This window comes from Gordonia sp. (in: high G+C Gram-positive bacteria), assembly GCF_047600385.1.
GTDB lineage: Bacteria > Actinomycetota > Actinomycetes > Mycobacteriales > Mycobacteriaceae > Gordonia.
On the sequence record NZ_JASGKZ010000002.1, the window covers coordinates 173,015 to 288,357 of the forward strand.

Annotated in this window: 104 protein-coding genes, 1 tRNA gene and 4 pseudogenes (2 of these 109 running past the window's edge); 51 read left to right on the forward strand and 58 right to left on the reverse strand. The window is 68.6% G+C overall.

Annotation, left to right across the window (positions count from 1 at the left end; genetic code table 11):
- The 9 genes from QM809_RS18310 to rplM all read right to left on the reverse strand — a co-directional run.
- On the reverse strand, positions 1-188 hold the beginning of the coding sequence (locus QM809_RS18310; RefSeq protein WP_415047282.1) for an NAD(P)H-hydrate dehydratase. 1,342 nt of this gene lie to the left of the window's left edge; 188 of the gene's 1,530 nt are visible here — the first part of the coding sequence; the start codon lies at positions 186-188; the stop codon falls past the left edge of the window.
- A gap of 2 nt (positions 189-190) precedes the next feature.
- Complete coding sequence (glmS, locus tag QM809_RS18315; RefSeq protein WP_415047283.1) at positions 191-2,053, reverse strand: glutamine--fructose-6-phosphate transaminase (isomerizing); 1,863 nt, start codon at positions 2,051-2,053, stop codon at positions 191-193.
- Between the two features lie 11 nt (positions 2,054-2,064).
- On the reverse strand, positions 2,065-3,024 hold the full coding sequence (locus tag QM809_RS18320) for a dienelactone hydrolase family protein (protein ID WP_415047284.1): 960 nt from the start codon (positions 3,022-3,024) through the stop codon (positions 2,065-2,067).
- A complete protein-coding gene (locus QM809_RS18325) occupies positions 3,021-3,242 on the reverse strand; it encodes a hypothetical protein (RefSeq protein WP_415047285.1) in 222 nt (73 codons plus the stop codon). The genes QM809_RS18320 and QM809_RS18325 overlap by 4 nt, the downstream gene beginning before the upstream one ends.
- Positions 3,239-3,799, reverse strand: a complete 561-nt coding sequence (locus QM809_RS18330; RefSeq protein WP_415047286.1) for a hypothetical protein — start codon at positions 3,797-3,799, stop codon at positions 3,239-3,241. Before QM809_RS18330 ends, QM809_RS18325 begins: the two co-directional genes overlap by 4 nt.
- Positions 3,796-4,077 (reverse strand): hypothetical protein, encoded by a 282-nt coding sequence (locus QM809_RS18335; protein WP_415047287.1) that lies wholly within the window; start codon positions 4,075-4,077, stop codon positions 3,796-3,798. Before QM809_RS18335 ends, QM809_RS18330 begins: the two co-directional genes overlap by 4 nt.
- A 107-nt stretch (positions 4,078-4,184) precedes the next feature.
- Positions 4,185-5,522, reverse strand: a complete 1,338-nt coding sequence (gene glmM, locus QM809_RS18340; RefSeq protein WP_415047288.1) for a phosphoglucosamine mutase — start codon at positions 5,520-5,522, stop codon at positions 4,185-4,187.
- 14 nt (positions 5,523-5,536) lie between these two features.
- Positions 5,537-6,055, reverse strand: a complete 519-nt coding sequence (gene rpsI, locus QM809_RS18345; protein ID WP_415047289.1) for a 30S ribosomal protein S9 — start codon at positions 6,053-6,055, stop codon at positions 5,537-5,539.
- Complete coding sequence (gene rplM, locus QM809_RS18350) at positions 6,052-6,495, reverse strand: 50S ribosomal protein L13 (protein WP_415047290.1); 444 nt, start codon at positions 6,493-6,495, stop codon at positions 6,052-6,054. The genes rpsI and rplM overlap by 4 nt, the downstream gene beginning before the upstream one ends.
- Positions 6,496-6,682: 187 nt before the next feature.
- Here rplM and QM809_RS18355 point away from each other — a divergent pair, with 187 nt between their 5' ends.
- The 4 genes from QM809_RS18355 to QM809_RS18370 all read left to right on the forward strand — a co-directional run bounded on the left by QM809_RS18355 (position 6,683) and on the right by QM809_RS18370 (position 8,808).
- Positions 6,683-7,171, forward strand: a complete 489-nt coding sequence (locus tag QM809_RS18355) for a PPOX class F420-dependent oxidoreductase (RefSeq protein ID WP_415047291.1) — start codon at positions 6,683-6,685, stop codon at positions 7,169-7,171.
- Positions 7,172-7,184: 13 nt separating this feature from the next.
- Positions 7,185-7,715, forward strand: a complete 531-nt coding sequence (locus QM809_RS18360; RefSeq protein WP_415047292.1) for a YceI family protein — start codon at positions 7,185-7,187, stop codon at positions 7,713-7,715.
- Between the two features lie 33 nt (positions 7,716-7,748).
- A complete protein-coding gene (locus QM809_RS18365) occupies positions 7,749-8,387 on the forward strand; it encodes an NAD(P)-dependent oxidoreductase (protein ID WP_415047293.1) in 639 nt (212 codons plus the stop codon).
- A gap of 106 nt (positions 8,388-8,493) precedes the next feature.
- Entirely contained in the window at positions 8,494-8,808 is a 315-nt protein-coding gene (locus tag QM809_RS18370) for an EthD family reductase (protein ID WP_415047294.1), read from the forward strand.
- Positions 8,809-8,901: 93 nt separating this feature from the next.
- On the opposite strand, the gene QM809_RS18375 is transcribed toward QM809_RS18370, so the two are convergent.
- Positions 8,902-10,083, reverse strand: a complete 1,182-nt coding sequence (locus QM809_RS18375) for a type VII secretion-associated protein (protein WP_415047295.1) — start codon at positions 10,081-10,083, stop codon at positions 8,902-8,904.
- Positions 10,080-12,560 (reverse strand): annotated as a pseudogene (gene eccCb / locus QM809_RS18380) (type VII secretion protein EccCb); the annotation flags it as partial. The gene QM809_RS18375 and the pseudogene eccCb, both read right to left, overlap by 4 nt.
- A 45-nt stretch (positions 12,561-12,605) precedes the next feature.
- Here eccCb and QM809_RS18385 point away from each other — a divergent pair.
- The 8 genes and pseudogenes from QM809_RS18385 to QM809_RS18420 all read left to right on the forward strand — a co-directional run.
- Positions 12,606-13,376, forward strand: a pseudogene (locus QM809_RS18385) (recombinase family protein); the annotation flags it as partial.
- Between the two features lie 277 nt (positions 13,377-13,653).
- The gene (locus tag QM809_RS18390; protein WP_415047461.1) at positions 13,654-14,100 is read left to right on the forward strand and encodes a hypothetical protein; all 447 of its coding nucleotides are present in this window, start codon (positions 13,654-13,656) and stop codon (positions 14,098-14,100) included.
- 81 nt (positions 14,101-14,181) lie between these two features.
- The gene (locus tag QM809_RS18395) at positions 14,182-14,730 is read left to right on the forward strand and encodes an antirestriction protein ArdA (RefSeq protein WP_415047296.1); all 549 of its coding nucleotides are present in this window, start codon (positions 14,182-14,184) and stop codon (positions 14,728-14,730) included.
- Entirely contained in the window at positions 14,730-15,005 is a 276-nt protein-coding gene (locus QM809_RS18400) for a hypothetical protein (RefSeq protein ID WP_415047297.1), read from the forward strand. Before QM809_RS18395 ends, QM809_RS18400 begins: the two co-directional genes overlap by 1 nt.
- Positions 15,005-15,556, forward strand: a complete 552-nt coding sequence (locus QM809_RS18405) for a hypothetical protein (RefSeq protein WP_415047298.1) — start codon at positions 15,005-15,007, stop codon at positions 15,554-15,556. The genes QM809_RS18400 and QM809_RS18405 overlap by 1 nt, the downstream gene beginning before the upstream one ends.
- A gap of 82 nt (positions 15,557-15,638) precedes the next feature.
- A complete protein-coding gene (locus tag QM809_RS18410) occupies positions 15,639-16,052 on the forward strand; it encodes a hypothetical protein (protein WP_415047299.1) in 414 nt (137 codons plus the stop codon).
- Positions 16,053-16,117: 65 nt separating this feature from the next.
- The gene (locus QM809_RS18415; RefSeq protein WP_415047300.1) at positions 16,118-16,372 is read left to right on the forward strand and encodes a hypothetical protein; all 255 of its coding nucleotides are present in this window, start codon (positions 16,118-16,120) and stop codon (positions 16,370-16,372) included.
- Positions 16,373-16,528: 156 nt separating this feature from the next.
- On the forward strand, positions 16,529-17,401 hold the full coding sequence (locus QM809_RS18420) for a hypothetical protein (protein WP_415047301.1): 873 nt from the start codon (positions 16,529-16,531) through the stop codon (positions 17,399-17,401).
- A gap of 88 nt (positions 17,402-17,489) precedes the next feature.
- Here QM809_RS18420 and QM809_RS18425 read toward each other — a convergent pair whose 3' ends face one another.
- Together QM809_RS18425 and QM809_RS18430 are read right to left on the reverse strand one after the other, a co-directional pair.
- On the reverse strand, positions 17,490-17,720 hold the full coding sequence (locus QM809_RS18425; RefSeq protein ID WP_415047302.1) for a hypothetical protein: 231 nt from the start codon (positions 17,718-17,720) through the stop codon (positions 17,490-17,492).
- A gap of 300 nt (positions 17,721-18,020) precedes the next feature.
- Complete coding sequence (locus tag QM809_RS18430; protein WP_415047303.1) at positions 18,021-18,851, reverse strand: pentapeptide repeat-containing protein; 831 nt, start codon at positions 18,849-18,851, stop codon at positions 18,021-18,023.
- On the opposite strand from QM809_RS18430, the gene QM809_RS18435 reads away from it, so the two are divergent.
- A complete protein-coding gene (locus QM809_RS18435) occupies positions 18,835-19,890 on the forward strand; it encodes a hypothetical protein (protein WP_415047304.1) in 1,056 nt (351 codons plus the stop codon). The genes QM809_RS18430 and QM809_RS18435 overlap by 17 nt on opposite strands.
- Positions 19,891-20,000: 110 nt before the next feature.
- Here the strand turns inward: QM809_RS18435 and QM809_RS18440 are convergent, their stop codons facing one another.
- The gene (locus tag QM809_RS18440) at positions 20,001-20,606 is read right to left on the reverse strand and encodes an HNH endonuclease (protein ID WP_415047305.1); all 606 of its coding nucleotides are present in this window, start codon (positions 20,604-20,606) and stop codon (positions 20,001-20,003) included.
- 547 nt (positions 20,607-21,153) lie between these two features.
- Between QM809_RS18440 and QM809_RS18445 the strand changes: the two genes are divergently transcribed.
- The 5 genes from QM809_RS18445 (at position 21,154) to QM809_RS18465 (ending at position 26,066) form a co-directional block, all read left to right on the forward strand.
- Positions 21,154-21,810 carry a hypothetical protein gene (locus QM809_RS18445; protein ID WP_415047306.1) on the forward strand — a complete coding sequence of 219 codons (657 nt, stop codon included), beginning with the start codon at positions 21,154-21,156 and terminating at the stop codon, positions 21,808-21,810.
- Between the two features lie 293 nt (positions 21,811-22,103).
- Positions 22,104-22,664 carry a recombinase family protein gene (locus QM809_RS18450; protein WP_415047307.1) on the forward strand — a complete coding sequence of 187 codons (561 nt, stop codon included), beginning with the start codon at positions 22,104-22,106 and terminating at the stop codon, positions 22,662-22,664.
- A 113-nt stretch (positions 22,665-22,777) separates the two neighbouring features.
- Positions 22,778-24,577: an Eco57I restriction-modification methylase domain-containing protein gene (locus QM809_RS18455; RefSeq protein WP_415047308.1), complete on the forward strand. Its 1,800-nt coding sequence runs from the start codon at positions 22,778-22,780 to the stop codon at positions 24,575-24,577.
- Between the two features lie 2 nt (positions 24,578-24,579).
- On the forward strand, positions 24,580-25,668 hold the full coding sequence (locus QM809_RS18460; protein WP_415047309.1) for a BsuBI/PstI family type II restriction endonuclease: 1,089 nt from the start codon (positions 24,580-24,582) through the stop codon (positions 25,666-25,668).
- A gap of 203 nt (positions 25,669-25,871) precedes the next feature.
- Positions 25,872-26,066: a hypothetical protein gene (locus tag QM809_RS18465; RefSeq protein WP_415047310.1), complete on the forward strand. Its 195-nt coding sequence runs from the start codon at positions 25,872-25,874 to the stop codon at positions 26,064-26,066.
- Positions 26,067-26,276: 210 nt separating this feature from the next.
- On the opposite strand, the gene QM809_RS18470 is transcribed toward QM809_RS18465, so the two are convergent.
- The 9 genes from QM809_RS18470 to eccCa all read right to left on the reverse strand — a co-directional run bounded on the left by QM809_RS18470 (position 26,277) and on the right by eccCa (position 39,248).
- Positions 26,277-27,134, reverse strand: coding sequence for a hypothetical protein (locus tag QM809_RS18470; protein WP_415047311.1), 858 nt, complete (start codon positions 27,132-27,134; stop codon positions 26,277-26,279).
- 901 nt (positions 27,135-28,035) lie between these two features.
- Positions 28,036-28,176 carry a hypothetical protein gene (locus QM809_RS18475; RefSeq protein WP_415047312.1) on the reverse strand — a complete coding sequence of 47 codons (141 nt, stop codon included), beginning with the start codon at positions 28,174-28,176 and terminating at the stop codon, positions 28,036-28,038.
- Between the two features lie 4 nt (positions 28,177-28,180).
- The gene (locus QM809_RS18480; RefSeq protein ID WP_415047313.1) at positions 28,181-30,250 is read right to left on the reverse strand and encodes a relaxase/mobilization nuclease domain-containing protein; all 2,070 of its coding nucleotides are present in this window, start codon (positions 30,248-30,250) and stop codon (positions 28,181-28,183) included.
- Positions 30,247-30,957: a hypothetical protein gene (locus QM809_RS18485; RefSeq protein WP_415047314.1), complete on the reverse strand. Its 711-nt coding sequence runs from the start codon at positions 30,955-30,957 to the stop codon at positions 30,247-30,249. The genes QM809_RS18480 and QM809_RS18485 overlap by 4 nt, the downstream gene beginning before the upstream one ends.
- Before the next feature lie 855 nt (positions 30,958-31,812).
- Positions 31,813-33,075: a hypothetical protein gene (locus tag QM809_RS18490; RefSeq protein WP_415047315.1), complete on the reverse strand. Its 1,263-nt coding sequence runs from the start codon at positions 33,073-33,075 to the stop codon at positions 31,813-31,815.
- Positions 33,072-35,042 carry a DNA primase family protein gene (locus tag QM809_RS18495; RefSeq protein WP_415047455.1) on the reverse strand — a complete coding sequence of 657 codons (1,971 nt, stop codon included), beginning with the start codon at positions 35,040-35,042 and terminating at the stop codon, positions 33,072-33,074. The genes QM809_RS18490 and QM809_RS18495 overlap by 4 nt, the downstream gene beginning before the upstream one ends.
- Before the next feature lies 1 nt (position 35,043).
- Positions 35,044-35,772 (reverse strand): hypothetical protein, encoded by a 729-nt coding sequence (locus QM809_RS18500; RefSeq protein ID WP_415047316.1) that lies wholly within the window; start codon positions 35,770-35,772, stop codon positions 35,044-35,046.
- 72 nt (positions 35,773-35,844) lie between these two features.
- Positions 35,845-36,258, reverse strand: a complete 414-nt coding sequence (locus tag QM809_RS18505) for a helix-turn-helix domain-containing protein (protein ID WP_415047317.1) — start codon at positions 36,256-36,258, stop codon at positions 35,845-35,847.
- Between the two features lie 1,502 nt (positions 36,259-37,760).
- Positions 37,761-39,248: a type VII secretion protein EccCa gene (gene eccCa, locus QM809_RS18510; RefSeq protein ID WP_415047318.1), complete on the reverse strand. Its 1,488-nt coding sequence runs from the start codon at positions 39,246-39,248 to the stop codon at positions 37,761-37,763.
- Positions 39,249-39,391: 143 nt separating this feature from the next.
- Here eccCa and eccD point away from each other — a divergent pair, with 143 nt between their 5' ends.
- The 4 genes from eccD to QM809_RS18530 are packed head-to-tail and all read left to right on the forward strand — an operon-like array spanning position 39,392 to position 46,686.
- Complete coding sequence (eccD, locus tag QM809_RS18515; protein WP_415047319.1) at positions 39,392-40,831, forward strand: type VII secretion integral membrane protein EccD; 1,440 nt, start codon at positions 39,392-39,394, stop codon at positions 40,829-40,831.
- Complete coding sequence (gene mycP, locus QM809_RS18520) at positions 40,831-42,318, forward strand: type VII secretion-associated serine protease mycosin (protein ID WP_415047320.1); 1,488 nt, start codon at positions 40,831-40,833, stop codon at positions 42,316-42,318. The genes eccD and mycP overlap by 1 nt, the downstream gene beginning before the upstream one ends.
- Positions 42,257-44,548, forward strand: coding sequence for a WD40 repeat domain-containing protein (locus tag QM809_RS18525; RefSeq protein WP_415047321.1), 2,292 nt, complete (start codon positions 42,257-42,259; stop codon positions 44,546-44,548). The genes mycP and QM809_RS18525 overlap by 62 nt, the downstream gene beginning before the upstream one ends.
- Positions 44,545-46,686: a toll/interleukin-1 receptor domain-containing protein gene (locus QM809_RS18530; RefSeq protein WP_415047322.1), complete on the forward strand. Its 2,142-nt coding sequence runs from the start codon at positions 44,545-44,547 to the stop codon at positions 46,684-46,686. Before QM809_RS18525 ends, QM809_RS18530 begins: the two co-directional genes overlap by 4 nt.
- A 40-nt stretch (positions 46,687-46,726) precedes the next feature.
- On the opposite strand, the gene QM809_RS18535 is transcribed toward QM809_RS18530, so the two are convergent.
- Positions 46,727-48,253 (reverse strand): hypothetical protein, encoded by a 1,527-nt coding sequence (locus QM809_RS18535; RefSeq protein ID WP_415047323.1) that lies wholly within the window; start codon positions 48,251-48,253, stop codon positions 46,727-46,729.
- A gap of 1,538 nt (positions 48,254-49,791) precedes the next feature.
- Here QM809_RS18535 and QM809_RS18540 point away from each other — a divergent pair.
- The 3 genes from QM809_RS18540 to QM809_RS18550 are packed head-to-tail and all read left to right on the forward strand — an operon-like array spanning position 49,792 to position 52,071.
- On the forward strand, positions 49,792-50,598 hold the full coding sequence (locus QM809_RS18540; protein ID WP_415047324.1) for a lipid droplet-associated protein: 807 nt from the start codon (positions 49,792-49,794) through the stop codon (positions 50,596-50,598).
- A complete protein-coding gene (gene xseA / locus QM809_RS18545) occupies positions 50,595-51,848 on the forward strand; it encodes an exodeoxyribonuclease VII large subunit (protein ID WP_415047456.1) in 1,254 nt (417 codons plus the stop codon). The genes QM809_RS18540 and xseA overlap by 4 nt, the downstream gene beginning before the upstream one ends.
- On the forward strand, positions 51,841-52,071 hold the full coding sequence (locus QM809_RS18550) for an exodeoxyribonuclease VII small subunit (RefSeq protein WP_415047325.1): 231 nt from the start codon (positions 51,841-51,843) through the stop codon (positions 52,069-52,071). Before xseA ends, QM809_RS18550 begins: the two co-directional genes overlap by 8 nt.
- A 26-nt stretch (positions 52,072-52,097) precedes the next feature.
- Here the strand turns inward: QM809_RS18550 and QM809_RS18555 are convergent, their stop codons facing one another.
- The gene (locus QM809_RS18555; protein WP_415047326.1) at positions 52,098-52,667 is read right to left on the reverse strand and encodes a DUF4245 domain-containing protein; all 570 of its coding nucleotides are present in this window, start codon (positions 52,665-52,667) and stop codon (positions 52,098-52,100) included.
- Between the two features lie 97 nt (positions 52,668-52,764).
- On the opposite strand from QM809_RS18555, the gene glpX reads away from it, so the two are divergent.
- The 5 genes from glpX to QM809_RS18580 all read left to right on the forward strand — a co-directional run bounded on the left by glpX (position 52,765) and on the right by QM809_RS18580 (position 57,316).
- Positions 52,765-53,751, forward strand: coding sequence for a class II fructose-bisphosphatase (gene glpX / locus QM809_RS18560; RefSeq protein ID WP_415047327.1), 987 nt, complete (start codon positions 52,765-52,767; stop codon positions 53,749-53,751).
- Positions 53,752-53,766: 15 nt separating this feature from the next.
- The gene (locus tag QM809_RS18565) at positions 53,767-54,225 is read left to right on the forward strand and encodes a hypothetical protein (RefSeq protein ID WP_415047328.1); all 459 of its coding nucleotides are present in this window, start codon (positions 53,767-53,769) and stop codon (positions 54,223-54,225) included.
- A 133-nt stretch (positions 54,226-54,358) separates the two neighbouring features.
- Positions 54,359-54,802 (forward strand): FMN-binding protein, encoded by a 444-nt coding sequence (locus QM809_RS18570; protein WP_415047329.1) that lies wholly within the window; start codon positions 54,359-54,361, stop codon positions 54,800-54,802.
- On the forward strand, positions 54,799-55,725 hold the full coding sequence (locus QM809_RS18575; protein WP_415047330.1) for an FAD:protein FMN transferase: 927 nt from the start codon (positions 54,799-54,801) through the stop codon (positions 55,723-55,725). The genes QM809_RS18570 and QM809_RS18575 overlap by 4 nt, the downstream gene beginning before the upstream one ends.
- A gap of 22 nt (positions 55,726-55,747) precedes the next feature.
- A complete protein-coding gene (locus tag QM809_RS18580; RefSeq protein WP_415047331.1) occupies positions 55,748-57,316 on the forward strand; it encodes an FAD-dependent oxidoreductase in 1,569 nt (522 codons plus the stop codon).
- Here QM809_RS18580 and QM809_RS18585 read toward each other — a convergent pair.
- The gene (locus tag QM809_RS18585; protein WP_415047332.1) at positions 57,310-57,978 is read right to left on the reverse strand and encodes a trimeric intracellular cation channel family protein; all 669 of its coding nucleotides are present in this window, start codon (positions 57,976-57,978) and stop codon (positions 57,310-57,312) included. The genes QM809_RS18580 and QM809_RS18585 overlap by 7 nt on opposite strands.
- Before the next feature lie 109 nt (positions 57,979-58,087).
- Here QM809_RS18585 and QM809_RS18590 point away from each other — a divergent pair, with 109 nt between their 5' ends.
- Positions 58,088-59,788, forward strand: a complete 1,701-nt coding sequence (locus QM809_RS18590; protein WP_415047333.1) for a fumarate hydratase — start codon at positions 58,088-58,090, stop codon at positions 59,786-59,788.
- 209 nt (positions 59,789-59,997) lie between these two features.
- A complete protein-coding gene (locus QM809_RS18595) occupies positions 59,998-61,467 on the forward strand; it encodes a multicopper oxidase family protein (protein ID WP_415047334.1) in 1,470 nt (489 codons plus the stop codon).
- A gap of 19 nt (positions 61,468-61,486) precedes the next feature.
- On the opposite strand, the gene QM809_RS18600 is transcribed toward QM809_RS18595, so the two are convergent.
- On the reverse strand, positions 61,487-62,002 hold the full coding sequence (locus QM809_RS18600) for a helix-turn-helix domain-containing protein (protein WP_415047335.1): 516 nt from the start codon (positions 62,000-62,002) through the stop codon (positions 61,487-61,489).
- Between the two features lie 56 nt (positions 62,003-62,058).
- Here QM809_RS18600 and QM809_RS18605 point away from each other — a divergent pair, with 56 nt between their 5' ends.
- From QM809_RS18605 to QM809_RS18625, 5 genes are all read left to right on the forward strand, one after another.
- Entirely contained in the window at positions 62,059-63,339 is a 1,281-nt protein-coding gene (locus QM809_RS18605) for a benzoate/H(+) symporter BenE family transporter (protein ID WP_415047336.1), read from the forward strand.
- A 117-nt stretch (positions 63,340-63,456) separates the two neighbouring features.
- On the forward strand, positions 63,457-64,866 hold the full coding sequence (locus QM809_RS18610; protein ID WP_415047337.1) for a class II fumarate hydratase: 1,410 nt from the start codon (positions 63,457-63,459) through the stop codon (positions 64,864-64,866).
- Between the two features lie 93 nt (positions 64,867-64,959).
- Entirely contained in the window at positions 64,960-66,069 is a 1,110-nt protein-coding gene (locus tag QM809_RS18615) for a lactonase family protein (protein ID WP_415047338.1), read from the forward strand.
- Between the two features lie 65 nt (positions 66,070-66,134).
- Complete coding sequence (locus tag QM809_RS18620) at positions 66,135-66,827, forward strand: PIG-L deacetylase family protein (RefSeq protein WP_415047339.1); 693 nt, start codon at positions 66,135-66,137, stop codon at positions 66,825-66,827.
- Positions 66,828-66,925: 98 nt separating this feature from the next.
- Positions 66,926-67,969, forward strand: a complete 1,044-nt coding sequence (locus tag QM809_RS18625; protein WP_415047340.1) for a hypothetical protein — start codon at positions 66,926-66,928, stop codon at positions 67,967-67,969.
- On the opposite strand, the gene QM809_RS18630 is transcribed toward QM809_RS18625, so the two are convergent.
- Both QM809_RS18630 and QM809_RS18635 read right to left on the reverse strand, forming a co-directional pair.
- Complete coding sequence (locus QM809_RS18630; RefSeq protein ID WP_415047341.1) at positions 67,960-69,558, reverse strand: TROVE domain-containing protein; 1,599 nt, start codon at positions 69,556-69,558, stop codon at positions 67,960-67,962. The two genes, QM809_RS18625 and QM809_RS18630, sit on opposite strands and share 10 nt — an antisense overlap.
- Positions 69,559-69,831: 273 nt before the next feature.
- Positions 69,832-70,740, reverse strand: a complete 909-nt coding sequence (locus QM809_RS18635) for a L,D-transpeptidase family protein (protein WP_415047342.1) — start codon at positions 70,738-70,740, stop codon at positions 69,832-69,834.
- A gap of 101 nt (positions 70,741-70,841) precedes the next feature.
- Between QM809_RS18635 and QM809_RS18640 the strand changes: the two genes are divergently transcribed.
- Positions 70,842-71,483, forward strand: a complete 642-nt coding sequence (locus QM809_RS18640) for a class I SAM-dependent methyltransferase (RefSeq protein WP_415047343.1) — start codon at positions 70,842-70,844, stop codon at positions 71,481-71,483.
- A gap of 37 nt (positions 71,484-71,520) precedes the next feature.
- Here QM809_RS18640 and QM809_RS18645 read toward each other — a convergent pair whose 3' ends face one another.
- From QM809_RS18645 to QM809_RS18660, 4 genes and pseudogenes are all read right to left on the reverse strand, one after another.
- The gene (locus QM809_RS18645) at positions 71,521-72,828 is read right to left on the reverse strand and encodes a PhoH family protein (protein WP_415047344.1); all 1,308 of its coding nucleotides are present in this window, start codon (positions 72,826-72,828) and stop codon (positions 71,521-71,523) included.
- A 352-nt stretch (positions 72,829-73,180) separates the two neighbouring features.
- Positions 73,181-74,053 (reverse strand): acyl-ACP desaturase, encoded by an 873-nt coding sequence (locus QM809_RS18650; RefSeq protein ID WP_415047345.1) that lies wholly within the window; start codon positions 74,051-74,053, stop codon positions 73,181-73,183.
- 20 nt (positions 74,054-74,073) lie between these two features.
- Positions 74,074-75,368: pseudogene (gene glyA / locus QM809_RS18655) on the reverse strand (serine hydroxymethyltransferase).
- Between the two features lie 10 nt (positions 75,369-75,378).
- A complete protein-coding gene (locus QM809_RS18660) occupies positions 75,379-76,710 on the reverse strand; it encodes a DUF885 domain-containing protein (RefSeq protein ID WP_415047346.1) in 1,332 nt (443 codons plus the stop codon).
- Here QM809_RS18660 and coaA point away from each other — a divergent pair.
- The gene (gene coaA / locus QM809_RS18665) at positions 76,709-77,650 is read left to right on the forward strand and encodes a type I pantothenate kinase (protein WP_415047347.1); all 942 of its coding nucleotides are present in this window, start codon (positions 76,709-76,711) and stop codon (positions 77,648-77,650) included. The genes QM809_RS18660 and coaA overlap by 2 nt on opposite strands.
- Positions 77,651-77,674: 24 nt before the next feature.
- Here the strand turns inward: coaA and QM809_RS18670 are convergent, their stop codons facing one another.
- Together QM809_RS18670 and QM809_RS18675 are read right to left on the reverse strand one after the other, a co-directional pair.
- The gene (locus tag QM809_RS18670) at positions 77,675-78,181 is read right to left on the reverse strand and encodes an aminoacyl-tRNA deacylase (protein WP_415047348.1); all 507 of its coding nucleotides are present in this window, start codon (positions 78,179-78,181) and stop codon (positions 77,675-77,677) included.
- A gap of 14 nt (positions 78,182-78,195) precedes the next feature.
- Entirely contained in the window at positions 78,196-78,978 is a 783-nt protein-coding gene (locus tag QM809_RS18675) for an isoprenyl transferase (protein ID WP_415047349.1), read from the reverse strand.
- Between the two features lie 60 nt (positions 78,979-79,038).
- On the opposite strand from QM809_RS18675, the gene trhA reads away from it, so the two are divergent.
- The 3 genes from trhA to QM809_RS18690 all read left to right on the forward strand — a co-directional run bounded on the left by trhA (position 79,039) and on the right by QM809_RS18690 (position 82,020).
- Positions 79,039-79,710: a PAQR family membrane homeostasis protein TrhA gene (gene trhA, locus QM809_RS18680; RefSeq protein WP_415047350.1), complete on the forward strand. Its 672-nt coding sequence runs from the start codon at positions 79,039-79,041 to the stop codon at positions 79,708-79,710.
- Positions 79,711-79,761: 51 nt separating this feature from the next.
- On the forward strand, positions 79,762-80,322 hold the full coding sequence (locus QM809_RS18685) for a hypothetical protein (RefSeq protein WP_415047351.1): 561 nt from the start codon (positions 79,762-79,764) through the stop codon (positions 80,320-80,322).
- Between the two features lie 99 nt (positions 80,323-80,421).
- Positions 80,422-82,020, forward strand: a complete 1,599-nt coding sequence (locus tag QM809_RS18690; RefSeq protein ID WP_415047457.1) for a PepSY-associated TM helix domain-containing protein — start codon at positions 80,422-80,424, stop codon at positions 82,018-82,020.
- On the opposite strand, the gene QM809_RS18695 is transcribed toward QM809_RS18690, so the two are convergent.
- Complete coding sequence (locus QM809_RS18695; protein WP_415047352.1) at positions 81,984-83,066, reverse strand: 3-deoxy-7-phosphoheptulonate synthase; 1,083 nt, start codon at positions 83,064-83,066, stop codon at positions 81,984-81,986. The genes QM809_RS18690 and QM809_RS18695 overlap by 37 nt on opposite strands.
- A gap of 342 nt (positions 83,067-83,408) precedes the next feature.
- On the opposite strand from QM809_RS18695, the gene QM809_RS18700 reads away from it, so the two are divergent.
- A complete protein-coding gene (locus tag QM809_RS18700; protein WP_415047353.1) occupies positions 83,409-83,978 on the forward strand; it encodes an NADPH-dependent FMN reductase in 570 nt (189 codons plus the stop codon).
- A gap of 30 nt (positions 83,979-84,008) precedes the next feature.
- On the opposite strand, the gene QM809_RS18705 is transcribed toward QM809_RS18700, so the two are convergent.
- Entirely contained in the window at positions 84,009-86,198 is a 2,190-nt protein-coding gene (locus tag QM809_RS18705; RefSeq protein ID WP_415047354.1) for a thioredoxin domain-containing protein, read from the reverse strand.
- 241 nt (positions 86,199-86,439) lie between these two features.
- Here QM809_RS18705 and QM809_RS18710 point away from each other — a divergent pair, with 241 nt between their 5' ends.
- Positions 86,440-87,537: a zinc-binding dehydrogenase gene (locus QM809_RS18710; protein ID WP_415047355.1), complete on the forward strand. Its 1,098-nt coding sequence runs from the start codon at positions 86,440-86,442 to the stop codon at positions 87,535-87,537.
- Between the two features lie 90 nt (positions 87,538-87,627).
- Here the strand turns inward: QM809_RS18710 and QM809_RS18715 are convergent, their stop codons facing one another.
- Complete coding sequence (locus QM809_RS18715) at positions 87,628-87,966, reverse strand: hypothetical protein (protein WP_415047356.1); 339 nt, start codon at positions 87,964-87,966, stop codon at positions 87,628-87,630.
- Complete coding sequence (mca, locus tag QM809_RS18720) at positions 87,963-88,814, reverse strand: mycothiol conjugate amidase Mca (RefSeq protein ID WP_415047357.1); 852 nt, start codon at positions 88,812-88,814, stop codon at positions 87,963-87,965. Before mca ends, QM809_RS18715 begins: the two co-directional genes overlap by 4 nt.
- Before the next feature lie 78 nt (positions 88,815-88,892).
- Between mca and QM809_RS18725 the strand changes: the two genes are divergently transcribed.
- The 3 genes from QM809_RS18725 (at position 88,893) to greA (ending at position 90,785) form a co-directional block, all read left to right on the forward strand.
- Positions 88,893-89,363: a DUF4307 domain-containing protein gene (locus QM809_RS18725; RefSeq protein WP_415047358.1), complete on the forward strand. Its 471-nt coding sequence runs from the start codon at positions 88,893-88,895 to the stop codon at positions 89,361-89,363.
- 109 nt (positions 89,364-89,472) lie between these two features.
- The gene (locus tag QM809_RS18730; RefSeq protein WP_415047359.1) at positions 89,473-90,102 is read left to right on the forward strand and encodes a queuosine precursor transporter; all 630 of its coding nucleotides are present in this window, start codon (positions 89,473-89,475) and stop codon (positions 90,100-90,102) included.
- 191 nt (positions 90,103-90,293) lie between these two features.
- The gene (gene greA, locus QM809_RS18735; protein ID WP_415047458.1) at positions 90,294-90,785 is read left to right on the forward strand and encodes a transcription elongation factor GreA; all 492 of its coding nucleotides are present in this window, start codon (positions 90,294-90,296) and stop codon (positions 90,783-90,785) included.
- Between the two features lie 206 nt (positions 90,786-90,991).
- Here the strand turns inward: greA and QM809_RS18740 are convergent, their stop codons facing one another.
- The 9 genes and pseudogenes from QM809_RS18740 to QM809_RS18780 form a co-directional block, all read right to left on the reverse strand.
- Entirely contained in the window at positions 90,992-91,396 is a 405-nt protein-coding gene (locus QM809_RS18740) for a helix-turn-helix domain-containing protein (RefSeq protein WP_415047360.1), read from the reverse strand.
- A gap of 358 nt (positions 91,397-91,754) precedes the next feature.
- Positions 91,755-92,435: a DUF3558 family protein gene (locus QM809_RS18745; protein WP_415047361.1), complete on the reverse strand. Its 681-nt coding sequence runs from the start codon at positions 92,433-92,435 to the stop codon at positions 91,755-91,757.
- Positions 92,432-92,713, reverse strand: a complete 282-nt coding sequence (locus QM809_RS18750; RefSeq protein ID WP_415047362.1) for a hypothetical protein — start codon at positions 92,711-92,713, stop codon at positions 92,432-92,434. The genes QM809_RS18745 and QM809_RS18750 overlap by 4 nt, the downstream gene beginning before the upstream one ends.
- Before the next feature lie 1,067 nt (positions 92,714-93,780).
- Entirely contained in the window at positions 93,781-94,419 is a 639-nt protein-coding gene (locus QM809_RS18755) for a DUF3558 family protein (protein ID WP_415047363.1), read from the reverse strand.
- Positions 94,409-94,693 carry a hypothetical protein gene (locus tag QM809_RS18760; RefSeq protein ID WP_415047364.1) on the reverse strand — a complete coding sequence of 95 codons (285 nt, stop codon included), beginning with the start codon at positions 94,691-94,693 and terminating at the stop codon, positions 94,409-94,411. Before QM809_RS18760 ends, QM809_RS18755 begins: the two co-directional genes overlap by 11 nt.
- Positions 94,694-95,198: 505 nt before the next feature.
- Positions 95,199-95,819, reverse strand: coding sequence for a DUF3558 domain-containing protein (locus tag QM809_RS18765; protein ID WP_415047365.1), 621 nt, complete (start codon positions 95,817-95,819; stop codon positions 95,199-95,201).
- A 14-nt stretch (positions 95,820-95,833) separates the two neighbouring features.
- Entirely contained in the window at positions 95,834-96,103 is a 270-nt protein-coding gene (locus QM809_RS18770; protein WP_415047366.1) for a hypothetical protein, read from the reverse strand.
- A 560-nt stretch (positions 96,104-96,663) separates the two neighbouring features.
- On the reverse strand, positions 96,664-97,815 hold the full coding sequence (locus QM809_RS18775) for a cystathionine gamma-synthase (RefSeq protein ID WP_415047367.1): 1,152 nt from the start codon (positions 97,813-97,815) through the stop codon (positions 96,664-96,666).
- Positions 97,812-99,222, reverse strand: a pseudogene (locus tag QM809_RS18780) (cystathionine beta-synthase). Before QM809_RS18780 ends, QM809_RS18775 begins: the two are co-directional and overlap by 4 nt.
- A gap of 77 nt (positions 99,223-99,299) precedes the next feature.
- On the opposite strand from QM809_RS18780, the gene QM809_RS18785 reads away from it, so the two are divergent.
- Together QM809_RS18785 and QM809_RS18790 are read left to right on the forward strand one after the other, a co-directional pair.
- Positions 99,300-100,523: an acetyl-CoA C-acetyltransferase gene (locus QM809_RS18785; protein WP_415047368.1), complete on the forward strand. Its 1,224-nt coding sequence runs from the start codon at positions 99,300-99,302 to the stop codon at positions 100,521-100,523.
- A gap of 372 nt (positions 100,524-100,895) precedes the next feature.
- Positions 100,896-101,633 carry a hypothetical protein gene (locus QM809_RS18790; protein ID WP_415047369.1) on the forward strand — a complete coding sequence of 246 codons (738 nt, stop codon included), beginning with the start codon at positions 100,896-100,898 and terminating at the stop codon, positions 101,631-101,633.
- Positions 101,634-101,802: 169 nt separating this feature from the next.
- Here QM809_RS18790 and QM809_RS18795 read toward each other — a convergent pair whose 3' ends face one another.
- The 5 genes from QM809_RS18795 to QM809_RS18815 form a co-directional block, all read right to left on the reverse strand.
- Positions 101,803-102,690, reverse strand: a complete 888-nt coding sequence (locus QM809_RS18795) for a Bax inhibitor-1/YccA family membrane protein (RefSeq protein WP_415047370.1) — start codon at positions 102,688-102,690, stop codon at positions 101,803-101,805.
- Positions 102,691-102,748: 58 nt separating this feature from the next.
- Positions 102,749-103,372, reverse strand: coding sequence for a TetR/AcrR family transcriptional regulator (locus QM809_RS18800; RefSeq protein WP_415047371.1), 624 nt, complete (start codon positions 103,370-103,372; stop codon positions 102,749-102,751).
- A 40-nt stretch (positions 103,373-103,412) separates the two neighbouring features.
- Complete coding sequence (locus QM809_RS18805; protein WP_415047372.1) at positions 103,413-105,626, reverse strand: MMPL family transporter; 2,214 nt, start codon at positions 105,624-105,626, stop codon at positions 103,413-103,415.
- 152 nt (positions 105,627-105,778) lie between these two features.
- Positions 105,779-106,438 carry a DsbA family oxidoreductase gene (locus tag QM809_RS18810; protein WP_415047373.1) on the reverse strand — a complete coding sequence of 220 codons (660 nt, stop codon included), beginning with the start codon at positions 106,436-106,438 and terminating at the stop codon, positions 105,779-105,781.
- The gene (locus QM809_RS18815) at positions 106,435-107,172 is read right to left on the reverse strand and encodes a hypothetical protein (protein ID WP_415047374.1); all 738 of its coding nucleotides are present in this window, start codon (positions 107,170-107,172) and stop codon (positions 106,435-106,437) included. Before QM809_RS18815 ends, QM809_RS18810 begins: the two co-directional genes overlap by 4 nt.
- Before the next feature lie 113 nt (positions 107,173-107,285).
- Between QM809_RS18815 and QM809_RS18820 the strand changes: the two genes are divergently transcribed.
- Together QM809_RS18820 and QM809_RS18825 are read left to right on the forward strand one after the other, a co-directional pair.
- Positions 107,286-107,362: transfer RNA gene (locus tag QM809_RS18820), tRNA-Leu, on the forward strand.
- A gap of 157 nt (positions 107,363-107,519) precedes the next feature.
- Positions 107,520-108,149 carry a DUF6731 family protein gene (locus tag QM809_RS18825; protein WP_415047375.1) on the forward strand — a complete coding sequence of 210 codons (630 nt, stop codon included), beginning with the start codon at positions 107,520-107,522 and terminating at the stop codon, positions 108,147-108,149.
- Between the two features lie 833 nt (positions 108,150-108,982).
- Here the strand turns inward: QM809_RS18825 and QM809_RS18830 are convergent.
- From QM809_RS18830 to QM809_RS18850, 5 genes are all read right to left on the reverse strand, one after another.
- Positions 108,983-110,413, reverse strand: a complete 1,431-nt coding sequence (locus QM809_RS18830; RefSeq protein ID WP_415047376.1) for a tyrosine-type recombinase/integrase — start codon at positions 110,411-110,413, stop codon at positions 108,983-108,985.
- Positions 110,414-110,415: 2 nt separating this feature from the next.
- A complete protein-coding gene (locus QM809_RS18835; protein WP_415047377.1) occupies positions 110,416-111,021 on the reverse strand; it encodes a recombinase family protein in 606 nt (201 codons plus the stop codon).
- Between the two features lie 238 nt (positions 111,022-111,259).
- Positions 111,260-112,072, reverse strand: coding sequence for a hypothetical protein (locus QM809_RS18840; RefSeq protein ID WP_415047378.1), 813 nt, complete (start codon positions 112,070-112,072; stop codon positions 111,260-111,262).
- Between the two features lie 230 nt (positions 112,073-112,302).
- Complete coding sequence (locus QM809_RS18845) at positions 112,303-114,576, reverse strand: bifunctional DNA primase/polymerase (RefSeq protein ID WP_415047379.1); 2,274 nt, start codon at positions 114,574-114,576, stop codon at positions 112,303-112,305.
- A 327-nt stretch (positions 114,577-114,903) separates the two neighbouring features.
- A protein-coding gene (locus tag QM809_RS18850) for a hypothetical protein (RefSeq protein WP_415047380.1) crosses the window boundary here: on the reverse strand, positions 114,904-115,343 show its 3' portion. Its footprint extends 502 nt past the window's final position; only the last 440 of its 942 coding nucleotides appear in the window; its start codon lies off the right edge, out of view; the stop codon is at positions 114,904-114,906.

Consider the following 115,343-nt stretch of genomic DNA (forward strand, 5'->3'; position numbering starts at 1 on the left):
TTGTTGCCCGCGCCGACCACCATGCCGACCCGCCGCCCGTACACGCCGTCGCAGCGCGCGACGAGTTCCGCGGCGGCGACCCGGGCCACCCCGTTCGCGGCACGCGCCATCAGGACGCCGCCGGTCAGCAGTTCACCGGTGGACTCCTCGGCGGCGCGGATCTGATCCGCGGTGTAGTAGCCGATCACGGCTACTCGACCGTCACCGACTTCGCGAGGTTACGCGGCTTGTCGACGTCGTAGCCGCGCTCCTGGGCGACGGTGGCCGCGAACACCTGCAGCGGCACCGTGGACACCAGCGGTTGCAGCAGCGTCGGGGTGTGCGGGATCGGGATCAGGTGGTCGGCCACCGCGGCGGCCGCCTCGTCACCCGGCTCGGCGATCACGATGGTGCGCGCACCGCGGGCCTGGATCTCCCGGATGTTGCTGATCATCTTGGAGTGGAGCACCGCACGGCCCTCCGGCGACGGCATCACGATGATCACCGGCAGCCCGTCTTCGATCAGAGCGATCGGGCCGTGCTTCAACTCGCCCGCGGCGAATCCCTCGGCGTGGATGTAGGCGAGCTCCTTGAGTTTGAGCGCGCCCTCCAGCGCCACCGGGTAGCCGACGTGCCGGCCCAGGAACAGGACGGTGTCGCTGGCGGCGTAGCTGCGGGCCAGTTCACGCACCGGCTCCATCTGCTCCAGGACCTTCTCCACCGCGGCGGGGATGGCCTCCAGCGCGCGGAACTCGGCGACCACCTCGTCGGGGTACTTGGTGCCGACGGCCTGGGCCAGCGCCAGACCGACCATGTAGGCGGCGGCGATCTGCGCCAGGAAGCATTTGGTGGAGGCGACACCGATCTCCGGACCGGCGTGCGTGTAGAGCACCGCATCGGATTCGCGCGGGATCTGGGCGCCGTTGGTGTTGCAGATGGCCAGGACGCGCGCCTTCTGGTCCTTCGCGTGTCGCACCGCCTCCAGCGTGTCGGCGGTCTCCCCGGACTGGCTGATCGCGACCACCAGCGTCGACCGGTCCAGGACCGGGTCGCGGTAGCGGAACTCGCTGGCCAGCTCCACCTCGACGGGCAGTCGGGTCCAGTGCTCGATGGCGTACTTGGCGATCATGCCCGCGTGGTAGGCGGTGCCGCAGGCGACGACGAAGACCTTGTCGACGTCGCGGAGGTCCTGGTCGGAGAGCCGCTGCTCGTCGAGCACGATGCGCCCGCCCTGCAGGTGCCCGAGGAGGGTGTTCACCAGCGCCTCGGGCTGCTCGGCGATCTCCTTGAGCATGAAGTACTCGTAGCCGCCCTTCTCCGCGGCCGCCAGGTCCCAGTCGATGTGGAAGGGCTTGCCGCCGGTCGGGGTGCCGTCGAAGTCGGTGATGTCGAACGAGTCCGCGGTGATCACCACGACCTCGTCCTGGCCCAGCTCGATCGCGTCGCGGGTGTGCTCGATGAACGCGGTCACGTCGGACGCGACGAACATCTCGTTCTCGCCCACGCCCACCACCAGCGGGGTGGAGCGGCGCGCGGCGACGATGGTGCCGGGGTGCTCGGCGGACATGAACACGACGGTGAACGCGCCCTCCAGGCGACGCAGCGTGGCGTAGGCGCTGCCCACGAAGTCGCCGGCGTGGGCGCCGAACGCGTACTCGCGCGCCAGCAGATGCACGGCGGTCTCGGTGTCGGTGTCGGATTCGAACTCGATGCCGAAGTCCTCGAGTTCGGCGCGCAGCGGCGCGTAGTTCTCCAGAATGCCGTTGTGCACCACCGCGAACTCGTGGTCGGTGCTCTGCTGCGGGTGCGCGTTGCGGTCGGTCGGCTGACCGTGGGTGGCCCACCGGGTGTGGCCCATGCCGGTGGTGCCCGACAGCGTGTCCGCGCCCACCTCGGAGATGGCCTTCTCCAGGTTCTCCAGACGACCGGCCTTCTTCTCCACCGCGATCGCCCCGTCGCCGTCGGCGACGGCGGCGCCCGCGGAGTCGTAACCGCGGTACTCCATGCGTCGCAGGGCCTCGATGACGATGGGCAGGGCCTGTCGATGCCCCACGTATCCGACGATTCCGCACATGGTCGTCGAGTTTACCTGGCGGCGGGCAGACCTTTCGTGTCGCGCTCGTCGGCGGGCGGCTCGGCGGCGGCGTCGAACGGCGCCACCCCCAGCAGCTGGGCGAAATGATCGACGTCGGCGCGCCGCTGCGTGGCCGGATCCACGACGAGCAGACCGCCCATCGCGACCTCCGGATCGGAGAAGGCCGCGTACCTCTCGTCACCGGTCAAGCGGTGCAGCAGAAAGCCGGTGACCTGCGCCCGGACCGCCGCGTGGAGTTTGCGCTCGGCACCGTTGATCCCGATGAGCGACTTGGGCGAGAAGCGCTCGAGCAGACCTTTCGAGTCGCCGCCGGGCAGTGTGCGCAGCACCACGTCACCGCCCACGGTTTGAGCCAGCACCAGGGCGTTGCCGGCCATCGAATCGATCTCACCGGCGCCGGCCACGATCAGCGTCGGCGCGGTGACGCTCTCGGCGGCGGGCAGCAGCGTGGCCGTGGTGGGTGCCGGGAACAGCGGGATCAGGGCCTTCACCGGGATCTGCGGCCGACCCAGGAGCGCTTCGGCCGAGGCGGCGCGCACGGCGGCCGCGGCACCGAAGCCGTGCCCCACCAGCCCCACCTTCTCCGGGTCCACGGTGATCGCGTCGGAGGTGCCCAGCCGCACGCTCTGCACCACGGTCAGCGCGGCCCGCAGGTCGGTGGCCAGTTCGATGTCCGAGGCGAGCGGACCCCGTTCCGAATCGGGCGCGGCGACGACGATGCCCCACGACGCCAGATGGAACATCAGGTCGCGGTAGGCGGCGCTGTCGCGCAGCCACGCGTGCCCGAACGCGATCGCCGGCAGGTCGGTGCCGGTCCGGGGCGCGAACACCTGCCCGGCGAGTCCGACGATGCCGAGATCGCCGCGATCGACCTTGTGCGGCCCGCGGCGCGCCAGGTCTTTCATCGACTGATCCGGCGGCGGCGCGACGACTTTCTTCTTCCCGATCACGGCTCCACCCTATCGCCAGCGGCCGACCCGGTACGCCCGTATCCGACGCGGGTCATCAGCGGTGGCAGCGAGTCGGACTCGACGGCGGCGCGGCGACGCGCCGACTCCGCGCGTCCGGCATCGCCGGGTACCCGGCGCCGTCGGTACCGGCGCCGGGCGACGGCGAGTTCGGCCCGCGCCCGGGCCGCGATCGCCTCCAGCTCCGCGAGCGGGCTCACCGCTCGCCCGCCAGGACCAGTTCGCCCGGGGAACGCCACCCTCGGTGCAGCACGCCGATGCCGTCGTTCACCGCCCGGGAGGCCGCGGTGCCCGCGGCGTGCACCAGATCCAGGCGCGCACCGAGCTCGGTGCGCGCCTCCCCCGTGCTCATCGTGACGGCGAGCGGCTCGGCCGCCTCCGTCATCGCCGACCGGTAGTCGTCGATCACCTCGCCGAGGATCAGGTGTGCGGCCGACATCATGCGGGCGTGGATCGCCAACGCCTCCGCGGCGGGGGCGAGGTCGTCGAGGATCCGGGTCGAGGCGCCCACGAGCGCGTCGGCCCCGGTTCCGGTCCAGCTCAGCGGCACCTCGGCGCGCACCCCCGCCACCCGGCGGAGGGTGTCGCCGACCAGGGCCGAATCGGTCCGCAACGCTTCGGCCGTCGCCCCGAACGCGCCGAGATCGAAGGCCGTCACCGCGGCGTGCGGGGCCGCCACCTCGTCGGCGTCGAAGACCACCGCCCCGCGGTCGCGCCAACTCCGCAGCAGGGCCAGGAACGCCTCGATCGGGCTCATCCCGGGATCTCCCGGTCCGCCTCGGCCACCGCGTCGGCGTGCGCGCCGGCGCGCACGGCGAGTTCGGCGAGCCCGGTCGCGCACGCGCTGAGGCGCCCGGCGATCTCCTCCAGGCGGCACCGGAGGGCCTCGGCGGCCTCCCGGTGAACCGGGGTGTGCGCCCAGCCGTGCTCTCGGTCGAGTCGGCGAGCCGAGCCTTCGAGTGCGACGGCCACCGCGTTCTGCCTGGTGACCAGATGTTTCACGGCGTCGGTGTCGAGCCGGAGTGCGTCGTTCATACAGGGTTAGACGCAGCGGAGCCGAGTTCGGTTCCCTCGACACGCCGATTCCCCGTGCCGACCCTCCCGGCGACCGCCGGTCGCCGGGAAGGTGCGGACGAGTCGGATCAGACGGCGGCGACCACGTCGGCCACGCGCTCGGCGATCGACCGCGCATCGTCGGCCGTGGTGGCCTCGACCATCACCCGGACCAGTTGCTCGGTACCCGAGGGCCGCAGCAGGATCCGGCCGCTGCCGTCGAGTTCGGCCTCGGCCTCGGCGACGGCCGCCTGCACGGTGTCCGCGGCGGCGACGGCGTGCTTGTCCGACACCGACACGTTGATCAGCTCCTGCGGGAGCACCGACATCACCCCGGCCAGGTCGGCCAGTCGCGTGCCGGTCTCGGCCACGCGGCGGGCCAGCAGCAGGCCGGTGAGGACGCCGTCGCCGGTGGTCCCGGCGGACGGGATCACGATGTGCCCGGACTGCTCGCCGCCGAGCGCGTACCCGCCGGAGCGGAGCTCTTCGAGCACGTAGCGGTCGCCGACACCGGTCACCCTGACCTCGATGCCCGCCTGCTTCATGGCCAGGTGCAGACCCAGGTTGCTCATCACGGTCGCGACCAGGACGTCGTCGGTCAGCTCGCCGCGCTCATGCATGGCCAGCGCCAGGATCGCCATGATCTGGTCGCCGTCGACCACGGCCCCGGTGGAGTCCACCGCGAGGCAGCGGTCGGCGTCGCCGTCGTGCGCCAGCCCCAGGTCCGCGCCGTGTTCGAGCACCGCCGCCTGGAGGTTCTCCAGGTGGGTGGAGCCGCAGCCGTCGTTGATGTTGAGGCCGTCGGGGTCGGAGTGGATCGCGATCACGCGCGCACCGGCCGCGGAGTAGGCCTGCGGACCGATCGACGACGCCGCGCCGTTCGCGCAGTCCACGACGACGGTCAGGCCCTCGAGGTGGCTGCCGCCGCAGGCGACGAGATGATCGAGGTAGCGGTGCACGGCGTCGGGGGCGTCGACCAGGCGGCCGACGGCCGCACCGACCGGGCGCGGCTGCGGGCCGTCCATCGCTTCTTCGATCGCGTCCTCGACGTCGTCGGACAGTTTGTGCCCGCCCGCGCCGAAGAACTTGATGCCGTTGTCCGGCATGGGGTTGTGGGAGGCGGAGATCATCACGCCGAAGTCCGCCGCGTAGTCGGCGGTCAGGAAGGCCACGGCCGGGGTCGGCACCACGCCGACCCGGATCGCGTCGGCCCCGGCGGCGGCCAGGCCCGCGCACAGCGCGGCTTCGAGGAGTTCCCCGGAGGCCCGGGGGTCGCGGCCGACCACCACGCGGGGTCGACTGCCGGACGAGAGAGCATCTGCACCGAGAACGCAAACGGCGGCCGAGGCCAGACCCAACGCCAGCTCTGCGGTGAGCTGGTCGTTGGCCTGGCCCCGGACGCCGTCGGTGCCGAAAAGGCGAGCCACAGTCTGCGAAGCGATCAGCGCTTGCTGTACTGCGAAGCCTTGCGGGCCTTCTTGAGGCCGTACTTCTTGCGCTCCACGGCACGATCGTCGCGGGTCAGGAAGCCTGCCTTCTTGAGGGCCGGACGATCCTCGGGGCTGACCTCGATCAGCGCGCGGGCGATCGCCAGACGCAGCGCACCGGCCTGGCCCGAGGGGCCGCCGCCGACGAGCTTGGCGTGGATGTCGAAGACGTCGGGACGCTCGACGGTGACCAGCGGAGCCTTGATGAGCTGCTGGTGCACCTTGTTCGGGAAGTAGTCCTCGAGGGTGCGGCCGTTGAGCTTGAACTCGCCGGTGCCCGGCAGCAGGCGGACGCGGACGACGGCCTCCTTGCGGCGGCCGACGGTCTGGATCGGGTGGTCGATGACGACCGGACCGCGCGAGACGACCTCGGCGGCCGGGGCGTCGTCGGACTCGGTGGTGTAAGCGCCGTCTTCCAGAACGACCTCTTCGTCGACGACCTCGACGTCGTTGTTCACGTTCTCGTCAGTCACTGGGACACCTGCTTGATCTCGAAGGGAACGGGGCGCTGGGCCGCGTGGGGGTGGTTCGGGCCGGCGTAGACCTTCAGCTTCGAGGCGATCTGGTCACCGAGCTTGTTCTTCGGGATCATGCCCTTGACGGCCTTCTCCACCAGACGGTCCGGACGGGTGGCCAGAACCTCGCCCATGGTGCGGGACTTCAGGCCGCCCGGGTGACCCGAGTGGTGGTAGATCTTCTTGTCGTTGGCCTTGTTGCCGCTCAGTGCGACCTTGTCGGCGTTGATGATGATGACGTAGTCGCCGCCGTCGACGTGCGGGGCGAAAGTCGGCTTGTGCTTGCCGCGCAGCAGGTTCGCCGCCTGCACGGAGAGGCGGCCGAGCACCACATCGGTGGCGTCGATGACGTACCACTCGCGGGTCACGTCACCGGCCTTCGGGGTGTAGGTAGGCACAGTAGTCCTCACTGTTGTTTCTCTTCTGCCGGTCGAGTGGTCTGGTACGGCGATTCCCGGCGACCGGTGGGGACCCGGGGCCGATCTCCACGTTCACCGGCGAGAGGCGAGCGCACGTGGACCAGGCACCAGCGATCCAGAGTACGGGAGCCGTTCGACTCGGGTCAAAACACGTAGGCTCTGTGACATGCCTCGCACCATCGCCGTCAACAACCGCGTGGGCCTCGACGAACTGCTCGAATTCGTCCGCCCGCGCCACCGGATGATCCTGACCACCTACCGCGCCGACGGCACCGCCCAGACGTCGCCGGTGAGCGCGGGCGTCGACCCGGCCGGACGCATCGTCGTCGCCACCTATCCCGGCCGCGCCAAGACCGTCAACCTCAAGCGGAATCCGGCGGCGAGCGTCTGCGTGCTCTCCGACGCCTGGCACGAGGCGTGGGTGCAGGTCGACGGCGACGCCGAGGTGCTCGACATGCCCGAGGCCGAGGACGGCCTGGTGGAGTACTTCCGCTCGATCGCCGGCGAACACTCCGACTGGGACGAGTACCGCGCCGCGATGCGACTGCAGAACAAGTCGCTGATCGTGATCACCCCGACGCGCTGGGGTCCGATCGCCACCGGCGGCTTCCCAGCCGACGTCGCCGAACGCCTCGACGCGGCCGACAACACCTGATAGGGATGCACCGATGATCGAACGCACACTCACCCAGGCCGACGGCGAACTGATCCTGCGCACCGGCACCGCGGGCCGCGCCGCCCGCACCGGACACAAGCTGACCATCCGGATGAACAGCTGGCGGGCCCGAGCCGAGTTCGACGACGACGGCCGCCCCGCCGCCGTGGAGCTCACCGTCGACGTCGACTCGCTCGAGGTCCTCAAGGGCGAGGGCGGTCTGGCCCCGTGGACCGGCGCCGAACCCGGCATCGCCCGCAACAACGCCCTCAAGTCGCTGGACGCCAAGAGGTACCCGACCGTCTCCTACCGCTCCACCGCGGTGACGCACGACGCCGACACGCACTCCGTCGAGGGCGAGCTCACCGTGCACGGCGTCACCCGGCCGCACCCGTTGACGGTGGTCGCCGACGGCTACGGCTTCGTCTGCGACACGACGGTGACCCAGTCGGACTTCGGAATCAAGCCGTTCTCGCTGATGATGGGCACGGTCAAGGTGGCCGACGAGGTGCGGCTGACCCTCAGCGCGACCGTCCCCCGCTGACCGCGCCCACCGGGCTCGCATACCCTCACCGGCATGAGCGAGAAGACGAACGTCCTGCTGATCGGCGCGACCGGACCGATGGGCCGCGCGGTGCTGGCCCGGAACGATCCGCGCGTCTGCGTGCGCGCGCTGGCCCGGAACCCGCAGGCGCTCGCCGGGGTCGCCGACGACGTGGTCGCCGGTGACGTCCGCGACCGGGACGGCCTCGTGGCCGCCCTCGACGGCATCGACGTCGTCGTCAGCTGCCTCGGCAGCAAGCCGTTCACCGCGGACTCCCGCGACCTGCTGGAGGTCGGCACCGGGAACCTCATGGACGCGATGACCCGGGTCGGGTGCGGGCGGCTGATCGTCGTGACCGGCATGGGCGCGGGCGACAGCAAGGGCCACGGCCCCTGGTACTACGACTACTTCGCCCGGCCGCTGATCCTGCGGACCGTCTACGCCGACAAGGACCGGCAGGAGGAGGCGATCCGCGCGACCGACCTCGACTGGACCGTCGTCCGTCCGTCGATGCTGGTCAAGAAGACCCCGGACAAGCCGGTGCGGGTGAAGGCCGAGCTGGCGCCCGGCGAGAAGATGGGCCCGATCGACCGCACCGACGTCGCGAAGTTCCTCCTCGCCGAGGCCGTCGCGCCCGCCCACTCCCGCGAGACCGTGCACCTGTACACCTGAGCGCTCGGATCGTCGGGCCGCCACCGGGCCGGCGGGGGTGTTCACATTCCGGACAGATTCGGTGTTACCCACCGGTCCGTCGACCGGGCCGCTTAGCGTTCGGCGCATGAGCTACCGCCTCACCGTGATGTATGGACATCCCAGCGATCCCGCCGCCTTCGACGCCTACTACCAGGGCACCCACGCCCCGCTGGCGCTGAAGATCCCGAACCTGGAGGCCGTCGAGGTCCAGGTCCTCGACCCCAATGCCGAGGGCAACAAGCCGCCGTACTACCAGATCGCCACCCTGACCTTCGCCTCCCCGGAGGACATGGGCGCCGCCCTCGGCTCCCCCGAGGGTCAGGCCGCGCTCGCCGACGTCGCGAACTTCGCCGACGGCGGCGTCACCGTGGCCAACGGCAACGTCCTGAAGGTGCTGTAGACCGTCTCGCCGTCCTCGACCGAGGCCCCGTCCGGGAGAACCCTTCCCGGCGGGGCCTTCCCGTGTCCCGTCCGGTGACGCGCCCGGACCCGGTCACCCCGTGACGACCGAGGCCACCGCGGACCGGCACACCGCCTCCACCTCCCCGGAACCGGCCTGACAACCGATGCTCACCTGCAACGGGGTCCCGGGGTCGACGACGATGTACCACCGCACCGCAGGACCCGACGCCGGGACCTCGCGGTAGGCGATCACCGACCGCCCGGCGTACCGGGCCCCGGCCGCGAACTCCACCACGACGTCGTCGCCGCGCTGCCCGATCCGGTGGGCCATGCTCTCGGCGACGCTCGCCCGGGTGGCGCCGGGCCGCAGCGCGGTGACCACCACGATCAGCCGTCGGCCGTCGTCGCGGTCGGCGAACACCGCGCGCACGCCGCGGCCGTCGCCGGGCCGGTCGCCGGACAGCTCGGTGCGCGCCCAGCCGGCCGGCACCTCCATCGCGACCGGGCCCACCCGCTGCGTCGACACCGCCGCGGCCCCGGGCCGCGACCAGCGCGCGACGGCCCCCGTCGCACCGAGGGCCAGCACCGTCGCCGCCGCGAGCACCAGCACCACCCGCGCCGCCCGGCGCGACACCGCGTCGGGCGGCGGCGGGAACCCGAAGTCGAGCCGCGCCGCACCGTGCCGGAACGGCCCCGACCAGCGTTCTCCGTGCCGTCGTACCAGTGCGCGGTCCACCGCGATCACGCGCCGCCCGGGTGCCGTCGTCGCCGACGACACGGAGCCGGCGGCGGCGCCGTCGACCAGGACCAGGTCCGCTCCGGCCACCAGGTCGAGGAGTTCCCGGCGGGCCGGATCGTCGTCGATCTCCCCCGCGGTGCCCGCGTCGATCCGCCAGGCCCCGCCGTCGCGCACCGCCCGCTGCGCGCTCCACGCCCGGCCGTCGGGCGGCTCGCCGGGGATCAGCAGGGTCTCGATCACCACGCACGTCATGACCGCGGCGTCGGCGTGACTCGCGGCGATCAGCAGCGCACGCGGCACCGGGGTGGGCGACGCCCCGTACCCGAGCCCGACCAGAGCGCACTCCAACCGCTCCCGGCGCGGCCGCCCCCAGGTGCTGGGGTACCCGATCGTCGTCGTCCCCGGGCCGACGCCGCAGGCGCGCAGCCCGACGGTCAGGGCGTGGACGCCGTCGGGGTCGTCGACGGCGGTGAGGAAGGCGGCGTCGGCCAGGTCGACCACCGCCGGTCCCGGACCGGCCCCGCGGGCGGTCACCGGGCGACCTGCACGACCTCCGCGCGGTGCGACCGCGAGACCAGTTCACCCCGTCCGGGCGGAAGTCTCTGCAGGCGATGCCGTCCCACGACGTACCCCTCGTCGGGGTCGCCGGACATCAGCAGCACATCGCACGAGAGGTCGCGCAGGGCCGCGACGACCTGGTCGAACAGGGCCCGCCCGATGCCGCCGGAGCGGCGCGCCAGGATCACCCGCAACCCCACGTCGCGCGCGTGACCGAGCAGTTCGAGCAGCGGCAGGATCGGGTTCCCCAGGGCGGTGGCGACGAGGTCGTAGTCGTCGATCACCAGGTACACCGTCGGCCCGGTCCACCAGTCGCCGCGCGCCAGCTGCTCGGCGGTCACGTCCTCCCCCGGCAGCCGGGCGGTGAGGTATTCGGCGAGCTGCGCCATCATCGGCCCCGCGGTCTGCGCCGAACTCGCGTACCCGGCGAGGTGGTCGTCGTCGACCAGCCCGAGCAGGGTCCGCCGGTAGTCGACCAGCACCAGTTTCACCTCGTCGGCGGTGCCGCTCGCGACCAGTCCGGTCACCAGGGTCCGCAGCGTCTGCGTCTTGCCGGCCTCCACGTCGCCGATCACCAGCAGGTGCGGCTGCGCGGAGAAGTCGACGACGGCGGGCCGCAGATCCGATTCGCGCAGACCGATCGCCGCCTGCCCCGGCCCGAGCGGCCCCTGCCGGGCGGCGAGCATCTCGGCGACGGCGTCCGCCCGGACCTCGGCGGCGAGCATCCGCACGCGGGGTGCGAAACGACCGTCGTACACCTGGGCGCAGTCGGCGACGAAGGCGGCGGTGCCCGCCGGAGTCGTCTCCGGATCGGCGATCCCGTCCCAGCGCGGCAGCGCGACCAGCAGGTGCAGCCCCTCCGCGGTGATGCCCCGGCCCGGGCGACCGGTCGGGACGGTCGCGGCGGCCTTGCGGCCCATCTCCGAGTCGAGCGGATCGCCGAGGCGCAGTTCCAGGCGACTGCCGAGGAGATCCTTCATCGCGGGCCGGACGTCGGCCCACCGCGAGGCCGTCACCACCACGTGGATCCCGTACGACAGGCCCTGGGCGACCAGCAGGTTCACCTCGTCCTCCAGGCTCTCGAAATCGGCGCGCAGCGCCGAGAGCCCGTCGATCACCAGGAACAGGTCGCCGGGCGGGAGGTCGTCGTCGAACGTCCACCGGCCCTCCGCGCAGCCGGCGCGGAACTCGCGCATCGACTCCAGTCCGTGCTCGGCGAAGAACTCCTCGCGTCCGGCGAGCGCCGCGGTGAGTTCGGCGAGGGTCCGCCGGACCGCGTCGCGGCGGCTCTTGGCGGCGACCCCGGCCACGTGCGGGAGCCCGGTGAGCGCGCCGAGGGCGCCGCCGCCGAAGTCGAGGCAGTAGAACACGACCTCCCGCGGGGTGTGGACGGCGGCCGCCGAGCAGATCAGGGTGCGCAGGGCCGTCGACTTGCCGGTCTGCGGTCCGCCGACGATCGCGACGTTGCCCGCCGACCCGCCGAGATCGAGCCGCAGCATCTCCCGGCGCTGGTCGAAGGGCCGGTCGATCACGCCCATCGGGATGTGCAGCGGGATCCGCTCCGGTTCGCCGTTCAGGTGCTCGTCGAGGGTCACGGCGTGTTCCAGCGGCTGGAGCCACACCTGGTGCGGCGGCCGACCGTGCCCGGCGATCCGACCGACGAGGGTCTCCAGCAGCGTCGGTCGGGACGTCACCGCGTCCGGTTCGGGGTCGGCGTCGTCGACCGGGAGCGGCCGGGGCAGTGCGGTGAACGGCAGGACCTCGCCGCGCCCGCCGCCGGCGACCGAACCGGGGCCGTCGTGCCGTGGCGGCTGATACGGCCCGGAGACGAACGACGTGCTGAACCGCACCGGGGCATCGGAGTCGGACTTGAGGTAGGCCGCGCCCGGAGTGCTCGGCAGGTGGTAGGCGTCGGGGACGCCGAGGACCGTGCGGGACTCGTTGGCCGAGAAGGTCTTCAGCCCGATCCGGTACGACAGGTGGCTGTCGAGTCCGCGCAGGCGGCCCTCCTCCAGCCGTTGCGAGGCGAGCAGCAGGTGGATGTGCAGCGACCGGCCGAGCCGCCCGATCGCGACGAACAGATCGGCGAACTCGGGTTTCTGCGACAGCAGTTCGGAGAACTCGTCGACGACGATGAACAGCGCGGGCAGCGGATCGAGCGGTGCGCCCGCCTCGCGGGCCCGCTCGTATTCGCCGACGTTGGCGAAGTTGCCCGCCGCGCGGAGCAGTTCCTGGCGCCGGTTGAGCTCGCCGGAGAGCGCGTCGGCCATCCGGTCGACCATCGCGAGCTCCTGCTCCAGGTTGGTGATCAGCGCCGCGACGTGGCGGACGCCGTCGAGCCCGAGGAAGGTGGCGCCGCCCTTGAAGTCGACGAGGACGAGGTTCAGTTCGTCGGGCGAATGGGTGGCGATCAGAGCCAGCACCAGTGTTTTGAGAAATTCCGATTTACTAGAATGTGGATAGAGGTACCCATCGAGTCACCGACCTCAGGGAGTGACATGACCACGACCACCACCGCGACGAGGGCGGCGATCTACACGCGGATCAGCCTCGACAAGAGCGGCGAGGGCATCGGCGTCGAGCGACAGGAGGCGCAGTGCCGCCGACTCGCAGAACTCCACGAGTACGAGGTCGTCGAGGTCTTCTCCGACAACGACGTCTCGGCCTACACCGGCGTCGTCCGTCCCGGCTTCGACGCCCTGTGCGAGGCGATCGCACAGCGCCGCATCGACCGGGTCTACGTCTACAGCGTCGACCGACTCACCCGGCGCACCCGCGACCTGCTGGACCTGATCGACCGGATGAAGCCCGGCGGCGTCACCGTGCATACCGTCACCGGTGAGGGCATCGATCCCGGCTCGGCGAACGCCGTGCTGATCACCACCATTCTCGGCGCCGTCGCCGAGCAGGAGAGCGCGCACAAGAGCGAGCGCATCAGCGCCGCCTACCGGCACCGCGCCGCGACGGGCAAACCGAAGACGGGTGGCCGAAGAATGTTCGGCTACGAGACCGACGGCACCACGATCATCGAGCGCGAGGCCGATGCCCTGCGCGCCGCGGCCCGGCACACGATCGACGGGACCATGAGCCTGCGCGCCCTCTGCATCCAGTGGAACGCCGAGGGCCTCACCTCCACCACCGGCGCGGCGATGACCAGCCCGACGCTGCGCACGATCCTGAGAAATCCCTACATCGCCGGTATCAGTACCTACCTGCCCACCGATGAGCGCGGCGTCCGACTGCTCAAGAACCGCCAGATCCTCGGCCCCGGTCAGTGGCCGGCGATCCTCGACCGGCAGACCTGGGACCAGCTGCAGCGCGCCCTCGACGACCCCTCCCGCAAGATGAATCACGTCGGCAACACGCCGTTGTACCTGATGTCCGGCCTGCTGCTCTGTCCGTGCGGCGAGCCCATGTACCGCCGCAGCCGCGCACTGAAGGCCGGGCGCTTCGCCTACTACGGGTGCAAGAAGACCCGCAAGGAGTCCAACATCCAGCACGTCGAGCATCGGCACCGACGAGACCGACGCGGCGATCGACGCCCTCATGGTCGCCCGCCTGGAGCGCACCGACATCACCGCGGCCCTGAGCGCCGCCACCGCCGACGACGGTCACGGCTGGCATCTGGCCCAAGCCCTGCGCGACCGCGACGACGTCGACCGCCGCCGACGCGAGGCCGCCGAGGCCTTCCCCTCCGGAGCGATCGACATCACGACCCTCACCCTGATCGACTCCCAGCTCACCGACCTCGCCGCCGACGCCGCCGAGCGCGTGAGGACCCTCTCCGAGGCCGGCGACACCAATCCGCTGGCGATGCTCGCCGACGCCGGCGACATCGGCACCTGGTGGCACGAGGTCGCCCTGCTGGAGCAGAAGAGGCGCTTGATCAGGGCTTTCCTCACCGTGAGGGTCGCCCCTGGCCGACACGGCGCGAAGAGCTTCGACCTGCATCGCCTCCTCCCGTCCTGGCACGACACGCTCCGGCTCGCGTAGGTCTCCTCCCCCGCTCCATCGGCGAAGCCGCCGGCCACCAGCTCTCTCGACCGAGCCCGCTCGTCCGAGGGAGAGACCGCCATGACCACCACCATCACCGCTGAGCCCCGTGCCTGGATCGGCTGCCTCGGCTGCTATAACAGCGGCCGCCTCGTCGGCCGCTGGTACGACGTCACCGACTGCGCCGAGGTCGACGTGGCCTCCGTCCACCGCGGCTCCGGCGTGCACTGGAAGGCCCAGGGCTGCGAGGAGATCTGGGTCATGGACACCGACGACCTGCCGGTCGACACCGAGATGGGTGTCACCGACGCCGCGGCCTGGGGCGAGTGCTTCACCGAGGCCGGCGACCGCTGGCCGGCCGTGGCCGCCTGGGTGCGCAGCGGCGCCTACGTGGCCGAGGGGAGCTCCGACATCCCGAGCCTGTCCGACTTCGAGGACCGGTACCGAGGCTGCTGGACGTCGTTCCGGGACTACGCCCACCAGCTCGCCGAGGACCTCGGTCTCCTCCAGGATGTTCCGGAGGAGGTCGAGCGCTACTTCGACTGGGACAGCTGGATCCGCGACCTCGAGATGGGCTACACCGTCGAGACCGCTCCTGACTGCTCCGTCTACGTCTTCGCGGACAACTGATGGCCGGCCACGACCTGCTCACCGAAGCGCTCGACCTGCTCCCCGAGGCATGGGCCGACGAGATCGCCGCCGACGCCGCAGGTCAGGGGTACGACGTCGTCTACGTCGAAGCCCCGGACGGACTGCGTACCGACGTCGTCCGCCGGCTACGCGACACGCTCGACGTCGTCACCGGCGACCGACTCGACGAAGCCTTCCCCGAGTACCACGGCATCGGATCCGGCGAGCTTCTCGACGCACTCGGCATCGTCGCGACCTACGAGAGGAGCACCTGATGGACCCCGAGGACGACGACGAGTTCGAGGACGAGCACCTCGGCCCCGCCCTGGCCGCCGCCTGCGCCTGGGTCGACGACAGGCTGACCGGCGACGACATCGCAGCCGCCACCCGCGTCCTCACCGGCCGGTCGACCCCCGACGCCGAGTACGAGCGGATCCGGCACGAGATCGCGATCTTCGACCCGGGCACCGCCCGGTCGAGCTACGGCCGGGTCTACGGCGACCTCGCCGCTCAGATCACGGTCCGCCGGCGCATCCTGGCCGCCACCGCGGCCCGGCTCGCCCGACTCGGCCTCATCCCCGAGGCCCGACCCGAGCCGGCACCGGTGGCGGACTTCGTCGTCGTCGATGCCGAGGACGTCCGCATCGACGACGAACTCCTCGACGGGCCGGTGACCTGCAGGGTGATCTTCGTCGAGGCCGGCGGCGGGCACCTCTCCTACGGCGTCGACGTCTCCCACGGCGGCCTCCACATCGGAAAATGCCTGGTCAACGACCACAGCCGGGGTCTGCGCGTCATCGCGCCGCGCAGTATCCGCGACGACTGAGCACCACCGAACCCCGCACCGGACGAGTCCCGGTGCGGGGTTCGGCCTTCACCGCGACCATCGAGAGGATGTACTGAAGACCATGACCGACCACGACCACGACGACATCGACGACGAGTTCGAGCGCACCCAGCGCATCGGCGACGCGCTCCATGCCCTCGCCGAGGCCGAGCGCATCGTCGAGGCCGTCGACGAGCCGGACCCGCAGCAGCTCGCCCGCCTGGACCGGCTCTACGACGAGGCGGCCGTCGCCGCCGGACTCGCCGAGATCACCCCAGCGGCCGACCTGCGAATCGGCGACGACCTCACGAACCCCTGCCGAGGCGTCTGCATCGCCAGAGTCACCGCGATCACCGTCGCCGACGACCGGGTCACCGTACTCACCCAGGCCATGGACAACGGCGGCCACGGCCTCGGCGAGCACGAGTTCACCTTCGACCACGACACCGAGGTCGTCATCGGCGCCCGCCAGTACCGGCCGCGCCGCCGACGCTGACCCCCGCCGGCGGAGCCGTCGACGACCTCCTCCTCGACCGACCCGTCGATCGAGGAGGAACCATCGTGTCCGACCACCCCGCCATCACCGACCCGCAGCGACTCGCCCGCGCCGTCCTGTCCACCGACGCCGAGGAGATCGCCGATCGCATCACCGTCGAGCTGACCGACGGCGACGACACCGGCCGGCACGGCTCGACGCTCCGTGTGAATCCCGGCCAGATCGAGGCCGGAGCCGAGCAATACCGCCTCTCGACGGGTGAATCCGTCGATGCCGATGCCCTGACCAGCGCCTTGCCGTGGTCGCCGCCCTGGGACTGAGGCCCCAGGCCGCGTCAGGCCCGATCCGACGAGAGCGCACCGGTCGCCGGTCCTGGTACCGGTACCAGGACCGGCGATCACATCGGATCCGTGGCATCATCGATATATGCGGTACTAGTACCGGTACTGGTACCCGTCACGAGAGAGGCACGACTCATGCTCGTCGAAACCACCCCGGACACCCCCGAGACCGCCGATGACCGCGCCGCGGCCCTGGAAAAGGCCTGGCAGGCCCTCGTCGACGAGGGCTCCGAGCCCACCAACGCCCAGCTGCGCGAGATCACCGGCTTCGGACAGACCACCGTGGCCGGCTGGGCCCGCGCCAAGCGTCGCCAGGTCGCCGCCGCCGCACGCGGAGCCGCGCCCATGCCCGAGGGGCTGGTCTCCGACCTTCAACCGCTGTGGGAACGCGCCCTCGACGTCGCCCGCGCCCAGCTCGCGGCCGAGCATCAGGCTCAGCTCACCACGGCCGACGCCGAGGCCGACCGCGCGATCGCCGCTCAGGAGAAGGCCGAGGCCCAGCTCACCGCCGCACGAGCCGAGATCGCCGAGCTGAAAGTCGCGCTCACCGCCGCCGAGCGCGCGGCCGACGATCTGCGCACTGCCGCCGGCACCCACGAGGCGGCGATGTCCGCCGCCGAGGCCGCCCGAGTCAAGGCCGAGGAAGCGGCGCGGTCCGCTGAGATCGCCCACGCCGAGATCGCCGGCGAGATCAAGGCCGTGCGCAAGGAGCTGGCCGCCGAGCAGACCGCCCGCGGCGAGCTGGCCGAGCAACTCACCGTCGTTACCGCCGCCCGGGACGACGCCACCGCGGCACTACGGACCACCCGCGCCGAGGCCGCCGACCTGACGAGGCGGCTCGATACCGCCGGGGTCGAGCTGACCGCCGAGCGCCAGGCCGCGACCGAGGCAGGCGAGCGCGCACGCTCAACCGAGCTGGCCGCCGAGCGGGCCGAGGCCGAGGTGCGCATCCTGCGTGAGATGCTCGCCGCGCTCCGGCCGGCCGGCGGCGACGAGACCGCCGAATAGAGAGAACCCCGGAGCCTCGACGGCTCCGGGGTTCCTTGCTCACTACTCCCTCAGCGATGAACCCAGCGGGACACTCGCACACCCGATGTCAGGTGATGGCATCGTAGATGTCGCTGATCCCCTTCTTGAGAGCATCTACATCATCGTATGTTTGAGCCATCACCAGATTGACCCCAACCTCCACCACATCCTTATCGGGCCACTCCTCATGTAAGTACTCGTCAAGGAACTCAGCGACTCCTGCCTTGTGCGTCCCCAACAGCAGCGCATTGACCACTGCCTGAAGATCCCATCGACGACCCATGAATGTCGATGTCATCCCGCACCCCTCTCCGGCTCCCCTAGACGGTGCGCTCAGCGTAGCCGACACCGCCCACCGCCGACCTCACCTTCGCTAGTTCACTTCGAACACTCGTGTGTCTCATCAGGGTGTTCCCGGTGGGACACTCCCCGGCCGCCGGCGATCGCGTACCAACAGGGTCCAGATTCGACCCATGTGACACTTTCTCGCCGAGGTCTTCAAAATTCGGTCACCGGCAGCTTTGTCAAGATCAGATCTTTTGCAGCACAGAGACCCACTGTCGACTCGTAGTCGAAGGTCAGCACCTCCTCTGCCACCCTAAAAAAGAACACACGATTCGGGATTAGAATCGGGAGGTTTATATCCATGCGGCCACCTAGTCCCGGAATTCCAACAAATTGAATCCACTTCAGTCTCCGTCAGATCCGCTCCAAACAGGTTCGCCCCCGACAGATCCGCCTCCTTCAGGTACGTCCTCGACAGGTTCGCCCCCGACAGATCCGCCCCCGACAGATCCGCCTCAACCAGGCCCGCCCCCGACAGATCCGACTCAACCAGGTTCGCCTCCACCAGAATTGCCCTTCCAACAAACGCCCTCGACAGGTTCGCCCCCCTCAGGTTCGCCCTCTCCAGGCTGATGTTCATCAGGTTCGTCCCCCTCAGGTTCGCCCCCTCCAGGTTCGCCACCGCCAGAATCGCCCCTCGCAAGTCCGCCCGAAGCAAGCTCGCCCCCGACAGATCCGCCTGAAGCAAGTTCGCCCTCACCAGAGACGCCCTCACCAGAGACGCCCTCACCAGAGACGCCCCTTCCAGATTTACCAACTCCAACTTCGCCCACTCCAGATCCGACTCTCGAAGATCAATCTCTTCCAGATTCGCCTTCGACAGATCCGCCCCCGACAGATCCGCCTTAGCTAGCTCCAGCCCCCGAAGGTTCTGCCCAGTAAGATCGAGCCCCCCAAAAGGTCGCCTCAGGTTGACGTCCGGACTAGACCTTTCACGAACGAATCGCAAATTCTCCGCACGTTCAGCACGAGCCGCGGATACGGCAGCAGCCGCCGCCTCCCTATCCGACCGACGATCATCAATCACCATTGACATGCCCAGTACCGACCCAGCCACCAGCAGCGCGATGACGATGTCCTTCACCCACCACGGAGGGTCGGATAGCCAACGACCTACCCTTCGCCACCTCCCCGGAGATTCAGGGGTAGGCTGCGACTCCGGCTGCGACTCCGGCTGCGACTCCGGCTGCGACTCCGGCTGCGACTCCGGCTGCGACTCCGGCTGCGACTCCGGCTGCGACTCCGGCTGCGACTCCGGCTGCGACTCCGGCTGCGACTCCGGCTGCGACTCCGGCTGCGACTCCGGCTGCGACTCCGGCTGCGACTCCGGCTGCGACTCCGGCTGCGACTCCGGCTGCGACTCCGGCTGCGACTCCGGCTGCGACTCCGGCTGCGACTCCGGCTGCGACTCCGGCTGCGACTCCGGCTGCGACTCCGGCTGCGACTCCGGCTGCGACTCCGGCTGCGACTCCGGCTGCGACTCCGGCTGCGACTCCGGCTGCGACTCCGGCTGCGACTCCGGCTGCGACTCCGGCTGCGACTCCGGCTGCGACTCCGGCTGCGACTCCGGCTGCGACTCCGGCTGCGACTCCGGCTGCGACTCCGGCTGCGACTCCGGCTGCGACTCCGGCTGCGACTCCGGCTGCGACTCCGGCTGCGACTCCGGCTGCGACTCCGGCTGCGACTCCGGCTGCGACTCCGGCTGCGACTCCGGCTGCGACTCCGGCTGCGACTCCGGCTGCGACTCCGGCTGCGACTCCGGCTGCGACTCCGGCTGCGACTCCGGCTGCGACTCCGGCTGCGACTCCGGCTGCGACTCCGGCTGCGACTCCGGCTGCGACTCCGGCTGCGACTCCGGCTGCGACTCCGGCTGCGACTCCGGCTGCGACTCCGGCTGCGACTCCGGCTGCGACTCCGGCTGCGACTCCGGCTGCGACTCCGGCTGCGACTCCGGCTGCGACTCCGGCTGCGACTCCGGCTGCGACTCCGGCTGCGACTCCGGCTGCGACTCCGGCGTAGGCGTTCCACTCATAGACAGATTCTGGACCATCCCGGTGGTCGAGCCTGTCAGCCACATGAACGACACACTCCACCCCGCTGTCCGTAAGCCGACCGTCCAGTGAGACAGTGTCGGCACCGCCCCTCGACCGCCGTCCGCCCAGCTCGCCGAGTCTCGCAAGGGGTGTACGGGTCCGCGTACGGCTACGGGACCCGTTGCGATACGACGAGAGGTCTACGCCCAGTCCGGAGCCGGCCCCACCGACGGAGCACCGTCAGCCGGCTCGAACCGATTTCCGTCCCAGACCAGGAGTCCGGCATCGAAAGCCCGGTGGTGGTTCGGGCACATCGGCCGCGTGTTCTCCGTGCTCGCCGCGCCGCCTTCGGAATCGGCAACCAGATGGGCCGCCTCGACGATTTGCGGGACATCCATGCCGCAGTACGCGCAGGCGGTCCCGTGGTGATCGAGGGTCATCCTGCGAAGCTCGGGCTGGTGGAGCCGCTGCCACACGACGCGCTCGGCGTACCGGCGCTCGATCTCGCCACCCAGCGCGATCGCGGACACCAGTTCGGCGCCTGCCTCGTCGGTGTCCAGGTCCGTGCTCGGCTCGCTGGGAGCCGTCTCGTCCAGCGGACGAGGGGTGATCTCGAGTTCCTCGCGCGGCGGCACCGGTCCCAGATTGCCCCGGTTGGTGGTCTCTCCGTTTCGGACGCGATTGTACTTGCGCGGTTGCTTTGGGAATCGGACGCGGCTGTCGACGAGTCCGTCCTCATCCACCTTGTAGGCATATGACCATCCGTGCCCGAAGTCGACCGCGATCACCGGCTTGCGCGTGAACACCTTGATCTCGTCTCGAACGTCGTCCTCGACAATGCGCCGACTTCGTCTGGTCGCTCCGGGACCTGAACCCGCCACGCCACAGACCGCCTCAGGCGAAGACCCCGGGGCGCTGAAGTGCTCGTTGGACCTCCACCAGCCGTACCTGGTGGCCCCAGCGTCTCTGCGGTCGAAGTCATCCTCGTCAGTCATGCGAGCAACCTATCGGACCCCACCGACAGCTCTGGTCCGTCCACCGATCCGACGACACACCCCCTCGAACAGTCGTTCGTTCCACACGGGTACTCCCGGTGAGACACTCCCCGGCTGCCGACCATCGCGTAACAACAGGGCCCAGATTCGACCCATGTGACACTTTCTCGCCGAGGTCTCAGACCCCCGCGAGCCACTTCCCGGCCGGACGCCAAGCATTGGTCGACCCCTCACCTCGAAGATCATTTGCCATTTTAGAAAATGATCCTGTAGGGTTGAGCTTGCTCAGCCAGTCGCCGAGCACGAACCCGGACACGCCTGTCCGGCACACCGAAGAAGCCGAACAAAGGAACAGCTCATGCCTGTTGTCACCACCAACTCCCCGACACCCAGCGAAGCGGCACGTCCGTCCTTCGTCCGCCGGATGACCGGCATCGCCGCACCGACCCTGACCAAAGCCGTCGACGCCGGCTGGATCCCCGACCTGAGCATCCTGACCGTCACTCAGCTGGCGCAATGCCCGATCCTCATCTCCGCATGCACACCTGACGGCGCACCGATCCCGGCATTGCGCATGGGCGTCAGGACCCCTGAGGATCCGAGCGAGGACGCCGACCTGCTGCTCCCGGACTGGATCGTCCGGCGTCAGTCCTCGGGCCTGTCCGAGGACTACAGCGACGAAGAGTTCTTCGCCGCCACGCATCGCTGGTGGAAGAACTCCGGACGTCACCGCATCGCCGATGCCGGCTACCTCATCGTCATCATCGGCGGAATCGTCGTCGGACTACTGCGCATCACCGGAGAGCCCATCGAGCATCCCCGATACGAACGCCTGGCCTACCCCGGTTACCTGGTCGCCCGACTCGACCGCAACTTCGAGATCCTCACCCCCGAGGACGACCGCATCACCGAGGACGACCTCGAACTCGCCCGAGACATGCTGGGCACGCTGTCGCCGACCCGAGGCGGCGGGACCATCAATCTGCTCGACGGCGATCTCGACAACGCCAGCTGAGCGCACCGAACTCGCAGCACGACCCACACGGACCCGCGACATCTGTCGCGGGTCCGTGTTCATACGAACGACACGCTCAACTTCTCCAGCGCTGCCCGCCGCACCGGTCGCCGTCCACGGTCCCAGCCCGACGCGCAACCGCGTTCAACCTTTCAACAAACGGTCGTTGGCTGAACATCCCGAACGCCCCGTCCGACACGTCCCAGAACCACGCCCAAGTGTTCATAAACCCGTTCATCTACTGGTAGGCTCAACCTCAGTAGTTGAACTCGTTTGTTGAACGGAGGGGGCGCATGGCGTTCGTCGGACTGGTGCGTGTGAGCACCGACAAGCAGGAGACCCGCCGGCAGCACGACGCACTGGCCCCGATCTGCGTCAAGGTCTTCGAGGAGAAGATCTCCGGCAAGCTCGCCGTCGACGACCGCCCCGGCCTGACCGCGGCGCTGGAGTACCTGCGGACCGGCGACCTGCTCACCGTGCTGGAGGTCGACCGCCTCGGCCGCAACCTGTTCGAAGGGCTGATCGTGCTCACCGACCTGTTCGAGCGCGGCGTCGGCGTCAAGGTCCTCGACGGCGTCGCGGCCGGCGAGCACACCGAGCGGTCACTGATCCTGGACCTGGCGCTCGCCCTGGCCGAGGACCGGCGCCGCGACATCAGCCGCAAGACCAAGTCCGGATTGGAGGCCGCGCGCCGTCGCGGCAGGGTCGGCGGCCGACCCAGCGTGGTCGACGACGACAAGCGCGCCGCCATCTGGGCCCGGCGTGAGCGCGACGAGTCGATCCGCCAGATCGCCGCCGGTGTCGGCGTCTCGGTCGGCACCGTCCATAAGGTGCTGGCCGTTGACCGCCAATGACGATCAACGCACCCGACGCCGGAGCGGCCCCTCGGCTGGGCCCGGATGCGCCAGCGAACCCTAGCCCGCCACCGTCCCTGGAGGAACCCAGTTCCCGGAAGGATTTCACGTAGATGAGCAAGTATCGGCACGGCGATGCGGTCGATCCTCACGGGTACGGCACAATGACCGAAGACGACCGAAGGAGAACAGCTGTGCCGCAGGAGGAACCGCGTGCTAATCGCAGTAGCCGCGGCCTGATGAGCTCCGCCGCAGCTGACATCGATCTACCGATAGAAGCGCTTCGCGTACTCGCCACCGCGCCGAAGTGGTGGGCTCGACGAGCCTGCGCCGTCGGACTATCGGGCCGGGCGACTGATGCGCTCGAGTCCGTGGCCGCGCCGTTGCCCGAAGACATCGACATCGAGGACGTGCCTATTCGCGAGGACCTCCTCGACGCGAGTCCCGAGCAACTGGCCGACGCGTACGTGACTGGTCTAGCTCCGACCGTCCGCGCCAAGCACGGACGTCACTACACCCCGGCTCTGCTCGCGCAGGAGCTCTGGGCCAACGTCCTGAAGACCGCTGGCGGATACCCAGACGGACTCGTCCTTGATCCAGCTGCCGGTGCGGGCTGCCTACTCCTACCACCGCTTCGCACCTGGCTCGCCGGGCAACGCACCACCGACCCGCAGCTCGCGCTGGCCGCGGTGACTTCCGCTGTCGCAGGACGCGACCTCGATTCCGCTGCGGTCTGGCTGGGCAATCTCATCCTGTCCGCCGAATTACTGCCCCTATGGGTTGCGGTTCCTGCGTCCCGGCGACGCAAGCTGCCTGCCCTGCTCACCGTTCGCGATGGCCTCGACACCCAAGGCCCGCCAGCGGCAGCGATTGTGATGAACCCACCCTATGGTCGGGTGACCCTCACCGACGTCGACCGCCAGCGGTGGGCGCACGCGCTCACTGGCCACGCCAACATCTATGCACTCTTCCTCGCCGCCGCAGTAGAGCAGGTCGTCGCCGGAGGCGTCGTCACAGCGCTGATCCCCGCGGGCTGGCTCGGCGGCTCATACTTCAAGGGCCTGCGGACGATCCTTGCCAATCAGGCTCCGCCCCGACGGGTCACCTTTGTCACCGAGCGCGGAGGTGTGTTTTCTACTGGGGCACTACAAGAGACTGTGCTGGCGACATTCGTAGTCGGCGGGCGACGCACGGGGGTTCACCAGAACCGTCTCACCGTCAACGGACATGCCGAACGCAAGTACATCGGCCCGGGAGCCCTACCGGCACAAAGCGCGGAGCCGTGGCTGTTGCCCCGAGAAAGAGCCGATGTCGCACTGCTCCGGATAGCTGCGAAAATGCCGCATCGCCTAGCGGACTACGGGTGGTCGGTAAGCACCGGACCGCTTGTCTGGAATCGACACAAGGATGAGATCCGCCAGAAGCCGTGCAAGACCGCGGTAGCGATCCTCTGGGCGGCCGACATCGACGGCGGCAAACTCCATCGCGACATCCGCCGCGACAGCCAGCGTTACATGGTACCCGCCACCCCCCGCACACGGAGTAGCCACGTCCGCACAGAGCCCGCCTACGTGTTGCAGCGAACCACTGCGCCCGAGCAGGCGCGCCGGCTCGTAGGCGCCTCGCTCGACCAAGCAACGCTCGACGATTGGGGCGGCGAGATCGTGATCGAGAACCATGTCAACGTCCTCAGCTGCCCGGACTCCTCGTCAGTACTCACTCTGCGGATCGTCGACGCGCTGTTCGCCAGCGCCGCCGTCGATCGGCTCTACCGGTGCATGACGGGGTCCGTCGCGGTCTCCGCTTATGAACTGTCCGCACTTCCGCTGCCTGACGCAGAAGTGATCGAGTCGTGGTCCGCACTGGGCGATGCCGACCTCGCCGTTGCCGTCGATGCCGCCTATGGAGTGTAGACATGACCAAGCCGGGGACATCCCTGCCCGCGCTGCTCGCCGACCGGGCCGCATACCAGGAGCGCCTCGAAAAGGTGTTGCCACAGTCGATCACCGGGACAACCCATGCGGCCAACCCAACAGCAGCGACGGTCGCATTCACGATGATGTACGTCGGGGCGATCGACGGCGTCAACCCAGTCAGGCCGGCGACAGTCTATTGGATGCGTGATTCGATCACCCATCACCAGAAGGACCAGGAACGCCTGGCCTACTACAATGCGTCTCTGAAAAGCGCCAAGGCGGTGGACGAGGTCCAGGCCGCTTGGGGCACTCCTCCCACAGAACTCTGGTACGCGAACACCACTCGGGAATCGATCCGCGATGACACGATGAAGGCGTGGATTGTCAACGGAGCCGCGATCGACATCGGCACCGTCCAGACCACTTCGTCCGGTGCGAGGTACACCCTCACCAAGGAGTTCGCTTCGCTCCTCGATCCGGAATTGACCGGAGAACCGCTCGACAACGCGATCGCAGCCTGGCAGAAGCTGCACCTCTCGGCAACGGGCAAGGCCCGAGCAGCCCGCGCCCACCAGGCGTCGAAGAGCGCGACGGCGGTGAACGTCGCGCTCCCAGACGGGTCGACCCGGGCACTGCATGTAGGCCTGAGCAGCGAGATCATCAGGGGTGTCATTGAGGAGTTTGCCACGTCCTACCTGCTGAATCCCACGGTAATCTTCATTTCTCAGTCTGGAGAGAAGGTCAACGTCGTCGACGGTGCTATGCTCGCCTCCCTGGGACTTCCGATCAACCAGCAAACGCTGCTCCCGGACCTGCTACTCATGGACCTGGACCCGAGCCGGGATGAGGTCTGGATGATCGAGGTGGTGGCGACCGACGGCCCCATCGACGAGTCGCGCCAAAAGGCACTGTTCGACTGGGCTACCGCGCACGGAGTACGCCAGGAACAGTGCAGGTTCCTCACTGCGTTCGCCAGCCGAACCGCTCCACCGTTCAAGAAGGCCATCCCCACTATCGCTCGCCAGTCCTACGCGTGGTTCCTGGACGAGCCCGACGCACTCCTCACCTGGGCCGATCTCAACCCGTAACGACCGCGCCAGCGAACGCAGCTACCGCGACGAGATGAAATTCGGCGCCGTCTCCGTCGACCACGTCACCCTAGTCCCGCGCCGCTGACCCCACGCACTTGAAGACCCCCGTGACCTACTCGGTCACGGGGGTCTTCAGCTGCCGTGGATCGAATAATTCGAGCGCAGCCGGATCCTGGACCCAGCGCTCACGCCGACCGAGCGTGGTCAACGACAAGTGCGCAGCGATCATGGCTCGGCGCGACCGCGACGAGTCGATCCGTCAAATCGCCGCCGGGGTCGGGGTGTCGGTCGCTACCGTCCACAAGTTGCTCGCTGACGAGAGCGGCCGCACCGCAACCGAGGCAGCTCAACCCCACCCGACCTCGCGCCCTGCTGAATCTTCCAGCAAGCTGTGAGTACACCCCTAGAGCTACCAAACACAATGGACCAATATCGCCGCGGGATTACGCCACCACGAACGGAATCCAGACCAGACCACAGCATGGATCCTGACCTGCTGAATCACGACTTTTCTTCAGCCCTGCCTACCTCACTATCAGGAACTCGCTGAGATCCAGGAGGTCCCGCACCGTCGCCCCGATACAGCTCCACGTCGCAGCGGGCTGTCAATCCTCGCAGGACACGATCTCATCATCACAGATATTCGATATATGCGAAGACTTTAGAGTGTTTAACAACTGGCAAAGATCTTGAATTGAGTTCGCCTTCTTCAGCTTATTTTCCACATTATTGGGAAATCCATTTTTGACTGTACTCTCAACAACAATAAGGCCTATAGCCTCCGATCCATAATGCAGTCTATGCATATAATACTTTAACGACTTCATGCGAATTTTCGAAGCAGCCTCTTTACTTAACGGCGCATTCCAGCCGTTGGAAGTGACTCTTTCAATCCACTCCTTGGCAGTCAGCTCATCCTCATCGCTGCGAAGAAAATCGACAATACCGCCCGCCTTCTCCCAGCCAAACTTAATCAAGCCTTCATCGTCAGGATAGGAAGATCTTGCCATCTGCGATAATTTCGGATTTCCAGCAATCCTTGCCACTGGGATAAAGTATGACTTTACATGAAAGTAGAGAGTAATTCTAACTTCACCCTTCGGAAGTCCACCATCCTTGATCAGCTCACATTCCTCCAATAACTGGAAGAACTGCTTATCCACAATCTCCTGCACACCGACTTTATAGCGTTCTGCAATCGCTTCCACTTGACCATATTTTGATTGCAACTCTTGCACCCGGAAGGATCGTCGACCACTCCAGAGGGTTCCCGCCACAATAAGAAGGCATGAAAGCACGGCTAGCCAAATCTTAAATTCAAGATAGTAATCTTGACCAAGCCGAAATCCAATACTCTTCATTAGAGATACAGGCACCACTATAGTTGTGCCAAAAGCAAGAACAATCTGTGGAGCGTAGTGCCGGAAAGAGCTAAATATCCATTCCTTAGAAATCAGACTCACCTACGCATAGGATAGCAATGACTCTCCACCGACAGCGACTCTACCAACATGCTCTTCGTACCCCTTCAAGAGGCGACTAAGGAATTCGTCCGCCGCGCGCCGAGCCTCCTCGAGGGAATTTCCATTGAGGGATAAAGTTACCGAAACCCTACCCTGCTGACTCGACTCTTTGAACACTGGCGCATAGGTCCGAAGAAATTCATCAGACACTGCAACATGATTCAATACATTAACTACATCTGAAGCCCCCTCCTCCGGTGAAACATAGAGAAAAGTACGGAGATAAAATTCTTCCACCCTTAACTCGCCTCCTTAAACCTGTTGTTGGTAACTTGATTATACCCAACCTGTCAATAACTTCAAGGTTGACATCAAATTATTAGGATGATTATCACATTCCGAATCTACAAGTAGCCACACTTGGAAGACTGGGTACCGTACATAATCGGATCCCCCGGGTCATCGCCAGAATCAACCTTCACCAAGACTCCTCTACACAACTTACACGCCGATGTAAGATCATATCCGAATCCACTAGACACACCGTGCAGCAAAGACCAAGGGGGACCGATGAAGCCGTCACACTCAACCGAGGAGACCCCGCATGGTCAGCTCGATCCCAATCCCTACCGTGGCCGGTAACTCGACAGCATAGAGAACCAGCCCGCCGGCATGAGAATGGCGCCCACACCAGCAGAAGAATGCCCCCCCTTATCAACCGTCGATGTGTCACTAGCACGCAATGTTGCATTTTTTCAAAACTGCCTCGAGCGCCCCTATTGGTGTAATAGAAAGTTATTCACCTTTCACCATACGCGGCGAGAGAGTTCACCATAAAACATTCTCTCACCCCCAAATAATTTAGGAATTAACGACACACGACACTAGACACAAGATTCGATCAGAAATGAAGAAATCCGTGCCCTACGCCGCCGTACCACCTCGCCGCCCGGTCGTAGCGGTCGTCGGCCTGCGCCTCCAGCAACGCCGCCCGCTGATCGAGAAGGTCGGCCTCGGCCGCCCACCCGAGGAAGTGCGTCATCTCATCAGTCCTGTCCGTAGGTCTGGTCGGTCTGCCGCTGCCGCTGATTGACCCTGTTGATCTTGCTCCCCGCCTGACCGAGCTGGGCCTGGATCCTGGCCCGGGCCTGGCCGACGGTCTCACGCGGATCCTCCTGGTACCCCATGCCCCGTCTCCTCTTGTAGAGCTGTTCCCCCTCACGCGCGTAATGCTTGTACGCCGTACTCCCCGGGAAGGTGGTCTTATCCTCCATCAATGCCTGGTGGACCCACTTGTTCATCCCGTCGCGGGCACGCTCGGGATCCCAGGCCGAGATCCGCGCCAGCCGGGCATCGGCCTCGGTGTGCAGCCCCTGGACCACCTCCAGCTCCGCGGCGGCCTCGGTCAGCATCTTCTCGGCGCGCGCGGCGGCCTCGGCGCGGATCCGCGCCGCCTCGTCCGCCGCTTGCCGGCGTTCGGCGGCCGCGGCTCGTCGATCTTCGGCGGCGGCGTCGACGTCCTCCTTCAGTTCCGCGCGCACCTCACTCTCGACCTCGGTACGCACCCGACGGCGCAGAGCCGGCTCGGTCTCGGTCGCCCACACGGTCTCGGCCGCGGTCCGGCCGGCGCGTTCCCCCGCGATGTAGCCGGTCTTCTCCGCCTCGGCCCGGGCCTGCCGCGTCTCCTCGCGCACCGCCGTCACGGCGTCGGCCCGTCCCGCGGCGAGGCCCTCGGCACGGCCGGCGGCGACCGCCGCGGTCCGGTCGGTCTCGATCGCCGCCGCGCGGGAGTCCAGCGCGGCGGAGGCCTGTTCGACATGCCGGTCGAACCGCGCCTCGGCCGACTCCAGCTCCAGCCGTCGTTCGACGATCCCCGCGTCGATCTCGAACCCGACCGGCCCGTCACCGGCGTCGACCGTCGCGACCACCGTGCCGGTCTCGACGCCGATGTCCACCCCGGCCCGCGCCGCGGTCTCGGCGTCGACGCCGAGCGCCTCGGCGGCTCGGCCCTCGTAGGTGCCGCCGGTGGCCTTCACGTATTCGACGTAGTCCTCCCGCGCGTCCGCCTGTTCCCACGGCGGTCTCCCGTCCGGGGTCAGGTACACCGGCTTCGGCCGGTCCGGGAGCACCGTGGTCGAGGGCATCACCAGCACCGGCTCGGGCGCCTCCAGACTCTCCCCGCGAGCCAGGGTCTCGGCGTTCGTCGCGCACTGCTTCTCGACCTCGACCCTGGTGAACTCGGCGCCGATACCGGCCTTGCCCCTCGCCCTGGCCTTGCGCTCCAGGCCGTCGTCACCGACCCAGGCGTAACTCACGCCGGACTTGCCGCGTACCCGCACGTCGACCGCGACCGCCTGCAGCCGGGTGACGTAGTCGGTCCACGAGTCCGCCTGCGAGCGGGCCTCGCGCAGCTTCACGCGGACCTGGTCGTAGGTCGAGTAGCCGCGTTCGGCGCGCTGGGCGAGATCCTGCTTGCTCGCCGAACCCTCGTTGAACCGTCGGCAGGCCTCGACATAGGCCTTGTTGTCGTACCCCCATCGCCGCAGCACCACGTCATCGGTGATCCCGCGCAGCCGGTAGATGTTCTTCAGGTCGCCGTCGATCGCACGACCGGCCCGGTAATGCTTGGTCCTGACGACGCCCTCGGCGTCGGTCCACCGCAGCGTGACCGGTTCCTCCGCGACGTTGGCCACCACGATGTGGGTGTGCCAGTGACCCTCGACCCAGATCCGATCGTCGCCGTCGCCCTCCCAGCGACCGTTGTCCCGCTGGGTGACCAGTTTGACCTGACGGCCACCGAAGGCGTCGGCCGCCCATTCCCGGGCCAGCTCGTGCACCCGCCGTCCGGCCTCGTCGTCGAGCGGGTCGGCCTCCTCGTGCGCGTGCGACAGGACATAGCTGTACGCCTCGACCTCCAGATGCGCCTTGCCGTACGCCACGCGCGTGCGGCGCAGGTCGTCCATGAAGGTCCGCGCCGAGCAGTCACCCAGAGTGCTCATCAGCTCCACACGGGCGCTCGCTCCGTGCGGGTTGTCCTGATCGTGCGACGCCGCCGACGAGAGGTAGTCGTCGAAGCCGCCGGCGTCGTACAGAGTCGAACCGCTGAGCGTGGTCATTCGGCCAGCCGCCGATCGACCGACTCTCGCAGAGCGGTCAGTTCGGCTCGTGTGACCTCCAACTCGGTCCGCGTGGCAGCGAGCTCCCCGGTGATCGCCACCGGCAACTCACGGTAGCGATGACAAAACTTGACGAGCTGATTGAGATTGCTCCCCTGCCGCGCCAGGTCCCGTTCCCGCGCATCCAGCGCCGCGGTGAGTGCGACCAGCTCGGCCTTGAGACCCTTGCGCAGCTCCCGCCGAACGAGCACCTCGACCCCGGCCGCTTTCCGGCCCAGGTAGGCATCGACGGCCGTCTGGACGAGGTCGGTGAGCGACCGGCCCTCTTGTTCGGCGCGACGCTCCAACACCTCTCGGGTACCCGGCCGGGGCCGCCAGCCGATCAACTTCTCCAACGGCGTGCGGGCCTGAGACTCGACGCGTTTCTTGCGCGGCTTCGCCTCCCGCGCGTCGAACCGCGGGTCGATGCGCGCCGCGGTGCGGCACCAGGTCGAGGCCCGCTTCGCGGTGATCGCCAGCGCCGCGCCGATCGTCTCGAAGCTCTCGCCGGCGTCGCGCCGGCGCAGCGCCTCGGCGACGACGCCGGCGGCCGGCGCGCCGGCGCGCGGCCCGGCCACCGCTGAGGCGACGGCGGCCGCCAGCTCATCGAAGGACACCTCGGCTGTCGCCGAGGTGTCCTTCTCATCGCCGCCGTCCGCCGTCGCCATGCCCCTCACAGTACTCTGTCACCGTCGCTTCCGCGCTGTAGCTGAGCACCCCAGCAAGCTTCCCTGCCGTTAAACAGTCGTCGCTCCGCTCCTCCTGTTCAACGCCCCCTCGCTACGCTTCGGGGGTACGCGGGATCTCGCCGGGGCCGCTGCGCGCCCCGGACCCCAAGCAGGACGGGCGCCCTCGCGGACGCGCAGGCACGATGCCGCTGACGCGGCGACGAGCGCGGCCGACGCCGCGAGAGACGACGCGGGTCGCCCCGCGGCCAAGACTGCCCCGGCCGAGCCGCCGGGGATCGACCCGAGCCCGCCGGCGGACTACGGCCGACGGACACGACCGGCGAGGCACGTCAGAAGCCGGGTGCACCACTCGCCCTTGTCCTCTGATCGAGCAATTGCGCGCGGGCTCCCCCGGTGATTCACCCATGATTTCGCGTCGCCGCAGGTCAGGGACCCTCGCAGGTACCCCGTCCACCCTCGCCCGCACCACATATCCCACCTGCGATGTGGCTCGCACATATCTGATAAAGCCTGTATTCACGCAGGTCGCAGCGCTGGACCCTGCGAGGTGTGGACACCGCGAGATGGCGCATTCTGGTGCGGCCTCCGCAGGGGCCGACGACGTGCGAGAAGGACCCCGATTCGGGCTTCGGAGACGTCCGCGGGGATCCGCCGGCAGAACAGCGGCGAGCCCCCGGCGACCATCGGTCGCCGGGGGCTCAGTCGGAGTCGCTCAGTAGTCGTAGAACCACGACGGCGGCACCGTCGCGGGGTCGACGCCGTCCCACGCGATCACGTCGTCGTCCTCGTCGCCCTCGTCGTAGTCGACCGGCCTGTCGCTCATCCACATCTCCCCTACTCGGCGCCGACGGACGCTCCGCCGACCGGTTCCAGTTCCGTCCGGCGCACCTCGTCGAAAACGCCGGCCCACTTGTCCACCGTCGACCGGCCCACGCCCGTCTCACCGGCGATCGCCCGCCGAGACATCTCCGGCTGACGATCCAGCAACCTCACCACCGCGAGCACGTCCTCGATCGGCTTGGCCGTGTTCGCCCGCGCGTGGACCCGCTCGGCGACCTCGATCAGCCGGTCGCCGGCCACCGCCGACGGGGCGGCCACCTCACCGGCGGCCACCGGATCAGCCACCGGCCGGCCACCGGCCACGTGGTCGGCCACCTCCGGATCATCGGCCACCCGAGCAGCCATCGCCGGCCGGCCAGCCGGCTGATCGGCCACCGCCGACCGGCCACCGGCCACGCGGTCGGCCACCTCACCGACCACCGGCCGGACAGCAGCCACGAGATCGGCCACGTGGTCGGCCGGTCGGCCATCGGTGGCATCCTCGGCCGCCGACGAAGCAGCCACGGTGGCCGCAGGGGTGGCCGGCGCACTGGCGGCCACCACCGGCCAGTCGGCCGACAGCGCCCTGAACTGCGGCTTTTCGATGTCGGCCATGTGGTCGGCCACCGGATCAGCCATGTGGTCGGCCACCGTCACGGCCGTGGGCTCGCCTCCGGCCACCGGCCCCTCGACCACCGGAGCAGCCACCCGGTCGGCCACCACCGGCCACGTGGTCGGCCGGCCACCGGTGGCCACATGATCGACCACGTGGTCGGCCACCGGCCGGGCACCGGCCACGTGGTCGACGCGGATCGTGTTCACCACGTCCCACAGACCGATCGTCGCAGCGATGATCGGCGCGTCGATCGCCAGCGGCGCCAGATAACCGAGCCACCCCGGGATCCCCAGGATCGTCCCGCAGACGTACACCAGACCGAGGTACGAGACCGCCAGCGTGATGAGGCCGACCAGTCCCGCCATCACGGTGATGACGGTCCGGACGCCACCGGCGTTGCGCCGGTAGGAGATCACGACCATCTCCGTCATCACCATGACCATCCCCGGGAAGACCATGATCGCCGCCGTCGGCACCCACGGCGAGGTGTCGCCGCGATCGACGCCCGCGGCGACGTCGGTGTGCCACTGCGACCAGACGTGCAGCCCGTTTCCGGCCATCGACAGCAGCAGGCAGACCCCCATCACCGCGGCGTAGAAGCCCCACCGGTGGCCCTCGCGCTTGAGCGGCACGGGATCGGCGTCACGCCGACCCCCGCTCACGACACCGCTCCCTCACCGTGGGCGCCCCGCGGGGTCGCCTCCGCGAGCCCGGCCAGGACGATCGGAGAATCGGCGGTCAGGATCAGCGGTTTGCCGTCGAGACCGACGACCGGCGTCGGATTCTGGGCCGCGCGGGCGGCGTTCTCGCGCTCCTCCTCGCGGAGCAGCTCCATGTAGGCGTTCTCGGTGGCCTCGTCGAAGGTGCCGTTCTCGAAGGGAACGGCGTACTCGTCGTAGACGTCGCCGTCGTCGGCGGGCTCGGGCTCGGCGGCGGGGATCGCGGCGGCCGAGGCCGAGGCGATGGCCTCCTCCCAGGACCGGCGGTCCTCGGTGGCCGCGGTCTCGGCGGGACTCTGAACAGGCATTTCATCGGTGTCGGCGACCTGCTGAGCGACCTCGGTCTCCGGGGTCGGAGCGACCGTTTCGGGATCGGCCGGCTCGGAGGCGATCTGCCCCACGGTCAGGTCGATCACCGGACGGACGTGACGGGCCTGGAGGGCGGCGTCGTCGGCGCCGGCCAGGATCCGCTCGTAGATCTCCTCCCCGGCGGCGTCCATCTGTGGCGCGGCGGCGAAGGCCTCGGCGATCTCGGCGCTCTCCTTGAGCGCCTCCTCCTTACGCAGCAGACCGCGGTAACTCGACTTGGTCTCGACCTGCGTGCAGCGCCGGACCCGGTCGGAGGCGTCCGGGCTGCCCCAGTGTTCGAGACAGTATTCGCGGATCAGCGGCTCGGGGATGCTCATGCGCTGACCGGGGCGGTGCTGACGCTCATGATCGTCACAGACCCACCTCGACCCGGGGTCGCCCTGGACCACGGTCACCAGCGACCGGGTGAACGCCAGCTTGCCCACCGGCTTCCCATTGGGCATGTACCTCTTCATCCAGGCGACGTAGAGGTCGTAGACGAACGGGAAGGGTGCCAGGTCCCATTTGAGCTCCGGAGAGATCTCGTCCCAGAAAGCCCGGATCGGATCGTTCGCGATCTTGTACTCGGCCAGCAGCGCCGCACACGCCCGCGGCTCGCTGAGCGTATCGAAATCCATGCGGAGCGCGCGGTAGAGCACGTATTCGAGCACCTCGCGGCGCCGCAAGTAATCATCCTTGATGTACTTGCGCTCGGCCCCGGTGAAGCACTTGACGAACGGGATCAGCAGCGACCGGCGGTAGAACGAGTCGGTCTTGTCGGAGAACGGCGGTAAGCTGTTGATGCACTGGATCATGAATCCCTGGTGCTGATGAGCGATCGGATTCCGGTACTTGCGGTTGATGGTGATGATGTCGTTGGTGACCACCGCCTTGAAGAGCGAACCATCCTTGATGAAAGCGCCCACCGCGTTCTCGTCGACGAGGATCGCCGAGGCGCGGGTCAGCGGTTCGAGCAGGAAGTCCCGGCTGAAATCCGCGAGCGGAATGTTGGCGTAATTACCCTCGCCGATGATGGTGCGCAACAAGCTGACGAGCGTGCCCTTGCCGTTGTTGCCGGACTCGGAGTACAACATGGCCGCTTTGTTCCACGACTCACCGGGGCGCAGGGCGGCCGCGACGATCTGCCAGGTCAGCGCCACCAGTTCGGTGTCGTCGTGCAGGGAGTCCATCCAGGTCTCGACGTTCCAGTGGGTGCAGCGGTGGCCGTTCTTCTCGCACTGCGCGGGATCGGTGTGTCCCTCGATGCAGCCCTCGCGATTAGCGATCGGCACGTCGAGGACGGTGGGATTCCAGGCGGTGGCGAGCTTGGAGGTGAAGACGTACCGGGGGTGGAACGGGCGGAAGCTCGGGACGCCCTCGGCGTCGCGATCGCTCAGGTCCACGATCCCGTTCGCGCAGGCGACCAGATTCGGGTCCGTGGCACGGGTGACGCGCCTGGCCCAGCGCGTGCGCAGGTGCACGAGGACCTCCGTGAACATCCGAGTGTCCATGTCCGGGCGGTACCGCGCGGCGGCCTTCCTGATCTCGTCGTCGATGGTCAGATCAGATGCCGTGGCTGCGACTGGCCCGGTCCGCGTCGTAGATGCCCAGGGCCGACTTCTCCGTGTCGACCGTCGCCGAGGTCTCCGGCTGGATGAGCACCACGTCGTGCATGGTCGCCACCAGCGCGGCGACGGCGAAGACGGGAAGCTCCTCACGCGGGGTGGCCTTGCGTCCGACGAGAGCGCTGTTGGGATCCTTGATCTCCGCGTTGCGGGTGTCCAGGGCCTCGTTGATGCGACCGAGCAGGCCGGCGGCGACCCGATCGGCGCTGAAACGGCGCAGGTAGGCGCGCTTGCTCGGGGCGCAGTAGGCGGCGACGACCTGGGAGATGACCATGCTCGGCGGCGGGGCGGCGATCTTGGTCTGCTCGCCCCTGTCGAGGTAGCTGTCGGGGGCCGCGGTCGGCCGCGTCGTCTCGGCCAGGACCGCACGGGCCTCGACGTCGGCCCGCCTGGTCTGCCGAGCGATCCGGTCCAGTCCCTCATCGTCGACGGCGGTATCGGCGTCGTAGCGGGCTTCGGTCAGCCGGGAGGCGATGATCTGCACCTCACGCCGCAGCTGATCGTTCCGAGACTCGCGGGCGATGCCGTCGGCCTCGGCCCACAGGTCGGCCAGCATCTCGACCTTGACGTCGGGGCCGACGTCGGCGCGCGTGATCCGGTTCAGGCCGTCCCGCCAGTCCTCGATCAGCGCGGCGATGCCGACCGGTGGTACCGGTGGGGGTATCACTGCTACCCTGGGATCCGGAAACGCCCATTTCCTTCGAGGCCCCGCCCTGACCGGCGGGGTTTTCGCTTGTGGTCACGATGCCGCGCCTCCCGCGATGATCAGGCGGGCGACGGCGCCGGCCTGCTCGGCCGGGATCGGCGGAGCATCCGCGAGGACCTCGTCGAGCCAGTCACGGGTCCGCGGATCGAGGGCATTGCGATCGTGCCGGCGGTGACGACGGCGGTTGTGCGGGGCGACATCGGCCTCATCGGCGGCGATGCGGCGGGAGTCGATCCACGCGGCGAAATCGCGCTCGGCGATCCGGTACTCCCGGCCCACGAAATGGGCCGCGAGCTCCCCGTTGCGGATCGCACAGATCACGGTCGACCGCGTCGGCGCTCCCGGCAGACCCAGGTAGTGGCGGATCGGATGCTCGACGGACGCGACGGCGAGCGTCGCCTGCAGGTCGGGATCGACCGCGTCGATGCGATGGGGGGACAGAGTCATCGTCTGGGGCCTCCAGAGACAGGGCGCAGACATGGCTGCGCCGGGTCCCTGACGGCCGGCCCCGTGAGGATGCAACGCGCATCCGCCGTACCTCAGTTATGTGGGTGAGCCCGCATCCACCTACCACCCGACTCTCACGGTGACTCCTGCCACCTCGGCTTCCCAGCTACCAGGACCGAATCCGGGTCCTGTCACCGCTACGGGGGAGAATCAGCCCCTTGCCATAGTCTCTTAAGCGATCTCGGGACCGCACACGTAAACCTGCTCCGGCAAGCCGGAACGAAGCCGATCTTCGATGTGGACGGACGGCTCATCCGCCGGCCACGTCGTCGATCTCGCTCGCGTGATCGTCTGATCACATCGGATTCGAACTGCCTCCATCTCAGCACAAGTGAATTTGTTTGCGCAACCCGCGGATCGACATTCACGGCAACGTCTGGATCATCCAGCGACAGACCTCATGGATCATCCAGCGATAGGCGACCCCCGAAGCCCGTCCGAGACACCTCTCACCGGGGTTGTGTAAGAAATGAGAATCCGACGAAACGCCGTTTCCACAGGTCAGAAGGGGTAAACCGGGATTGTGCAAGAAACGGGGGGTCGATTTCGGAAACTTTTCACAAAGGAACGCATTGCGGAATCGGACACATCATCGAACCGAAGGGCCGGCGACCTCCCCCATCGACCACCTCGACACCGAAGCCCGAGGAACACCGTCGCCGCGGTCGACGAAAGCCGGCACCCCGCCGACACCCGTTCGACGATCACTTCCCCACCGACGCCGAGAAGGACGCAGCGGCGCCGCCACGAGAGGGTTCACACGGGCGACCACCGGGGTTGTGTAAGAAATGAAAATCCGACGAAACGCCGTTTCCGCAGGTCAGAAGGGGTAAACCGGGATTGTGCAAGAAACGGGGGGTCGATTTCGGAAACTTTTCACAGACGGACGCAGCGGTCGTCGCCGACCTTTCGATGCCCGAGTCCGCCACGATCCTCACTGCGATGACGCTCCAATCCACCGTTTCAATACCCCGGGGGGTATATCGCTCTTCTAGGGAGGAGTGAACACCCCTCGAATCCGGTACACGAGGACGGTGTCGACACCCGACTGAGGCACCCCACGAGGTAGACGCCGACGGTAGACGCCGACGGACGGTGTCGACACCCCACGAGGTAGGCATCGACGGACGGTGTCGACGGGCCTCTGGAACATCCTTCCTGTCCCGCATCTGAGGGGTGTTTCCTCCTCCCTAGAAGAGCGATATACCCCCCAGGGTATTGAAACGATGGACGGGAGACGCGGCTGAGATCACGGCGACGACCTCTGTGTCCGTCTGTGGAAAGTTTCCGAAATCGACCCCCCGTTTCTTACACAATCCCGGTTTACCCCTTCTGAACTGCGGAAACGGCGTCTCGTCAGATTCTCATTTCTTACACAACCTCCGGGAGACCACCGTCGCAGCCCCTTTCGTGTAACCTAAGTCACCTCTCAATAGGTACCTCTATACGCATTCTGCTTTCCCGCTTCCCGTCGCGCCGATGCACAGCCCGTGCGGGCCCATCCCGCCGTGGGCGCTCTCCTTGAGATCGAGATCGACGGGGGTGCCGTCGGCGGTGTACCCGATCGGGACGCGCAGCCGGTCGACGGCCGAACGGCCGCGCCACGCCCGTCCCGGGTCGAAGGCCGACGCGTCCGGGATGCCGAGCAGCGCGGGCAGGCCCGGGTCGCTCGCCGTGTGCGACGTCTCCAGCCCGGCGAGCGGCAGACTGCCGGCCAACCGGTAGCGCGCGAGCCGCCGGGCGAAGGCTTCGGCGCAGGTGAGCGACAGTCCGTCCGGTGTCGCGAACCGTTCGACGCCCGCGGCGGTGCACGCCGCGAGCCCGCCCGGTTCCACCGCCAGCAGCAGACCGCGCCGCACCGCCAACGACTCCGGGTCCGGCGCCGCCTCGATCACCGTCAGACCTTCGCGGCCCGCTCCGATGGCGAGTTCCTCGTCGCCGGTGCGTCGGCCGCCGTCGAGCACCACCACCAGGTGCGGACGGTGGGTGACCGGTGGCGCCGACCGCGAGAAGCGTCCGCGTTCGGCGAGGTCGTCGGCGAGGTCCTCCTCCAGTCGGTCGAGGGCGTCGTAGATCATCCGCACCGCTCCGAGGCGGTCGCGCAGCACCGGGTGCGCCACGTGCGGGAGCCATTTGGCCCAGTCCCAGGCGGGGGCGACGGGATCGTCGGTCACCACCGCCACCCGCAGGTGATCGGGGCCGTGGGCGACGGTGAGCTGCACGAGCATCGCCCGGAGCAGGGACCGGGCGTCGTCGCCGGACCCCTGCAGTCCGATCGCCGGGAAGCTCCGCAGCGAGACGGCGGTCGGCAGGCCGCGGACCGCGGCGTGCGCCTGCACGAAACGACGCAGCGCCAGCGCCGAGACCGGCTCCAGGTCCTCGGCCGGGGCCACCTCGGGCGGTATCAGTTCGGTGGCCAGCGCCTGCGTGCCGACACCCACCCGGACCTGCGCGAAGTCGGCGTCGGAGGGGCGTCGTTCCCACATCCGCGCCGTGCCGATCAGGGCCGGGATCGCGCCCGGGTCCGGATGACTCCACAGGGCGCAGATGCGCTGCCGCGTCGCGGTCTGCCGCACCCGGCCGCGCGTCTGCGCGAGATAGCGCAGGTAGTCCTTGCGGTCTTCGTCGAGTTCGGCCGCCCGGGCGGGTCCGCCGCGGCCGCCGGAGAGCATGCCCACCATCGACGTCAGCATCATCAGCGGGAACATCAGGAACAGCGGATTGGCCAGCGTCCCGCGTCCTCCGGTGACGAACATGAGCGCGATCATCCCGACGACGCCGATCACCATCACCACCGGCAGCAGGCGCACCAGCATGTTCTGCGGGACCGCGCGGCCGACCTCCGGCGGCCCGGTCAGGGTCAGTTCGCCGCCGGGCGGCACCGGTGGCGCCGGACGTCCTCGGCGCACGAAGGCAACGGTCGATTCCATCGGACTCCCCCCGAAGTCGAAGTGCGGGCGAATTCCCCCGAATCGCCTCGCGGACACCGGATCTCGTGGTTGAGTCGACGTCCATCACCGCCTCACGGCGATGATGAAGGTTGTATCAAGAACCTCGGGGGAGGGTTTGCGGAATGACCGTAACGGCAGAACCGGAACCGGTTCGGATCTCGATTCTGGGCGCCTCGACGCAGGTCGACGTCGCGCTTCCGGCCAGGACGCCGATCGCCGCGCTGATCGGCGATCTGCTGGTTCTGCTGCGCGTCCCGGACCCGCCGACCGACGATCCCGACTCGATCGACCTGCTCCCGCGCTGGACGCTGGCTCGGATCGGCGCACCGCCGCTGCCGGTGGAGAGCTCGCTCGCCGAGGCCGGGGTGGTCGACGGCGAGCTCCTGGTGATCCACCGGAATCTGCCGGAGGCGCCGGGTGCCCTGGTCGACGACGTGGTCGACGGGCTCGCGCATCTCGCGGACGCCCGAGCGCCGGGATGGACCACCGATTCGGCGCGGGTGCTCGGGTACGCGGTCTGCGGCGCCGTCACCGCGCTGGCGGTGCTCGCCGGGCGGGCGGCCGCCGACGCGCCGCTGCTGATCGGGACGGTGAGCGCGGTGTGCGCGGTGATCCTGACGGCGGCGGCCGTGCTCGGCGCCCGGTTCGGTGCCGATCCGCGGGGGATCGCGACGCTGTCGTGGTGCGCGTTCCCGACCGCCGCCCTCGCCGGGTCGTTCGTGCCGCCCGCCGATGCCGCGTCGAGCACGGTGATCGCCGCGGCGTGCGGGCTGGTGTCGGTGCTCGTGGTCCATCGGGCCACCGGATGCGCGCCGCGTCTGCACGCGGCGCTCGGCACGGTCGCGGCGCTGTCGGTCGTCGGCGGCCTCGCGGCGACGGGGCTCCCGACCGGGTTCCGCGGGGCGGCCGCGGTGACCGCCGTCGTCGGCCTGTTCACCGTGGTGGTCGCCGCCCGCCTGGCGATCGCCGCGAGCCGACTCCCCCTTCCCCCGGTGCCGTCGACGCTGCCGCCCGCGCCGGAGAACACGGTCGCCGAGCACCCGATCGACGGTGTCGACGCGATGGCACCGGACCCGGTGGAGGCGGTCGCGGACCTGGCCCTGGTCGACCTGGGCGAGTTGGAACGACGCTCCGCCCTCGCCTCGGAGTACCTCACCGGGATCGTCCTCGGTGCGGTGAGCGTGACCGCCGCCGCCGTCCTGGCCGTGTCGTTCTCGTACGGCGGCACCGTCCAGGCGCTGCTGTTCTGCGCGGCGGTCGCGGCGACCCTGCTCGCCCGCGGTCGTACGCATGTCGACCGGGTGCAGAGCACCGCCCTCCTGGCAGGCGGCGCGGTCTGCGTACTCGCCGTGCCCGCGGGCACCGGGTCGGCGGTGATCCTCTGTCTCAGCGGATTCGCGCTGGCGGCGACGGCCTTCCTCATCGGGGTGACGGCCGATTCCCACAGTTTCTCGCCGCTGCAACGACGGGCGCTGGAGTTGGCCGAGTACGCGGTGATCGCCGTGATCGTCCCGCTGCTGCTGTGGCTCCTGGACGCCTACCGCGCGGTGCGGGAGCTGTGATGCGCCGTCTGCTCCGGTCGGCGCTGTGTCTGGCCTGCGCCGTCGCACTACCGGGTGCGCTGGTGCCCGGCACCGCCCTCGCGACGCGTCCGCGGGTCGCCGCGCTGGTCGAGGTCTCCGCGCAGCCGATCGGTCCCGCCGAACCGACCGAGCGGCGCACCCACTGCGCCACGCCCGCCCGCTCCACCACCGATCCGGCGACGCTCCCGGCCGGCCACCGCGCCCTGAACGTGCCGCAGGCCTGGCGGTTCAGTCGGGGCGCCGGGGTCCGGGTCGCGGTGATCGACACCGGGATCACCCCGCACGCCCGACTCCCCCGCGTGGACGACGGCGGCGACTACGTCGGTGCCGGCGACGGCCTGTCCGACTGCGATCTGCACGGCACCCTCGTGGCCGGGATCATCGCCGGCCGGCCGTCGCCCGACGACTGGTTCGCCGGTGTCGCGCCGGAGGCCGAACTGATCTCCGTCCGGCAGTCGAGCGGCGCGTACGCCTCCACCGTGCCCGAGACGCCCGTCTCGGGCCGGACCGTCCCGAAACCCACGGTCGGCGCCGGATACGGGCCGTTGAGCACCCTCTCCCGGGCGATCGTGCGGGCCGTCGACCTCGGTGCGCACGTGGTCACCGTCTCCGAGGCCGCGTGCGTTCCCGGCGATTCGGCGCTGAACGACGACGCCGTGGCCAGTGCGCTGGAGTTCGCCCGACGCCGGGATGCCGTCGTGGTCGTGGCCGCGGGGAACCTGAGCCGGTCCGGGGGCTGCCGGGATCAGAACCCGGTCGCGGCGGCGAGCCCCGCGGCGGCGTGGGCGCTCCCGAAGACGCTGGCCACCCCGGCGCGGTTCGGGCGCGAGATCCTCACCGTCGGCGCCGTCGACACCCGCACCGGCGCCCCCGCCGAGTTCAGTCTGCGCGGACCGTGGGTCACCGTCGCCGCACCGGGCACCGCGACGGTGAGCCTGGCCGGTACCGGCTCCGGCACCCGGCTGGTCGACGCGCTCGACGGCGACGACGGCCCGCGCCCGCTCACCGGGACCGGCTACGCGGCGGCGTACGTCGCCGGTGTCGTCGCACTGGTCCGGGCCCGCCATCCCCGGCTCACCGCGCAGCAGGTGCGGGACCGGATCGTCCGCACCGCGCAGGGCGGTGCCGCCTTCGACAGCGACGATCCCGATTCCGCGGTCGGCTTCGGCGTCGTCGATCCGGTGGCCGCCCTGACCGCACAGCTGCCCGAGGTCGACGACCTCCCCGATCCGCGCGCCGGTGTCGTGCTCGCCGCGCCGGTGCCCGAGGAGCCGGATCACCGCGGCGTGGTCGCCGTGGCGGCCGCGCTGGCCCTCGGCGCCGCCGTGGTGGCGGCGGTGTTCGCGCTGACGAGGAGTCGGGCGACACCGCCAATACCGTCGGACACCTGGCTACACTCGGTGCGTGAACGATCAGACGAGCGTCCTCGTCCTCGGTTCCCCGAACGACGACCGGGCACTCGCTGAGATCGGCGCCGTGCTTCACGACCGCGGCGTCACGGTTCTGCGTTCACCGGCAGACGGCCGCCCGGCAGACGACGGCTACGACGCGATCATGATCGCGGTGTCCGACCGTCTCCTCGAAGATCCCGAGATGATGGCCGCATTGTCCGCGCGGCGCACCGCGAAGCTGATCCCGATCCGCGTCGGCCCCGTCGACGACACCCGGGTTCCCGAGTTCCTCGGCGAATTGAACTGGATCCTCTGGGACACTCCGGCGACCGAGGTCGGCGCCCGGAACGCCCAGCTGATGACGGCGCTCCGCATGGATCTGAACCGCTACCGCGATGCGCAGAGCCTCCGGGCGCAGGCCGCCGCGTGGCGGGCGTCCGGCGGCGATCCGGGGTTTCTGATCAGCGACCGGGCCGCGGTCGTCCGGGCGCTCGAGCGGGCGGACCGTTCCGATGCCGCGGAGGTCGCACGACCGGAGGACGACCAGGTCCGCGCCTTCCTCGAAGCCTCCCACCGCTCGGTCCGCAAAGAGGCGAGGCGACGCTCACGACGATGGCTGTTCCGACTCGCCGTCCTCGGCGCGGTGGCCCTCATCGCGGTGACCGGGTGGAAGGCCGTCACCGAACGCCGTTCCGCCAATCTGCTGGCCGGCGGCCTGCTCTCGGTCTCCGACAACGACGAACGCGCGGATCTCCAGGCGCTCAAGACGGCCGGACTCGTCCAACAGCAGATCGAGGCGGACCGCCCCGTCCCGTCCGCCGCCTACGGCAAGCTCATCACGACGATGGCGCACCCGTGGGGCCTGGGTGTGATCGGTTTCGGCAAGGACGCCCACCTCAACGGCGCCGCGTTCACCGCGGACCCCTCCGTGCTCGTCACCGCCGACAGCATCGGGACCCTCGCCCGCTGGGATCTGCGGAACGGGGGGATGACGACCCGCAGGCAGATCGGCGGGTCACCGTTGTACGACCTCTCGGCGACTCCGGACGGCAGGACCGTCCTGACCTACGACGATCGCAAGGTGCTCCGCATCACCGATGTCGAGTCGGGCAGATCCTCCGAGACGACCCTCTCCGACTACCCCGATCACATCGCCCTCAGCGCGGACGGCACCGCTGCGGCGGCAGCCGTCGGCGAGGAGCTCTTCGCCGTCACCGCCGACTCGGCAGGCCGGTGGACGGCGAGACGCACCGGCCGGTTCGACGCGATCCACCAGCTTCGCGCCGGTCCCTCCGGGATCCTCGCCGCCGTACGAGACGGCAGACGCATCGCCGTGGTCGACGTCGCCACCGGCCGGATCCGGCAACGGTTCCCGGCGACCGCCGACCCCGACGGGCTCGATCGATCCGGGGTCTCGCCGACGGGCGAGACCGTCGTCTTCGTCGACGGTTCCGGAGCGGTCTTCGTCGGCACGGGCGGCGACCTCCGCCCGCTCGGCGTCACGACCACCCGCGGCACCGAGCGGGTCACCGTCGACGACGACGGCCTCGTCGTCTTCGCGTCGACGCATTCCGGTGCCCGGGTGCTCGACGTCGCCTCCGGCACGATCGCCCAGGTCTGCGACTCCTTCGACTCGGTCGACCGGGTCGTCGTCGACGCCCACCGCTCACGCCTGGTCTGTCGTAGTCGGGGGAATCTGATGATCGACGAGCTCACCCGTCACCTCTCCCGCGCGCAGACGCCCTCCGCGGCCGTCGGCACGTCCGGAGCATCCGCCGAGGCCTCCGGTACCCGCATCGCTCTCGACGACGATGCGCTGGTCACGATCGCCCGGAAGGGCACGACGTCCAGACTCGACTTCCGCAGGCCGGCCGCCGCGGGAGGCGCGACCGCCCGGTGGGCTCCGGGTCCGGTGTTCGGCGAGGGCACTCCCGTGGTCGCCGCGGTCACGCCGGACGGGAACACGGTCGCGGTCGGCACCGACGCCGGCGTCGTCACGGAGATCGACGTGTCCGACGACGGCGCCCTGGCCCTCGCCGGCCGGGCGGACGTGGGGCCCCGCGCGGCGACCGACCTCCGGTGGGATGTCCGGACGCACCGGATCTGGATCCGGACCGACGACGATCGCTCCTGGTCGCTCCCCTCGTGCGCCGGCTGTGGAGGCTCGCTCGAACGGCTCTTCGAGGTGATTCGCGAACGGCGCTGGTTCTGTTATCCGAACGAGACGCTGGCGGTCTTCACCGGGGCCACCCGCTCCACGTTCGCACTCACCGAGTGCCCGAAACCGAAGGCCGCCGACCGGTGAACGATCTCGTCTTCATCTCGTACAACCGCGCCGACGGCCCGGCTGCGCTCCGGCTCGCCGATCGACTCCGGGCCCGAGGCCTCCGCGTCTGGATCGATCAGCGCAGCATCCCCGTCACCGTGCCCTGGATGAAGGAGATCGAAGCCGGGATCCGGGGCGCCGCGCTCGTCGTCGTGATCGACACTCCGCGCTGGCGGCAGTCGGAGAACTGTCAGGCCGAGGTCCGTGCCGCCCAGTTCTGGCAGGTTCCGCAGTTGATGGTGTGGCCGGATTCGGCGCGCACCGTCGACGACGTCCTGCATCGGATGGGGCAGCTGCAGGGGGACGACGACCGGCTGCGTGCCGAACTGTATTCCCGTGCGGGGCAGTGGGACGACACCGGCCGACCGGCCCGGTCCCTCGTCACCGGCGCCGCGCTCATCCGCTATACGCAGTTCCTGCGGTCTCGGCCCGCCGGTGCGGAACCGCCGCCGGTGGTGCGGGCGTTCGTGCGCGCCGCGGCGACCCGGCAGAGCCGGCGGAAGTCGTGGCGTCGAGCCGGGATCGTGCTCACGCTGGTCCTCCTCATGCTCGGCGTCCAGGTCTACAACGGTTTCGACAGGTCCGCGAAACAGATCGACGAGGCGATCGAGTCGTTCGACCGGGCGAACCGCTACGAGGACGCCTACCACGTCGGTCCCTACCGGCACCTGGAGCTGCTGTCGCACACGGAGTCCGACGGCGAGGTCGCCCGGTGGGAGTTCGCCCGGGCGTTCTCGGTCCCGCTCCCGGACGCCGTCGTGCCCGTCGGCCGGTCCCCGCTCGGTTCGGTGCTCCGCGCACGGACCGCGGAGACGACGGCGCGAAGCGGCGACCGGCGCTTCCGCGCTCGACTCACCGACGGAGGACGCCGGATCGCGGTCACCGGCCGAGACGGCAGGCTCTACCGCTCCGTTCCCCTGTCCGGACGCGGCGTCGCCCTCGCCTGGACACCCGACGACGCCTGGTTGGGAGTCGCCGTCGGCGCGGAGATCCTCCTGGTCGACGTGCACTACCGCAACCGGCCCCTGACCCTGCGCGGGGCGGGTTCTCCGCTCCGCGCGATCCGGGCCGCCGATACCGGGATCGACGCTCTCACCGATGCCGGCGACGTCGTGCACTGGCCCACACCGGTCGGAGCGGTCACCGCGTCGGGCGACGGGCGCTGGACCGCCGGAGCCCAGATCCCGGACTCCGACGGCATGCTGCTCCTGACCGCGGACGGACGCCTCTTCACCGCGGAGGTGAAGACCGGGGCGCTGACCCGACGCGTCGACCTGGACCTGCCCGAGACGGGGCACACCGGCGTGCTCGCTCTCTCGCCCGACGGGCAGACCGCCCTGATCGCCGCCGTCGACACCGCCTCCTCGGAGAGCGTGGTTCACGTCGTGACGACGTCGGACTGGTCCGTCCGGCGGATTCCCGTCTCCTGCGCCCCGTCTGATCTGTATCTCCCCGGCCCGGGATCCGTCGCCTACGTCGCGTGCTCGTCACGCGGAGTCGGGCGCCTGAACCTGCGTTCGGGCGACCTCGACGTCGTCGAGACCGACCAGTTCGCGACGAGTGTCGGCGGCGGCGACGGCCGGCTCTACATCGGCACCAACTTCGGATTCGTGTTCGAGCTCGATCCGGAGACCCTGCGCGACCGCGATCGGGTCGGCACCGGGTGCATGCAGGACGCCGATCCGCTCGTGGTGACCGCAGGCACCGGTCACGTCTTCACCGGCGGGCACTCGACCGCCAACTTCGGTTGCGCCGCGCGCATCCGCTTCGACGCCGAGAAACAACTGGACCGACTGGCCTTCCTGCTGCAGCCCGTCCACCGGTCCGCGGCCGTCACGCTCAGTCCCCGGGACCGGTACATCGCCTTCGGGTTCGACGACGGCGCGGTCCACGTCTTCAACACCGCCGACTTCACCGTGGTCGCCGTCCGCCGGCCGAGCCCCCAGCCGGTCCGCGCACTCGGTTTCACCCGGGACGGCAAGACGCTGTTGTCCGTGGGACGCGACGGGCACCTGCGCCGGGTCGAGCTGACCCACGACGACGGCGACAACTCGAACCAACGACGACGAGCCGCGCACGCCGTCGAGAAGGCCCGCGGCCTGGGCCTGTACCGGTAGCCGGGTGGCGTGCCGGCCGGGTGTGTTCGGTCGGGTGTGTTCAGTCGGGCAGGGTCGATCCGCACCCGGGCGTCATGCCCCCGGTGCTGTCCACGACCCCGGCGACGTCCTCCGCCGCCAGCGGCCGCCCAGCCAGCGAGCAGGCGAGTTCGACCCACCGATCGGGATTCGCGGTGCTCTGGATGAACTTCTTCTCCGACTCGCTCGCCACGACGACGGTGCCGTCGGCGGCGATTCCCACCGGGTTGGCCTGCGCCGGAGCGGAGACGATCGAGAGGACCGTCGACCGCGACCCGTCGGTCATCGAGTATCGGAGGATCTCCCCGCGCCCTTCGACGTACAGGTACCCGTCCCGCTCGACGTAGGCCGTCGAATGGCTGCCGGTCCGCCCGATCACTCGTGAGGCCTTCCCCGGGTCCAGTCGGACGATGTCGAAACCCGCTCTCGCCTCCCTCGTGGGCGACGCGGCGAGCACGACCGCGGAGTCGCCGATCCGGCCGACCACCGGCAGGACCTTCTCGGCCCCCTGGTAGACGATCTGACCCGATCGCGCGTCGTAGATCTCGTAGCCCGTGCTCTCCGCGTTCCCCTGCTTGGACAGGACGAATCGACCGTCGGCCGACGAGGCGACGGCGTTCGGGATGTCGCCGGTCTCGCCTTCGCCGGTCGCGGGGTCGATCACGAGGTACTGCTTGTCGAGGACGACGGCGACCCTGCCGTCGTCGGTGAGCACTCCCGGAGCGGCCGCGGTCTGCGACATCCGCGGTGCGGACATCGTCTCCTCCACCCGGTCGAGTCCCGCACCGCCGAGGATCCAGGCCCGTCCTTCCTCCGGGGAGTACGCGAAGAGCCGCTCGTCGTCGAGCCATACGACGACGGAGGACTCCGTCAACGCCTCCGCCGCGGCGTCGTCGTCCTCGTCCTCGTCCTCGTCCTCGTCGAGCCAGGATCGGACCTTCCCCGTCCGGAAGTCGACGGTGTCGAACCCGCTCGTCGGGACGAGCACCGCCTTGTCGCCGTCGGGTGAGACGGCGACGGGCGGTGCGGCGCAGGCGTTGCAGTCTCCGGTCAGCGTCGCCGCCACCGACGTCCGCAGCCGTCCCTCCTGGTTGAGATCCCACAGCGCGACGGCGCTGCCCGCCGCACTGACCAGCCGGGACGACGAGGCGAACCGGATGCGTGAGGTCTCCGGTCCCGCGCCGGCGAGCAGCGTCGTCTTGGACGCCTTGCCGGCGGGGACCACGGTACCGACGTAGATCCGGCCGTCGGCGATCGTCGCCAGACGAGAACCGTCGTCGCTGAGTTCGACCTGGCTGGTCAGCGGGGAACCGGTCGCGGCCTTCGCATCGGCTTCCGCGCCGACCCCGCCGTCCAGGCTCCAGACCTCCACTTCGGGGGCGCCTCGGATGAACGTGAAACGGTCAGCGTTCGCCGAGATCGCTCCGCCGAACATGTGCAGCCCCATGTCGATCCGCCCGGCGATCTGGAATCTTCCCGACGCGATGTCGGTTCTGCCCACCCGTCCGTAACCGTCGACGCCGACGACGCTCTCCCCGTCGGTCGCCACGAACGAGGTGAACGCCCGGATCGTCTTGAGCTTCTCGCCCTGCTTCCAGAATGCTCACCTCCTCCTTCTTCGAGCCGACCTCGCGGACGACGACCTCGTTCCCCGAACGCGTCATCGCGACGGCCGTCCGGGGGATGTCGACGACCTTCCCCCGCTTCCACATCTTCGTCGTCTGGTCGGAGTAGTCGATCGAGTTCGTGGTCTTGTAGCCGGAGGCGACGACGACCTCGCCGTCGTCGCTGGAGTCCAGGTATCGGAGGGGGACCCGAAGGTCGAACAGGGTCTTCCGCTCGCCGGACTTCCGGTCGAGCGTCATCACCTCACCGGTCGGGGTCCCGGCGATCAGCATCCGGCCGTCCGCCGTCGCATCCACGAGTTCGACCGGTTTACCGAAGTCGTGGAACCCGACCAGATGCGGTGACGATTCGACGACCCGCTGCAACGCCGACCTCGTCTGCGTCCCCGGTTTCGAGCGGTACCCGGTCGCGGCGAGGAGCGCCGCCGACTGCATGTCGGTGTCGGCGCGGTCGATCGCGGTCGACGAGAGCAGCTGGGAACGGGCGTTGAGCGATTCTCGTTCGGCTGCATTCCGCTGGACGAACGCCACGATGCCCGCGGTCACCGCGACGAGGAGGAGCAGCGTCAGCGTGATGATCCCGTTGCGGGCGAGACGGCGGACGCGGCGGTGCTGGCGGACGTCCTCGCCGATCAGTTCGGCCTTCTCCATCCCGCGGACGGGTGCGGCCAGGTCGGCGATCCGATCGAGGAAACGCGGATCCTCCGGACCGAGGGATCCCGGTTCCATGAACCAGCCCATCTCGACCCACCGGGGCTCCACCGGGAAGGCCGTCATGAGCACCCGCGGTATCGCCGTGCTGGCCGGATCGAACGCCCCGTGACCGGCGCGACCCGACACCCGGTGGTTCCATTCGACGGTGCCCGCGCCGCGGACGATCAGGATCGTCGACGGATCGTTGTACCGAAGCCATTCGGCGAGTTCCTGGTTCACGTAGTTCGAGCGGGCGGCTTCGGGGGTGGCGATGTAGACGAGCCACGACACCTGCCGCATCGCCGCCTGGATCGTCGGCCACAGTCCCGCGTTCGCCGCCATCGCCGAGTCGTCGCGGAACACCCGGACGGCCCGCTTCCGATACCAGGGCTTCGCCAGCTGCTGGAGTCGACGTTCGATCTCGATCGCCAGCGGAGCCGACGCGGATCGCGAATACGAGATGAAGACGTCGAATCCGTCCGCCACCGCAACCCCTCTGCTCCGTCGATACCTGCCGAATCCATTCATTCCTGCACACGACGACGACCCGGTCAACGCCGGGCGCAGGATTCATCCGATCGACCGACGGCGACTCCAGAACCGCTGTGCCCCACCGAATGCCGACCGCCGTCGGCCCCCGGATCCCGACGGCGGGTTCGTCGCCTCGTCCACCGAACGCTCGACCGGCCGGATGCGTTCGGCCGAGCTCCGCGGCGAGGGTTCGGGATCGGCCACGACCCCCGGGATGCGGGTGTGGCACAGTGAAGGCATGAGACGTCCTCCGTATCCGGCTCGTGTGGCCGCGGGTGTCCTGGTCACCGCCCTCGATGAGACCAAACGGCTGCCGACTCGAATCCTCACCTTCCCGATGACCGCGGTGAGCCGCGGACTGCAGGCCGGCATGCGTCTGCAGCAGAACATCGCCGAGATGGCCATCAAGGGCGACGAGTTCTTCGCCCCGTGGTGCGAGAGGGCCGAAGAGCAGCCCGAGTGGGCCAGGTTCGACGACGACGAGCCCACCGTGCCGATCCCGGCCGCGTTCTCCACCCGGGCCGCGACCGCCGGGCCTCCGGCGCCCGAGGCCTCGGCCGCCGGAGCCTCACCGAACACCGGAGCCGCACCGAACACCCCCGTCGCGACGGCGCCGACCTCGCCCGCCGCGGCCGCCGAGAAGGCCCCGGCCCGCAAGCCCGCCGCCAAGAAGTCCGCCCGCAAGCCGGCCGAGAAGCCCGCTCCGGCTCCCCCCGCGGAGGCCGCGCTGGAGGTCGAGCCGCCGAACGCGCACTCGGGGCGCTTCGCGCTGTACAGCTCGCCGCCGGCCGGGTTGTCGGGAGAGACTCCGGCCGCGCCCGCCGCACCGAAGCCCGCGGCGGCTCCCGGAGAGGGGCCCGCCGTCGTCGAACGGCTCGAATACGACTCGCTCACCCTGGCCCAGCTGCGCGCGAAACTGCGGGGGCTGAGCACCGAGGACCTGACCGAGCTCGCCGCCTACGAACGCGCGCACAAGAACCGCACGCCGTTCGTCACCATGATCGACAACCGGATCGCCAGCCACCAGAAGAAGTCGGGCGTCTGACCCTCGTGACCACACCGAATACGGCGGAGACCCCGTGGCCGGTGCGGACGCTGAGCCACAAGCTCTCCGAGTGGATCCACCGGCTGGGGCACGTCTGGGTGGAGGGCCAGCTGACCCAGATCAGCGCCCGTCCGGGCATGCGCACCGCGTTCCTGACGCTGCGCGACCCGGCCGCCGAGATGTCGCTGTCACTGACCTGCAGCCCGGATCTGCTCCGCCGCAGCCCCGTCCCGCTCACCGAGGGCGCCCGCGTCGTCGTCTACGGCCGACCCGACTTCTATGCCGGTCGCGGCACGCTCTCGCTGAAGATCACCGACATCCGCCCGGTGGGGATCGGCGAACTGCTGGCCCGAATCGAACGGATCAAGGCGCTGTTGGCCGCCGAGGGACTGTTCGACGCCCGTCGCAAACGGCCGATCCCCTTCCTCCCGCGCACCGTCGGCCTGATCAGCGGCCGCGGCAGCGCCGCCCAGCGCGACGTGATCGCGGTGGCCTCCGCACGCTGGAACGACGTCCGCTTCCGGCACTGCGAGGTCCCCGTGCAGGGGCCGAACGCGGTGCCCGCGATCATCGAGCATCTGGACCTGCTCGACCGGGATCCCGACGTCGAGGTGATCGTGATCGCCCGCGGCGGCGGCAGCGTCGAAGACCTGCTCCCCTTCTCCGACGAGACGCTGCTGCGCGCGGTCTCCGACTGCCGCACCCCGGTGGTCAGCGCGATCGGCCACGAACCGGACAGTCCGCTGCTCGACCTTGTCGCCGATCTGCGCGCGGCGACCCCCACCGATGCCGCCAAGCGAGTGGTCCCCGACGTGGCCGTCGAACGGGAGACCCTCGCCGGGCTGCGCGCCCGCAGCGCCCACGCGCTCCGCAACTGGGTCGACCGCGAGCACCGTGTGATCGACGGACTCCGGGCCCGCCCCGTCCTGGCCCGACCGCATCTGCTGATCGACGAGCGGCACGCCGTCCTCGACCGGCTGCGGAACGATCTTCGGCGCGGCGTCACCCACGGCGTCGACACCCGGCGGCTCGACGTCGACCAGCTCGCGGCCCGCCTGGCCACCCTCGGCCCGGCGCAGACGCTGGCGCGCGGGTACGCCGTCGTGCAGCGTTTCGCCGACGACGACCACTCCCCGCACGCGGTGAGCAGCGTCGAACAGCTCCCACCGGGTGCGCGGGTGCGCATCCGGGTGGCCGACGGCGCCAGACTCGCCGTCGTCGACGACGACGAAGGACAGATCAGTGAGTGATTCCCGCGACGACGTCGAGGTCGCCGAACTCGACTACGAAGCCGCCCGCGACGAACTCGCCCGGGTGGTGGCCGACCTGGAGCGCGGCGGTCTCGGGCTCGACGAGTCGCTGGCCCTCTGGGAGCGCGGCGAAGCCCTGGCCGCGCACTGCGAGGCGCAGCTCCGCGGCGCCGCCGAACGGATCGAGAAGGCGCTCGAGAAGTCCGACGATCCCGCCGACTGAGCGCCCTGCCTCGGCTTATTCGGCGGTCACTTCTTCGGCAGCGGCTGCGCGCTCAGCGTCGCCTTCGCCAGCGTCTCCATGGTCTCGTCCGAGCCGCGGCTGAGGACCCCGATCCGGACGTCGCCGAGGTCGGTGAGCCAGAGCTTCCGCTTGGTGTCGGCGTTGCGGTAGGTGACCCACGTCTGGCCGCCGACCTCGCGCGTGCCGGCGCCGACCGCCTGATCGCCGCCGAGGCCGCGGACCAGCGACTCCTCCGGCGCCCCCGACTGGCTGAGCTGCACGTAGGCGCCGCCGGCCGTGATCCAGCCGACGTTGCTGGTCAGCGATCCGCCGACGGTCGAGGTGGATCCGGAGTTGCTCCGCCAGTCCTTCGGCACGGCAGGTTCCCGGATCGGGAACGACATCAACCGGGCATCGGCCCGGAAGGCGGCGGCGCTGTTGAACTCCGGGATCTTCTGCTCGGACGCCTCGTCGCCGAAGCTCCAGTGGCAGCTGCCCGCGACACCGGCGATGACCACGCAGATCACCAGCAACGGGATCAGCGACCACACCATGTCCCGGCTGTCCTGCAGAATCCGCGGTTTCTTCTCGGCCATGACCACCAGTATGCAGTCGGCCCGGGGCCTGGCCGAATCGCCGGCCATGACAGAATCGGGGCAACCCCTGAGCACCGACGCAAGAGGAGCCGACCACATGTCGAAGCAAGCCCCGGACCGCAATCTCGCCATGGAACTGGTCCGTGTGACCGAGGCCGCCGCCCTCGCGGCCGGCCGCTGGGTCGGTCGCGGTGACAAGAACAGCGGCGACGGCGCGGCCGTGGACGCCATGCGCGAACTCCTCTCGACCGTCTCGATGCGCGGCGTCGTCGTCATCGGCGAGGGCGAGAAGGACGAGGCCCCGATGCTCTACAACGGCGAGGAGGTCGGCAACGGCGAGGGCCCCGAGGTGGACGTCGCCGTCGACCCGATCGACGGCACCACCCTGATGGCCGAGGGCCGCCCGAACTCGATCGCCGTGATCGCGGTGTCCGAGCGCGGCACCATGTACGACCCGTCGGCCGTGTTCTACATGAACAAGATCGCCGTGGGCCCGGAGGCCAAGGGTGCCATCGACATCGAGAAGCCGGTCGCCTGGAACATCAACTCGGTGGCCGCCGCCAAGGGCATCGACGTCGCGGACCTGACCGTCGTGGTGCTCGACCGCCCCCGCCACTCCGACCTGATCCGCGAGATCCGCGAGGCCGGCGCCAAGATCCGACTGATCTCCGACGGCGACGTCGCCGGTTCGATCGCCGCCGCGGGCGACTACAGCACCGTCGACATGCTGATGGGCATCGGCGGCACCCCCGAGGGCATCATCTCGGCCGTCGCGATGAAGTGCATGGGCGGCGAGATCCAGGGCAAGCTCTGGCCCACCAACGACGAGGAGCGCCGGAAGGCCGCCGACGCCGGTCTGGACCTGGATCAGGTCCTCACCAACGACGTCCTGGTCCGCGGCGACAACTCGTTCTTCTGCGCCACCGGCGTGACCAACGGCGACATGCTGCGCGGCGTCACCTACCGTCCGAACGGCGCCACCACCCGTTCGCTGGTGATGCGCTCCAAGTCGGGCACCGTCCGCACCGTCGAGGCGCGTCACCAGACCGCGAAGCTGCGCGAGTTCGCCCGCATCGACCTCTGAGACGCCGCTCCGGACATGGAGTGGGACCGGTCCGGGCGCTACGCCACGGATCCCGACCTGATCGACGCCGCTCCCGGCACCTTCGCGTGGGTGCCGGTGGGCGGCGTCGACGGCATCTCGGAGACCGCACTGGAGAACCTTCCCCCTCCGCTGCAGGGCACGTGGGGCGGGAAGCCCCCGGCGCGACGTGTCGTGCGGTTGTTCCCCGACTACATGCGCGACTATCCGCTGTGGGAGAGCAGCACGTCGACGTGGAACGTCGGCTACACCACCGGACCCGAGCTGTACGGACTGTCGGAGGAGCTGAGCGGTCGACTCGCCGCCTGGCAGCATGAGTGGGAGACGTCGATCTGCGGGCTGGACCGCGAACCCTCTCCCGAAGCCGTCGCTCGCTGGCGTGCCGAGGGCGCGGAACTGGCCCGGCTGCTCGGTGAGGCCGTCGCCGACTACGCCGACGTCGAGTACCTCGACTGATCGGCGGACGGACCGGAGTCCGTTTCACAGAGAGTTCACAGCGACAACCATGGATCAGGGCAGCCTCAGCCACCATGATGGAATCCGACAACTCTCCCAGGTTGTCCGACTCCGAGGAAGGCTTCTCTCCCCCATGACCCTGCATCTCCGTAAGACCTTCGCGATCGTCGCGGCCGCCGCCGGCCTGTTCCTGCTCAGCGGCTGCTCCGACGACTCCGCCACCACGACCGGCGCCTCGACCACCATCGAATCCGGAGCCGCCGAATCCGCCTCGGGCGAGTACAAGGCCGGGGAGTACACCTCCAAGGGCGACTACACCACCCCGGGCGGCCCCGCCGAGGTCACGGTGTCGCTCACTCTCGACGGTGCGGGCACCGTCTCGGCGGTCACCGTGACGCCCGAGGCCAAGGGCGGCAACTCGCTGCAGTTCCAGACCCAGTTCGCCGGCGGGATCTCCGACGAGGTGGTCGGCAAGTCCATCGACGACCTCGACGTGAGCAAGGTGTCCGGATCGTCGCTGACCAGCGGCGGTTTCAATCAGGCCGTCGAGAAGATCCGCGCCGAGGCCTCGGCGTGACCCCGTCGGCCGGTGCCGCCTCGTCGGACTCCCCGGCAGCGGACGCCCGAACCTGCGAGTGGGCGTTCGACGGCATCGGCACCGGCTGGCAGATCGACACTCCGCGCCCGCTCACCGAGCCCGAACGCGGCGCGGTGCTCGCGCTGGTCGAGCGGTTCGACCGGGACTGGTCGCGGTTCCGTCCCGACTCCGTCGTCGAGACCCTCCGCACCGCCGCGGGCCGCCACCGTCTCCCCGACGACGCCGACCCGCTCATCACGCTGTACCGCACCCTGTACGCGCTGACCGACGGCGCGATGAGCCCCGCGGTCGGCGGCGGACTCGAGGCGCTCGGATACGACGCGCGGTATTCGCTGCGGGCCGGCGACCCGGTCCCGGCGCCGTCGTTCGACGACGTCGACTGGTCGCCGCCGTACCTGACCACTCCGGCGCCCTTCGTGCTCGACGTCGGTGCGGCGGGCAAAGGCTATCTGGCCGACCAGGTCGCCGCGCTGGTGGCCGGACTGCTCACCGACGGCGCCGCCGCCGGGAGGAGCCCGGCGTTCACCGTGGATGCGAGCGGCGACCTGGTCCGACGGGGCCCCGCCCTCCGCGTCGCGCTGGAGCATCCCCTGAACCCCCGCGCCGCGGTCGGCGTCGCCGCCCTCGCCGACCGTGCGCTGTGCGGTTCGGCGGTGAACCGCCGCGCCTGGGGCGACGGCCTGCACCACGTGCTCGACGCGCGCACCGGGGTGCCGGTGCCGGGACCGCTCGCGACCTGGGTCGTCGCCGACGACGCCCGCACCGCGGACGCGCTGGCGACGGCGCTGTTCTTCACCGCTCCCGAACGGCTCGCCGAGGCGTTCTCGTTCGAGTACGTGATCATGCCGTCGCCGACCGAGCTGCGCCGCTCCGCCGGTTTCCCCGGCGAGATCTTCTCCTGACGACGCGAAGGACCCGACCCCGATGACCGTGCTCACTCCGCTGACGAGGCTCGACGACGCCCTCGGACGCGTCACCATGTACCGGCTGGTCACCGTCGTGCTCGCGGTGCTGGCGGCGATCGCGTTCGGCTACAGCGCCACCGGGGTGCTCGACGCGGCGATCTTCCCGCTCGGGCGGATGGCCCTGGCTCTCGGGGTCCTCCTGACGGCGTCGGTCGCGGCGAGTCGGCTGTTCGGGCTGCTGTTCCGGGTACGACCGCACACCGAGTCGGCGGTGATCACCGCGCTGCTGATGTGGTTCCTGTACTGGCCGCCGGGCACGGCGTCGTCGTATCTGTGGCTGGCCGGGGCCGCGGTGCTGGCCAACGCGTCGAAGTATCTGCTCGCGGTCCGCGGACGGCACCTGTTCAATCCGGCGGCGGTCGGGCCGCTGCTGACGGTGGTGATCCAGCAGCTGCTCGGGCTGGATGCGGCCGACCGCCTGTTCACCACCTGGTGGGTCGCCGCCGAGGCGCTGCTGCCGTTCGTCCTGGTCGGGGCGCTGCTGGTGCTGCGGCGGACGCATCGGGTCGCGCTCGGCGCGGTCTTCGTCGCGGTCGGCGGCGCACTGATCTTCACGAGCCTGACGGTGCTGGGGACCGAGCCGCTCGCCGCCGCCGAGCAGACCTTCTCCTCCTATCCGCTGGTGTTCCTCGCCGGGTTCATGCTGTCCGAACCGCTCACTCTCCCGCCCCGGCACCGGCAGCAGCTCGCCGCGGCGGCGCTGGCCGGCGTCGTCGTGTCGCTGCCGGTGCTGTGGCCCGCGCTCACCGATCAGCCGTTCACGCTGTGGGTGTTCACCTCCACCACCGAACTGTCCCTGATCGCGGCCAACCTGGTCGGCTTCGCGTGCGGTCAGCGGCGCGGGATCACGCTGAAGTCGACGGGCAGTCGGAAGATCGCCGAGGAGATCTGGGAGTTCCGATTCACCCCCGCGCACCCGCTGCGGTTCGTCCCGGGCCAGTATCTGGAACTGCACCTGCCCCATCCGGGGGCGGACCGTCGCGGCACCCGGCGGATCTTCAGCATCTCCTCCCCTCCGGAGTCCGCCGAGGTGACGATCGCGCTGCGGGTGCCGCCCGAGCCGTCGTCGTTCAAACGGGCGCTGACGGCGTGCGAACCCGGCACGGAGATCCGGGCGACGGGCGTCTCGGGCGACTTCGTCCTGCCGCGGTCGGGGCGGGTGCTGCTGGTCGCCGGCGGGATCGGGATCACCCCGTTCGTCAGCCAGGTCGGCACCCGGCACGACGACGTGGACCTCGTCCTGGTCTACGGCGTCCCCGACGCCTCGGACGTGGCCTACCGGGACGAACTGGTCGCGGCACGGATCCCGGTGGTGCTGGTGGCCCCGGAACCTCCGGAGGACCTGCCGCCGCACTGGACGCACGTGGCGGGGACGCGGATCCGGGCCGAGGACCTCGCCGACGTGATCGGCGACCTGGCCGAACGTCGCGCCCACCTCTCCGGACCGCCCGCGATGGTCCACGCCGTGCGGGCCTCGCTGCACGGCCACGTGGCGGGCACGCGCAGCGACTACTTCAGCGGCTACTGATCCACCGGTTCGGCCGTCGTGCGACTCCGATACCAGGGTTCGGGTCCGTGCCAGCCGAACCGGAGCGAGGCCAGCCGGATCACGGTCGCGATGGCGGCGCAGGCCAGCCCCATCCACGGCTGGTAGTCGACGTAGCGGACCAGCATCGTCGCCACGATCGCGCACAGCAGCGCGGGGATCGCGTAGAGGTATTCGCCGGGCCGGAGGACGCTGGGCACCTGCCGGGTGAGAACGTCGCGGATCACCCCGCCGCCGATCGCCGTCGTCATGCCCAGCAGCGCCGAACCCGGCGCGTTCAGTCCGGACTGGTGCGCGACGAGGGTCCCGGTCACCGCGAACAGTCCCAGGCCGACCGCGTCGGTGATGTCCAGCGGCCACCGAGACAGTCGTGCGGGCATCTGCCAGACGCTGACCAGCACGCCGGCGGCGACCGCGGTGCCCAGGTACTCCATGTGGATGAACGCCGCAGGCGGAGTGTTGCCGATGATCAGGTCACGGATCACGCCGCCGCCGAGCGCAGTGGCCACCGCCAGCAACAGGATGCCGGTGATGTCGAGGTTCCGGCGGACCGCCGCGAGAGCCCCGGACGCCGCGAAGGCGAACACCCCCGCCAGTTCGCCGACGTACTGGACCGCCCCGGCCGCATCGTTGATTCCACTCACGGAAGGTCACAGTAGCGGCCCCGCGCCCCCGCTCGGAGAGCCGGCCCGAAAACGACTTAGGATGCACTGACCTGCAGGTCAGAGCGGGTGCGAAGTACCATCGACCGCTGTGAGTGAATCAGCCCCAGCCCCCGAATTCCTCTACTCCGACCTCCTGCCCGCCGACCATTCCGACACCCCGTATCGCTTGATCACGACCGAAGGCGTCACCACCTTCGAGGTGGACGGCCGCACCTTCTTGAAGGTGGAGCCCGAAGCCCTGCAGAAGCTGACCGCCGAGGCGATCCACGACATCAGCCACTACCTGCGACCCGCGCATGTCCAGCAGTTGCGCAAGATCATCGACGACCCCGAGGCCTCCGGCAACGACCGGTTCGTCGCCCTCGACCTCCTCAAGAACGTCAACATCTCCGCCGGCGGCGTGCTGCCGATGTGCCAGGACACCGGCACCGCGATCGTCATGGGCAAGAAGTCCGAGGGCGTCCTGACCGGCGTCGACGACGGCGAGTGGATCTCCCGCGGCGTCTACGACGCGTACACGAAACTGAATCTGCGGTACTCCCAGCTCGCGCCGATCACCATGTACGAGGAGCGCAACACCGGCACCAATCTGCCGGCGCAGGTCGAGATCTACGCGACCGAACAGGGTCCGAAGGGACCGGAGTACAAGTTCCTGTTCATGGCCAAGGGCGGCGGCAGCGCCAACAAGTCGTTCCTGTTCCAGGAGACCAAGGCCATCCTGAACCCGAAGAAGATCCTCTCCTTCCTGGACGAGAAGATCCGCTCGCTGGGCACCGCGGCCTGCCCGCCGTACCACCTGGCCGTGGTGATCGGCGGCACCTCCGCCGAGTTCGCGCTCAAGACCGCCAAGTACGCCTCGGCGCACTACCTGGACGACATGCCCACCGAGGGCACCATGGCCGGTCACGGCTTCCGCGACACCGCGCTGGAGGAGGAGGTCTTCAAGCTGACCCAGTCGTTCGGGATCGGCGCGCAGTTCGGCGGCAAGTACTTCTGCCACGACGTCCGCGTGATCCGGCTGCCGCGCCACGGCGCGTCGTGCCCGGTGGCGATCGCCGTCTCGTGTTCGGCCGACCGCCAGGCCCTGGGCAAGATCACCGCCGACGGCGTCTTCCTGGAGCAGCTCGAGACCGATCCCGCCCAGTACATGCCCGACGCCGGCGTCGCCGAGGACATCGAGGGCGGCGAGGTGGTGCAGATCGACCTCAACCGCCCGATGGACGAGATCCTCGCCGAACTCACCAAGTACCCGGTCAAGACGCGCCTGTCGCTGACCGGCCCGCTGGTCGTCGCCCGCGACATCGCGCACGCGAAGATCGCCGAACGGTTGGAGGCCGGCGAACCGATGCCGCAGTACATGCGGGATCACCCGGTGTACTACGCGGGCCCGGCCAAGACGCCCGAGGGCATGGCCTCGGGGTCGTTCGGGCCGACGACGGCCGGCCGCATGGACAGCTACGTCGCCCAGTTCCAGGCCGCGGGCGGCTCGATGGTGATGCTCGCCAAGGGCAACCGGTCCAAGCAGGTCACGCAGGCCTGCGACACCCACGGCGGCTTCTACCTCGGCTCCATCGGCGGCCCCGCCGCACGCCTGGCCCTGGACTGCATCAAGAGCCAGGAGGTGATCGAGTACCCCGAACTCGGCATGGAGGCCGTGTGGAAGATCGAGGTGGAGGACTTCCCGGCGTTCATCGTCGTCGACGACAAGGGCAACGACTTCTTCACCGATCCGTCCGGTGCGGTGAGCGTCCCGGTCGGCGGCGTGCGGATCCGGTCCAAGGAGCGCTGACCCAGCGGGTGGGGGTCGGCCCGGCCGGACCCCTCGGGGAATCCCCGGGGAAACCCTGATCCCCACCCTGAGATCCGCCGGAATCCGTCGACCGGCGGCGGTCGCGCTCTCATCGTCGAGGCATGACCGGCGCACACCCGACACCCACGACCTTCCCGCCGCCACCGGAGCGAGGGCGCTCCCGCACGCTGCGAATCACCCTGGCGGTCGTGGCGGTGGCGGTGTTCGGGATCGCCGCGGTCGGCGCCCGGGTCGCCGTCACCGTGCTGCGAGCGCCGCTGGACACACGCGGCACCGTGACCTTCGACCGCGAGTTGCGGATCCCCGCGCTCGCGGAGTCACGCGTCGAGGACGGCGTCCGCGTGTTCGACCTGACAATGCAACGGGGTGAGTCGGACCTCGGCCGGGGCACCGCGACTCCCACGTGGGGGATCAACGGCCCGCACCTCGCTCCCACTCTTCGCGCCGCGCGCGGCGAGGAGGTCCGCGTCCGGGTGACCAACCGGCTCGGTGAGGCGAGCACCCTGCACTGGCACGGCATGCGCCTGCCCGCACGGATGGACGGCGGCCCGCACCAGATGATCGAGCCGGGGGCCACGTGGACACCGCAGTGGAACATCGACCAGCCGGCCGCCGGCCTCTGGTACCACCCGCACCCGCACGGCGAGACCGCCCGGCACGTCTACCGCGGTCTGGCGGGGATGTTCCTCATCGACGACGACGCCGAGTCCCGGCTCGCCCTGCCGCGCCGGTACGGCATCGACGACCTCCCGATGATCGTGCAAGACCGCAGGTTCCACGACGACGGCACGCTCGACACGTCGACCTCGCTCTTCCAGTCCGAGGGGATCATCGGCGACACCGTCCTGGTCAACGGCACCCCCGGACCGTACGTCGACGTCACGACCCGCACCGTGCGTCTGCGACTGCTCAACGGATCCAACACCCGGCCGTACGATTTCGTGTTCGACGACCACCGCGAGTTCTCCGTCATCGGGACCGACAGCGGCCTGCTGCCCGCTCCCGTGCCGGTCCGCGCGGTGCCGCTCTCACCCGGAGAGCGGGCCGAGGTGGTCGTGACCTTCCGGCCGGGCGAGCGGGTTCGCCTGCAGAGCGAGCCCACTCCCGGAGGAGCACGGTTCGCCGGCGGGAGCGATCACCTGGAGATCGCCGAGTTCCGCGCCGCGAGCGATCTCGGCGGAGTCGGCACCGTGCCCGACCGCCTCGTCGACGTCGCGCCGATCCCCGAGACCGCGGCCACGGTAACCCGGAGCTTCTCTCTCGGCGGCAGCACCATCGACCGCAAGCCGATGGACATGGCGCGCATCGACGAGGTGGTCACCGCGGGCGCCACCGAGATCTGGTCCGTCGCCAACAGCGGGGACGCCGTGCACAACTTCCACATCCACGACGCCGCCTTCCAGATCCTCGACATCGACGGCGACCCGCCGCCGCGGTATCTGGGCGGATGGAAGGACACCGTCTGGGTCCCGCGGGACTCGACGGTCCGGCTGATCATGACGTTCGCACACCACACCGACACCGAGGTCCCGTACATGTACCACTGCCATCTGCTCCGGCACGAGGACGAGGGCATGATGGGCCAGTTCCTGGTGGTGCCGCCCGGAACGAGTACCGACCCCGCCGACTACTCGGCGCGCACCGGCCACCACCACTGACCGACGCGCGCGCCGCGCCTCAGCGCGGGGTGGTGATCACGACCACCGCCTCCGCCGGACCGTCGGGTGCGGCGAAGCGATGACGCCGATCGCTGACCCACGTGTGGGTCCGTCCCTCGGGGACTCGACTCTCCTCCCCTACCGGTCCGGCGAGCACCTGCCCGAGCACGACGGTCAGGTGCTCGGTCACGCCGGTTCCGTGGGACGGGGACACGTGGTCGGCGCCGGCCGGGAACTCCAGCCGGAACACCTCGACCGTGCGGTGCGGCAGGTGCCGCACCGACAGCAGCACCGTGCGCATGCCGCCGTCCGCCGCCGAGTGCACGCCCGACGTCTCGCCGACCAGCGCGGTCAGCGGCACGTCGAGCGGCTCGCAGAGCGCGTACAGGGTCTCGACGGTCGGATTGCGGCCGCCCGCCTCGATCTCCGAGAGGGAGCCCTTCCCCACCCCCGCGCGCCGCGCCAGTTCCGAGAGGCTCAGTCCGCGTTCGACGCGGATCTCCCGTACTCGTCGTCCCACCGCTGCCGCGCTCACCCCTCCGATGATACGTTCTGAGAACAGAACGTTCTGTGAACGGAACGATTGCGGAGGTGAAGACCGTGCCCGACGACGCTCCCGCGGCCCCGACCGCGGATCGAGTCCCCACTTCGGTGCCCGTGAGCGCAGGCATCGTGTGCGCGCTGGTCGGGTTCACGTCGTCGTTCGCAGTGGTCCTGGCCGGACTGCGCGCGGTCGGCGCGAGCCCGGCGCAGGCCGCATCGGGACTGGTCGCGGTGAGTATCGCGATGGGTGCGGCCTCGGTGCTCCTGTCCTGGCGGACCCGGATGCCGATCACCTGCGCCTGGTCCACTCCGGGCGCCGCGCTGCTGGTCTCCATCGGCGCGGTGGCCGGCGGTTGGCCCGCCGCGGTCGGCGCGTTCGCCGTCTGCGCGGTGCTGCTGGTCGCGACCGGACTGTGGCCCGCCCTCGCCCGGCTCGTCACCCGGATCCCGCCCGCCGTCGCCCAGGCGATGCTCGCCGGCGTCCTGCTGCCCCTGTGCATCGCGCCGGTCACCGCGCTCGCCGACGATCCGCCGGTGATCGCACCGGTGCTGCTGACCTGGGTCGTCCTGCTCGCCCTCCGGCCGCGCTGGGCGGTGCCGGGCGCCTTCGTCGCCGCCCTCGCGGTGATCGCCGTGACCCTGATCGGGCACGACGACGTCCCGCCCCCGTCCGCCTGGATCCCGCACCTGGAACTCACCGCGCCCGCCCTGACGCCGCAGGCGCTGACCGGGATCGCGCTGCCGCTCTACATCGTGACGATGGCCGCGCAGAACATCCCCGGCGTCGCGGTGCTCGGCGGTTTCGGTTACCGCGCGCCGTGGCGCGCCGCGCTGTCGACGACGGGGCTCGGTTCTCTGCTGGGCACCGTCTTCGGCGGGCACGCGATCAATCTGGCCGCCATCAGCGCGGCGCTGGCCGCCGGGCCGGACGCCGGTCCGGATCCCGCCCGGCGCTGGGTCGCGGGGGTGAGCACCGGCGTCGCCTACCTCGGACTCGGCCTCGTCTCGACCGGTCTGTGCGCCGCCGTGCTCGCCGCTCCGGCCGGGCTGGTGCAGGCGGTGGCCGGGGTGGCCCTGCTCGGCGCCTTCGCCGGGGCGTGCGCGGGCGCGCTGGCCGCCGAGTCCGACCGGATCCCCGCGGCCGTCACCCTGGTGGTCGCCGCGTCGGGCACCACCCTGGTCGGGATCGGTGCGGCCTTCTGGGCGCTGGCGGCGGGCGTCGTCGCCCACCGGCTGCTCCGGCCGTCGACGCGCGAGAAGCCGACGGACGCCGCAGCGGGGAACGACACGACTGGGAACGACACGGCGGGGAACGACATCGGGAAGTGACGTCCGGCACTTTCGACGTCGGGGGGGTGTCCCGGCTCCACGCCGGATCGGCACGATATGGTTAGCCAACCCTTATCGTCCCTCTCATCACTTCACTCAGCGCCGAGGAGCAGCCGCATGACCCAGTCCGAGGAGACCCAGTACCGCATCGAGCACGACACCATGGGCGAGGTGAAGGTGCCCGTGGACGCGCTCTGGCGCGCGCAGACCCAGCGTGCGGTGGAGAACTTCCCGATCTCGTTCCGCCCGCTCGAGCGCACCCAGATCCGCGCGATGGGCCTGCTCAAGGCGGCGTGCGCGCAGGTCAACAAGGACCTCGGCCTGCTCGATCCCGCCAAGGCCGAGGCGATCATCGCCGCCGCCACCGAGATCGCCGACGGCAAGCACGACGACCAGTTCCCGATCGACGTCTTCCAGACCGGTTCGGGCACCAGCTCCAACATGAACACCAACGAGGTGATCGCGTCGATCGCCAAGGCGAACGGCGTCGACGTCCACCCGAACGACGACGTGAACATGTCGCAGTCGTCCAACGACACCTTCCCCACCGCGACCCACGTCGCCGCCACCGAGGCCGTCGTGACCGCGCTGGTCCCCGCGCTGACGCACCTCCAGGAGGCCCTGGCGACCAAGGCCACGCAGTGGCGCGACGTGGTCAAGAGCGGCCGCACCCACCTGATGGACGCGGTCCCGGTGACCCTGGGCCAGGAGTTCGGCGGCTACGCCCGCCAGGTGCAGGCCGGCATCGAGCGCGTCGAGTCCGCGCTGCCGCGCGTCGGCGAGCTGCCGATCGGCGGCACCGCCGTCGGCACCGGCCTCAACGCCCCCGACGGGTTCGGCACCAAGGTGACCGCCGAACTGGTGAAGCTCACCGAGGTCGACGCCCTGAGCCTGGCGAAGGACAACTTCGAGGCGCAGGCCGCCCGCGACGGCCTCGTCGAACTGTCCGGCCAGCTCAAGACGATCGCCGTCTCGCTCACCAAGATCGCCAACGACGTGCGCTGGATGGGTTCGGGTCCGCTGACCGGCCTCGGCGAGATCCTCCTGCCCGACCTCCAGCCGGGCAGCTCGATCATGCCGGGCAAGGTCAATCCGGTGCTGCCCGAGGCGGTCACCCAGGTCGCCGCCCAGGTGATCGGCAACGACGCCGCCGTGACCTGGGGCGGCGGCAACGGCGCCTTCGAGCTCAACGTGTACATCCCGATGATGGCGCGCAACGTCCTCGAGTCGATCAACCTGCTCGCCAACGTCTCGCGGCTGTTCGCCGACAAGTGCATCAGCGGCCTGGTGGCGAACGAGGACCGGCTCAAGACCCTCGCCGAGTCGAGCCCGTCGATCGTCACCCCGCTCAACAGCGCCATCGGCTACGAGGAGGCCGCCGCCGTCGCCAAGCAGGCGCTGAAGGAGGGCAAGACCATCCGCCAGACCGTGATCGACCGCGGCCTGATCGGCGACGCGCTGTCGGAGGAGGAGCTCGACGCACGGCTCGACGTCCTCAAGATGGCCAACCTGGACCGGGAGCGGTAGGCCGGAGCAGCCACTCAGGACCCGTGGGCCCCGCGGTGGATGTCCAGGCTTCTGGACATCCACCGCGGGGTTTCGTGTCGGAGCATCACGGGTATGCGTATACGGAGATCCACCCTCTGGCTCGCGGTCGTGCTCACCGCGCTGCTGACCGTCGGCCTTCTCGCCCCCGGCTCCACCCGTGCCGACGAGGCGAAGCGACATTTCCTGGTCACCGCGGGCGTCGCCCTCGGGCTGAGCGTCCTGGAGGTGCACTCCGACGGACGGCTCACGCCGGTTCCCGGCAGCCCGTTCCGCACCGGTTTCGGCGTCCTGTCGGTGACCGCGGCACCCGACGGCAAGACGGTCTACGTCCCCCGCGCCGACGGCCACGTCTCGGTGTACCGGGTCGCCTCGAACGGCGCCCTGCGCAGTGTGCAGACCCTCGGCGTCGGCTTCCCGACGACCGGCGCCCGCGTCGCACCGAACGGGAGGTACCTGTACGTCCTCAAGTCCGGACTCCCCGGGCGGGTGGAGTCGTTCCGGATCCGCAAGGACGGCACCCTGGCCCCCACGGGGCACCGGGCCGCCCCGATCGACGGCCTCGGGCTGGGCATGGTCAACATGTCGTCCATCGACCCGGACGGCCGCTTCCTGCGCGCCACCACGTACATCGGAGTCGGGCTGACCAGTTTCCGGCTCGGACCGAACGGCGAGGTGACCCGGATCGCCGCCGACACCGTCGGACTGGGGCCCGTCGCACCGGTGACCACCCCGAACGGGAAGTACCTGTACAGCAGCGACGAGTTCGCCTTCGGTCTCAGCGGTTTCCGGGTGAACCGCGACGGGACGCTGACCCGCCTGCCCGGCGGACGATACCCCACCCACGGTGTGCCGCACGGCGCCGTCGTCACCCCCGACGGCAGACGCCTGTACGTGCCCAACGCCGTCGGCACGTCGATCTCCGCCTTCTCGATCCACCGGAACGGCCGGTTGACGCCGCTGCCCGGTTCGCCGTACCCCGGGCCCGGCTGGACCCTGCCGGGTCAGGTCGCACTGCACCCGAACGGCAGGTTCCTCTACAACATCGACTGCCTGACCGGTCGGGTCACGACGCGCGTGCACACCTACCGCATCCACCCGAACGGTTCGCTCTCGCGCACCGCCCGCCCGTCGGTCGACACCGGGGTGGTCATGTCCGACGGCCCCGTGGTGGCCCTGATCTGAGGACGTCCCGGCCCGTCTTCGCTCCATGGCCCCGCCGCCGTCCGCGCACGCGTAGCGTCGGGGCCATGAGCATCGCCGCCTTCCCCGACGACTGGTCGAGCGCCCTGGTGCTCGTCGCCCATCCCGACGATCCCGAGTACGGCGTCGCCGCCGCCGTGGCGAAGTGGACCGCCGAGGGCCGGACCGTCGTCTACGCGCTCGCGACGTCCGGCGAGGCCGGGATCGAGGGCATGGATCCGGCCGAGGCCGGCCCCCTCCGCGAAGACGAACAGCGCGCCTCGGCCGCGGTGGTCGGCGTGGACGCGGTCGAGTTCTGGGGTTTCGAGGACTCCGCGATCGGCAACACCCCGGAGTTGCGCGCGAAGATCGTCGACACCCTCCGACGGGTGCGGCCCGACCTCGTCGTCTCGATGTACGGCGGACCGGAGTGGGCTCCCGGGTTCCCGAATCAGCGCGACCACAGGGAGTTCGCCGCGGCCGTCGTCGACGCCTACGACGAGGTGCAGGCCGACGAGCAGGCACCCGACCGGCCCCGGGCGCTGTTCGTCAACGGCCCCGGGTCGACGCACGCGGTCGACGTCGAGGGGTTCACCGAGATCGCGGTGCGGTCCCTCGCCGAGCACGACGTGTACCTGTCGGTGCTCGACCCGGACACGCCCGTGCTCGAGCAGGCCCGGGCCCAGGTCGCGAGGACGACGGGACCGATCGAGGGGTTCCCCGCCGCGCAGACCACCGGACTCACACGACTGCGCCCGTAGTCAAGACCTTCCGGCGCATCTGTGGACGACGCCCGTCGTCCACAGGCGGCCGCGCTCGGTCCTTCCCTCCCGGCGGCGCCGAGGGAAACGTGGTGGGCATGACCAGCACAGAGACGCCCGCTCCCGCATTCCTCCGCACACTCGATCACGCCGTCCACCGGAACCACCTCAAGGCCGCGGGCCTCACCCTGGGCGAGATCCGCGCCGCCGAGGACGCCGGTCTGATCGTCGAGTTCCGGAAGGAGTTCTACGGTCCGCCCTCCTTCGCGGCGCTGACCGGCCGCGACCGGCTGCTCATGGCCGCCGCCGCGTACCAGCGGCTCGGGAGGACCCGGGACGCGCTCCTCACCGGCGCCGCGGCCGCCGCACTGCACGGGATGATCGAGATCGACGCCGACTCCGCGCGCCCGCGGCCGCTGGAGTTCCTGGAGTACGCGAGCGACGGCAGGTCCGTCACGCGCGCCGCCGCCGTCATCCGCGTGGACCGGGTGCGCGACCGGGAGTCGGTGGTCCTCGACGGGGTGGAGACCACCACGCCGGCCCGCACCCTGATCGACATGGTGCCGACCTACCCGCACCTGCTGGACGACTGGGTGGTGACCGCCGACCGCGCGCTGCGGCTGGGCATCGTCACCCGCGACCAGCTGGTCCGCGAGGCGGGTCTGCTCCGCCGTCGCCAGGGCGACGTCCGCGTGCAGCTGGAACGCCTGGACGAGCGGTCGCGCAGCGAAGGCGAGACCCGCAGCCGCCTGTACTTCGCCCGCGAGGGCATGACCCGGCCCGAACTGTACGAGACCGTCTACGACTACGCCGGAGAACCCGTCGCCACCCCGCCGTTCGTCTGGCCGCGCCAGCGCGTCGTCGGATTCTGCGTCGAACCGGTTCCGGCGTGCGCCTTTCCCGACTGCGACGACCGGTGCACCGGCGACCCCGGATGCGCCGTCGACCAGCACGTCGACGAGTTGTTCCGCGAACTCGAAGCCCAGACCGAGACGGACCGGCGGCTCGACGCACTCGGATACCGCGTCTACCGCTGGTCCGGTTCACGACCGTCCCCCGACTGCGGCCTCTGCCGACTCCGCGAGGACGTGGGCACCCCGTACCGCCGGGTCGTCCGGCCCGGCCGATTCGACTACTTCTGAGACCCGCGGGCGAAATCGGAGAGCAACGCGGGCGTCGCCGAGTCGAAGCCGACGACGTCGAGTATCCCGGCATCGTCGGGGTCCGCGATCGAGAACCCGGTGGCCGTCATCCCGACCACCGCCATCCGGGCGTCGGGGTTCACCTCCCGCCGGTAGCGGGCGAGCGCCTGGTGCGGATGGATCGGACCGCACCACGTCTCGTTGTCGGTGTACACCGAGAACACGTCCACCTCGACGCCGTTCTCGTGCGCCCACGTGATCGGGAGCGCACAGTCCGTCGCACCGAACGGCAGGTTCTCGATCGTGCACACGACGTCGTCGAGCCGACGCCGCGGACCTAGGTCGAGTTCGCTGATCCCGCTCCCCCGGTACGTGCCGTTCGGGTCTCCGGTGAAACCGACGATCCAGTGCTGCGGCTCGGTCGCCGCGGTCACCAGCGCCAGGGCCGCCGAGGCCTCCCGCGCGCTGATCGGGAGTCCGGAGACCCGCGCCGTCATCGAACCGGAGACGTCCAGGGCCGACAGGTGACGGCGTCCCGACGGTTCCACGGCGGCGAAGGCCGCGTAGAACGCCGCGTCGAGCGCGTCCGAGATCGGCGTCGACGGAACCCACGTGGACTCGCCGCGGGCCGACCTTCCCGAGGCGTACGTGCGCTGGGCGACGAGCACGTTCACCGGGTGCACCCGGGCACGACGCAACCGCTCCGGGTCGGTCAGCTGTGCGGCCACCCGCTCGGCCCGCTCCGTCCCGGGCGCCAGCAGACCGAGCCGGGTGAGGCGTGGCAGCTGCCGCAGCAGCGCGGTCTGGGGCAGACCGCGCTCGAGCAGGGCCTCCCACACCGGCGGCGATGCCAGCGCCGCATCGGGCAGCATCTCCCACGAGAGTCCGTAGTCGACGACGCCCTCGACGGCCCGCCGCGGATCGGCCTGCACCCGCTCGTATCCTTCGACGAGGCGCGGCACCCCGGCGGTGTCACCGCGGGTGAGGTACGCGAACAGCGCCCGCCGCTCGGCGTCGTCGGTCACCGGGTGCGCCAGGCGCAGCAGGTCGCGGTGCGACCAGCCCTCCCGCTGCCGGTACTTGATCGCCTGGTGGGCGACGTCGGCGACCGGCCGGGTCAGGTACCAGTCGCCGACCGCGCGCCGCAGCGCCCGGCCCCACCCGCGGAACTGCTCGACGTATCCCGCGAACAGGAACGAATGCGTCCCGGTCCGCGCGACGTCGGGCAGCGCGTCGAGGGCGGCGCGGCGCCCTTCGTCGTCGCCCAGACCCGCCGCGGCGGCCAGCGCGAACAGGGCGGGCTGCTGCTTCGGTGCGCGTCCCGCCTGAGAGATCGCGACGATCTCCCGGACCAGCGCCGTCGTCTCCTCGGCGGCGAAGCGCAACACCGTCGGCGCGGCGTCCGCGGTCAGCTCCGCAGCCGACGTGTAGTAGGTGCCGCCCTCGGTGCCGAGGAGCAGGAATCGACGCAGCCGCTGCAGCGGGGTCACCGTGAAGGTGTGACCGCCTGCGCCGTTCACCTCCTGGCGAGGGTCGGCGGGCCTGGTCTGAGGGGTGATTCCGGTGCTGATGGTGCGGTAGACGTCCATGGTGTGATCTCGCGGTGAAGAGGCGGGCAGAACACGCGACGCCGACGGAGACCGTCGGCGTCGCGCGTGGTTCTGCGAGGGCGGGCGTGATGCTGACGACCGGAGAGAAAGCCGCTCTGCCGGATTGAGCTACGGAGCCCGAACGACTCCGACGGGATTCGAACCCGCAACCCGCCCATTAACAGTGGTAACCGACCGTCTCCGGCCCGCCCTCGTCGAGAACGGTAACGGACCGTCCGGACGCGGCGCCACCGAATTGGTCGCCGCGACGTCTCAGGACCCGGTCACCGACCCCAGGATCTGCGGAATGAACGCCGTGAGCTGCTGCATGAGCTGAGTCAGCGCATCGTCGGGAAGCGGGGCGCCTTCGGGCGTCGTCGTGGACGGCGCATCCTTGATGTCGCTCGGCGTCGACTGGTTGACGCCGATGCTGATCTTCGGGTTCTTGGCCGGATCGAGCCACTTGAGGACCTTGATCATCGATTCGCGGTCGATCGCCACGCACCCCCAGGTGGGTTCGCTGCCGACGTGCAGGAACATCGCCGTCGCCTTGCCCGGGGTGTTGGACGGATTGTGCTTGAACTCCACCGCGTAGTCGTAGGCGGGACCCATGTCGTACAGGTTCTCGCTGCCCGGGCCGGGGCTGTCGGACCGGCGCACCATCTGGTTGTAGGTCGGCGACGCCTGGTTGCCGTCCCACCAGTCCTCCCGGTCGACCTTCTTGTAGTTCATCTTGGTGCCGGGGTTGTCCTGCCGCCCGAACGCCTGACCCAGCGCGTACGTGCCCTCCGGGGTGCGGTGGACGTCGTCCTGCGGTTCACCGATGCCCAGGGAGCCCATGTACGCCTCGACCGGCCCCAGAACGGGCCTCCACTGTCCGGCGGCGTCCTTCTCGAAGGTCGTGAGCGTGCCGACCGTCGCCGCCTTCTGCGGCACCGAGACGACGATCATCTGACCGGTCCCGCCGGCCGGAGCACCGGGCGTCGGCACTCCCGGGAGCGTGAGTCCCCGCAGCAGGTTCTCCAGCATCGTCCCCGCATCGGACGGAGGCTGCGACGGCGCGGGCGACGGCGTGGTCGGGTCGGCGGCGGCCGCGCCGGCACCGGCGGCGAGGGCGACGAGCACAGCCGTCACCAACAGTCCCAGTTGCCACACACGGCCCATCAGTAACTTCAGCACCATCCCATGGTGCCAAGAATGCCGGGATCACGCCACCCCCGGAGACCACCGTCACCGGAATGCAACCCGGTCACGGAACCGTGCCGCACCGTTAGGCTGGAGGCATGGCGACGCCCCCTCCCCGCTGGATCACCGACACCGCACCCGGCCACAGCGAGTGGTACATCGACCGCTTCCGGACGATGGCCTCCGCCGGCGACGACCTCGCCGGCGAGGCCCGGCTCCTCGACGCGATGGTGCCGCGGCGCTCCCGGATCCTCGACGCCGGCTGCGGCCCCGGGCGCCTGGGCGCGCACCTGCACGCGGCGGGCCACGAGGTGGTGGGCGTCGACGTCGACCCGAAGCTGATCGCGGCGGCCGAGCAGGACCATCCCGGGCCCACCTGGCTGGTCGGGGACCTGGCCGAACTCGACCTGGCCGATCCGCACGGACCCGCGCGCACCGCCACCGGCGAGCAGGCCCCCGCCCTCGACGAGAAGTTCGACGCGATCGTCTGCGCCGGCAACGTGATGGTCTTCGTCGCCCCCGACACCGAGGCTCGGGTGCTGCGTCGCCTGGCCGCGCACCTGAAGGACGACGCTCCCCTGGTGGTCGGCTTCCACACCGATCGCCATCTGACCCTGGACGCCTTCGACGCCGCCGCCGACCAGGCCGGCCTCCGGCTGGATCTGCGTCTGGCCACCTGGGATCTCCGCCCGTGGACGCCCGAATCCGATTGGGCCGTCTCGATCCTGCGCCGCACCTGAACCGCCGAACCGGGGACGGGCGCAGGATCGAGGCCGGTCAGCCCTGACCCGGGGCGAACTCCTCCAACAGATCGGTCACCAGAGCCGCGATCGGCGAGCGCTCGCTCCGGGTCAGCGTCACGTGCGCGAACAGCGGGTGGCCCTTGAGCTTCTCGATCACCGCGGCCACGCCGTCGTGCCGCCCCACCCGCAGGTTGTCGCGCTGGGCGACGTCGTGCGTGAGCACCACGCGCGAACCGGCGCCGAGCCGGGAGAGCACCGTGAGCAGCACGTTGCGCTCCAACGACTGCGCCTCGTCGACGATCACGAACGAATCGTGCAGCGACCGTCCGCGGATGTGCGTCAGCGGAAGCACCTCGAGCATCCCGCGCGAGAGCACCTCGTCGATCACCGCGGTGGAGACCAGCCCTTCGAGCGTGTCGAAGACGGCCTGCGCCCACGGCCCCATCTTCTCGTCGGCGCTGCCCGGCAGGTAGCCGAGCTGCTGCCCGCCCACGGCGTACAGCGGCCGGAACACCACCACCTTGCGCTGCTCCCGGCGTTCCAGGACGGCTTCGAGTCCGGCGCACAGGGCGAGCGCCGACTTGCCGGTCCCGGCCTTGCCGCCGAGGGAGACGATGCCGACCGAGGGATCGAGCAGCAGGTCCAGGGCCACCCGCTGCTCGGCCGAACGGCCGCGCAACCCGAACGCCTCCCGGTCGCCGCGGACCAGCTGCACCTGCTTGGTGTCGGTCACCCGACCCAGGGCACTCGCGCTCGATCCGGACCCGAGCAGCCGGACGCCGGTGTGGCACGGCAGGTCGCGGGCCTCGTCGACGTCGACGATCCCCTCCGCGAACAGTTCGTCGATCACCCCGTCGGCCACGTCCAGCTCGTCCATGCCGGTCCAGCCCGAGACGACGACGTCCTGCGCGTGGTACTCGTCGGCGGCCAGGCCGACGGCCCCGGCCTTGACGCGCAGCGGGGTGTCCTTGGAGACCAGGGTGACGTCGGCGCCCTCGGCGCGCAGGTTCAGTGCGCACGCCAGGATGCGGGAGTCGTTGGAGTCGTTCCGGAAACCGGCGGGCAGCACGGCCGGGTCGGTGTGATTGAGCTCCACCTGCAGGGTGCCGCCGTCGTTCCCGATCGGCAGCGGGACGTCGAGCCGCCCGTGCCGGATCCGCAGATCGTCGAGCAGACGCAGGGCGGTCCGGGCGAACCAGCCCAGTTCGCTGTGGTGGCGTTTGCCCTCGAGTTCGCTGATCACCACCAGCGGAATCACCACGTGATGCTCGGCGAAGCGGGTCACCGCCCGCGGATCGGAGAGCAGGACGGAGGTGTCGAGGACATAGGTGCGTGCGGTCACGGTGGACTCCCGAGTGCCGCGCGGCGCCCGCGCGGGCGAGATCTAGATCGGCCGGTCGGTACGCCGTCCCCGTTCGGCGTCAGCCGACGAGGACGAGGACCGGGGCCGATCCTCTCGTGACTCCACAGTGCACGAATCGAACCTCCCAAGACGGGCCGTCGCTTCAGCGCCCCGTCGATGCCGACGCTACCTGCGCACCCGGTGACCTGCTGGGAGAGCAGACGGCGCGACGATGAACGTCGTGTTACGGAACGACGTCCGACGACGACCTCGACGCCGCCGGATGCCGGCGAAGCCCGCGGGATCTCCGAGATCGGAGAGCCCGCGGGCTTCGAAGAACGGCGACCGGGTGCTAGACCTGGCCCTCGGCCAGTGCCAGAATCCGTCGGCGGGCGGCCTCGGCCTCCTCGCTCAGCTCCTGGACGCTCTCCAGCTTCAGTTCGTCGGCGATCTTCCGCGCGATGGCCGAATCGGTCGAGACGTCCTCGAAGTCCGAGAAGTACTCGCGCTGGGTGTCGTAGTCGGCGATGTCGCTGCCGATGTGCTCGATCTCGCGCAACGCCTTGTCGACGGCCAGGACCGTGGCCTCCTGGTCGGCGACCATTCCGGCCATCAGGAAGGCCTGGAAGGTGGACGCCTGCACGTTGTCGTCGGTCTGGATCTTGTCGAGGATCTGGATCAGCACCGGATCCTCGACGTACTCCTTGAGTCGGCCGATGAACTGCACGCACTGGTTCTCGTGGACGGCCAGCAGCGCCAGCGCGTCCATCGGGCCGACCGCGTCGGAGGCCTCCGGGGTCTGCTTCCAACCCGCGACCACGTGGATACGACGACGGTTCTCCGCGTCCACCGGGTCCTGGCAGCGGGTGACCACCAGGTAGTCGCGCAGCACGATCGCGTGCCGGTTGTCCTCGGCGGTCCAGACGCCGATCAGCTGGCGCCAGTCGGAGAAGGCCGGGAAGTGCAGCGCCAGGATGCGGTGCTGCGACGGCAGGTTGTCCTTGGTCAGCAGCAGCGCGAGCAGCGCGGCGTTCGCCGTCTCGCTCAGACCGGCCTCGCTCGGATCCCAGTCCGCACCGCCGAGGAACCGGAAGTTGCGCCCCTTGCTCCAGGGCACCCACGCGTGGGGCATCCAGTCTTCGGCGGCCTCGGCGTGCTCCTCCGCGAGGGTGGAGAGCGACTTCTCGAGCGCCGTGATCAGTTCGTCTTCGTCCAAAACAGCCACGGTCGACAGTTTAGTCGAAATCAGCTCCCACTCATCATCCCCCAGGACTCAAGTCCCTGATAGAGGGGGAAGTCCAGCGCGAGTTTCGCGACGCGGGCACGCAGCGCGGAGACGTCGGCGGCCTTGCCCTGCGCCAGCGCGGTGGCGATGATGTCGGCGACCTCGGCGAACTCGGCGTCGCCGAATCCCCGCGTGGCCAGGGCCGGAGCACCGATCCGCAGACCCGACGGGGTCATCGGCGGACGCGGGTCGAACGGCACGGCGTTGCGGTTGACGGTGATGCCCACCTCGTGCAGAAGGTCCTCGCCCTGCTGGCCGTCGAGGTCGCTGTTGCGCATGTCCACCAGGACCAGATGCACGTCGGTGCCGCCGGTGAGCGGGGTGATGCCCGCGTCGGCGACGTCGGAGTGGGTCAGGCGCTCGGCGAGCGCCTGGGCGCCGGCGACGGTGCGACGCTGACGCTCGGCGAACTCCTCGCTGGCGGCGATCTTCAGCGCGGCGGCCTTGGCGGCGACGACGTGCATCAGCGGCCCGCCCTGCTGGCCCGGGAACACCGACGAGTTCAACTTCTTGGCGTACTCCTGCTTGGCCAGGATCAGGCCGGAACGCGGACCGCCGAGGGTCTTGTGCACGGTGGTCGAGACGACGTCGGCGTAGGGCACCGGGCTCGGGTGCAGACCCGCGGCCACCAGACCGGCGAAGTGCGCCATGTCGACCCAGAGCTTGGCGCCCACCTCGTCGGCGATCTCGCGGAACGCCGCGAAGTCGAGGGTGCGCGGGTAGGCCGACCAGCCGGCGACGATCACCTTCGGCTTGGCGTCGAGGGCGATCTTGCGCACCTCGTCCATGTCGATGCCGGTGGTCTTCCTTGCTGACGCCGTAGAAGGCGTTCTCGTACAACTTGCCCGAGAAGTTCAGGCGCATGCCGTGGGTGAGGTGACCGCCGTGGGCCAGGTCCAGGCCGAGGAGGGTCTCGCCCGGCTCCATCAGCGTCATCAGGACGGCGGCGTTGGCCTGCGCGCCCGAGTGCGGCTGGACGTTGGCGAACTCGGCGCCGAACAGCTCCTTGGCGCGGTCGCGGGCGATGTCCTCGACGACGTCGACGTACTCGCAGCCGCCGTAGTAGCGGCGCCCCGGGTAGCCCTCGGCGTACTTGTTGGTGAGCACGCTGCCCTGCGCCTGGAGGACCGCGCGCGGCACGAAGTTCTCCGAGGCGATCATCTTCGAGCGTGTCGCGCTGACGCGCCAGCTCGCCGCTCATCGCCGCAGCGAGGTCGGGATCCAATTCGGCCAGGGACTGCGTAAACAGGGTCATGGGGACCAGTTTAAGTGGCCGACTCCGCGCGCAGCGCCGCCGGGGTCAGCGGTTCGTCGAGCAGCCGCCCGAATCGGTCGAGCCTGGTCTCGGCGGCCTCCCGCTCCGATTCGACGATGCGTTCGATTCCGGCGGCGGGGCGTTCGACTCCGGCGGCGGGACCGTCGAGCCAGCGGTCGAGCAGTTCGTAGCCCTCGACGTAGGTCGAGATGTACGCGCGCCACAGCGGCGAGGTGAGGAAGCGCAGCATCTGCCGGGCGCGTTCGGCCGGCACCAGCAGCCAGCGCTGGAGGAACGCGGCCACCTCGTCGGGGTCGCGGTGCGCGTCGTGCAGCGCCAGGGCCGCGTCCTGGCGCACGTGCAGCAGACCCGCGGTGGCCGCCGACACGGCGCGGGCCTTCTCGGCGTCGTACCGGAGGCCGAAGTCGGCGTAGACCTCGGCGGCCCACGGCTGCCAGTCCCGGCCCTGCGCGGCGACCAGCGCGTGATCGGCGAGCCCCTCGGCCATCAGGCACTGCGGCGTGTTGACCAGGAAGATCGTCTGCTCGTTCTGTCCGCCGCGCTCCACCAGGAGCTGCTCCTTGCGGCAGTGCTCGGTGTGGTGCCCGGGGTAGGCCTCGTGGGCCACCAGTCCGGGCAGCCCGGACAGGTACTGCGGGAGATCGGTGTTGATCGCGACCGTCGAACGGTAGCCGCCGAGATAGTAGTTGAAGCCCGACCACGGTTCGTCCGAGACGATCTCGAACTCGACGACCTCCGATTCGGGCAGGCCGAACCGCGACCGCACCGTCGAACGCAGCGCCCCGCTGAACTCGTGCACCAGCGGCCGGACCAGGTTCGACGGGATCTCCTCGGTACGACGATGCGCCGCGTACGCCTCGCGCAGCGCCTCCCCGGTGGCCCCGGGGACGCCGAGCGCCGCCGCGATCCTCCGGTGCGCGTCGGCGTAGACGTCCTCGTCGGCCGGTGCGATCCGGACGTCGAAATAGGCTTCGACCTCGTCGACGAAGCCGATCGTCTCCCCGGCGAACTTGCGTGCCGAGCACTCCAGCGCGCGCAGATGCGCGCCGAGGAACTCGGCCCGGTCCGCGGGCAGTCCGCCCGGCAGCGCGTTGCGGAGGTCGCGGGCCCGCCGGGCCAGTGCGGCCGGATCGGGCGCCGGAGCGTTCTCCGCTTCGGCGCGCAGCGCGGGGTCTCCGGTGTACGCGTCGACGAAACCCGGCTCGATCCGGTCGAACAGCAGACCGAGGCGCAGGTAGTCGTCGACCAGATCGGCGGCGGTGTCGGGACTCACGCGGCCCACGCTACCGCGCGCGGACCGGGCCTGTAGTCTGCCCTGCATGGCGCGCCTATCCAGTGATCGCGACCCCGGCCTCTACCTCGAATTGGACCGGCGGCAATGGCGCGAACTCCGGCGATCGATGCCGATGGTCCTCACCGAGAACGAGCTCGAGCAGCTCGCCGGCCTCGGTGAACAGATCGACCTCAAGGAAGTCGCCGAGGTCTATCTGCCGCTCTCCCGACTGATCCATCTGCAGGTGGAGGCCCGCCAGCGGCTGTTCGCGGCGACGTCGACCTTCCTCGGCGAACGCCAGCGCAACCGCCAGGTGCCGTTCGTGATCGGCATCGCCGGGAGCGTCGCGGTGGGCAAGTCGACCACCGCGCGCGTGCTGGCCAAGCTGCTGTCGCGCTGGGAGACCCATCCCAAGGTCGACCTGGTCACCACCGACGGCTTCCTCTACCCGACCGCCGAGCTGAAGCGCCGCGGGATCATGCACCGCAAGGGCTTCCCCGAGTCGTACGACCGCCGGGCGCTGCTGCGCTTCGTCACCGAGGTGAAGTCGGGTTCCGAGTCGGTCAAGGCGCCGGTGTACTCGCACGTCTCCTACGACATCGTGCCCGGCGAGTTCCACGTGGTGAACCAGCCGGACATCCTGATCGTCGAGGGCCTCAACGTGCTGCAGACCGGCCCCACCCTGACGGTCTCGGACCTGTTCGACTTCTCGGTCTACGTCGACGCCAACCTCTCCGACATCGAGGAGTGGTACGTCTCCCGTTTCCTGGACATGCGCACGACGTCGTTCGCCGATCCCGAATCGCATTTCCACGGCTACGCCTCGCTGACCGACGAGCAGGCGACGATCGCCGCCCACGACATCTGGATGACGATCAACCGGCCGAACCTGATCGAGAACATCCTGCCGACCCGGCCCCGCGCGACGCTGGTGCTGCGGAAGGACCACGACCACTCGATCAACCGGGTCCGCCTCCGCAAACTCTGACGCCCCCCGGACGAGACCGGACGACTACGCGGTGATGTCGGCGACGGTCGCGCCGGTGACCGCCACCAGGTCGGCGGGCGCCAGTTCGATCTCCAGACCGCGTCTGCCCGCACTGGTCAGCACCCGGTCCCACGACATCGCCGAGGAGTCGACGACGGTCGCCAGCGCGGTCTTCTGTCCGACCGGCGAGACCCCGCCGAGGAGGTAGCCGGTGGCCCGGGTGACCGCCGCGGGCTGGGCCAGCACCGCCTTGGGCACGCCGAAGGCCTTCGCCGCGGCCTTGAGGGAGAGCTGCTGCGGCACCGGGAGCACGGCGACCCCCAGCCGCCGGTCGCCCCGCCCCTTGAGCCCCGTCGAGAGGTCCACCACGAGCGTCTTGAAGATCTGGCCGGGTTCCACGCCGAGGCGCGCGGTCATCACGGCGATCGCCTCGGCGCCGTAGTCGGTGTTCTTGCGATCGTGCTTGTACTGGTGCACCGCATGCACGATGCCTGCGGCTTCCAGCGCCGCGATCGCGGGGGTGGCGGCCATCGTCGTCGTCCCGTCTACTTCCCGAAGTTGCGTTTGCGGGCGGCGAAGTCGCGGAGGGCTCGCAGGAAGTCGACCCGGCGGAACTCGGGCCAGTAGGCGTCGGTGAACCACATCTCCGAGTAGGCGCTCTGCCACAGCAGGAATCCGGACAGCCGCTGCTCGCCCGAGGTCCGGATCACCAGGTCCGGATCGGGCTGGCCGCTGGTGTAGAGGTTCGCGTCGATGCCCTCGACCGAGACCGCCTCGATCAGCTCCTCCCGGCTCGCCCCCGCGGCGAGCTTCTCGCGCAGCAGACCCTGGACGGCGTCGACGATCTCCTGGCGTCCGCCGTAGCCGACGGCGACGTTCACGTTCATCCCGCCGCGGCCCTCGGTGCGCGCCGAGGCCGCGCGCAGTCGTTCGGCGACGGCATCGGGCAGCACGTCCAGGTTGCCGACGATGCGCACGCGCCAGTCGCCGGGGGCGTCGGCGATCTCGTCGACGATGTCGGGCACGATCTCCATCAGGGCGTCGAGTTCGTCCGAGGCGCGGGCGAGGTTCTCGGTGGAGAGCAGGTACACCGTGACGGCGCCGATGCCGAGTTCGGAACACCAGCCGACCATCTCGGCGATGCGCTGCGCACCGACGCGATGACCGTGCGCGACGTCCTCGAAGCCGGCCTCACGCGCCCAGCGGCGGTTGCCGTCGCAGATGATCGCCACATGCCGCGGGACCCGATCGGTATCCATGAGCTGGACCAACCGGCCTTCGTAGACACGGTAGAGCCCACCCCGCACACGCTCTGGGATCAGTTTCACACGAGCGATCTTACGCCGGAGATAAGTTACCGGCGCGAAACTTACGGTACCGTAGGTTGCATGATCGACGCGCTCTCGACCGACGTCGCCGAAGGCAAGCCCCGGCTCCGCGGCGTCATCCACAAGTACTCGGCGTTCGTCTCGGCGGCGGTGGGCATCATCCTGATCGTCGGCACCGCCAGGAACCGTACGGCCGTGGACGTGGCCGCGGTGGTCGTGTACGTCCTCGGGATCACCGGGCTGTTCACCACCAGCACCGTGTACCACCGGGTGAACTGGACCGATCCGCGCCACCGGATCGCGATGAAACGGGCCGACCACTCGATGATCTTCCTCTTCATCGCGGCCAGTTACACGCCGTTCTGCATGATGGGGCTCGACTCTCCGGAACGCTGGTGGGTGCTGGGCATCGTGTGGGCCGGCGCCCTCGGCGGCGTCACACTCAAGTTGATCGCACCGGGGTCGCCGCGCTGGCTGGGCGTGGTGCTCTACATCGTGCTCGGCTGGGTGATCGTCTGGGTCGCGCCGGAGCTCCTGCGCAACGCCGGGGTCGCGGTGTTCGTGCTGCTCGCCGTCGGCGGGGTGTTCTACAGCGTGGGCGCGGTGTTCTTCGCCCTGCGCTGGCCCGAGCCGTGGCCGGGGACCTTCGGACATCACGAGGTGTTCCACACCTGCACCGCGATCGCCGCACTGCTGCACTACATCGCGGTCTGGCTGATCGTCCTCTCCTGACCCGCCTCCCGCGAGCGGTTCCGGCGCCGCCGGGCCGATAGACTCCTCCGCGTGCCCGCCGCCCCACCGACGATCCCCCGGCTGAGAGCCGCCGTCGTCGGCGCCACCACGGCCGTCACCGGTGTCGCGGCCCACGCGCAGGGCCACGGCGCACTCCCCGACGGCAACGTGCTGGTGCTGTTGGGCGCCGCGGGCATCGCGGTCGCGGTCGTGCTCGGCGACCGGGATGCACGACGTACGACGCCCCGCCGCGCCCCGTCGTCGCAGCCGATCCCGCCGGTGTGGCGGCTGCTTCCGGCGCTCGCCGGCGGCCAGATCGTCGTGCATCTGCTGCTGATCGCCCTGGCGGGGCATCCCCACGCGCCGATCACCGCGCCGATGGCGGTGACCCACACCGTCGGGACGCTCGCCGCCCTCGCGCTGGTGGCGGCCGTCGAATCGCTGGTACGGACCGTCGCCGGACTCGCGCTGCGGATCGTCGCACTGCTCACCGATCCCCCGGTCGCCGGACCGGCGGTCCCTCCGACCCCGCCCGCACCGTTCCTTCCCGCACGTTCCCTGCGGCACCTGGGCACCGTCGGCACGCGCGGCCCGCCCCTCGTCCTCGTCTGACACCCCACTTCACCCCCGACCCGAGCGGGGACGCGCACCGACGCGTCTCCCGCCGGGCCGGGCGTTCCCCTGTCGACGAAAGGCGATTCCGCCATGTCCATGACCACCCCCGCCCGCCCGCCGGCGCCGCCCCGCGGCGCGAACCGCGCCGGCTCCGGCGCCCTCCTGCATCTGTGCCGGCGCCTGCACTTCTACGCCGGCGTCCTCGTCGCCCCGTTCCTGCTGATCGCGGCGATCAGCGGCGGCCTCTACGCGCTCGCCCCGTCCGCGGAGAACCTGATCCACCGCGACCTGCTGCACACCGACTCGACCGGGCCGGCCCGGTCCGTCGCCGCCCAGATCGAGGCGGCGCACACCGCGCATCCGGACCTCACCGTGACCGCCGTCCGGCCCGCCGCCTCCCCCGGGGACACCACCCGGGTGCTGTTCGACGACCCGGACCTGCCCGAGTACACGAGTCTGGCGGTGTTCGTCGACCCGGTGACCCTGCGCGTGCAGGGCGACCTCCCGAGCTACGGCAGCAGCGGGTCGCTGCCCGTCCGCACCTGGCTCGACAAGCTCCATCGCGACCTGCACCTCGGCGAGCCCGGACGGCTCTACAGCGAGCTCGCCGCGTCGTGGCTGTGGGTGATCGCCCTGGCCGGGCTGGTGCTGTGGATCGCGACGTACCGCAAGGACCGCCGCAATCGCGGGTCCGGACGGCTGTTCACGGTGGGGCTTCGACGGAGCTCAGACGGCGGAAGGCGAGACTCGACCGGCGAGAGGCGAGGCTCGACCGACAGAACCCGAGGCTCGACCGGCGGGATGCGAAGCGCGGTCGACGGGAGGCGAGGCTCGGCCGCCCGAGTTCGCACGCGGAACTGGCACGGGGTGCTCGGGATCTGGATCGTCGTCGCCCTGGTGTTCCTGTCGGCGACCGGCCTGACCTGGTCGAAGTACGCCGGCGCCCACGTCTCCGAACTCCGGTCGGCGTTGCACTGGACGCAGCCGTCGGTCGGCACCGCGTTGGATCCGGCCACCGCCGATCCCGCCGAACACTCCGCGCACGGGCACGGCGGTCACGGGCACGGCGGTCCCGCGCCGACCGGATCCGCCGAGGTCGCCGCCGCCAACGCGGGCTACGCGGACACCGCGCTCGCCCTGGCCCGCACCGCCGGAGTCGGCCGGGACGAGGCCGTGGAGATCACCGTCCCCGCCGACGAGGCGACCGCGTTCACGGTGACCGAGATCCGCGCGCCGTGGCAGTTCTCCCCGGACACCGCGGTGGCCGATCCCGCGCACGACCGCGTCGTCGCCGTCGACCGGTTCGCCGACTGGCCGCTCGCCGCACAGCTGGCGAACCTGGGGATCGCGCTCCACATGGGTCTGCTGTTCGGCCTGCTCAACCAGCTCGTCCTGTGCGCGATCGCGGTCGCCCTGGTGGCCGTGATCGTCCACGGCTACCGGATGTGGTGGCAGCGACGCCCCCGGGGAACCCGCCGGCCGGGCACGGCGCCGTCCCGCGGCGCCGTGGTCGACCTCGCCACGGGCTCCACCCGGGATCGGGTGTCGCTCGCCGTCGTCGTCCTGGTCGCCGTCGCGGTCGGCCGATTCGTCCCGCTGCTGGGCTGGCCGCTGCTGGCGTTCCTGGCGATCGACGTGGCGCTGGGCCTGATCCGGCGTCAGCGACCCGCGCGGGCGAGCACCTCCAGCACCTGAGCGCTGGCCTCCCAGCCCATGCACCTGTCGGTGACCGACTGCCCGTAGACCAGGTTCTCGGCACCGACCGACTGGGCGCCGGGCACCAGGAAGCTCTCGAGCATCACACCGCTGATCACCGGATCCGCGCCCTCGGCGCGGGCTCCGGCGATCATGTCGGCCACCTCGACGGCGACCCGGGCCTGGCGCTCGTGGTCCTTGCCGGAGTTGGCGTGCGAGCAGTCGAGCATCACCTTGGGCGCCAGCCCGGTGGCGGTCAGCTTCGCCACCGCGGCGGCGACCGAGTCGGCGTCGTAGTTGGGGCCGCCGGTGCCGCCGCGCAGGATCACGTGGCAGTCCTCGTTGCCCGCGGTCTGCACCACGGCGCCGCGGCCGAAGTCGTCGATGCCGAAGAAGGCGTGCGCGCCCGCAGCGGCCTGGACGCCGTCGATCGCGACCTGGACGTTGCCGTCGGTGCCGTTCTTGAAACCGATCGGCATGGACAGTCCCGAGGCGAGCTGACGATGGACCTGAGATTCGGTGGTCCGCGCGCCGATCGCACCCCAGGCGACGGTGTCGGCGATGTACTGCGGGCTGGTCGGCTCCAGGAACTCGCAGCCGACGGGCAGACCGAGGTCGATGACGTCGAGCAGGAGCTTGCGGGCGATGCGCAGACCCTTCTCCACCTGGAACGAGCCGTCCATGTCCGGGTCGTTGATCAGGCCCTTCCAGCCGACCGTCGTCCGCGGCTTCTCGAAGTACACGCGCATGACGATCTTGAGGGTGTCGGAGTACTCGGCGGCGAGCGGTGCGAGGCGGCGGGCGTAGTCGAGGGCGGCGACGGGGTCGTGCACCGAGCACGGTCCGACGACGACGATCAGGCGGTCGTCCCGGCCGGCCAGGATCGCGGCGATCTCCTCGCGGTCGCGGGCGACGACGGCGGCCCGACGGCCGGTGAGCGGAAGCTCGCTGCGCAGGCTGTCGGGCGACGGGATCGGCGAGAACGCCGTGACGCGGGTGTCGTTGGTCGTCGTGCGTTCGACGGCGGCGTCGGGGGCGAGTGTCATAGCGGATGCCTTTCGGGTTGTGCGCTGTGCTGCGTGGCGTGAGGCGGCGACGTTCCCGAGTGAAAGCAGGCTCCGGCCCGGAAACGACGAAAGCAGCGACCGTCGGGTCACTGCTTCGGCTCCGGGTTCGTGCGGCGTGCGCGCGTCAGCGCTTCATCGCAGGCTCTCCCGGAGCCTGGATAAAGCGCCAATAAGCACGCACGGAGTGGATCACGGCGTCGAGGCTAGCACACCGCCGCCGAGCACATCTGTGACCGACGTCTCCGAACATCGGAAATAATACGGACCGTAGTCCGGTTACACTCGTCGACAGTTCGATCAATCCTCTGAACGGAGACCCCCATGCCCAAGCTCATGATCGTCGTCGGCAGTGTTCGCGAAGGCCGCATCGCCCTGCCCATCGCCGAGTGGATCAAGCGGACCGCCGAGGCCGACGGCCGCTTCGAGATCGACTTCGCCGACCTCGCCGAGATCGCCCTGCCGCTGATGGACGAGCCGAACCACCCGCGGGCCCGCCAGTACACCAAGCCGCACACCAAGGAGTGGAGCGCTCGCGTGGAGGCCGCCGACGCCTTCGTGTTCGCCTTCCCCGAGTACAACTTCAGCTACGGCGCCGCGATCAAGAACGCGCTCGACTACCTGTCGATCGAGTGGGACCGCAAGCCGGTGGCCTTCGTGAACTGGGGCGGCAACTCCGGCGGCACCCGCGCGCAGACCGCGCTGCGTCCGGTCGTGACCGCCCTGGGCATGGTCAGCACCCACGGCAGCGTCGAGATGAACATGCCGTTCGGCCAGGTCGACGAGAACGGCGTCTTCACCCCGACCGAGCAGCAGGCCGAGGTGCTGGCATCTCAGCTCGACGAACTGCTCGCCCTCGACCAGGCGCTCCGTCCGCTGCGTCCGCAGGCCTGATCGTCTTCCGGTCTCATCCTTCCCTGCCGGTCATCGGGGCAACGCCAGATCCGCGGCCTCGGTGACCGCCAGGTCGCACGTCTGCCCCCGGCACAGGTAGGCCGCGTCGGCGCCGTCGACCGGACCGCGACCGAGCAGCAGCGGCAGCGAGTCCCGGGTCCCGGCCACGACGACGGCCCCGCCGGGTGCGCGGCGTCGTACCGCGGCGGCCAGGGCGCCGTCGGAGTCGTCGGACTGTGCGACGGCGATCTGCAGCGGACCGGCCGACCGGGCCAGGGCGACGGCCAGCCAGTGCCCCGCCGAGCGCGGCATCCTCTCGATCACCAGACCGGCCCGCGACAGGGTCCGGTCGGCCAGTTCCCGGTACCGGGGCGCCTCCTCGTCCGGGGCGAGCAGCGACGCCGTCAGCAGCGCCTCGGCCATCAGCGAGGCGCCCGCGGGCGTCGCCCCGTCCACCGGATCCCGCGGCCGGGCGATGAGCGATCCGGCGACGGCGTCGTACCAGGAGCCGGGCTCTTCCGGATCGGCGAACTCCTCGATCGCCCGATCAAGCAGGACGAGGGCCCGCTCCCGCCAGCCCGGGGCGCCGGTGACCTGGTGGAGGGCCAGCAGCGCGGTGACGAACGCGGCGTGGTCGTCGAGGGCCGCGACCGGTTCCCCGACCTTCCCGTCGAGCGACGCCCGGCGCAGGACGGGGCGACCGTCGGCGTCGTCGACCAGGTGCGACGACCACAGCGACTCCGCGATCTCGGCGCCCCGCGCCACCCATTCGGGGTGCCCGAGCGTGCTCCCGGCCTCGACGAGGGCGGTGATCGCGAGCGCGTTCCAGACGACCACGACCTTGTCGTCGCGCGCCGGCTGCGGTCGTCGCGCCCGCGCCGCCGACAGCCGGGCGCGCACCGAGGCGAACCGGGCGACGTCGTCCGGGTCGCGGAGCAGTTGCAGCGTCGACGCACCGTGCTCGAAGGTCCCGCGTTCGGTCACCTCGAACAGTTCCGCCGCCCAGGCGCCGTCGTCGGCGCCGAGGACCTCCGTCAGCTGCGCGGGCGTCCAGACGTAGGTGAGCCCCTCGACGCCGTCGGTGTCGGCGTCGAGCGACGACGCGTAACCCCGCCCGGTCCAGAGCGCCGAGTCCAGGAATCCGACGGTCTCCTCCACCACCCGGAGCGCCAACCGTCTTGCTCTCCCCGAGTCCCCTCCGCTCCCCGGATCCCCTTCGCTCCCCGAGTCCCCTCCGTTCCCTGAGCCTGTCGAAGGGATCCGTGCCAGATGCGCGTACGCGCGCAGCAGAAGGGCGTTGTCGTACAGCATCTTCTCGAAGTGCGGCACCACCCAGCCGGCGTCCACCGAGTACCGGGCGAAACCGCCGTCGAGCTGGTCGTAGATGCCGCCGCGAGCCATCGCCGCGCACGCCCGTTCCACCGCGGCTCGCACCGATCGAGCCGCCCCATTCGCAGGTTGAGTCGATGTCTCCGCCGGTTGAGCCGTCCCCTTCGCTGGTTGAGCCGTCCCCTTCGCTGGTTGAGCCGTCCCCTTCGCTGGTTGAGCGAAGTCGAAACCACTCTCCTCCGCCCGCAACAAGGCCTCGAGCAACGACGACGGCGGAAACTTGGGTGCCCCGCCGAAGCCGCCGGCGTCCGGATCCTCCTCGTCGAGCACCCGGGCGACGGCCGCCGCGACCAGCGCGCCGTCGATCACCGGGCCCGGTGGAATCGCGCCGGCGTTCGCCCGCAAATGCGCGGTGACGCTCTCCGAGGCCGCGGCCACCTCGTCACGACGTTCACGCCAGGTCAGCGAGATCGCTTCGAACACCTGCCCGAATCCCGCCTGCCCCGAGCGCGGCACCGGCGGGAAGTAGGTGCCGCAGTAGAACGGCTCGCCGTCGGGCGTGAGGAAGCAGGTCATCGGCCAGCCGCCCTGCCCGGTCATCGCGACGGTCGCGGCCATGTAGATCGCGTCGATGTCGGGGCGTTCCTCGCGGTCGACCTTGATGCACACGAAACCGTCGTTCATCTGTGCGGCCAGCGCCGGATCCTCGAACGACTCGTGCGCCATCACATGGCACCAGTGGCAGGCGGCGTAACCGACCGACAGCAGGATCGGGACGTCGCGTTCGCGGGCTTCGGCGAAGGCGTCGTCGTCCCATTCCCACCAGTGGACGGGGTTGTCCGCGTGCTGGCGGAGGTACGGACTGGTGGCGGAGCCGAGTCGATTGCCCATGGACTCAGCCTAGGCCGCGTGTCACCACGATCCGCCGGTCGGACGCGAGGACCTCTGGATCTCCGCGGCGACGACCTCGGTCCCAGAAGATCCCGGAACCCCGATCCGAACGTTCAGGATCCTGAACATCCCGAGCCTCTCCCATGCGTGATCCTGAATTCGGCGGCGTACGCCGCCTGCAGGTCCCGGTCCGTCCGGGGCGCTGCCCGCGTAACACGACACCGCAAGGAAGTGCCGCAAGATGAAGACGAATGCCATGGTTCTACTCGAGATCGGCAAACCTCTGGAACTCCGCGAGATCGAGTTGGATGCTCCCCGGTCACGCGAGGTCGTCATCGACGTCAAGGCCTCCGGCCTCTGCCATTCCGACCTGCATTTCATGCAGAACGATTTCGGCGTACCGCTGCCCGCGGTCCTGGGCCACGAGGTGGCCGGCGTCGTCTCCCAGGTCGGCTCGGAGGTCACCCGTCTCAAGGTCGGCGATCACGTCGTCACCAACCTGATCTCGGCATGCGGACAGTGCGTGCGATGCCAGCAGGGCGATCAGGTCCGTTGCCTCGACCCCGACGCGGTCCGTCGTCGCCCAGACGAGAAGGCGCGGTACACGCTGGACGGCCGGAACGTTCCGCAGCTCGGCGACATCGGCGGGTTCGCCGAGAAGATCCTGGTCCACGAGCGCAACGCGACCGTCGTCGACGAGACGATCCCGTTCTCCCGCGCGGCGCTCCTCGGCTGTGCCGTCGTCACCGGGGTGGGTGCCGCGAAGAACGGTGCGCCGGTCCGGTTCGGCGACTCCGTCGCGGTGATCGGCTGCGGCGGGGTCGGCCTGAACGTGGTGCAGGGTGCCGCGCTCGCCGGTGCCCGGGAGGTGATCGCCATCGATCTCCACCCGGAGAAGCGGGAGTTGGCGAAGAGGTTCGGTGCCACCGACACCATCGACCCCACCGCGGAAGACGTGCTCGCCCGCGTTCGGGAGATCACGCCGTTCGGCGGCGTGGACATCGCGTTCGAGGTGGTCGGGCTCGAGGAGACGGCGCAGCAGGCGCTGGCGATCACCAACGTCGGCGGCCGAGCGTACGTCCTCGGTGTGATGAAGCCCGGCACCGAGGTCGTGGTGCCGGGTCCGGCGCTGCTCGCGCCGCAGAAGCATCTCGCGGGCAACTACATGGGGTCCACCGTCGCCGACGAGGACATCCCCCTCTATGCCGAGATGTACAACCAGGGTCGGCTGAACCTCGACGACCTGGTGGCCGACGAGATCCGACTCGAAGACGTCAACGAGGCGTACCGGAGGCTCGAGGAAGGCGCGACCGCGCGCAGCGTCATCGTCTTCGACTGACCGTCGTCGACCGCCCGCCTTCGCGGACGACGACGTGAACAGGAGCCGGGCCGACGTCGGCCCGGCTCCGTCGTGTGCGGGTCACAGACGCTAGCGGTCGGTGCCGCCGTCCGGCTGGTCGGTGGAAGCGGTGGCCGACGCCGACGCGGAGGCGCCGTCGTCGGAGACTCCACCCGCCGCGGCTTCGTCGGACACGGTGTCGGTGCCCTCGTCGAACTGCTGGTCCGGCTCCGGATTGGCGGTGTCGAAACTGTCCGGGAGCTTGCGGAGCTGCTTGTTCATCGACCGGATGAGCAGGAAGGTCGCGGCCAGCAGCACGACGATGACGAGCAGCCCGACCGGCGACGCCTTGCCGAATTCGGGCCCCTGGGCCGGCTGGTCGGCGAGCACGACGGCGGCTTCGGTCGCGAGCAGATGGACGGTGTTCACGGTGCCTCGATTCCCGCGAAGAGGTCGGTCTCCGGGATTGCGGTCTGGACCCGGGTCTGGGCCAGTTCGAACTCCTCGGTGGGCCACAGTCGCTGCTGCCATTCGAGGGGCACCGCGAAGAAGAAGCCGTTCGGGTCGATCTGGGTCGCGTGCGCGCGGAGCGCGTCGTCGCGCTGGGGGAAGAACTCCCCGCAGGTCACCTGGGTGGTGACGCGACCCATCAGATCGCCCTGTTCACGTTTCCACTTCGCGAGCCACTCCTTGAAGGGGCTCTCCCGACCGGCCTTCTCGAACTCCTCGGAGAAGCGGAGGATGCGGTCCCGGATGAAGCCGTGCGTGTAGTAGAGCTTCAGCGGTGTCCACGGCTCCCCGGCGTCCGGGTAGGCCACCGGATCTCCCGCGGCGTCGAACGCGGCGACGGAGACCTCGTGGCATTTGATGTGGTCCGGGTGCGGGTATCCGCCGTTCTCGTCGTACGTGATCATCACGTGTGGCTTGAACTCGCGCACCACCTCGACCAGCTTCCCGGTGGCCTCTTCGAGCGGGACCAGCGCGAAGCAGCCTTCGGGCAGCGGCGGGAGCGGGTCGCCCTCGGGCAGACCCGAATCCACGTAGCCGAGCCACGTCTGTTCGACGCCGAGCGCCGCCGCGGCGGCGGCCATCTCCTCCTTGCGGATCTCCGGCAGATTCTCCAGGACACCCGGACGATCCATCGCCGGGTTGAGGATGTCGCCGCGCTCGCCGCCGGTCAGCGTCACGACGAGGACGTCGTGCCCCTCTTCCGCGTATTTGGCCAAGGTCGCGGCCGCCTTGCTGGACTCGTCGTCCGGATGTGCATGCACAGCCATGAGTCGCAGGCGCCCCGTGCTGTCGGTCACGCTTCCTCACCTTCGCTCGGTACTCCCCTACATGGTAGGTATTGACGCGTGAGCAGTTCAGACGGGGTCTCCGACCAGCCGAAACCGCAGAGCCCGATGCCGCAGAGCGGCCCGCGGGCGACATATCCGGTGGAGCAGTCGCAGGCCAGTCGTCGCCGGTGGTTCCTGATCGGTTCGGTGGCCGTCGTCGTCGCGGGCCTCGTGCTGGCGTTCGTCGGATTCAAGCAGTTCGGCGATCCGGAGGTGTCCGGCCAGGCCGTCGGCCACGACGTCCTCGGCTCCGATGCCGTCGCCGTGCAGTACACCGTCAACCGCAAGGATCCGAGCGTGCCGGTCGCGTGCGTCGTCCGCGGCCGCGCCAAGGACGGGGCGGAGGTCGGCCGCCGCGAGGTGCTGATCCCCGCCGGCGAGGTCCAGGTCGCGGCCCGCACCACCGTCTACACCTCCCGACCCGCCGTGATCGGCGAGGTCTTCGGCTGCACCGCTTCGGTGCCCGCCTACCTGCAACCCGATAAGTGAGGTGCCACTCGTGACCGAGGAGCCGACACACTCTGGGCAGCCGGACGTTTCGCGTCCGGCGTCCAAAGCAGTCTTCGCCACCCTGTCCTCCCCCTACTACCCGGTGCTGATGGCCGTCTTCGTCGGCACCATGCTGATCAGCAGCATCGCCGCCACCAAAGGCGTCGGCCTGTTCGACGGCCGGCTCGTCACCGACGGCGCCTTCTTCCTCTTCCCCCTGAGCTACGTCATCGGAGACGTGATCTCCGAGGTGTACGGCTTCAAAGCGATGCGCCGCACCATCTGGACCGGGTTCGGCGTGATGATCCTCGCCTCCCTGGTGTTCACGGCGACCATCGCGCTTCCCCCGCTGGACGGTTACGAGAACCAGGCCGCCCTGGAGGCCGTGGTCGGCGCGGTTCCGCAGCTCGTCGTCGCCAGCCTGGCCGGTTATCTGGTCGGCGAGTTCAGCAACTCCTACGTCCTGGTGAAGATGAAGGAGCGGACCGGCGAGGGCAGGTTGTGGGCCCGGCTCCTCGGATCGACCGTGGTCGGCGAGTTCTTCGACACCCTGGTCTTCTGTGCGATCGCCGCGTCCGTCGTGGGCGTGGAGACGTGGGGCCAGTTCGTCTCCTTCGTCGTGGTCGGGTTCCTGTGGAAGACCCTGGTCGAGGTCGTCGTCATGCCGGCGACGTACTTCGTCGTCGCACGTCTGAAACGGGCCGAGCCGTCGTACGGGGAATCACTCGCTGCGCACTGATCGACGGACGGCACCACGCCTCCCCGCGGGTTCGCCCGAGTGCGTTGAAACACACCGGCTGGTATCCTGGTGGGCGCACGGCTCCGCGAGGGGTCGTGTTGCTGCATTCAGACCGTGATCGACCAGAGCACGCTGAAGTGCAGCAGCACATGAACACGCAGTCCAATGGCGGACAGCAAAGGAGATCCACAATGACCGACACAGGCGTGACCTGGCTGACTCCCGAGTCTGCCCAGCGTCTGAAAGAGGAACTCGATTCGTTGATCGCGAACCGAGAAGTCATTGCTGCGGAGATCAATGAGCGCCGCGAAGAGGGCGACCTCAAGGAGAACGGCGGCTACCACGCAGCCCGCGAGGAGCAGGGCCAGCAGGAAGCTCGGATTCGTCAGCTGCAGGATCTGCTGAACAACGCGAAGATCGGTCAGGCGCCGACCCAGTCGGGTGTGGCACTGCCGGGTTCGGTCGTCACCGTCTACTTCGACGACGACGAGTCCGACACCGAGACCTTCCTCATCGCGACCCGCGAGGAGAGCGTCGCCACCGACCTGGAGGTGTACTCCCCCAGTTCACCGCTCGGCGCCGCCGTCATCGACGCGAAGGTCGGCGAGAGCCGGTCGTACCTGGTGCCCAGCGGGGCCGAGGTGACCGTCACCGTGGTGAAGGCTGAGCCTTACCAGCACTGATACCGCATTCCGGCACACCGTGCCGGTCGAGAGAGCCGGGTCGCAGGTCTACTGCGGCCCGGCTTTCCGCATCCGAGGCGAGGACAGGAGATCCGAGCAGCTGCCGTGCTCCACGTCTTCGTTCTGCGCTGTCGACGTGGTCACCGTGTTCGACGGTGACGGTCGGGCTCTCGCACGGACCTCGTGAACGCCTTCTGAGGCGACCGCTATCGCGATTCGACGGCGGACTCAGAGGAAGCGCCCTCGGCGGCTTCGGCGGCCGGGACCAGTTTGTGAAGTTTCGCCTCCACCCGCGAGATCGCCCGGTCGTTGACCTGTTCGGCCGAGCGTTTGGGCAGACGCACGGTGTCGACGTCCGGCAGCAGATACGACGGCGGGACCTCCAGCGCATGTGCCAGTCGGTAGACCGTCGACATCTGCGGATCCGAGACGTGGGGTGGCCGGTTGCTGGTGCCCCGTTCCAGGTTCGACACCGCGTTGCGGTGCAGACCGCTCCGGTGCGCGAGTTCCTCCTGGGAGTATCCGCGCTGCTTACGCACGGTTACGAGCCGGTTCGCGAGCGAGAAGGCATAGGTGTCCCACTGCAGGTACCCCTCTTCTCGCGACGACACGTTTCCAACATGGTCCACGCACAACGAATTGTCTGCCCACCATGTTGTGCGCTCTGACCTGCGACGAAGCAAGAAGGTTCGCACCGTGTGCGGGCGAGCCGCGAAACTCGTCCCCGTACAGGAATCGACGCTCACTCAGACCGGCGTCGGATGGTCGACGCACACGGTCGGAGGCTTGGCCCGGAGACCTCTCCGGTCAAGTCCAGTTCGGACCGCAGCCGCCGCGCTCAGGTCATCGCCCGATTCACCGATTAGCGGCAGGAAAGCAGACACCGACCAGGAGCACCGCGACCCCGGTGAGGGAGGATCACCGAGGTCAGGCACCGCCACTTCCCTACGAATCACAGGAGGCTGATGCTCAGCGTGGAATTCTTCTGATTGTCGCGCGTGTAAAATCAAGTACTCGCGCACAGATCTCGCCAGGATTCGCAGACGACGAACTCGATTTCATCACGATCGTATTCACAGCAGCCCGTCCAGAGTGAACATAGGAATCACAGTCGAAACCGCCCTGAAGCCGATGCATGCCGACTATTCTCCCTTCGATCACGATATCCGGCATCCAGATATCCGCAGAAACACTCTTGAGGCGCTTGTCAAAATCAAGCCCACGTGAATTACCGACGATCTGCGAAACCGTCCACCCCTTCACTGCACTCGACGAGTACTTCCAGACGCACCCTCGAAGTGTTTGCCCATCAGTCCCAGCCGCATCCCTGACGCTTGAAGCATCTACTTCCAACTCTGCCAACTCAACAGATGACAGCGCAGTACATGGCTCGTACTCACTTCCTCCGTTGGCTTCACTCCACCGGTTCGGGTGCACAGTATCGAAGGGCAGTCGACGACCATTCGAATCAGTCTGGCGAATCACCCGAGGTCGAATTTCTGAATTCCCCCTGGAAGAAAAAACATCACCACGATGACGATCGCCATCACATGAGCATAAAGCCATCAAAATAATTACAATTCCGATGCGCAATCCACGAAGTTTGATTATCGACCCCGGAATGCAATCACCATTAATCGACATCTTCATTGATCGGCGATTTCATAGCTAGTCGCCGCGCTACCACATCTCGCAGAGAGCACACGGGCCGATTCTCCCATAACCCGAATTTCCTCCGCGCCTGCAATGCAGATGTTGCGCAACTGATGATAGAGATCAGCTCCCTCAATACAGTCGACTCCGAAATCATTCCTCACCAGAACCGAACGAAGGTCACTAACTAATTTCTCCAATTCACCCGCCGTGACCTCTGCCGCCTTCGCACGTTCACGCCATGCTTGAGCTACCGATACCACCTCACCGCTCACGTCATCCCCCTTACATCGTCGATTCAGTTCAAGGACCGCACTGGAGACCGATTCCCCCGGTACCGGCCTCCAGCGCGGCTCCCCCACACCCGCGAAGCCGCCATCCCCCGACCGCATGGCCACCCCACGGGTTCCCGAACGACCGAAGGGAGTCACATTCGGCGACTGCTTCGATCGTTCTCAATAATTAGACGCCAGAAAACACGATCCGGTTCCCTGTCTCGAAAAAATATTTCCCGATGAGTTCACGAAACCTGCCGCTAGCTGGGATTTTTTAACTCGATTCACCATCGAATCTCATGAGACAGATCAAGGATTTCATCCAATCCAGAGACAAAGAAGAAAATTCATTCCAACACCGAATCGGAATCGTCTCATCGTAAATCACATTCATTGGGGTACGCGGGCGATAAAATCTCACGTCGAGGACGCCCGACCAAGCAGCCGGATAAGTCGGCTATAATCTTGGCGACTACACGAACCAGTGACAGCTCAGCGTGGAATACGGCCGGGATATCCTCTGCGGTCGACACGCACTCGACCAGTGCGTATCCGATCCACGATGCCAGGATGGTGATCGCTCGGAAGACCGCGGACTGGGAGCAGTCGAAGTACTCAGCCAACTCGACCTGACGGGTTTTCCAGCATAGATAGACGACCGTGATCCGAACAATCGTGAACAATCCCAGTTAAGGCGAAAGTCAGCCCCCTTCCCGTTTTCATCGCCGATTCGTGAACGAGTACAACGATCTCGATCAGGTCATGTCAGCCCATTCCCGTGGTAGCACGTATAGCGGCGGCAATATTTCGTGGGACAGTTTTGTAGCGAATCCATTCCACCCGAGGGTTTGCCGCCTCCTGTTATCGCGAGCCGTCGATCGCAGTAGCAATGGGATCAAATCGCCCGAATAAGCCTGAGGTTTTCATTACTGGAATTCCACCTATCATACGAATTCATCAGTTGATGACACTCAACCATTCGGAAAACATGACCCCAGAAAGAGTACCGCACATTACGGTATCGCCACACCTCAACACTCGACTCCGAGTGAAGTGTCAAATCTTGGTCAACGAGGAATCATACTGATCGTTGCACGCGTGAATGCTATCGCTCGATCGCAGACTCCACCGACTTTCTCCCCCGAAATACCATGGCGAATCACCAGGGTAGAAACACCGGCATGACCAGACTGCACATAAGTCATACACTCACCAAGATCTCTAGACTCGGTGACCCCAACCGTCCGACCAGATATTAGAAGGTCCGGATGCCAATAGTCTGTCGAGTACTTATGTTTATAGTTTTCAAGACTCTCAGAATTCGCGACAACCTGAGCTATGCTCCACCTATTCCGATCTCTCATTCGATACCGCCAACGGCACCCCCGAAGAGTCTGCCCATCGGTGCCCGCAGCATCTTCCACAGAACTCGAATCAATTCCCAGGACGTAGAGATTCGATGAATCAAGTGCGGTACATGGCTCATATCGAGTGCCATCATTAGAGTTGTTCCAGCGCTTCGTAAAGGTCGACTTGAACGGTAATTCACTAGACTTTACGTTCCTTGACACCGATCCTCCTGACGTGATATCGACAGCACCATTCGGCAATGACACTCGAGCTTGACCACACCCTGAAAGAAAAGAGAGAATAATGAATCCGTAGATGGTAGTTCGTAAATAAAGAAATTCTCCACTACGCGCCATCGGCAACGCCGTAAGCCTCAGATGCCCGAATACATCGACGTGCGATATTCTTCAAATAATCCACTTCGGTTCGCATTCCCAAACGCCAGTCCACGGCAATAGCCGATAATTGCTTGAATAGCTCCTCGCCTTCAATGCAATCGAGTCCAAGCTGATTATTCCGTAGAGTACTCGCGACTGCTTCGACTAACCCGTCAAGCTCATCCGCTGCATCATTCGCAGCCTTTGCACGCGCACGCCATGCTTCGCCTACCGATACCACTTCCCCGCTCATACCATCCCCCCTCATATCGTCGATTCAGTTCAGGGATCGTGCTGGAGACCGATTCCCGGCCTCCAGCACGACTCCCCACCCCGTGGAGCCGCCATCCCCCGACCGCACGGCCGCTCCACGGGTTCCCGAACGGTCGAGGGCCACCACACCAGGCGAGCACTTCAACCGTTCTCAATGATTAGACGTCAGAACGCGCGATCTGGTTCCATATTTCACAGAATCGAGTCCACCCGAAGTCATGAAACCCGTTGCAAGCTGGCGGTTTTCGATTAGATTCATTACCGAATCAGATGTCGGCATCCAACTGCCGGCCCCGCGGACATCCGGATTCATCGGCTTCTCCCACCCCGTCGTCCACGAGATCCCGACCGAATCCATTGAGACGAATCGAGCGTTCCATCCAATCCAGAGGCACAGGGCACATCAATTCCACTTTCCACCATCGGATAAGGGTCGTCCCGCCGGCAACAGGGCGCCACGATGCACATGACCGACACAGCCGAGTTCAGCGTGGCATCCTGCTCACCGTAGCCCTCGTGAATTCGATTGCGCGACCACAGGCCTCGTCGATGGGCCGCCGCTCATCACCGAGATGAATCACCAGCGTATGAACACCAGCAGTACCTGATTGCACGTAGGTCATGCACTCATCGACATCTGTCGACTCCCGAACACCGACAGGCCGCCCCTCGATCGAAACATCTCTCCGCCACGGCCACGAGGAATACTTGATCTTATAGGCTTCGAGGCTCTTGGAATTTCCCACGGCCTGCGTAATGCTCCATCGTGATTCATCATCGAAACTTTCCCGACGATATTTCCATGCGCAGCCTCGCGCCGTCTGACCGGAGGTCCTCGCAGCGTCTCGCACGGTATCGGGATCGACGCCCAAGCCACTGATCTCACGACTAGTCAGAGCATTGCAGGGTTCGTATTCCGTTCCCATGTTGCGCGAGTTCCAACGGTCCTCGATGGTCGGAACGAAGGGCAACGATCGAGAGGCCTGTCCACGATCGGAAGTAACACCGCTCGGATTACCGTCCACCACGGCACCACAAGCACCCAACAGGCAGATCCCGATGATGATGACAAAGGCGCCACCGAAAGAACGACGTCCCCGGACCATACGACCGACCTCGACTACTCGTCCGAAGCAGCGTACGCCGCCACCGACCGTCGACAGTCGCTTGCGAGAGTCTTCACTGACATCACCAGCGTGTGCGCTTCAGCCCGCCAGACCGAAAGAAGCTCCTTGGCGCCGTCGAACAACGAGACGCCTTCGACACAGTCGACACCGTAGTCGTTCGCCGTCAGTATGAGTCTCGAATCCTCGATCAGCCGGTCCAGCTCATCCGCCGCGCGGTCCGCGGTCTTCGCCCGCTCCGACCCCGCCGACACCGCTTCGCTCACGCCGCCCCCTCACGTCGTCGATTCGATGCAGGGACTGCACTGGAGACCGGATCCCCCGATGCCGGCCTCCAGCACAGCTCCCCCGTACCCGGAGCGCCGCGAATCCCCCGATCGTGCGGCCGCTGTCCGGGTACCCGAACGACCGAAGGCTGTCACTCCCGGCGACCACTTCGATCGTTCTCAATAATTAGACGTCAGAAAGTGTGCTCCGGTTCCAGGTTTTTCAAAAATTTTTGCTCCGAGATTCGCGAAACCCCTTGCGAGCAGCGATGTTTCGGCTCGATTCACAGTTGAATCCAGAGGCGATCACGCGCTGGGAAGGCCGGGGACCGCGACTTTTCGAACACCATGATGTTCACTGGCTGGACCAGCCCGGACAGCACGACCGCAGAGCTGCAGAGCCGCTGACACGACGGAACCCGGCAGGTCACCGACCCGCCGGGTTCCGGCTCGTATCACCCGATCACGCACGACCGCGGACGCACTCCCGCACGGCGCACCGCCCGAAGCACGCCTTCAACAGCATGTCTTCGGCAACGCACCCTCCACGGCGCACGAGGTCAGCGCAACGCCTGCTCCACATCCGCGATCAGGTCGTCGGCGTCCTCGATGCCCACCGACAGCCGGACCAGGTCGTCCGGCACCTCGAGCAGCGAACCCGCCGTGGAGGCGTGCGTCATCGCACCCGGGTGCTCGATCAGCGATTCGATGCCGCCGAGCGACTCGGCGAGCGTGAAGATCTCGGTCCGCGCACAGAAGTCCAGCGCCGCCTCACGACCGCCCGCCAGCCGCACGGAGATCATGCCGCCGTACCGTCGCATTTGGCGCGCGGCGGCGTCGTGCCCGGGGTGATCGTCGAGCCCCGGGTACAGGACGGACGACACCTTGGGGCTGGCGGAGAGCACCTCGACCAGCTTCTCCGCGTTGTCGCTGTGCCGGTCCATCCGGACGGCGAGCGTCTTGATGCCGCGCAGCGTGAGGTAGGCGTCGAACGGTCCGGGCACCGCGCCCGCGCCGTTCTGCAGGAAGGCGATGTCGGCATCGAACTGCTCGTCGTTCGTCACGAGCGCTCCGCCGACCACGTCCGAGTGCCCGCCCAGGTACTTGGTGGTCGAATGCACGACGACGTCGGCGCCGAGGTCGAGCGGCTGCTGCAGGTACGGGGTGGCGAAGGTGTTGTCCACCACCAGTTTCGCGCCGCCGGCGTGGGCGACGTCCGCGATCGCGGCGACGTCGCCGACGTTCAGCAGCGGGTTGGTGGGCGTCTCCACCCACACCAGCTTGGTCTTCGGGGTGATCGCCGCGGTGATCGCCTCGACGTCGACCACGGGCGCGACCGAGTAGTCGATCCCCCACTGCGAGAACACCTTGTCGATCAGTCGGAACGTGCCGCCGTAGGCGTCGTTCGGGATGACGAGGTGGTCGCCGGGACGCAGTCCCGCACGCAGGATCGCGTCGGTGGCGGCCATGCCCGACGAGAACGCCCGCCCGTACGCACCGTTCTCCAGTGCCGCGATGTTCGCTTCGAGGACCCGGCGCGTGGGGTTGCCGGTCCGCGAGTACTCGAAGCCGTCGCGCATGCCGCCGACGCCGTCCTGCGCGAACGTCGACGACGCGTAGATCGGTACGTTCACCGCGCCCGTGCGACCGTCGGGCTCCCAGCCCGCATGGATCGCCTTGGTCGAGAAGCCGTCGTTCGAATGGTCGCTCACTTGCTGTCCTCACGAGTCGGGAGCGGGTGGTTGCTGGCGTAGGCGAGCAGATCGTGGCGGGTGATCACGCCGATCGGCTTGCCGTCCTCCACCACCATCAACGCATTGGAGGTGCTCAAAGCTTCCATGGCCGCCGACACGGGTTCGCCGGAGCCGATCATCGGGAACGCCTTGCCCATGTGCGACGACACCGGGTCGGCGAGCGAAGCCCGCCCCTCGAACACCGCCGACAGCAGGTCGCGCTCGTTCACCGAACCGGCGACCTCACCGGCCACGACCGGCGGTTCGGCGCCGACGACGGGCATTCTGCGAGACCCCGTACTCGCGCAGGATCTCGATCGCATCGCGCAGGGTCTCCTGCGGGTGCGTGTGCACCAGATCCGGCAGCGCACCGGTCTTCCCGCGCAGCACCTGGCCCACCGTCGACTCCGGCTTGTCCCCCTCCAGCGGCGTCCGCAGGAATCCGTAGCTGCTCATCCAGTCGTCGTTGAAGATCTTCGACAGGTATCCGCGACCGCCGTCCGGCAGCAGGACGACGACCACCGCGTCCGGCCCCTCGCGTTCGGCGACCTCCAGGGCGGCGACGACGGCCATGCCGCACGATCCGCCGACCAGCAGGCCCTCCTCCCGCGCCAGTCGCCGGGTCATCTCGAACGAGTCGGCGTCGGAGACCGCGATGATCTCGTCGGGCACGGTCGGGTCGTAGGCGTCCGGCCAGAAGTCCTCGCCGACGCCCTCGACCAGGTACGGCCGACCCGAACCGCCCGAGTAGACCGATCCCTCCGGGTCCACGCCGACCACCTTGACACGCCCCTGGGACACCTCCTTGAGGTAGCGGCCGGTGCCGGTGATGGTGCCGCCGGTGCCGACGCCCGCGACGAAGTGCGTCACCGTGCCCTCGGTGTCCTTCCAGATCTCCGGGCCGGTGGTCTCGTAGTGGCTGCGCGGACCGTTCGGGTTCGCGTACTGGTTCGGCTTCCACGCGCCCTCGATCTCCTGCACCAGGCGGTCGGAGACGTTGTAGTAGCTGTCCGGGTGCTCCGGCGGCACCGCGGTGGGGCACACCACGACCTGAGCGCCGTACGCGCGCAGCACGTTCCGCTTGTCCTCGGCCACCTTGTCCGGGCACACGAACACGCACTTGTAGCCGCGCTGCTGCGCCACCAGCGCCAGCCCCACACCGGTGTTGCCCGACGTCGGCTCGACGATGGTGCCGCCCGGCTTGAGCTCGCCGGAGGCCTCGGCGGCGTCGATCATCCTCGTCGCGATGCGGTCCTTGGAACTGCCGCCGGGATTGAGATACTCGAGTTTGGCGGCGACCAGACCGGCTCCCGGCTTGGCGACCGAGTTGAGTTTGACCAGCGGCGTGTTTCCGACCAGGTCGACGACGTGATTCGCGATACGCATGCCTCCTATCGTGGCACTCTCCGATTCCGAATACGACTCAGGTCCGAACATGCACATAACTCGGTTACGCTGACGGAATGACTGAAGCCGTGATCGTCGCCACCGCCCGTTCCCCGATCGGTCGAGCCGGTAAGGGCTCGCTCAAAGACATGCGACCCGATGAACTCCTCGAGCAGATGATCGCCACCGCGATCTCGAAGGTGCCCCAGCTCCCGCTGTCGGACATCGAGGACATCCACGTCGGCATCGGTCAGCCCGGCGGCGCCGGCGGCTACAACATCGCACGCGTCGCCGCCGTCGAACTCGGTCTGGACCACGTCCCCGGCGTCACCGTGAACCGGTACTGCTCGTCGTCGTTGCAGACCACCCGCATGGCGATGCACGCCATCCGCGCAGGTGAGGGCGATGTCTTCATCTCCGCGGGCGTCGAGAGCGTCTCCAGCTTCGGTACCACCGGCGCGGCCGACGGCCTCCCGAACTCCAAGAATCCGCTGTTCGCCGAGGCTGAGGAACGCACCGCCCGCGCCGCGCAGGGCGGCCTGGGCCCGTGGCACGACCCCCGCGAGGACGACGAACTCCCCGACGTCTACATCGCGATGGGACAGACCGCCGAGAACGTCGCGAGCTACACCGGGATCTCCCGCGAGGACCAGGACCGCTGGGGCGTCCTGAGCCAGAACCGCGCCGAGAAGGCCATCGCCGACGGCTTCTTCGCCCGCGAGATCGACCCGATCACCCTGCCCGACGGCACCGAGGTGACCGCCGACGACGGCCCGCGCGCCGGCACCACCTACGAGAAGATCAGCGGGCTGAACCCGGTCTTCCGACCCGACGGCACCATCACCGCGGGCAACGCGTGCCCCCTGAACGACGGCGCCGCCGCGCTGGTCATCATGAGCGACACCAAGGCGAAGGAGCTCGGTCTGGAACCGCTGGCTCGGATCGTCGCGACCGCCGCCACCGGCCTGTCCCCGGAGATCATGGGTCTCGGCCCGATCGAAGCGGTCCGCAAGGTCCTCAAGATCGCGAACATGACCATCGACGACATCGACCTCTACGAGCTCAACGAGGCCTTCGCCGTCCAGGTCCTCGGCTCGGCCGCGGCGCTCGGCATGGACCACGACCGCCTGAACGTCTCCGGCGGCGCGATCGCCCTGGGTCACCCGTTCGGCATGACCGGCGCCCGGATCACCACCACGCTGATCAACAACCTCAAGACCCACGACAAGACCTTCGGTCTGGAGACCATGTGCGTCGGCGGCGGCCAGGGCATGGCGATGATCGTCGAACGTCTCAGCTGACCGACTCCCCCGTCTCCCACACGCCCCCCGCAGCGCACGACGAGCGGCCCCGGACCTCTCCGGGGCCGCTCGTCGCATCCGGTGTCGTCGGATCGGATGAAACCTCCGCGCAGACCGGTTCGGAGCCCCACGGAATCAGTACAGTGCATGCACCGTCGAGTGCCGAGGGAAAGGCCGACCATGCGCTACAACCCGCCGCCGAACTGGCCGCCACCGCCCCATCCCGGCTGGCAGCCGCCTGCCGGTTGGAGGCCCGATCCGCGATGGGGGCCACCGCCTGCCCACTGGCCGCTGTGGGTCGACGACGCTCCGCCCGCCCGGCCTTATGCCCCACCGCCGCAGCAGTCCGGCGGGAGGAGGTTCTCCCGCTTCATGACGCCGCGGGTCTGGACGGCCCTCGGCGCCCTCGTGGCCGTCGTCGGCGTAGTACTCGCGATCGTCGGACTCGACCTCGGTGAACACGGTGCCGACGGCTCGATCGCAGCCGTGAGCTTCGGCAGTCCTCAAGCCATCAATGAAGAGTACTACGCCACGTATCCCAGCCCACACACCCCAGGCAGCGGAACAGCTACGGCCGTCGACATCACGCTCAAGAACACCGGAGACTCACCGCTTCGAATCGTCCGGATCGAAGCCAAGGTGCTCGACGAAACGATGATCAACTGCAGCCGACAGGGCGGCGGTTCTGTGGTGTCGGCGTTCTACTCGATCGTCATCCCCTACCACTTCGGGAAGCTGACGTCGGACTCGACGTCAGCCCCGGTGAACTTCACGGTCAAACCTGACAGTGTCGATCGGATGGTCATCACCGTTGGGCCGAAAGAAACAATCAACGGACACGCCATCGTCCTTGGCCTTCAGCTTCGCCTGATCCCCGAGTCGGGAGACCCGATCGAGGTCGAGCCGTTCGCCGTCAGTCAACCCGAGTCCGTCTCACGCGCAATCAAATTGGTGACAAGCGGGTTCCTTCAACGCGGCGACACGGACAACTACCTCGGACAGTGTGCAACCGAACAAGTCTCTGCTCTAGACAGGATTTTCCAGGTAACCAAGGTACAAGCAGACGACGTCAAAGCTCTACGGACGACATACGCAGGAGTCGCCACCTGATCCGGTAAAAGCCGATCGTTTCGACGCCACTGGCGTGACCGTCGTCGCTATCGCCGGGGAGGAAAAACACGCAGAAGACACAAGAATGCGGTCCGGTGGTTCCCTGGGAACCGCCGGACCGCACTCTCACGTCCGTCTCACCGGCCGGAACCCGTCCGGCCCGCGCAGACTAGTCGCTGTTGAGGTAGCTCAGCAGACGCAGGATCTCGGTGTACAGCCAGACCAGGGTCACGGTGAGGCCGAGGGCGACGCCCCACGCGGCCTTCTGCGGTGCACCGGCCTTGACCAGCTGGTCGGCCGAGTCGAAGTCGAGCAGGAACGAGAACGCCGCCAGCGCGATGCAGACCAGTGAGAAGATGATCGCGATCGGGCCGCCGCTGCGGATGCCCATGTCGACACCGAACAGGCCCAGGACCAGGTTGCCGAGCATCAGGACCATGACGCCGATCAGACCGGCCATCAGCATGCGGGTGAACCGCGGGGTCACCCGGACCGCGCCGACCTTGTAGACGATCAGCATGCCGAAGAACACACCCATGGTGCCCAGCACGGCCTGACCGATCATCGCGCCCGCGCTCACCCCGTCGGCGACCGCGACGTTCGCGAACACGAACGAGATCGCACCGACGAACAGGCCCTCGAACGCCGCGTACGACAGCACGATGGCGGGGTTGTCCTGCTTACGGCCGAACGAGGCGATCATCACCAGGATGAAGCCGCCGATGCCGCCGACCATCATCAGCGGCATCGCCAGTGTCAGCTGGTCGACGGGGTCGGAGCCTCGGGTCACGATCGCGGCGTACGCCGCGATGGCCACGACGACGAGCACACCGAGGGTCATGCCGGTCTTCATCACGACGTCGTCGATCGTGATGGTGCGACCGGAGGCGGGCGCGTAGTTCTGCTGGTAGGGGTCGGCCTGCCGGTTGGCCTGCATCATGCCGGTCTGCGCCATCCCGGCCTGACCACCGGGGATGGCCTGACCGAATCCGGCGTAGGGGGCAGGCTGGTTGTCACGGATCACTCCGCGCATCACCGGATTGCTGCTCTCGCGCACTTGAATTGCTCCTTCACGAATGGATGCGGACGCTCTGGTCTGTACAACGCGCGTCGTCTCACATTGGTTCCGACTTTACCGATTCTTGACTAAATCCGCTGAACGCGGCCCGCAGCACGTCCTCGGCGACGGACAGGTCGTCGCCCCAGGGCAACCCGGGTTTGGCGGTCATCAGATCGGCAACACCGTGTGCAACACTCCACAGGCGCAGAACCATCCCGGTCACCTCTCTTTGCGGCAGCAGCCCGAGTTCCATCGCCTCGGCGACGGTCTCGGAGAAGTGCTGGATCGCCGTGGTCATCAGGACCTGGTCGGTCTGGGTGGGCGTCGGCGTCGACCGCGCGAACGCCTCCCGGAACATCACCGGGTTGTCGATGGCGAACCGCACGTACGCGAGTCCTTGCGCCAGGGCCCGTTCGACGATGTCGTCGATCCCCGCGGACTCGGCCGTCATCACCGCGTCGAACTGCTCGAAGAAGCGCGCGCACACGGCGTCGAGCATCTCCTCCTTGTCCTTGAAGTGCAGGTAGATCGACGGCGGGGTCACGCCGACGCGATCGGCGACGGCCCGCACCGAGACTCCCGCCGAGCCGCCGCGCGCGATCAGCAACTCCGTGGCGGCCGCCAGGATCTCGTCGGCCAACTGCTCCCCTGAACCGCGCGGCGAGCGCTTTCTGGCCACTGCCGAACACCTCCCCATCGTCTCGTCCCCCGCGCCCGTTCTACTCCTCGGTCAATCCGACCTTGTCGTGGAGCCTGCGGAGCGGCCCCGGCGCCCACCAGTTCCAGCGACCCGCCAGCCGCATGAACGCCGGCACCAGCATCATGCGGATCAGCGTCGCGTCCATCAGGACCGCGAGTGCCAGACCCACCCCGAACATTCGCATGAACGAGACCTGCGAGGCTGCGATCCCGGCGAAAACGATGGCCATCAGCAGTGCGGCGGCGGTCACGACGCGGCCGGTGCGGGCCAGCCCGATCGCGACGGCACGGTCGTTGTCGTCGCGGGTCTGCCCGGATTTGAGCCATTCCTCCCGGATCCGGCCGAGCAGGAACACCTCGTAGTCCATCGAGAGCCCGAACGCGATGCAGAACATCAGGACCGGCATGGTGGCGACGAGGAGACCGGTCGACGTCGTGCCGAGTCCGCCGAGGTGCCCCTCCTGGAAGATCCAGACCATCGCGCCGAACGTCGCCGACAGCGACAGCACGTTCAGCACCAGCGCCTTCAGCGGCAGCACCACGGAGCCGGTGAACAGGAACAGCAGCAGGTAGGTCGCCACCGCGATCACCAGCAGCACCCACGGCAGGTGCGAGTAGATCGCCGCCACGGTGTCCGCGTTCGCCGCGGCCAGTCCGGTGAAGCTGACCTGCGCACCGGCCGGTTGCGGCACGTCACGCAGCGCCTCGATCTGGCGCTGTCCCTCGTCTTGCATGGGTTCCACGTCGCCGGTGATGTCGATGCGCGAGTCGTCGCCCTTCACCAGTCCGGGCTGCACGGGTGCGACCACCTCGCCGTCGCGGTAGACCCCGGCCGAGCTCGACACCGTGGTCACGTGCTCGATCTTCGAGAGCGCCGAGGCGTACGACGCCATCGCCTGATCGTCGACCTCGCCCTCGACCACCGCGATGATGTTCGACGACGAGCTCTCCTCGTACTGTTCCCGGATCTCCTGCTGCACGGCGTGCGCGGTGGCCGACGCCGGCAGGACCCGGTCGTCGGGGAAACCGAACTTGATGCCCGCGAACGGCAGGCCGAGGAGCACCAGCAGGGCGATCACGGCGAGCGCGACGGGTACGGCGTGTCGCAGCACCCACCGGGCGCTCCGGTACCAGAAGCCGTCTTCCAGCTCCTTGGGTTCGGGTTCGGGGCGGCCCAGCGCGCGCCGGACGGCGCGGCGGAGGTCGAGGGCGTCGATCCGCTCACCCAGCAGTGCCAGGAGCGCGGGGGTCACGATCACCGCGGCGACGACGGCCACGGCCACCACGCCGATGCCCGCGTAGGCGAACGAGCGCAGGAAGTACATCGGGAAGATCGCCAGCGCCGCGAGCGAGAGGCCGACGGTCACGGCGGAGAAGATCACCGTCCGACCGGCCGTGCTGACGGTGCGGACGATCGCCTCGTCGCGGGACTGGTCTTTCGCGGTCTCCTCGCGATAGCGGGTGACGATCAGCAGCGTGTAGTCGATGGCGAGCGCCAGGCCCATCGCCGTGGTCAGGTTGAGCGCGTAGAACGAGACGTCGGCGAACTCGGTGATCAGCCGGAGCAGCGCCATGGTGCCGATGATCGACACGACGCCGACCAGCACCGGAAGGGCCGCGGCGACGACGCCGCCGAAGATCACGATGAGCAGCAGGAAGCTGACCGGGATGGCGATCGCCTCGGCGATCAGCAGATCCTTGGTGGTCTGCTCGTCGATCTGGTGGAACACCAGGGCCGAACCGGCGACCTCGATCTCGATGCCCTGCCGCTCGCCGCCCAGTTCTTCGGCGAGGTCGTGTGCGCGCTGAGGCGCGTGCGCGTCGCCGCCGGCGATCCCGAAGACGATCTGCGTCGAGGTCTTGTCCCGACTGAGCAGTTCGGCGGCGAGCTGCGGCGAGTTCCAGATGGTGAGGACGGGCTCCTGCACCCATTCGATCTCGGCGAGCCGGTCGGTGAGCTCCTTGCCGACCGCCTTCGCGACGGGGTCGGTGGACATGTCCGTGCCTGCCGGACCGTCGAGCTTGATCACCGTCTGCGAACCGGCCTGCTGGAAGACGTCGCTGAGCACCTCCGTCGCGTGCGTCGATTCGGCGCCGGGATCCTCGTGCCCGCCGGGCAACATCTTGGCCGCGGCACCGGCGCCGTCAATGCCCGCCGCGATCAGCAGGATCACGGTGAGCGTCAGAACCAGTTTCGGGGCGGCGATCACTCGCCGGGTCAGACTCTCCAGCATGGAAGACCTCAACTCGTCCGCTCCACCACCGGACCCGATCTGTCCGACGGGTGAGCTCGTCGACATGGTTACCAGCGTTAAGTTATCAGCATTAACCTACGAGTGGAACCCCCATGACGGGGATCACCCGACAGGGTCTCCGCCCGGGCCGACTACTCCGCGGCGGTCGCCACGTGGTGCTCCCACCCCTGCCGAAGGAAGTCCGCGTACACTTCGGCCGGCTGCGCGCCGCTGAGCACGAAGTGCCGGTCCAGCACGAAGTACGGCACTCCCTGGCAGCGGAGTTCACGGGCGAGCGCCTCGTCGTCGCGCACGGCCTGCGCGTAGCGGGTCTCGTCGGCGAGCACCGCGCGGACCTCCGCCTCGTCGAGCCCCTCGTACACCGCGATCCGCACCAGCCGCTCACGGTCGCCGAAGAGCTTGCCCTCCTCGCCGAAGTTCGCGTGGAACAACGCCAGCAGCATGTCCTCGGCCCGGCCGCTCTCGGCGGCGAAGTGGACCAGACGGTGCATGTCGAAGGAGTCGCCGAAATCACGTCCGACAGTCACGTACGGCAGCCCGAACTGCTCGGCCTTCTCGGCGATCTGCAACTCGCCCTGCGCGGCCTGTTCCCGAGTGAATCCGTACTTCTCCGCGAGATGTTCGACGACGTCGCCCGACGCCCCGCGCGGTTGATCCGGGTCGAGCTCGAACGAGCGGTGGATCACCTCGGTCTCGCCGCGATGCGCGAAGTCGCCGAGCGCCTCGTTGAACTGGCTCACCCCGAGGTAGCAGAAGGGGCAGTTGACGTCCGACCAGATCTCGACCTTCATGCCCCTATGGAACCATCCGGCGCCGACATATCGCGTCGAGACCCGGCCCGCCCTCGGCCCAGCCCCGCACCGAGGGCGCTGCCCAGGATCGCGCCGGGCACCCACACGAGCAGATGCAGGAGAAGGAAACCCGGCGAGAGGAGGTCGACCGCGGCACGCAGCGGACCCGAATCGACGGCGGGATCGCCGTCGAACAGGTACGTCCCGGCCGTCCGATACCAGTGCCACGCCTCGATCGGTCCGACGACGATAAGCCCGGCCAGCGCCGCGAGCACCGAGAGCCCGGCCGCGGAGATCCCGTTCCAGTACGACGACCCGCCGACCGCCGTCCCGCCCGCGGCGAACGCCAGACCGACCGCGAACAGGAACACCGCCGGGAGGAGGATCGTGACCTCACCGATCCCCGAGCGGTCCCCCGCGAGCGAGGTGCGCGACGCGATGAGCAACGTGACGCCGGTCGCGATGCCGACCGCCGCCGCGACGATCCGGTGCGGGGTCCGGACGGCGAGCAGCCGGGCGGGCCGCCCGCTCCCCTCGCGGACCGCGCCCACCGCCTGGTAGGTCATGATCGCCGCCGCGAGCGCCGGCAACGTGCCCGTCACCAGGACGAGCACGGCGATCTGGCTGATCGGCACGTCGTTCGACGACGGCCGCACGAACATCCACCAGTCGACCAGCGCGATCACGCCGAACATCCCGGCCCCGCCCACGACGGCGGCCCCGACACGATTCATCCTGCGGCTCCCACGACTGCATACTCCCTGCATATCCGCGCTTCCACAAGACCGTGCGGCCCGGGCGGGTCGGATGTCCGGGACCGGCGCCGTCGTGGCATCCTGGGTACCGCGCCCCCGTAGCCCAATTGGCAGAGGCAGCGGACTTAAAATCCGCGCAGTGTCGGTTCGAGCCCGACCGGGGGCACCACATAATCGCAGGTCACAGCGTAGTTACGTCGTATCCCGCAGTGTTGCTCGGCATGCCACCCCCGCCCCACCCCCGCCACTCAAGGGGCTGAGCTCGGCAAGTTGTCGGAGGCGCATGACAGTATGCGAATCATCACTTCCGAGATGGGAGGCAATCAATGCCTGAAGCACGCAAGAGAACCGTCCACTTCTTCGAGCCCGTACGGACACAGCCAGATGGGACCGAGATCGAGCTCACCGTCGGGTTTTGGTCGCAGTTCAGGTCAAGAATCGAGGCGCTGTCATCGGATGATCAGTTCCTGACGATTCGCGGAATCCAATACAGGGGCGCAGCGCGACACTGCGTTGCCAGCAGCGCTGACTTCTTGTACTTGGGGAAGACCCGCGACCCGATCGATCATCCCGAGAACGCGGTCGGCGACGACGACGAGCAGCCACTCGTACTTGAAGATGGAGGTAGGCTGGTAGAACCGTGCTACCTGTACGACGCTCAGGCAGGCACGAACGTAGTCGCAACCCTTCGGTCCAGTGCAGGACCTTCGATTTCCGCCGTTGAAGACTGGCTCACTCGGATTATCAAACATGAAATCGGTGAGGACTCGATCAAACTGAGACCAGTCGTCCGACATGACCAGATGGAGCGGCTCGACGAAGCTCAGAATATAGCACGATTTTCGGTGAAGTTCGATAAGGACCAGAATCCGGAAGCCAACAGTGACGGGCAGGTCGTTAACGCAGTGAGCAATGCTTACGAGGGGCTTGGTCAAGGAGCCACCATGACATTTTAATGGAGCTTTGGACAGTCAGTCCCCCCACAGACCTTGGGAGGAAGACTGATTTCACAAACCAAGGAGATCCTCGGGTGGGGGGCAGCCAAATCCGCCGAGGCAACAGTTATTCGGGAGGACGAGAACGGCGATCTAATTCGAGACCAGATCAATTTCATCAAGGATAAAGTAGTTTTCAAGGTCCCCGTGGGCGAAAATCCGAATATCGTCCAGTCGGCCGAAGTAGTCACATCCGCCCTTCGCGAAGCTTCGATCAAATTCAGAGAGTTGAATCTTTTCTGACCCTAGGAAGGAGCGCGTCCGATGGCAACTATTCGACGGCATCCTACGCGACTGGCCGGGTGCCGTAACACTATCTTTGTCCGCGTTTATCCTGGTCAACGGAATAATCGCTTGGCGTCGCGGATGGCCACTGTTCGTACCGTGGAACCCAGAGGACCCCGGCGCGCTTCCAGCAATCTACTTGGGTCTTGCTGCGGTGGGCGCCATCTTTGCTGGCTTCGCTGGTGTCATCATCGTATTCGGGCTCACTCCAACGTCTGACCTGTTCAGAAAGTTTCGTATGGACGCAGGCGAACGAATGGTTGCGAACTGGGTCTCGATAATTTCTTCTGCTTTTCTCGGCTCCGCGGCATCAATCGGCGCCGCATGTCTTGACGCGTTTGGTTGGAAACTTCCAGGGAGTATCCTATTCGAGTTTGGATGCCTAACTCTAATCCATAGCGCAATTCGGTCAATCTGGATACTTTCCCTCCTTCTCGAACTGGTGAAGGCTGACGATACTGCCTATCAGCAAACTCAACTCGGCGACCCTCTCGGCGAATCGTAAGAACCTAGCCTCCAAATAGCTGGATCACGTTCGAAGCCTCCGTCCGCGACGAGTGCGCCCGGGCGGTCGGCTCGGGGAGGCTGTTCTGCGCACCGCCGTCCTCTTCGGGAATCCAGTCGCCGTAAGTGTCAAGCGTCAAAACGAACGTGCTGTGGCCGAGCCACTTGGACACCTGCATGAAGTGGACACCCGCCATCAGCTGCATGGTGGCGAACGTGTGGCGCAGGTCGTGAAGTCGGACGCCGCGCATTGCGGGACCCTCGTCCGTCGCCGGGGCGCTGACCGGAAGGCCGACGGCCAGCAGAGCCGGTTTAAGAATCGTGTCGTAGAACGTCCCCATCGCCAACGGCTGCGACCAGTCGTGCGGCACCGCGTACCGCTCACCCTTGGCTCGGTATCCCCCGCCGTTCTTCCGACTCGGCCACAACGGCGCGGCGGCCTCATCACCGCGCGGGTGAACGTCGCGAAGATAGACGAAAACGCGCTCAGCGAGCCACTGCGGCAGCGGCACCGTCCGGCGCGATTTCTTCGACTTCGGCGTGCCGGTAACCCATTCCTTATCTCGACGCTCCTTCGTGCGCTGCACTCGCACCGAGCATTGCAACGGCTGGCCAGGGCGACTGATGAACTGGAGGTCACCGACTTCCAACCCGGCGTTCTCGGCGCTGCGGAACCCCGAGTACGCGAGAAAGTCCACCATCAGCGCGTAGATCGGATACGCGGGCAGGTCGCCGACCTCGCCGGCGACGGCTGCGCTCACCTGCGCGACTTGTTGCGCGGTGAGCGGATGGTGCTCAAATTTCTCCGTCTCGCTGGTTGCCCTGCCAGTCTGGAAGTCCACCCGGTCGCAGGGGTTCGCAGTGAGCGCGCCCTGCTGCATGGCGTACTTCATCACCCGGCGGAACGTGCCCCATGCGTGCTTCACCGTCGCGGGCTTGATCGGCTCGCCGCCGTTCTGCCGCGAACCCTTACCGACGAGCCCGGCGAGGAAGCGCTCACAGTCTCGCGGGCTAATGGTGCCGACTGCCTGTCCGCCGAAGTGCGCGAGTGCATAGCAACGCAGGTTCTTCTCGTAGCCGTCAAGAGTGCGCTGCTTCAGTCGGCCCTGCGCGACCTTCAACGACTGACTCTCGATCCACGCCTGCGCGTAGTGTCCGAACGGTAAGTCACCCGCGCGTCGCTGTTCGGCCAGCGCGCCGGTCTGGCCCGTGTGCCGGGCGGCGTTCAACTCGTCGCGCCGCGCCTCCGCGTCAGCGCGGGTCCCATAGGACTCCTGGCGGTCTCGTGTTCGCTTGCGCCCGTTCGGCTTCGCCGGATCAACAGGGACCGGCAGCCCGTACTCGTCGCGGACCGGCTCCTTCCAGATCACCTCGTAGCGCTTGACTGGTCGCCCGTCCCTCTTCTGCTTCGTCTCGTGGGCGCGGATGCGTGCCATGATCAGGCTGCCTTTCCGTTGAGTCGTGCCAGGGTGCGGCGGACGGTGCTGTAGCTCCACTCGTCGCCGCCTTTAGCGGTAGGGATTCCTTCTCGGGTGAGTTGCGAAGCGATGGCCTTGGCTCCGAGTCCCTGTGTCGCGAGTACCTGGATTCGGCGCTGCGCGGTGGTGCTTACGAGGCCGCCCTCGCCGCGCTTTCGCTTCTGTTCCAAGGCTTCGCGCGTACGAGTGCTGATCTTGCGCCGTTCTTCGGCTGCCACCGCGAGGCGAATATCGGCCTGGAATCGTTGGCTTTGGTCGCCGCTGTCCGCGCCCTCGCAATCCATCAGTCGCCATCCGTAGTCGTTGGCGCGTTTCATGATCTGCGCGGCGTCCAGCTGGTCTCGGGTGACGCGGTCCAGCGCGCGGACGACGAGGCCTTGCGCCACGCCGGACTCCACAGCGGCGACGGCGACCTCGCGCCCGTACATGCTGTCGCCCTTCACGCCGCTGACGACGTCGGTCGTGACGGTAAGCAGTTCATGGCCTCGCGCCGCGCACCACCGCTCCAAGACCTCGCGCTGCGCTTCCAGGCCGAGTCCGCTTTCGCCCTGCTCCCGAGTGCTCACTCGCACGTATCCGATGACTCTCACTGCTTCCTCCTGCGGTCCCGTGGTAGTCCAGGGGGCGCGTTGCCCCTTGCGCCCTTGCACCCCCACCGTAGCCATATGTGATGTAACTCACTATCTACTCGTTCGTCTGTCATGCCGGACGCGGCGAGGCTCGGACCTGCGGCGATATAGCCCGGTTGCGGTGGCAGTAGGCGTACCGCGCCCGCTACGGCGCTGAGCGAGAGCTCAGCCCGGTCTAACGTCGGCCCTTGCGCCGGGCGGCGGGAGCTTGGGGCGGCGGCGCGGTTCTGCGTAGCTGAACCAAGGCGTCCTCCAACGGCAGATAGCCCGTACCTTTCGGCTCCTCAACCTCCCGCGTGATCGCCACTTCACGGGTGGCGTCGCCGCCGGCGACCGGCGCGGTACGCGGTCGATGTGCGGTAGCGGTCTGGCCGCCCCCAGTGGCAATCTCGGCCAGAACTATCTCGGCGTCGATCCAGTCGTGCTCGGGGTCGGCGTCGTCCACTTCGCCTCGGCGGGAACGACTTCCAGCCCGCGAGCCACCCGAGAACATCACGTCCAAGACCTGCTCGAACGGCTTGGGGTCCACCGACACCTCCACGGCGGTCTTGGCCGAAAGTCCGGCGCGATCCAGCGCGTCCTTGATCGCCGACAGCTTTACGCTGTCCGGCGCGTCGTCGCTGACGGCGATCTTCAGTAGTTCCTTGGCCATCCGGTCGGCAGCGTTCTCCAGGCGAGCGCGGGCAGCACGCTTCACCTGTGGGGCGCGGCCTCCGTGCGTGGCGCACACGGTACCGCCGTTGATCGCGGCCTTACGGCACGGCTTGCCGTTGGTCCGGTGCGCGCTGCACGTCCTCGTAGGTTGCCGCCCGTCCTGCCAACTCAGGTCGTCGTCGGGGCGGTCGTCGGCGACTTCCTTAGGTGCTGTCTCCCATACCTCGTACTCCGGATCGTCCGGGTCCGGCACCCATCTGCCGGGACCGGGGCCGCTTGGTTCGGGAGCCAGGGTGCTGCCTTGTGGATCTTCGATGTGATCTTTGTCGGTCATGACGTCCTTCTGAACGCTGTTGGATGGTGCGGGGTGCTGCACTACCGCTGGGTGGGGTACTGGGGTACCAGGTACCCCACCGCCTGCGAATGCCCTCACCCCCGTGATTGGTACTTTCTGCTATTTACCTGGTCTTTAGGTGTGGCCGCGTGGCGCGTTTTGCGCCGGGCGGGGTACTTGGTACCCCGGTACCCCACCTCACCCGCGTCACGCCGCGACTTGCAATCGACTCATTCCGCCTCCTTCCACACGACTGTGTAGCTGCCCTGTTTGCCTTCTTCCCGGGCGGCGACGCCTGCGCCGACCAGCCGGTCGATGACTTCGTCAAAGTGCGGGCGCAGTTCGGGCTTCAGCTTCTTAGTGCCTTCACGTCGGGTCATTCGGCCTGCCGTGCACAGGTGCTTGCGGACGAGGCTCAGCGTTCGTTCCAGGTCTGCCTGGTCGGTGACTTCCTTGCGGATGACGTCTCTCGCCGCCTCCGCCTTGGCTCGGGCTTCGTTGGCGGTGTTGGCCTGTTCCCGAAGCGTGCCGACTGCTTGCGTGCGGGTGCGGTCGCTGATCGCCTTGACCGCGCCCGCCAGTTCCCAGTCCTCGTCGGTGATGGCGTCGGTGCGTCCGTTCAGCCACATCAGCGCGGCGGCGATCTTCATCCGTAGGAGCGTTCCGTGGCTGTCTAGTTCGTTGCCGTAGTCGCCGTCGAGGTCGCGTTCTGTTTCGGCGTCCACTGCGTCGACGACGACCTGCGGTACCTCCAGAACGTGAAACGAGTCGGGGTCTGGTCGCTCGGAAAGCTGTAGCCCTTCCAAATCGAACGAGTACTGGGCGGTGCCGGTGACGTCGTCGTCAACTGACGAGGTCGAGGAGGTCAGCGTTGGCCCTGTGGTGACCAGTACCCCACCCCGCCAGCGGGACAGCCTCAGCGGTTCACCGGCGACGAGTGGACAGCCTTTGGGTCGGTGTGGGTCGGTGGTCGGGAACCACAGAAACCGTTGCGGTGTTCCTCCGTCGGCGTCCTCAAACAATGTCTGAGACCGCCCCGGCTGCACCCCGACCACCATCGTCATCCGATAGCGGTGCTTGCGGATGCTGAGCTTCTTCTCTTCGGCGGCGTAGCTGAATCCCAGCGGCTCACCGACCCATGCCTTGCGGAGTTCGGCCATCAGCGTTGAACCGCTCCGATTCTTCAAAGCGGCCAACGAGTCCACTTCGGGCACGGTGAACAGCACCGAGTTGCGAACGTCCACTTGTCGGGTGCGTTGCTTGTAGGCGTACTCCTTAGGAATGCCCTCGCCGCTGCCCGGCGTTGCCTCGTGGACATCGGGGTCGGTGATGAGGAAGTCCTCGGCGGCGGATTCCGCGGTCCCCTTGCCTTTACCCGACGGAGCTACTACCGCCACGAACAGGTTCAGGCTCCCGTGCCCGCCCCTGAGCGGAGGCAGCACTACCGACGGCGGGATGACGGCCACCGCCCGAGCCAGCACCGCACCGAACGTCGCCCAGGGACCGACGCGCCGCGCGCGAGCGAAGGTCCGCAACTGTTCCAGTTCAGGGCGGGCGGTCCAGAACGCTTCCTCGTCGACTTCGGCGAGCCGCTCCATGCGCTGACGCAGGGCTTCGGGGTCTTCCGGCTGCACTTGCGCCGCCGCCCACGCGAGGGCGTCATAGAACTCGTTGTCGCCCGGCCGGTCGCGGTCGCCAGGTGTACGAGTCGGCCATGTGAACGCGTCGTGAAAGTCCGTCTGGAAAACACCGACCACATCCATCGCCGAATAGGCACCCGCACGGACCTCCCGCAACGCCCAACACAGCGCGTCCAGAAGCGTGACGTGGATACTTACGCCCGCCTCCACCTGATTGCGGAACAAGTTGCGAGGCCCGTTGAATCGACCGGGGTCGCTTCGCAACTGGTGCTCGGGAGCGTCGAGGAATCGCCGCAACTCGGGTTCGGTGAACGTCGGTTGTTCGTCGGCAGGAGCCTGCTGCATCCGATGCCGGAGCACTTCGCGCAGTACCTCGGGCAACTCGGGAACGGCGGCGGGTTTCGCCCACTGATACCCACCCCCGCCCTCAGCCTTGGCGTGAGGTGTCGGAGCCGCGACGATGTACCCATTCTTTCCTCGGACCTCACCATACGGACCGAACGCCTTAGCGCTGTTCGAGTACTCCAAGCCGCCGTTGGCGAACACGTAGTGTCCGCGATCGGACATCCCGCGCCGACTGGACTGGAACACGCCCAGGCGCAGGGCGTCAGCCATGTCTCCCGGCAACTCGGCGAGGTCGTCGCGATCCAGGTCGAACGCGACCGCGCCGCTGCGGCCAACATGTAGGGCGATCCCGTAGTCGGGGTTCGCCTGCCACCACTCGTTGATCTGATCCGGGTCTCGGGTGGACTCGGTGCTGTACTTGACGACCGGCTGGTCCTTGCGGCCTGGTGCGAGGGGAAAAACAAACCAACCCGCCTCGGCGTACGCCAGGGCGGCGTCTCGCAGGCCCAGATCGGTCACGTCCGGCACTCGTAGACCCGGATCATCCGGTGACGATATTATCTTGCACCGCAACGACTTTCGAGATTTTCGATCGGGTTCTGCCTGGTCGGGGCTGGTATCATGGGTCATGTTGACGCTTTCCGTGTCGTCTCTCCGTTGACCCCCGCCTTGTCGAACTGGCGGGGGTCAACGGATATGTGGGATCGAATCGGTGAACAGACCGCCTACGGGGCGGCGACCGAGTTGAGATGGGTTACGTACCGCCACAGCGGCCCGCGCTACAGTCCGGCCCGAGTGTGACGAACTCAGGCCGCAGCGATAGGCCATCAGGCGCGGGCAAGGCGGCTACACGAGCCGGTAGGCGTCGTCGGGCCAGCCGTCGCGGAAAAACGAGCGATCGTCCAGATCGAGGTAGTCCAGCCCGTCGGGCAGGTCACGAGTGAATCGTCGGCGACACTGACGGCAGGTCGGCAGAACCCTCAAGGTGGCTCCACACGAGACCATCATCAGCCACCGGATTCCGGTGTCTTCCCACTCCTGGCAATGCCAGCACTCGGCGTAACGGTCCGTCTCGGGGTCATGCCAGGCCAGCAGCAAGACGCGCTCGGGGGTGGTCCAGAGCGGCACCGGATACGGGATGGTGCCGACGTCGTTGGGAGCGTTGTGGACCACCACCGTCTGAGCGGGGAAGCCGCCCCTCGCGATCCGATCGTAGTCAAGCTCGCACAGCCGATCAGCGTCGGCGATCTCCCTCGTCACGTGCGGGCCGTCGTAGTAGCGACGAT

What these genes read in the sequence shown, in the direction of transcription:
- QM809_RS18565 (WP_415047328.1), top strand. Translation starts at nt 53,767, where the DNA reads ATGGAGTGGGACCGGTCCGGGCGCTACGCCACGGATCCCGACCTGATC.
- QM809_RS18660 (WP_415047346.1), bottom strand. Translation starts at nt 76,710, where the DNA reads ATGCAGGGCAGACTACAGGCCCGGTCCGCGCGCGGTAGCGTGGGCCGC.
- QM809_RS18840 (WP_415047378.1), bottom strand. Translation starts at nt 112,072, where the DNA reads ATGACCGACAAAGATCACATCGAAGATCCACAAGGCAGCACCCTGGCT.
- QM809_RS18480 (WP_415047313.1), bottom strand. Translation starts at nt 30,250, where the DNA reads ATGACCACGCTCAGCGGTTCGACTCTGTACGACGCCGGCGGCTTCGAC.
- QM809_RS18830 (WP_415047376.1), bottom strand. Translation starts at nt 110,413, where the DNA reads ATGGCACGCATCCGCGCCCACGAGACGAAGCAGAAGAGGGACGGGCGA.
- QM809_RS18620 (WP_415047339.1), top strand. Translation starts at nt 66,135, where the DNA reads ATGAGCATCGCCGCCTTCCCCGACGACTGGTCGAGCGCCCTGGTGCTC.
- QM809_RS18405 (WP_415047298.1), top strand. Translation starts at nt 15,005, where the DNA reads ATGGACCCCGAGGACGACGACGAGTTCGAGGACGAGCACCTCGGCCCC.
- QM809_RS18485 (WP_415047314.1), bottom strand. Translation starts at nt 30,957, where the DNA reads ATGGCGACGGCGGACGGCGGCGATGAGAAGGACACCTCGGCGACAGCC.
- QM809_RS18450 (WP_415047307.1), top strand. Translation starts at nt 22,104, where the DNA reads ATGGCGTTCGTCGGACTGGTGCGTGTGAGCACCGACAAGCAGGAGACC.
- mca (WP_415047357.1), bottom strand. Translation starts at nt 88,814, where the DNA reads ATGGCTGTGCATGCACATCCGGACGACGAGTCCAGCAAGGCGGCCGCG.
- QM809_RS18410 (WP_415047299.1), top strand. Translation starts at nt 15,639, where the DNA reads ATGACCGACCACGACCACGACGACATCGACGACGAGTTCGAGCGCACC.
- QM809_RS18640 (WP_415047343.1), top strand. Translation starts at nt 70,842, where the DNA reads ATGGCGACGCCCCCTCCCCGCTGGATCACCGACACCGCACCCGGCCAC.
- QM809_RS18475 (WP_415047312.1), bottom strand. Translation starts at nt 28,176, where the DNA reads ATGACGCACTTCCTCGGGTGGGCGGCCGAGGCCGACCTTCTCGATCAG.
- QM809_RS18700 (WP_415047353.1), top strand. Translation starts at nt 83,409, where the DNA reads ATGCCCAAGCTCATGATCGTCGTCGGCAGTGTTCGCGAAGGCCGCATC.
- QM809_RS18805 (WP_415047372.1), bottom strand. Translation starts at nt 105,626, where the DNA reads ATGCTGGAGAGTCTGACCCGGCGAGTGATCGCCGCCCCGAAACTGGTT.
- QM809_RS18570 (WP_415047329.1), top strand. Translation starts at nt 54,359, where the DNA reads ATGACCCTGCATCTCCGTAAGACCTTCGCGATCGTCGCGGCCGCCGCC.
- QM809_RS18625 (WP_415047340.1), top strand. Translation starts at nt 66,926, where the DNA reads ATGACCAGCACAGAGACGCCCGCTCCCGCATTCCTCCGCACACTCGAT.
- QM809_RS18400 (WP_415047297.1), top strand. Translation starts at nt 14,730, where the DNA reads ATGGCCGGCCACGACCTGCTCACCGAAGCGCTCGACCTGCTCCCCGAG.
- QM809_RS18815 (WP_415047374.1), bottom strand. Translation starts at nt 107,172, where the DNA reads ATGAATCGTGTCGGGGCCGCCGTCGTGGGCGGGGCCGGGATGTTCGGC.
- QM809_RS18335 (WP_415047287.1), bottom strand. Translation starts at nt 4,077, where the DNA reads ATGAACGACGCACTCCGGCTCGACACCGACGCCGTGAAACATCTGGTC.
- QM809_RS18670 (WP_415047348.1), bottom strand. Translation starts at nt 78,181, where the DNA reads ATGGCCGCCACCCCCGCGATCGCGGCGCTGGAAGCCGCAGGCATCGTG.
- glmS (WP_415047283.1), bottom strand. Translation starts at nt 2,053, where the DNA reads ATGTGCGGAATCGTCGGATACGTGGGGCATCGACAGGCCCTGCCCATC.
- QM809_RS18420 (WP_415047301.1), top strand. Translation starts at nt 16,529, where the DNA reads ATGCTCGTCGAAACCACCCCGGACACCCCCGAGACCGCCGATGACCGC.
- QM809_RS18370 (WP_415047294.1), top strand. Translation starts at nt 8,494, where the DNA reads ATGAGCTACCGCCTCACCGTGATGTATGGACATCCCAGCGATCCCGCC.
- greA (WP_415047458.1), top strand. Translation starts at nt 90,294, where the DNA reads ATGACCGACACAGGCGTGACCTGGCTGACTCCCGAGTCTGCCCAGCGT.
- QM809_RS18580 (WP_415047331.1), top strand. Translation starts at nt 55,748, where the DNA reads ATGACCGTGCTCACTCCGCTGACGAGGCTCGACGACGCCCTCGGACGC.
- QM809_RS18355 (WP_415047291.1), top strand. Translation starts at nt 6,683, where the DNA reads ATGCCTCGCACCATCGCCGTCAACAACCGCGTGGGCCTCGACGAACTG.
- glpX (WP_415047327.1), top strand. Translation starts at nt 52,765, where the DNA reads ATGTCGAAGCAAGCCCCGGACCGCAATCTCGCCATGGAACTGGTCCGT.
- QM809_RS18365 (WP_415047293.1), top strand. Translation starts at nt 7,749, where the DNA reads ATGAGCGAGAAGACGAACGTCCTGCTGATCGGCGCGACCGGACCGATG.
- QM809_RS18390 (WP_415047461.1), top strand. Translation starts at nt 13,654, where the DNA reads ATGGTCGCCCGCCTGGAGCGCACCGACATCACCGCGGCCCTGAGCGCC.
- QM809_RS18425 (WP_415047302.1), bottom strand. Translation starts at nt 17,720, where the DNA reads ATGACATCGACATTCATGGGTCGTCGATGGGATCTTCAGGCAGTGGTC.
- QM809_RS18435 (WP_415047304.1), top strand. Translation starts at nt 18,835, where the DNA reads ATGACGATGTCCTTCACCCACCACGGAGGGTCGGATAGCCAACGACCT.
- QM809_RS18790 (WP_415047369.1), top strand. Translation starts at nt 100,896, where the DNA reads ATGACGCCGCGGGTCTGGACGGCCCTCGGCGCCCTCGTGGCCGTCGTC.
- coaA (WP_415047347.1), top strand. Translation starts at nt 76,709, where the DNA reads ATGGCGCGCCTATCCAGTGATCGCGACCCCGGCCTCTACCTCGAATTG.
- QM809_RS18630 (WP_415047341.1), bottom strand. Translation starts at nt 69,558, where the DNA reads ATGGACGTCTACCGCACCATCAGCACCGGAATCACCCCTCAGACCAGG.
- QM809_RS18730 (WP_415047359.1), top strand. Translation starts at nt 89,473, where the DNA reads ATGGCCGTCTTCGTCGGCACCATGCTGATCAGCAGCATCGCCGCCACC.
- QM809_RS18615 (WP_415047338.1), top strand. Translation starts at nt 64,960, where the DNA reads ATGCGTATACGGAGATCCACCCTCTGGCTCGCGGTCGTGCTCACCGCG.
- QM809_RS18695 (WP_415047352.1), bottom strand. Translation starts at nt 83,066, where the DNA reads ATGACACTCGCCCCCGACGCCGCCGTCGAACGCACGACGACCAACGAC.
- QM809_RS18360 (WP_415047292.1), top strand. Translation starts at nt 7,185, where the DNA reads ATGATCGAACGCACACTCACCCAGGCCGACGGCGAACTGATCCTGCGC.
- QM809_RS18330 (WP_415047286.1), bottom strand. Translation starts at nt 3,799, where the DNA reads ATGAGCCCGATCGAGGCGTTCCTGGCCCTGCTGCGGAGTTGGCGCGAC.
- QM809_RS18810 (WP_415047373.1), bottom strand. Translation starts at nt 106,438, where the DNA reads ATGAAGGTCGAGATCTGGTCGGACGTCAACTGCCCCTTCTGCTACCTC.
- QM809_RS18760 (WP_415047364.1), bottom strand. Translation starts at nt 94,693, where the DNA reads ATGAGCGGGGAAGTGGTATCGGTAGGCGAAGCATGGCGTGCGCGTGCA.
- trhA (WP_415047350.1), top strand. Translation starts at nt 79,039, where the DNA reads ATGATCGACGCGCTCTCGACCGACGTCGCCGAAGGCAAGCCCCGGCTC.
- QM809_RS18825 (WP_415047375.1), top strand. Translation starts at nt 107,520, where the DNA reads ATGCCTGAAGCACGCAAGAGAACCGTCCACTTCTTCGAGCCCGTACGG.
- QM809_RS18690 (WP_415047457.1), top strand. Translation starts at nt 80,422, where the DNA reads ATGACCACCCCCGCCCGCCCGCCGGCGCCGCCCCGCGGCGCGAACCGC.
- QM809_RS18395 (WP_415047296.1), top strand. Translation starts at nt 14,182, where the DNA reads ATGACCACCACCATCACCGCTGAGCCCCGTGCCTGGATCGGCTGCCTC.
- QM809_RS18505 (WP_415047317.1), bottom strand. Translation starts at nt 36,258, where the DNA reads ATGACTCTGTCCCCCCATCGCATCGACGCGGTCGATCCCGACCTGCAG.
- QM809_RS18445 (WP_415047306.1), top strand. Translation starts at nt 21,154, where the DNA reads ATGCCTGTTGTCACCACCAACTCCCCGACACCCAGCGAAGCGGCACGT.
- mycP (WP_415047320.1), top strand. Translation starts at nt 40,831, where the DNA reads ATGCGCCGTCTGCTCCGGTCGGCGCTGTGTCTGGCCTGCGCCGTCGCA.
- QM809_RS18610 (WP_415047337.1), top strand. Translation starts at nt 63,457, where the DNA reads ATGACCCAGTCCGAGGAGACCCAGTACCGCATCGAGCACGACACCATG.
- QM809_RS18540 (WP_415047324.1), top strand. Translation starts at nt 49,792, where the DNA reads ATGAGACGTCCTCCGTATCCGGCTCGTGTGGCCGCGGGTGTCCTGGTC.
- QM809_RS18635 (WP_415047342.1), bottom strand. Translation starts at nt 70,740, where the DNA reads ATGGTGCTGAAGTTACTGATGGGCCGTGTGTGGCAACTGGGACTGTTG.
- QM809_RS18755 (WP_415047363.1), bottom strand. Translation starts at nt 94,419, where the DNA reads ATGGCGCGTAGTGGAGAATTTCTTTATTTACGAACTACCATCTACGGA.
- QM809_RS18555 (WP_415047326.1), bottom strand. Translation starts at nt 52,667, where the DNA reads ATGGCCGAGAAGAAACCGCGGATTCTGCAGGACAGCCGGGACATGGTG.
- QM809_RS18745 (WP_415047361.1), bottom strand. Translation starts at nt 92,435, where the DNA reads ATGAAGATGTCGATTAATGGTGATTGCATTCCGGGGTCGATAATCAAA.
- QM809_RS18455 (WP_415047308.1), top strand. Translation starts at nt 22,778, where the DNA reads ATGAGCAAGTATCGGCACGGCGATGCGGTCGATCCTCACGGGTACGGC.
- eccCa (WP_415047318.1), bottom strand. Translation starts at nt 39,248, where the DNA reads ATGGAATCGACCGTTGCCTTCGTGCGCCGAGGACGTCCGGCGCCACCG.
- eccD (WP_415047319.1), top strand. Translation starts at nt 39,392, where the DNA reads ATGACCGTAACGGCAGAACCGGAACCGGTTCGGATCTCGATTCTGGGC.
- QM809_RS18765 (WP_415047365.1), bottom strand. Translation starts at nt 95,819, where the DNA reads ATGGTCCGGGGACGTCGTTCTTTCGGTGGCGCCTTTGTCATCATCATC.
- QM809_RS18710 (WP_415047355.1), top strand. Translation starts at nt 86,440, where the DNA reads ATGAAGACGAATGCCATGGTTCTACTCGAGATCGGCAAACCTCTGGAA.
- QM809_RS18705 (WP_415047354.1), bottom strand. Translation starts at nt 86,198, where the DNA reads ATGGGCAATCGACTCGGCTCCGCCACCAGTCCGTACCTCCGCCAGCAC.
- QM809_RS18785 (WP_415047368.1), top strand. Translation starts at nt 99,300, where the DNA reads ATGACTGAAGCCGTGATCGTCGCCACCGCCCGTTCCCCGATCGGTCGA.
- QM809_RS18460 (WP_415047309.1), top strand. Translation starts at nt 24,580, where the DNA reads ATGACCAAGCCGGGGACATCCCTGCCCGCGCTGCTCGCCGACCGGGCC.